Annotated in this window: 97 protein-coding genes, 4 tRNA genes, 3 rRNA genes and 1 pseudogene (2 of these 105 cut by a window edge); 44 read left to right on the forward strand and 61 right to left on the reverse strand. The window is 40.4% G+C overall.

Annotated elements, in window-relative coordinates:
- Positions 1–1,749: the 5' portion of a long-chain fatty acid--CoA ligase gene (locus AACH28_RS21120; RefSeq protein WP_341831420.1), read on the reverse strand. 18 nt of this gene lie to the left of the window's left edge; only the first 1,749 of its 1,767 coding nucleotides appear in the window; it begins with the start codon at positions 1,747–1,749; its stop codon lies off the left edge, out of view.
- Between the two features lie 262 nt (positions 1,750–2,011).
- On the opposite strand from AACH28_RS21120, the gene AACH28_RS21125 reads away from it, so the two are divergent.
- Entirely contained in the window at positions 2,012–2,512 is a 501-nt protein-coding gene (locus AACH28_RS21125) for a hypothetical protein (protein WP_120333413.1), read from the forward strand.
- Positions 2,513–2,565: 53 nt separating this feature from the next.
- Here the strand turns inward: AACH28_RS21125 and AACH28_RS21130 are convergent, their stop codons facing one another.
- On the reverse strand, positions 2,566–4,311 hold the full coding sequence (locus AACH28_RS21130; protein WP_341831421.1) for a peptidase M61: 1,746 nt from the start codon (positions 4,309–4,311) through the stop codon (positions 2,566–2,568).
- 336 nt (positions 4,312–4,647) lie between these two features.
- Here AACH28_RS21130 and AACH28_RS21135 point away from each other — a divergent pair, with 336 nt between their 5' ends.
- Together AACH28_RS21135 and AACH28_RS21140 are read left to right on the forward strand one after the other, a co-directional pair.
- Positions 4,648–5,514, forward strand: coding sequence for an N-acetylglucosamine kinase (locus tag AACH28_RS21135; RefSeq protein WP_201667347.1), 867 nt, complete (start codon positions 4,648–4,650; stop codon positions 5,512–5,514).
- 11 nt (positions 5,515–5,525) lie between these two features.
- Positions 5,526–6,050, forward strand: a complete 525-nt coding sequence (locus tag AACH28_RS21140; protein WP_341831422.1) for a glutathione peroxidase — start codon at positions 5,526–5,528, stop codon at positions 6,048–6,050.
- Positions 6,051–6,201: 151 nt separating this feature from the next.
- Here the strand turns inward: AACH28_RS21140 and AACH28_RS21145 are convergent, their stop codons facing one another.
- Positions 6,202–7,338 carry a serine hydrolase gene (locus AACH28_RS21145; protein WP_341831423.1) on the reverse strand — a complete coding sequence of 379 codons (1,137 nt, stop codon included), beginning with the start codon at positions 7,336–7,338 and terminating at the stop codon, positions 6,202–6,204.
- A 226-nt stretch (positions 7,339–7,564) separates the two neighbouring features.
- Here AACH28_RS21145 and AACH28_RS21150 point away from each other — a divergent pair, with 226 nt between their 5' ends.
- The gene (locus tag AACH28_RS21150) at positions 7,565–10,117 is read left to right on the forward strand and encodes a TonB-dependent receptor (protein ID WP_341831424.1); all 2,553 of its coding nucleotides are present in this window, start codon (positions 7,565–7,567) and stop codon (positions 10,115–10,117) included.
- Between the two features lie 81 nt (positions 10,118–10,198).
- Here the strand turns inward: AACH28_RS21150 and AACH28_RS21155 are convergent, their stop codons facing one another.
- Positions 10,199–11,110 (reverse strand): LysR family transcriptional regulator, encoded by a 912-nt coding sequence (locus AACH28_RS21155; protein ID WP_341831425.1) that lies wholly within the window; start codon positions 11,108–11,110, stop codon positions 10,199–10,201.
- Between the two features lie 141 nt (positions 11,111–11,251).
- On the opposite strand from AACH28_RS21155, the gene AACH28_RS21160 reads away from it, so the two are divergent.
- Entirely contained in the window at positions 11,252–11,965 is a 714-nt protein-coding gene (locus AACH28_RS21160; protein WP_341831426.1) for a class I SAM-dependent methyltransferase, read from the forward strand.
- A 296-nt stretch (positions 11,966–12,261) separates the two neighbouring features.
- Here the strand turns inward: AACH28_RS21160 and AACH28_RS21165 are convergent, their stop codons facing one another.
- From AACH28_RS21165 to AACH28_RS21175, 3 genes are read right to left on the reverse strand one after another with little or no spacing between them, the layout of a single operon-like run.
- Positions 12,262–12,717 carry an NUDIX domain-containing protein gene (locus AACH28_RS21165; protein WP_046671830.1) on the reverse strand — a complete coding sequence of 152 codons (456 nt, stop codon included), beginning with the start codon at positions 12,715–12,717 and terminating at the stop codon, positions 12,262–12,264.
- Positions 12,718–12,755: 38 nt separating this feature from the next.
- A complete protein-coding gene (locus AACH28_RS21170; protein ID WP_046671829.1) occupies positions 12,756–13,502 on the reverse strand; it encodes a hypothetical protein in 747 nt (248 codons plus the stop codon).
- A 52-nt stretch (positions 13,503–13,554) separates the two neighbouring features.
- On the reverse strand, positions 13,555–14,745 hold the full coding sequence (locus AACH28_RS21175) for a DEAD/DEAH box helicase (RefSeq protein WP_341831427.1): 1,191 nt from the start codon (positions 14,743–14,745) through the stop codon (positions 13,555–13,557).
- A gap of 227 nt (positions 14,746–14,972) precedes the next feature.
- On the opposite strand from AACH28_RS21175, the gene AACH28_RS21180 reads away from it, so the two are divergent.
- Complete coding sequence (locus AACH28_RS21180) at positions 14,973–17,387, forward strand: thiamine pyrophosphate-dependent enzyme (RefSeq protein ID WP_286774968.1); 2,415 nt, start codon at positions 14,973–14,975, stop codon at positions 17,385–17,387.
- Positions 17,388–17,444: 57 nt separating this feature from the next.
- Here the strand turns inward: AACH28_RS21180 and AACH28_RS21185 are convergent, their stop codons facing one another.
- From AACH28_RS21185 to AACH28_RS21205, 5 genes are all read right to left on the reverse strand, one after another.
- Positions 17,445–18,299 carry an ROK family protein gene (locus tag AACH28_RS21185; protein ID WP_341831428.1) on the reverse strand — a complete coding sequence of 285 codons (855 nt, stop codon included), beginning with the start codon at positions 18,297–18,299 and terminating at the stop codon, positions 17,445–17,447.
- Positions 18,286–19,392, reverse strand: a complete 1,107-nt coding sequence (gene aroC, locus AACH28_RS21190; RefSeq protein WP_046671826.1) for a chorismate synthase — start codon at positions 19,390–19,392, stop codon at positions 18,286–18,288. Before aroC ends, AACH28_RS21185 begins: the two co-directional genes overlap by 14 nt.
- 203 nt (positions 19,393–19,595) lie before the next feature.
- On the reverse strand, positions 19,596–20,846 hold the full coding sequence (aroA, locus tag AACH28_RS21195; protein WP_070566017.1) for a 3-phosphoshikimate 1-carboxyvinyltransferase: 1,251 nt from the start codon (positions 20,844–20,846) through the stop codon (positions 19,596–19,598).
- Positions 20,846–21,958 (reverse strand): chorismate mutase, encoded by a 1,113-nt coding sequence (locus tag AACH28_RS21200; protein ID WP_046671824.1) that lies wholly within the window; start codon positions 21,956–21,958, stop codon positions 20,846–20,848. The genes aroA and AACH28_RS21200 overlap by 1 nt, the downstream gene beginning before the upstream one ends.
- Positions 21,959–22,004: 46 nt before the next feature.
- Positions 22,005–22,829 carry a prephenate dehydratase gene (locus AACH28_RS21205; protein ID WP_046671823.1) on the reverse strand — a complete coding sequence of 275 codons (825 nt, stop codon included), beginning with the start codon at positions 22,827–22,829 and terminating at the stop codon, positions 22,005–22,007.
- Between the two features lie 558 nt (positions 22,830–23,387).
- Here AACH28_RS21205 and AACH28_RS21210 point away from each other — a divergent pair.
- The 4 genes from AACH28_RS21210 to AACH28_RS21225 are packed head-to-tail and all read left to right on the forward strand — an operon-like array spanning position 23,388 to position 26,210.
- On the forward strand, positions 23,388–23,864 hold the full coding sequence (locus AACH28_RS21210) for a thermonuclease family protein (protein WP_201638687.1): 477 nt from the start codon (positions 23,388–23,390) through the stop codon (positions 23,862–23,864).
- 14 nt (positions 23,865–23,878) lie between these two features.
- The gene (locus AACH28_RS21215) at positions 23,879–24,745 is read left to right on the forward strand and encodes an EamA family transporter (protein ID WP_112375620.1); all 867 of its coding nucleotides are present in this window, start codon (positions 23,879–23,881) and stop codon (positions 24,743–24,745) included.
- The gene (locus AACH28_RS21220) at positions 24,742–25,359 is read left to right on the forward strand and encodes a YigZ family protein (RefSeq protein ID WP_112375621.1); all 618 of its coding nucleotides are present in this window, start codon (positions 24,742–24,744) and stop codon (positions 25,357–25,359) included. The genes AACH28_RS21215 and AACH28_RS21220 overlap by 4 nt, the downstream gene beginning before the upstream one ends.
- A complete protein-coding gene (locus tag AACH28_RS21225; protein WP_341831429.1) occupies positions 25,356–26,210 on the forward strand; it encodes a nucleoside phosphorylase in 855 nt (284 codons plus the stop codon). Before AACH28_RS21220 ends, AACH28_RS21225 begins: the two co-directional genes overlap by 4 nt.
- Positions 26,211–26,315: 105 nt before the next feature.
- Here the strand turns inward: AACH28_RS21225 and rodA are convergent, their stop codons facing one another.
- The 11 genes from rodA to AACH28_RS21280 all read right to left on the reverse strand — a co-directional run bounded on the left by rodA (position 26,316) and on the right by AACH28_RS21280 (position 39,729).
- Positions 26,316–27,581: a rod shape-determining protein RodA gene (gene rodA / locus AACH28_RS21230; RefSeq protein ID WP_341831430.1), complete on the reverse strand. Its 1,266-nt coding sequence runs from the start codon at positions 27,579–27,581 to the stop codon at positions 26,316–26,318.
- Positions 27,574–29,556, reverse strand: coding sequence for a penicillin-binding protein 2 (mrdA, locus tag AACH28_RS21235; RefSeq protein WP_046671818.1), 1,983 nt, complete (start codon positions 29,554–29,556; stop codon positions 27,574–27,576). The genes rodA and mrdA overlap by 8 nt, the downstream gene beginning before the upstream one ends.
- 27 nt (positions 29,557–29,583) lie before the next feature.
- Positions 29,584–30,102 carry a rod shape-determining protein MreD gene (locus AACH28_RS21240; RefSeq protein WP_341831431.1) on the reverse strand — a complete coding sequence of 173 codons (519 nt, stop codon included), beginning with the start codon at positions 30,100–30,102 and terminating at the stop codon, positions 29,584–29,586.
- The gene (mreC, locus tag AACH28_RS21245; protein ID WP_341831432.1) at positions 30,095–30,937 is read right to left on the reverse strand and encodes a rod shape-determining protein MreC; all 843 of its coding nucleotides are present in this window, start codon (positions 30,935–30,937) and stop codon (positions 30,095–30,097) included. Before mreC ends, AACH28_RS21240 begins: the two co-directional genes overlap by 8 nt.
- A 91-nt stretch (positions 30,938–31,028) precedes the next feature.
- The gene (locus tag AACH28_RS21250) at positions 31,029–32,054 is read right to left on the reverse strand and encodes a rod shape-determining protein (protein WP_046671815.1); all 1,026 of its coding nucleotides are present in this window, start codon (positions 32,052–32,054) and stop codon (positions 31,029–31,031) included.
- A 473-nt stretch (positions 32,055–32,527) separates the two neighbouring features.
- Positions 32,528–33,838: an NAD(P)/FAD-dependent oxidoreductase gene (locus AACH28_RS21255; RefSeq protein ID WP_341831433.1), complete on the reverse strand. Its 1,311-nt coding sequence runs from the start codon at positions 33,836–33,838 to the stop codon at positions 32,528–32,530.
- Positions 33,839–34,091: 253 nt separating this feature from the next.
- On the reverse strand, positions 34,092–34,424 hold the full coding sequence (locus AACH28_RS21260; protein ID WP_341831434.1) for a 2Fe-2S iron-sulfur cluster-binding protein: 333 nt from the start codon (positions 34,422–34,424) through the stop codon (positions 34,092–34,094).
- A 2-nt stretch (positions 34,425–34,426) separates the two neighbouring features.
- Positions 34,427–35,431 carry an NAD(P)/FAD-dependent oxidoreductase gene (locus AACH28_RS21265; protein WP_075993978.1) on the reverse strand — a complete coding sequence of 335 codons (1,005 nt, stop codon included), beginning with the start codon at positions 35,429–35,431 and terminating at the stop codon, positions 34,427–34,429.
- A 2-nt stretch (positions 35,432–35,433) separates the two neighbouring features.
- Positions 35,434–35,871, reverse strand: coding sequence for a MarR family winged helix-turn-helix transcriptional regulator (locus AACH28_RS21270; protein ID WP_046671811.1), 438 nt, complete (start codon positions 35,869–35,871; stop codon positions 35,434–35,436).
- 116 nt (positions 35,872–35,987) lie between these two features.
- Positions 35,988–38,969 (reverse strand): protein translocase subunit SecDF, encoded by a 2,982-nt coding sequence (gene secDF / locus AACH28_RS21275; RefSeq protein WP_341831435.1) that lies wholly within the window; start codon positions 38,967–38,969, stop codon positions 35,988–35,990.
- 292 nt (positions 38,970–39,261) lie between these two features.
- Positions 39,262–39,729 (reverse strand): hypothetical protein, encoded by a 468-nt coding sequence (locus tag AACH28_RS21280; RefSeq protein WP_341831436.1) that lies wholly within the window; start codon positions 39,727–39,729, stop codon positions 39,262–39,264.
- A 225-nt stretch (positions 39,730–39,954) separates the two neighbouring features.
- On the opposite strand from AACH28_RS21280, the gene guaB reads away from it, so the two are divergent.
- The 5 genes from guaB to AACH28_RS21305 all read left to right on the forward strand — a co-directional run bounded on the left by guaB (position 39,955) and on the right by AACH28_RS21305 (position 47,334).
- Positions 39,955–41,430, forward strand: coding sequence for an IMP dehydrogenase (gene guaB / locus AACH28_RS21285; RefSeq protein ID WP_075993975.1), 1,476 nt, complete (start codon positions 39,955–39,957; stop codon positions 41,428–41,430).
- 143 nt (positions 41,431–41,573) lie between these two features.
- Positions 41,574–43,853, forward strand: coding sequence for an ATP-dependent helicase (locus AACH28_RS21290; protein WP_070565989.1), 2,280 nt, complete (start codon positions 41,574–41,576; stop codon positions 43,851–43,853).
- 53 nt (positions 43,854–43,906) lie between these two features.
- Complete coding sequence (locus tag AACH28_RS21295) at positions 43,907–44,737, forward strand: DUF4290 domain-containing protein (protein WP_070565986.1); 831 nt, start codon at positions 43,907–43,909, stop codon at positions 44,735–44,737.
- A gap of 210 nt (positions 44,738–44,947) precedes the next feature.
- Positions 44,948–46,273, forward strand: coding sequence for a UDP-N-acetylglucosamine 1-carboxyvinyltransferase (murA, locus tag AACH28_RS21300; RefSeq protein WP_070565984.1), 1,326 nt, complete (start codon positions 44,948–44,950; stop codon positions 46,271–46,273).
- A gap of 128 nt (positions 46,274–46,401) precedes the next feature.
- Positions 46,402–47,334: a hypothetical protein gene (locus tag AACH28_RS21305; protein ID WP_341831437.1), complete on the forward strand. Its 933-nt coding sequence runs from the start codon at positions 46,402–46,404 to the stop codon at positions 47,332–47,334.
- 100 nt (positions 47,335–47,434) lie between these two features.
- Here the strand turns inward: AACH28_RS21305 and AACH28_RS21310 are convergent, their stop codons facing one another.
- Positions 47,435–47,839: a DUF5606 domain-containing protein gene (locus AACH28_RS21310; RefSeq protein ID WP_075993972.1), complete on the reverse strand. Its 405-nt coding sequence runs from the start codon at positions 47,837–47,839 to the stop codon at positions 47,435–47,437.
- A gap of 26 nt (positions 47,840–47,865) precedes the next feature.
- Positions 47,866–48,324: a peptidylprolyl isomerase gene (locus AACH28_RS21315; protein WP_046671802.1), complete on the reverse strand. Its 459-nt coding sequence runs from the start codon at positions 48,322–48,324 to the stop codon at positions 47,866–47,868.
- Positions 48,325–48,488: 164 nt separating this feature from the next.
- Here AACH28_RS21315 and radC point away from each other — a divergent pair, with 164 nt between their 5' ends.
- A complete protein-coding gene (radC, locus tag AACH28_RS21320; RefSeq protein ID WP_341831438.1) occupies positions 48,489–49,187 on the forward strand; it encodes a DNA repair protein RadC in 699 nt (232 codons plus the stop codon).
- Between the two features lie 17 nt (positions 49,188–49,204).
- On the forward strand, positions 49,205–49,954 hold the full coding sequence (locus AACH28_RS21325; protein WP_341831439.1) for a class I SAM-dependent methyltransferase: 750 nt from the start codon (positions 49,205–49,207) through the stop codon (positions 49,952–49,954).
- Here the strand turns inward: AACH28_RS21325 and AACH28_RS21330 are convergent, their stop codons facing one another.
- Genes AACH28_RS21330 through AACH28_RS21340 form a run of 3 tightly spaced genes read right to left on the reverse strand, consistent with a single transcriptional unit; the run spans position 49,955 to position 53,057 of the window.
- Positions 49,955–51,499: an MFS transporter gene (locus AACH28_RS21330; protein WP_341831440.1), complete on the reverse strand. Its 1,545-nt coding sequence runs from the start codon at positions 51,497–51,499 to the stop codon at positions 49,955–49,957.
- Between the two features lie 2 nt (positions 51,500–51,501).
- On the reverse strand, positions 51,502–52,563 hold the full coding sequence (locus tag AACH28_RS21335; RefSeq protein WP_075993967.1) for an HlyD family secretion protein: 1,062 nt from the start codon (positions 52,561–52,563) through the stop codon (positions 51,502–51,504).
- A 47-nt stretch (positions 52,564–52,610) separates the two neighbouring features.
- Positions 52,611–53,057 carry a MarR family winged helix-turn-helix transcriptional regulator gene (locus AACH28_RS21340; protein WP_341831441.1) on the reverse strand — a complete coding sequence of 149 codons (447 nt, stop codon included), beginning with the start codon at positions 53,055–53,057 and terminating at the stop codon, positions 52,611–52,613.
- A 130-nt stretch (positions 53,058–53,187) separates the two neighbouring features.
- Here AACH28_RS21340 and AACH28_RS21345 point away from each other — a divergent pair, with 130 nt between their 5' ends.
- Together AACH28_RS21345 and AACH28_RS21350 are read left to right on the forward strand one after the other, a co-directional pair.
- Entirely contained in the window at positions 53,188–53,673 is a 486-nt protein-coding gene (locus AACH28_RS21345) for a hypothetical protein (RefSeq protein ID WP_341831442.1), read from the forward strand.
- A 110-nt stretch (positions 53,674–53,783) separates the two neighbouring features.
- On the forward strand, positions 53,784–54,260 hold the full coding sequence (locus AACH28_RS21350) for a hypothetical protein (RefSeq protein ID WP_341831443.1): 477 nt from the start codon (positions 53,784–53,786) through the stop codon (positions 54,258–54,260).
- A gap of 71 nt (positions 54,261–54,331) precedes the next feature.
- Here the strand turns inward: AACH28_RS21350 and AACH28_RS21355 are convergent, their stop codons facing one another.
- From AACH28_RS21355 to AACH28_RS21370, 4 genes are all read right to left on the reverse strand, one after another.
- Positions 54,332–57,646 carry a DEAD/DEAH box helicase gene (locus tag AACH28_RS21355; protein WP_341831444.1) on the reverse strand — a complete coding sequence of 1,105 codons (3,315 nt, stop codon included), beginning with the start codon at positions 57,644–57,646 and terminating at the stop codon, positions 54,332–54,334.
- A gap of 9 nt (positions 57,647–57,655) precedes the next feature.
- Positions 57,656–59,725 (reverse strand): TonB-dependent receptor domain-containing protein, encoded by a 2,070-nt coding sequence (locus AACH28_RS21360; RefSeq protein ID WP_341831445.1) that lies wholly within the window; start codon positions 59,723–59,725, stop codon positions 57,656–57,658.
- A gap of 18 nt (positions 59,726–59,743) precedes the next feature.
- Entirely contained in the window at positions 59,744–60,535 is a 792-nt protein-coding gene (locus AACH28_RS21365) for a hypothetical protein (protein WP_341831446.1), read from the reverse strand.
- 107 nt (positions 60,536–60,642) lie between these two features.
- On the reverse strand, positions 60,643–61,953 hold the full coding sequence (locus tag AACH28_RS21370) for a BamA/TamA family outer membrane protein (RefSeq protein ID WP_341831447.1): 1,311 nt from the start codon (positions 61,951–61,953) through the stop codon (positions 60,643–60,645).
- Positions 61,954–62,151: 198 nt separating this feature from the next.
- On the opposite strand from AACH28_RS21370, the gene AACH28_RS21375 reads away from it, so the two are divergent.
- Entirely contained in the window at positions 62,152–64,032 is a 1,881-nt protein-coding gene (locus tag AACH28_RS21375; protein WP_341831448.1) for a M1 family metallopeptidase, read from the forward strand.
- 121 nt (positions 64,033–64,153) lie between these two features.
- On the opposite strand, the gene AACH28_RS21380 is transcribed toward AACH28_RS21375, so the two are convergent.
- The 7 genes from AACH28_RS21380 to AACH28_RS21410 form a co-directional block, all read right to left on the reverse strand.
- A complete protein-coding gene (locus tag AACH28_RS21380) occupies positions 64,154–64,765 on the reverse strand; it encodes an alpha-ketoglutarate-dependent dioxygenase AlkB (protein WP_341831449.1) in 612 nt (203 codons plus the stop codon).
- Positions 64,766–64,787: 22 nt separating this feature from the next.
- Positions 64,788–65,624 (reverse strand): methylated-DNA--[protein]-cysteine S-methyltransferase, encoded by an 837-nt coding sequence (locus AACH28_RS21385; RefSeq protein WP_341831450.1) that lies wholly within the window; start codon positions 65,622–65,624, stop codon positions 64,788–64,790.
- Positions 65,625–65,691: 67 nt separating this feature from the next.
- The gene (locus tag AACH28_RS21390) at positions 65,692–65,991 is read right to left on the reverse strand and encodes a SelT/SelW/SelH family protein (RefSeq protein ID WP_341831451.1); all 300 of its coding nucleotides are present in this window, start codon (positions 65,989–65,991) and stop codon (positions 65,692–65,694) included.
- Between the two features lie 204 nt (positions 65,992–66,195).
- Complete coding sequence (gene ygiD, locus AACH28_RS21395; protein WP_286883755.1) at positions 66,196–67,053, reverse strand: 4,5-DOPA dioxygenase extradiol; 858 nt, start codon at positions 67,051–67,053, stop codon at positions 66,196–66,198.
- Between the two features lie 137 nt (positions 67,054–67,190).
- Positions 67,191–68,024, reverse strand: coding sequence for a helix-turn-helix transcriptional regulator (locus AACH28_RS21400; RefSeq protein WP_341831452.1), 834 nt, complete (start codon positions 68,022–68,024; stop codon positions 67,191–67,193).
- A 208-nt stretch (positions 68,025–68,232) separates the two neighbouring features.
- Entirely contained in the window at positions 68,233–68,475 is a 243-nt protein-coding gene (locus tag AACH28_RS21405; RefSeq protein WP_159333286.1) for a hypothetical protein, read from the reverse strand.
- Between the two features lie 459 nt (positions 68,476–68,934).
- Positions 68,935–69,195, reverse strand: a complete 261-nt coding sequence (locus tag AACH28_RS21410) for a hypothetical protein (RefSeq protein WP_341831453.1) — start codon at positions 69,193–69,195, stop codon at positions 68,935–68,937.
- A gap of 508 nt (positions 69,196–69,703) precedes the next feature.
- On the opposite strand from AACH28_RS21410, the gene AACH28_RS21415 reads away from it, so the two are divergent.
- From AACH28_RS21415 to AACH28_RS21440, 6 genes are all read left to right on the forward strand, one after another.
- Positions 69,704–71,233, forward strand: a 16S ribosomal RNA gene (locus AACH28_RS21415).
- Between the two features lie 121 nt (positions 71,234–71,354).
- Positions 71,355–71,428, forward strand: a tRNA-Ile gene (locus AACH28_RS21420).
- An 11-nt stretch (positions 71,429–71,439) separates the two neighbouring features.
- Positions 71,440–71,513 (forward strand) — tRNA-Ala (locus AACH28_RS21425).
- A 226-nt stretch (positions 71,514–71,739) separates the two neighbouring features.
- Positions 71,740–74,621: ribosomal RNA gene (locus AACH28_RS21430) — 23S ribosomal RNA — on the forward strand.
- A 138-nt stretch (positions 74,622–74,759) separates the two neighbouring features.
- Positions 74,760–74,871: ribosomal RNA gene (gene rrf, locus AACH28_RS21435) — 5S ribosomal RNA — on the forward strand.
- The 16S, 23S and 5S rRNA genes sit together here with 2 tRNA genes alongside, the layout of an rRNA operon.
- A 271-nt stretch (positions 74,872–75,142) precedes the next feature.
- Positions 75,143–79,009: a TIM-barrel domain-containing protein gene (locus AACH28_RS21440; RefSeq protein ID WP_341831454.1), complete on the forward strand. Its 3,867-nt coding sequence runs from the start codon at positions 75,143–75,145 to the stop codon at positions 79,007–79,009.
- A gap of 79 nt (positions 79,010–79,088) precedes the next feature.
- On the opposite strand, the gene AACH28_RS21445 is transcribed toward AACH28_RS21440, so the two are convergent.
- The 3 genes from AACH28_RS21445 to AACH28_RS21455 all read right to left on the reverse strand — a co-directional run bounded on the left by AACH28_RS21445 (position 79,089) and on the right by AACH28_RS21455 (position 80,845).
- Entirely contained in the window at positions 79,089–79,967 is an 879-nt protein-coding gene (locus tag AACH28_RS21445) for a pirin family protein (RefSeq protein ID WP_341831455.1), read from the reverse strand.
- A gap of 129 nt (positions 79,968–80,096) precedes the next feature.
- Positions 80,097–80,411, reverse strand: a complete 315-nt coding sequence (locus tag AACH28_RS21450; protein ID WP_341831456.1) for a hypothetical protein — start codon at positions 80,409–80,411, stop codon at positions 80,097–80,099.
- A gap of 11 nt (positions 80,412–80,422) precedes the next feature.
- Positions 80,423–80,845, reverse strand: coding sequence for an OsmC family protein (locus AACH28_RS21455; RefSeq protein ID WP_341831457.1), 423 nt, complete (start codon positions 80,843–80,845; stop codon positions 80,423–80,425).
- A gap of 261 nt (positions 80,846–81,106) precedes the next feature.
- Here AACH28_RS21455 and AACH28_RS21460 point away from each other — a divergent pair, with 261 nt between their 5' ends.
- From AACH28_RS21460 to AACH28_RS21470, 3 genes and pseudogenes are all read left to right on the forward strand, one after another.
- The gene (locus AACH28_RS21460) at positions 81,107–81,826 is read left to right on the forward strand and encodes an outer membrane beta-barrel protein (RefSeq protein WP_286883048.1); all 720 of its coding nucleotides are present in this window, start codon (positions 81,107–81,109) and stop codon (positions 81,824–81,826) included.
- Positions 81,819–82,031, forward strand: a pseudogene (locus AACH28_RS21465) (TMEM175 family protein); the annotation flags it as partial. The gene AACH28_RS21460 and the pseudogene AACH28_RS21465, both read left to right, overlap by 8 nt.
- A 138-nt stretch (positions 82,032–82,169) precedes the next feature.
- Positions 82,170–84,194: a glycoside hydrolase domain-containing protein gene (locus tag AACH28_RS21470; RefSeq protein WP_341833134.1), complete on the forward strand. Its 2,025-nt coding sequence runs from the start codon at positions 82,170–82,172 to the stop codon at positions 84,192–84,194.
- Positions 84,195–84,410: 216 nt separating this feature from the next.
- On the opposite strand, the gene AACH28_RS25560 is transcribed toward AACH28_RS21470, so the two are convergent.
- On the reverse strand, positions 84,411–84,656 hold the full coding sequence (locus tag AACH28_RS25560) for a helix-turn-helix domain-containing protein (RefSeq protein ID WP_407073649.1): 246 nt from the start codon (positions 84,654–84,656) through the stop codon (positions 84,411–84,413).
- Positions 84,653–85,306, reverse strand: coding sequence for an AraC family ligand binding domain-containing protein (locus AACH28_RS21475; RefSeq protein ID WP_341831458.1), 654 nt, complete (start codon positions 85,304–85,306; stop codon positions 84,653–84,655). The genes AACH28_RS25560 and AACH28_RS21475 overlap by 4 nt, the downstream gene beginning before the upstream one ends.
- Before the next feature lie 126 nt (positions 85,307–85,432).
- Between AACH28_RS21475 and AACH28_RS21480 the strand changes: the two genes are divergently transcribed.
- Both AACH28_RS21480 and AACH28_RS25565 read left to right on the forward strand, forming a co-directional pair.
- Positions 85,433–85,888: a hypothetical protein gene (locus tag AACH28_RS21480; protein ID WP_341831459.1), complete on the forward strand. Its 456-nt coding sequence runs from the start codon at positions 85,433–85,435 to the stop codon at positions 85,886–85,888.
- A 44-nt stretch (positions 85,889–85,932) separates the two neighbouring features.
- Positions 85,933–86,037 carry a hypothetical protein gene (locus AACH28_RS25565; protein ID WP_407073624.1) on the forward strand — a complete coding sequence of 35 codons (105 nt, stop codon included), beginning with the start codon at positions 85,933–85,935 and terminating at the stop codon, positions 86,035–86,037.
- A gap of 640 nt (positions 86,038–86,677) precedes the next feature.
- Here the strand turns inward: AACH28_RS25565 and AACH28_RS21485 are convergent.
- The 14 genes from AACH28_RS21485 to AACH28_RS21550 form a co-directional block, all read right to left on the reverse strand.
- Positions 86,678–86,777, reverse strand: a tRNA-Met gene (locus AACH28_RS21485).
- Between the two features lie 360 nt (positions 86,778–87,137).
- Positions 87,138–87,311: a hypothetical protein gene (locus AACH28_RS21490; RefSeq protein WP_341831460.1), complete on the reverse strand. Its 174-nt coding sequence runs from the start codon at positions 87,309–87,311 to the stop codon at positions 87,138–87,140.
- Between the two features lie 116 nt (positions 87,312–87,427).
- Complete coding sequence (locus AACH28_RS21495; RefSeq protein ID WP_341831461.1) at positions 87,428–88,075, reverse strand: phosphatase PAP2 family protein; 648 nt, start codon at positions 88,073–88,075, stop codon at positions 87,428–87,430.
- Positions 88,076–88,208: 133 nt separating this feature from the next.
- The gene (locus tag AACH28_RS21500) at positions 88,209–88,697 is read right to left on the reverse strand and encodes an MgtC/SapB family protein (protein WP_341831462.1); all 489 of its coding nucleotides are present in this window, start codon (positions 88,695–88,697) and stop codon (positions 88,209–88,211) included.
- Between the two features lie 4 nt (positions 88,698–88,701).
- Complete coding sequence (locus AACH28_RS21505) at positions 88,702–88,878, reverse strand: hypothetical protein (protein ID WP_341831463.1); 177 nt, start codon at positions 88,876–88,878, stop codon at positions 88,702–88,704.
- Between the two features lie 28 nt (positions 88,879–88,906).
- Positions 88,907–89,485, reverse strand: coding sequence for an HD domain-containing protein (locus AACH28_RS21510; protein ID WP_341831464.1), 579 nt, complete (start codon positions 89,483–89,485; stop codon positions 88,907–88,909).
- Between the two features lie 246 nt (positions 89,486–89,731).
- On the reverse strand, positions 89,732–90,343 hold the full coding sequence (locus AACH28_RS21515; protein WP_341831465.1) for a DUF1345 domain-containing protein: 612 nt from the start codon (positions 90,341–90,343) through the stop codon (positions 89,732–89,734).
- A 187-nt stretch (positions 90,344–90,530) separates the two neighbouring features.
- Positions 90,531–92,642: a heavy metal translocating P-type ATPase gene (locus AACH28_RS21520; RefSeq protein WP_341831466.1), complete on the reverse strand. Its 2,112-nt coding sequence runs from the start codon at positions 92,640–92,642 to the stop codon at positions 90,531–90,533.
- Positions 92,643–92,675: 33 nt separating this feature from the next.
- Positions 92,676–94,634 (reverse strand): sulfatase-like hydrolase/transferase, encoded by a 1,959-nt coding sequence (locus AACH28_RS21525; RefSeq protein ID WP_341831467.1) that lies wholly within the window; start codon positions 94,632–94,634, stop codon positions 92,676–92,678.
- 89 nt (positions 94,635–94,723) lie between these two features.
- Complete coding sequence (locus tag AACH28_RS21530; RefSeq protein WP_341831468.1) at positions 94,724–96,007, reverse strand: efflux RND transporter periplasmic adaptor subunit; 1,284 nt, start codon at positions 96,005–96,007, stop codon at positions 94,724–94,726.
- A gap of 11 nt (positions 96,008–96,018) precedes the next feature.
- Positions 96,019–100,392, reverse strand: coding sequence for a CusA/CzcA family heavy metal efflux RND transporter (locus AACH28_RS21535; protein WP_341831469.1), 4,374 nt, complete (start codon positions 100,390–100,392; stop codon positions 96,019–96,021).
- An 89-nt stretch (positions 100,393–100,481) separates the two neighbouring features.
- Positions 100,482–100,853, reverse strand: a complete 372-nt coding sequence (locus AACH28_RS21540; protein ID WP_341831470.1) for a DUF6660 family protein — start codon at positions 100,851–100,853, stop codon at positions 100,482–100,484.
- A gap of 125 nt (positions 100,854–100,978) precedes the next feature.
- Entirely contained in the window at positions 100,979–101,476 is a 498-nt protein-coding gene (locus AACH28_RS21545) for an iron dependent repressor, metal binding and dimerization domain protein (RefSeq protein WP_341831471.1), read from the reverse strand.
- Between the two features lie 66 nt (positions 101,477–101,542).
- On the reverse strand, positions 101,543–103,168 hold the full coding sequence (locus tag AACH28_RS21550; protein ID WP_341833120.1) for an ISL3 family transposase: 1,626 nt from the start codon (positions 103,166–103,168) through the stop codon (positions 101,543–101,545).
- A 29-nt stretch (positions 103,169–103,197) separates the two neighbouring features.
- Between AACH28_RS21550 and AACH28_RS21555 the strand changes: the two genes are divergently transcribed.
- From AACH28_RS21555 to AACH28_RS21570, 4 genes are all read left to right on the forward strand, one after another.
- Entirely contained in the window at positions 103,198–103,635 is a 438-nt protein-coding gene (locus tag AACH28_RS21555; RefSeq protein ID WP_341831472.1) for a protein-disulfide reductase DsbD domain-containing protein, read from the forward strand.
- Positions 103,636–104,376 carry a metallophosphoesterase family protein gene (locus AACH28_RS21560; protein WP_341831473.1) on the forward strand — a complete coding sequence of 247 codons (741 nt, stop codon included), beginning with the start codon at positions 103,636–103,638 and terminating at the stop codon, positions 104,374–104,376.
- Positions 104,377–104,387: 11 nt separating this feature from the next.
- Positions 104,388–104,768, forward strand: a complete 381-nt coding sequence (gene gcvH, locus AACH28_RS21565; RefSeq protein WP_341831474.1) for a glycine cleavage system protein GcvH — start codon at positions 104,388–104,390, stop codon at positions 104,766–104,768.
- 164 nt (positions 104,769–104,932) lie between these two features.
- Positions 104,933–105,331 (forward strand): ArsR family transcriptional regulator, encoded by a 399-nt coding sequence (locus AACH28_RS21570; RefSeq protein WP_341831475.1) that lies wholly within the window; start codon positions 104,933–104,935, stop codon positions 105,329–105,331.
- Between the two features lie 297 nt (positions 105,332–105,628).
- Here the strand turns inward: AACH28_RS21570 and AACH28_RS21575 are convergent, their stop codons facing one another.
- Positions 105,629–106,651 carry an IS5 family transposase gene (locus tag AACH28_RS21575; RefSeq protein WP_112374319.1) on the reverse strand — a complete coding sequence of 341 codons (1,023 nt, stop codon included), beginning with the start codon at positions 106,649–106,651 and terminating at the stop codon, positions 105,629–105,631.
- A gap of 163 nt (positions 106,652–106,814) precedes the next feature.
- Positions 106,815–108,116 carry a site-specific integrase gene (locus AACH28_RS21580; RefSeq protein WP_341831476.1) on the reverse strand — a complete coding sequence of 434 codons (1,302 nt, stop codon included), beginning with the start codon at positions 108,114–108,116 and terminating at the stop codon, positions 106,815–106,817.
- 153 nt (positions 108,117–108,269) lie between these two features.
- Here AACH28_RS21580 and AACH28_RS21585 point away from each other — a divergent pair, with 153 nt between their 5' ends.
- Positions 108,270–108,623, forward strand: coding sequence for a transposase (locus tag AACH28_RS21585; protein WP_286767917.1), 354 nt, complete (start codon positions 108,270–108,272; stop codon positions 108,621–108,623).
- Entirely contained in the window at positions 108,616–109,599 is a 984-nt protein-coding gene (locus AACH28_RS21590; RefSeq protein WP_286767918.1) for a transposase, read from the forward strand. Before AACH28_RS21585 ends, AACH28_RS21590 begins: the two co-directional genes overlap by 8 nt.
- A gap of 141 nt (positions 109,600–109,740) precedes the next feature.
- Here the strand turns inward: AACH28_RS21590 and AACH28_RS21595 are convergent.
- Positions 109,741–109,814 (reverse strand) — tRNA-Ile (locus AACH28_RS21595).
- Between the two features lie 273 nt (positions 109,815–110,087).
- Here AACH28_RS21595 and AACH28_RS21600 point away from each other — a divergent pair.
- The 7 genes from AACH28_RS21600 to AACH28_RS21630 form a co-directional block, all read left to right on the forward strand.
- Positions 110,088–110,720: an HAD family phosphatase gene (locus tag AACH28_RS21600; protein WP_172840733.1), complete on the forward strand. Its 633-nt coding sequence runs from the start codon at positions 110,088–110,090 to the stop codon at positions 110,718–110,720.
- A gap of 90 nt (positions 110,721–110,810) precedes the next feature.
- Positions 110,811–111,005: a 30S ribosomal protein S21 gene (gene rpsU, locus AACH28_RS21605; RefSeq protein WP_046672133.1), complete on the forward strand. Its 195-nt coding sequence runs from the start codon at positions 110,811–110,813 to the stop codon at positions 111,003–111,005.
- Between the two features lie 101 nt (positions 111,006–111,106).
- Positions 111,107–111,988: a tyrosine-type recombinase/integrase gene (locus AACH28_RS21610; protein ID WP_341831477.1), complete on the forward strand. Its 882-nt coding sequence runs from the start codon at positions 111,107–111,109 to the stop codon at positions 111,986–111,988.
- A gap of 14 nt (positions 111,989–112,002) precedes the next feature.
- Complete coding sequence (gene hpf, locus AACH28_RS21615; protein ID WP_088162635.1) at positions 112,003–112,365, forward strand: ribosome hibernation-promoting factor, HPF/YfiA family; 363 nt, start codon at positions 112,003–112,005, stop codon at positions 112,363–112,365.
- Positions 112,366–112,627: 262 nt separating this feature from the next.
- Entirely contained in the window at positions 112,628–113,002 is a 375-nt protein-coding gene (locus AACH28_RS21620; RefSeq protein ID WP_286775085.1) for a DUF6686 family protein, read from the forward strand.
- Positions 113,003–113,376: 374 nt separating this feature from the next.
- Positions 113,377–113,904, forward strand: coding sequence for a ferritin (locus AACH28_RS21625; protein ID WP_286775086.1), 528 nt, complete (start codon positions 113,377–113,379; stop codon positions 113,902–113,904).
- 223 nt (positions 113,905–114,127) lie between these two features.
- On the forward strand, positions 114,128–115,343 hold the 5' portion of the coding sequence (locus AACH28_RS21630) for a TonB-dependent receptor (protein WP_341831478.1). Its footprint extends 1,463 nt past the window's final position; 1,216 of the gene's 2,679 nt are visible here — the first part of the coding sequence; the start codon lies at positions 114,128–114,130; its stop codon lies off the right edge, out of view.

Here is a 115,343-nt window from a genome sequence, read left to right on the forward strand (position 1 = left end):
CTGATACAATTTGTCGATTGCTCCTTCGTTCTCTTTTAAAATAATTTTTCGTTTTAGACTCAATTTTGGCGTCAATTGACCGTCGTTGATTGTCCATTCCTTTGGAAGAAGAATAAATTTCTTGACAATTTCCCAATGTCCAAAGTTAGTGGATAATCGGTTAATTTCTTCTTGATATTTTTGGATTACTTCCGGATTTTTGATGATTTCTTCGTTTGAACCGCCGGTAATACCTTTTTGGTTTGCCCATTTGGACAGCACATCAAATGCAGGAACAATCAAGGCTCCGGGAAATTTTCTATTTTCTCCAAAAACCATGACCTGTCCGATTAATGTAGACTCCATGAGTTTGTTTTCAATGGATTGTGGCGCGATATATTTACCACCTGCAGTCTTAAACATTTCCTTTTTTCGATCGGTTATTTTTAGGAAACCATCGGATGTAATTTCTCCAATATCGCCCGTCTTGAAAAAACCATTATCGTCAAAAGCTTCTTTTGTGGCTTCTTCATTTTTATAATAGCCTGTCGTGATACTAGGGCCCTTGACAAGAATCTCACCATCTGAAGCAATTTTAACTTCTAAGTTTTTCAGGGGTTTGCCTACAGTTCCAAATTTCAACCCATTGGGTAAGTAGGAGTTTACAGCAATAACCGGAGATGTTTCAGTCAGGCCGTACCCCTCAAGTACTTTAAGTCCAGCGGCCCAGAATACACGCGCTAAACGCTCTTGAAGAGCTGCACCACCGGATACAATGATCTTAATATTTCCGCCAAGAGCTTCTTGCCATTTCGAAAATATCAGTTTTCTAGCGATCGCAAGTTTGAGCTTATAAAGCGGTCCATTATGCGCTGGTTCTTGAAATTTCAAGCCAAGATCAACAGCCCAGAAGAAAATTTTCTTTTTTAATCCAGTTAAGGCTTTCCCTTTTTCAATAATCTTATCGTATACTTTTTCCAGGACACGGGGTACGGTGGTGAATACATCCGGTTTGACATCGTTGATATCGGCAACAACATTGTCTAAGGTCTCGGAAAAATAGATCTGGATTCCTTTCGAATAGTACATATAGACCACCATGCGTTCAAAAATATGGCATAGCGGAAGAAAGCTAAGTGCCGTTTTGAAATCCGATCGGATGAGATGATTGCATGCCAAGACGTTGCTGTATACGTTTTTGTGGGACAGGTAGACGCCTTTAGGGCGCCCTGTTGTACCTGAAGTGTAGATCAGTGTCAATAGATCATCTTCTGTAACAGCCTCTCGAAGTGGAGCTAGGTCGGTTGTGTCATCTTTTGCTGTTTCGATGAATGTTTTTAGCTGCGTATAATTTTCAATAGCATCAAATGTATACAGTTGCGGATGTATACCGTGCTCCTTGATGGTTTGTTCAATACGGTCGGTCAATTCTCTGTTGCTGACAAATAGTACGTTGACATCCGAGTCATTTACAATAAACGAAAGATCCTGTGCGGATAAAGTGGGATAGAGGGGGACAGTTGCAAGACCGATTTGATTGCAGGCAAAATCAACTAAATTCCACTCGGGTCTGTTGCCGGACATGATCCCTACCCGATCACCTTTTTTGAGACCTAGTTTCAGTAACGCCCTGCTTAAGGTGTCAATTGCGTCGGTGTATTCTTTGGTAGAATACGTTTTCCACTGGCCATTTCCATCTCGCCCTGCCACCATGATGTCCTTTGCGTATTTTTCTTTATATAAGGTTATAAAGTCAAAAATTCTGCCCATATCACTTGAGTTTATTTGGTTACTACTACATGCTGTATTGACCTAAATATACAGAAATAAAGTTGGATAATTTGGGATTATTGTCATAACAAATTAAACATTGTTTCGTTATAGCTGTAATGGATATTTACCCTATTGAAAAAGTCCTTCGTAGGGGAAGTTCTGGTAAATAGTTTTTTATGTGCACTGCAATTATATTGCATATAAAAAGCAATTTATCTATGTTTGGAAAAATGTAAAGCAAAAAAAGCGTACGATTTTTATGAAAAAAATATTTTTGGCTGTCGGTGGAATGCTGATGTTTGGAGCATTATCCAATAGAGCTATGGCTCAGTTGGACAATAGGGGTGCTATTGGTGGACGATTCGGGTCTGCTCAGGGAATTACATATCGTCACACGCTTAACTCGGACCATGCATTGGAAGGTATTATGAGTATTCAGAGCAATTCTGATTTTCGTCGTTTCCGTGTTGTGGGCTTATATGAAATCTATAAACCATTGACTGCTGGGTTTAATTGGTATTATGGTTTTGGTGGTAGTATCGGTTCTTATAAGGAGAAAGACAAAATTATCGATGGTCAGCGTCATTCATTTGATTCACAGCTTAATCTGAGTATTGACGGTATCGTAGGTATTGAATATAATATTCCGCAGGCACCGTTTCAAATCTCATTGGATGTAAAACCTTATTTCGATTTTCTAAACGAATCCAGTATCAAATTATTTGATCCGATCGGTTTTTCGGTAAGATATAAATTTTAAAAAAAGAATAGCGGGATTTTCCGCTATTCTTTTTTAATGATAATACTTCCGTGTTAAGCCATCCAGATTTTACCTAGCAATTCCTGTAGAAAAGTTTGTTCTTTGAGCGGACGGATTTCGTATATCTTTTTATTGCTCTTTTTGATTTGAACAGGAATTTCCCGCACTAAACCATCTCGTGCCACCAGGAAGTTTAATATTTCCCCCTCTTTGGCATGTTGAACAATGAAATCAATTTCCTTGTCTTTAACATCGAGCCTGTTATTATTAATTGCAATCAGTTCGTCTTTTACACTTAATCCGGCATCATATGCACCTGAATCTTTTTCCACTGTCGCTACCGAAATTAACCCATCCACTTTGTTGGTTGTAATGCCTAGTGTCAACGTGTTGTTATCAACATTGGTATCAACAATTTCATAACCGACTAGATTAAAATAATCGTTGTATTCCAGTTCTCCGTCCTGATGAGCAGCATCGAAAATATCGTCCAGCGAAGTGCCTGCAATACGTTCAGCAAGGCTTCTCAATTCGTTTTCTTCAAATCCACGATCAAGTTTTAGGTAGAACTCTTCATAAGCCTCGCGGATAACATCATCCAATTTTAGCCTACCTTCTGTAGCGGCAATAATTTTAATATCCAACAATGCTGTCAGCATTGCACCTTTGTTGTAATAGGAAATTCCTGAATTCATCGAATTTTCATCAGGCCGATAATATTTAATCCAGGTATCGAAGCTTGAGGCTGCTGCAGACTGTATCGTATGCCCAGGGCGGTTTAATACAATGTTGAAATCGTTGGCTAACAAAGCGAGGTACTCTTTTTCATCATAGAATCCACAGCGTTTAATAATTAAATTATCATAGTACGAAGTGAATCCTTCCATGATCCAGAGGCCTGTGGTATAGTTTTCGGCATCGTAATTAAACGGTCCTAATGCTTTTGGACGTAAGCGTTTCACATTCCATAGGTGAAAATACTCATGTGCAACGAGACTCAAATAGTTTTTGTAACTTATCTCATTTAGATAGGCATTTCTCGAGGCTCCCAATACTGTTGAATTGAGATGTTCTAGACCTCCACCTCCAGATTGGTAGTTGTGGGTAATAATGACATATCGCTCATTGGGGTTTGAACCCCAGATGCGGGTTTCCTCTTCGACGATACGTGTGATATCTTTCGTTAAGCGTTCTTTATCATAACTTCCGCCTCCGACCATGGCGCATTCATGTTCGACACCGGCAGCCTGGAATTTCCAGACATCCTGATTACCAGCCTCGATGGGCGTATCATATAATATGTCAAAATTTGGCGCATAAAACTTACGTTCTCCAATTTGTTCGAGTCCAGTTGATATACTTGCCCAAGAATCTTTTAATGCTATGCTGATTGTCGAAGGATTGTCTATGCGGCCATCGATATGAAAGAAAGTTGCCGTAGGCACAATAAAAGCATGGTCACTATCGAAAAAGTTGGTACGCACAGAAACTTCAAAACCGTATACCGCGTAGATGACTTCGATCTGATCCAAAGATTCTGTGGGTATTCGCCAGGTGTTCTTTGAAATTTTCTGGTAGGCAATTGTATTTCCTGTTTTGTCAAATGATCGGAATCGTTCTACGTTTTTAGCATATTCACGAATTAAATAAGATCCAGGAGACCAGACCGGCATTTTTAGATCGACATAAGGCTGGTTGAGCTTTGCGATGCTCATTTTTACTTCGATATAATGAGCTTGTGCTTCTGAAAATGATACCTCAAAATGTATTTCGGGTATACTGAAATGGTCACTGTCCATGAAAGATGATTTTAGTATGAGCTTACAAAATTAAAAGTATCGTACGCTTAACCAAACAAAAAAATAGATTGTTGGTTCTACAATTATGAATCAGCGTGCTCCGTCATTGTTCCTTCAGTAGAAAAAGAACAATGAAGGGAAGCAGCTAATAGTACCCTCCAATATACATAAATTTATTTAAGAAATGAGGTGTTAATCGATAGGCATAATCGATGCTTTGGATGAAATACCGGTTTTTATTGGACTGGGGAGATGAAGCAAAAAATCTGTTTTTTATCAGAATTTTTGCTAAGTTTGACACAGTAGTTTATAGGGGGAAAATAATCAAGAATTTGTATGATCTTAGTTGTTGATAGCGGCTCTTCAAAGTCGGATTGGAAGTTGGAATTGCCAGATAGTGCACCTATCTCGTTCAGTACAAATGGACTCAATCCTTTTTTTGTAAATGAAAAGGAAATCACACGTGTTATTAAGGAGATACCCGAAATTATTCCCTACGCCGATGAAGTTACGGAGTTGTATTTTTTTGGTGCAGGATGCATTACACCTGATCGTCGGGAAATGGTTTCAAATGCATTGACGCCCTTATTCGAAAATGCTTACATTTCTGTTGAGAATGATCTTTTTGGTAGTGCCTTAGCAACCTGTGGTAATAAAAAAGGTTATGTAGCGACATTAGGGACAGGGTCTGATTTGAGTTTTTTTGACGGAGAGGAGCTGATGCCATCGCATAATGGAAATGGCTATGTATTAGGTGATGAGGGATCGGGGGCATATTTTGGTAAAAATCTTGTTAGACTTTTTCTATATGGCCGTATGCCGAAAGATCTGAACGAAAAATTTGCGAACAAATACAGAATAAATAAAGAGATCGTCATCAAAAATGTTTATCAAAAAGAACGTCCAAATGCTTTCTTAGCATCGTTTGCACCGTTCATGTCCGATAATATTACCCATCCCTTTATTATTGATCTGGTAAAGAGTGGATTCGAAGAATTTGTTCAAGCTTCGATTTTGACCTATCCGGACTATAATAAATATGCCTGTCACTTTGTAGGCTCTATTGCTTATAGTTTTGATTTAATTTTACGGGAAGTCTGTGAAGCACATCAGATAAAGGTAGGTACCATTTTAAAATCTCCTATCAACGAGCTTTTTGATGCGGTACTGGAAAGAGAGAGTAATTCATTGTTAAGTCTTTAAAATAATTAGATATGATTATTGCAACTATTATGGTGTATATGTCAATGTTATTTGGCAATCCCAATTTTTATGATTTTAAGTTTACGACACTTGATGGGCAAGAAGTGAAAATGTCCGATTTCAAGGGAAAGAAAATATTGATCGTGAATGCTGCCTCAAAATGTGGTTTCACAAAACAGTACAAAGATCTGGAGGAATTGCACAAAACCTTTGGCGATAAGCTCGTCATTATTGGCTTTCCGGCAAATAATTTTGGACAACAGGAACCGGGTTCAAATGCGCAGATTCAAGAGTTTTGTGAACAAAATTATGGTGTTGATTTTCTAATGGCCGAAAAGGTCGATGTGAAAGGAGATCAAATATCACCTCTGTTTAAGTATTTGACCGCTCAGGAAAACCCCGATTTTAAAGGTGAAATCAAATGGAACTTTGAAAAGTTTTTGATCGATGAGAACGGTAAACTTGTACATCGCTTCCGTTCAGCGACGAATCCGCTGGATCCGGCTATTGTAAACTGGGTAGAAAACAAGAAATAGTAAAAATAACAAAATAAAAGCTGCAGATTTTGCAGCTTTTTTATTTTGTTTATTGTCCAGTCGATCCGAGGGCCTCTGGTTTCCCCATAAAGCTTAGCGACAAGGTTATAGTTTATGGGTTGGCTTTTGTTTACTTGATGTAAGTTGTTGCCTATTTGATATATGCATCGTACAAGGCTCCTATACAGTCTTTAAGCAAAGGGTTGAAGTCATCGCTATCGGGGATATTGCAGCCATTGGTTATCACAATAAACCCATATTTTTTCTTTGGATTGAAAAACAGGGCACTATACAGTCCATATGCCGAACCGGTATGTCCTGTCAGAGTAACACCGGGGACAATTTTTGCATTGTTCATAATCGTTAACCCATAGCCTGATTCTTTATTTACAGCTGTCTGCATAATCTTCGCATATTTTTTACTGATGATGTTTTTTCCCTGACTATGGCCGTAGTTCATGTGCATCATCATGTATCTGGCTAAATCTAAGGCAGATATTTTCATTCCACCTGTCGGAGAAAGCACAGGAGTGCTATAGCCCAGGATGTATTGATTGAGTTCTTCCCGACGTGGATTATAGGCACTCGGCTCTTCATGGGGATTTCCCTTTTCATCAAAGGCATATAACGAAACCAATCTTTTCTGATCCAAGGAGTCTATACAGTAACCACCATATAAGTTGAGCGGTTTGAGGATATGGTTAACAATGTAGCTGTCGACACGTGTATTGGTCAGTTTCTCAAGAACGGCACCAGCCATATTAAAATTGAGATTACAATATTGGTATTGTGTGCCGGGTTCATAAAGATTGTAGGAATCTTTCCAATTTGGGTTTTTGGATGGATTGATGACATCAAGGTTGAAGTAACCGTTTTTATCATTGACGCTGGACGTATGGGAAAGGATCATCCGGAGTGTTATTTTTTTTCCTGGATAATTGGGGTTTCTGATTGGAAAACCTATCAAATCCCCAAAGTCGTCGTCTAACTTGCATCGGCCATCTGCTATTAATTGCATTAATGATGTTGTAGTGAATGACTTTGAAATAGAAGCAATTCTAAAGAGGTCATTCTCTCCGAGAGCCGTTTTGGTTTCCAAGTTTTTGTAACCATAATTTTTGTGATACTCAATTTTATTGTTTTTGACGACGACCACACTGAGCCCGACAGCATTATAACGACGCATAATTGCTGTGAGATCATGATCAACCTGTGTTTGCTGGCCCAGCAAAAATGTGGGAAAGAATAAAAAAATAAAAGCGGAGAGTAGGAGCTTATGCGTTCTCATTGAATTGATTAGTTAGGATGTTAGTTACGGCATAAATGTAAGGAAATCCTTACGATTAATAGAAATAGTTACAGTGAATCCTTGCAACATATAATAGATGCTACGAAGTTGAATCATTCATCTATTATAATTATAAGCTATTTTTATTTAAAACTATTCTAAACAATAAAATAATATCGTATGTTTGCGCCGACAAATAATTTTTACGAACTCACATTTTATTAACATGAAAAGAACTTTTCTGGGACTTGTTTTAAGTCTGGGATTGGTAGGAGCAATTCATTTGGATGCATCGGCACAAAGTAAAGGGATACATGGCCGCGTTAAAACCAAAGATGGTGCACCAATTGAATCGGCTACAGTAACCATAGTTTCTTTAGGTAGGTCTACTTCGACTTCCGGTGATGGAAGTTTCCATTTTTCTAATCTTCCAGATGGAACCTATACTATTCGGATCAAAAGTATCGGAAATGGAGCTGAGGAGCGTACTATCGAGGTTAAAAATGGAAAGGCAACAGCCATTAATGTTTCTTTGAATATTTCTGAATCTCAATTGGAACAAGTGGAAGTGGTAGGTTACAACTCGCATAACAGTAAAACAGTTAATGTCGGTAAAGCAGGTATTATTGATCGGGATTTGCCGCAGAGTGTACAAATTATAAACGAACAGGTTATTGCAGATCAACAGGTTAATCGCTTGAGTGATGCGCTAAAAAATGCAAACGGTGTCGCGATGGGAGCAAATCGCGGTGGGGTCAACGAAAATTTTTACGCAAGGGGCTATAGCTTAGGCGGGAATAATATATTTAAAAATGGTGCGCGAACCAACAATGGAGGTTCGATTGAGGCGAGCACCTTGGAATCTGTAGAGATTTTAAAAGGAAGTTCTGCTTTGTTATATGGCGGTGTATCTGGTGGGGCCGTTGTAAATCTGGTTACGAAAAAGCCTAAATTTTATTATGGAGGCGAGGCTTCAATGCGCGTAGGAAGTTATGACTTCTATAAACCAACAGTGGATGTGTATGGTCCAATTTCCAATAAGGTTGCATTCCGCGTTATCGGAACTTATGAAAAAGCGGGTAGCTTTAGGGATCAGGTCACATCAAAACGTACTTACGTAAATCCTTCTGTTTTATATAAAATATCCGATAAAACTGATCTCAACTTTACATTCGATTACTTAAAAAGTGATTTTACGCCAGACTTTGGAATGGGAACTGTGGATGGAAAGTTGAATAATGAAGTTGGCAGAAACACTTTTATGAATGTGCCTTTTGCTTTCAACAGAACAAATACCTCAAACGGGCAGATCAATTTGAACCATAAGTTTAATGATTCATGGAATTTAAACGCAATAGCAAGTTACCAAACTTACGACCGTGATTATTATGGATCAGATCGGATTCAAGCAAATAAAAATGGAATTGCACCGCGGAGTTTAACCCGGTCCAAATCAAATGAGTTTACGGCCAACCAGCAATTGAATCTAACCGGAACTGTAAAAACAGGATCCATCAAGCATAAGATCTTGGTGGGAGCAGATGCCGATCAATCGCATTCAAATGCGTATGCCTATAATATTGATGCATCAAACAATATTAAAGTCTATGATAAGAAGCTTGATAAGTATGTTCCTACAACAACCTACGATTCAATTTATGTCTTTAATCCCTCGCAAACTGCGCAGCATTTGGTTTCGGGAAATGGACTTCGGACAGATATGCCACAAGCGGATCTATTGACGAAAACAACGACAGATATCTTCCGTTATGGTGCGTTTTTTCAGGACTTAATAGAGGTTACTGAACAATTTAAAGTATTGGCAGGTATTCGCTACACGTATCAGCGTACACCGAATTCAGAAAAGTATACTTATGCGACGAATCAATCGGAAGAGATTATTAATCTAGATGGTCAAAAAAATCCGATCGGAGCAAAAGTCGACAAAGCATGGTCGCCTAAATTTGGATTGATCTATCAGCCGATCCGCTCATCAAGTGTCTATGTTACTTATGCAAATAACTTTACATCAAATTCGGGATACGATGTAAATTATCAACCTTTGGCTCCCTCCATCATCGATCAGTACGAAGCAGGTGTGAAAAATGACTTTTTCAATGGTAGGTTATCCGCAAATGTTGCTTGGTATAGAATTAACAACAATCGCTTTGCCCAACAATTATTGGTACTTCCGAATGGAACGAGCAATAGCGATGCAAATATGAAAGAATTTTCTGGAAAGACGGCTTCAAGCGGATTGGAAGTTGATGTTACTGGAACCTTACTTCCAGGATTGAATGTTATCGCCGGTTATTCCTACAATTATATGCGTTATACCGAAACCAATCCAATTTCAAGTTATACAACCATCGTTGATGGTAAGGAGAAAGTGACTGAAATCTCTGGAAACGAAGAAAATGTACGTTTGGTAGGAACTACAGCACATACGGCTAATGGAACCGTGTTTTATACCATTCAAAACGGGGCAGTTAAGGGACTGAAGTTAGGTTTTTCCGCATTTTATACAGGTCGACGTAATGCAGGTTGGAATAATACAAAGATCAACGTACGCGATGGTCTTAATCGTTTGATCTCCGTTAGTCCATTTACAACCATAGATTTCTCCGCTGGTTATGCTTATAAAAACTGGAGTATTTTGGGTAAATTATCCAATATCACCAACGTGTTTAACTATTATATCCATGAAAACTATAGTGTGAATCCGATTCCACCGCGTAGTTTTATGGCAACGCTAGCGTATAAATTCGAGAAGAGGTAATACCGCTCTTCCACCCATAAAAAACGGAGTCAGCATGTTGCTGACTCCGTTTTTTATGCTGGAATTTCAATCGATGCCACTTTAGGACGCATTAAAATCAAGATACTCTTTCTGGATACAGGCGATAAATTCGCCTAATGCACTGTTTTTACTTTTTATATTAGAGACCAGGATCACTTCTGTTTTGCTATCCATATCTTCAAGCTTCATGATTTTTAGGTTTAAATGCGGGTATTGTTTGATGGTGGACGAAGGGACGACTGCCAGGCCCAAGCCTTGTGACACCAACTCAAGGATGGAAGACATCGAATTGCTCTGATGTACAATTTTGGGTTCAAAGCCCATGCGATTACAGGTATTAATAACAAGTCGGTGGTATTCCGATGCGTATTTCTGATTGAAGGAAATGAAACTTTCATTAAAAAAGTTGATCGCATTAAATTCCACCTGTGAATGACCTACAATTACCATAGGGTCTTCGAAAAGGGGAGTGGTAAGCAATTCACTTGAATAAATTGGAGCACGCATAATACCCAGATCCAATTTTCCGTTTTCCAGTGCTAATTTTTGTTTCTGTGTCGATGTTTCGAAAAGACTAACTCTTAAGTATGGAAATTTCAATTGAATTTGCTTTAATACCGTAGCAAGCATTTTCTTAGGTGTGGAACTGATATAGCCCAGTTTGAATTCTCCTGAGATATTGTTGTGGATCTGTTTGGTGATCGTTTTGCTGTGCTCGATATTTTGTAGGATCTCCACAACCTCCTCCAAAAAGTATTTACCTGCTTCTGTTAGCTCGACGCGTTTGTTGGTTCGGAAGAAAAGAATAACACCTAATTCGTCTTCTAGATCTTTAATCTGCCGGCTTAATGGTGGCTGGGACATAAATAAGCGTTCTGCTGCTCGGCCAAAATGAAGCTCCTCGGCTACTGTTTTGAAATAAATGAGATGTCGGATTTCCATCGATACTTTTTTGGTATGAATTGATGACAAAATAAATATTTTTAATGAATTCCAGTTAGTCCTACCTTTAAATTATTAAAAATTAATGGATGAAATACCGCCAACCAGACAGTGTAAGATACTGCTGTGTGGGGGAATCTATCTGAACTTTAGAGAATAAACAATTTACAGATGAACAAAGCGACGCTACAAGAGATTGAAACACGGTTTGACAATGATGTCGAGCGGTTCTCAAATTTAGAAACAGGTCAAGCAACCACATTGGATGCGGTATGGAATATGGAGCTTATTACGGATGCCATTGTCAGTCTTTATCCAAACGCTCAAAATATATTGGACATTGGATGTGGGGCTGGCAATTACGACGTAAAACTATTGCAAAAATTGGAGTCTAATCCAAATGTTAGTCTGTTGGACCTGAGCCAGCCCATGTTAAATAGGGCAAAGAAACGCGTTGGAAAATTGACCAACGGAGAAATTCATTTGATTAAAGGCGACTTTCGTACTGCTGCTTTGGAAGAAGACAAATTTGATGTCATCATCGCAACATCCGTTTTACATCATCTTCGAGATGATAAAGATTGGGAAAATGCGTTTGGCAAGCTGTTCCGCTTATTGAGAACCGGGGGAAGTGTGTGGATTTTTGATTTGATTGAGCAAAATAATGAACAGCTTCAAAAATTAATTTATAGAGAAAAATATGGTGAATACTTAACTAGCCTGAAGGATGAACAGTACCGTGATCATGTTTTTGACTATATTGAACACGAGGATACACCAAGATCGCTGATTTATCAACTCAACTTATTGACACAAGTTGGCTTTAAAAATGTTGATGTTTTACATAAAAACCTTTGTTTTGCTTCTTATATGGGATTCAAATAGGGGCTGGAAAAAAGTGTAAAATAAATAAGGCGATACGGGGAGTATCGCCATAAAATCACACTAACTATTAAAAAACCTATAGGACTAGGAATTTACAAATTCAATAAACCAATGTATGTCTCATCCCACGCTCCTCTACTTTTATTCCTCGTCACATGCGGGATGTCAAATAAATAATAAAATGTAATTATTAAGGTGAATACTTTAAAAAAATCAAGTATTTCCATTGGTTTACGTAAAGATATGTCTTTATTTTTTAAATACAAATAAAAATGATGAAAATTGAAAAATTATTATTATTTGACCGTTTTTAAGAATTCTTCCCAGGCGATCTGATCTGTTTTGAAGGTCAAATCTTCCGTTAACACCGATTCAATCGGTACCCATCGAAAAGACTGAAGCTTATTATCTTCAGGTTTCTGATCAGGATCGAAATCAAAGGCTTTGGTAGTCGTTCTGATCTGAATAGCTGAGGTATTCTTGACCTGATAGTAAATCGATATGATTTGGCTATCGTTAAAACTTGATTTCTCATAAAAGTCTGTGGTGTAAATATGTTTAACCACAGCAATGTCAAAAGCACATTCTTCCTGATACTCCCGGATCAAAGCATCCAATAAGCCTTCCCCGTATTCTAAGCCTCCACCAGGGAATTTGGTAAATGAAACATTTTCCGTTCTTTCGTCGCTGATCAATACCTCTTGATTTTCATTGATCAATATTCCGTACACTCTTACGTTAAATGGAAACATGGATTAATTATGTTTGTATATATTTTAGTTTCTGTCTTTTACAGTGGCATAAAACCATTGTCTACTGCAAATTCATCCAATCCGATATAAGAATAATGTCTCGGAAGAAACCAGCCAATTGCTTCCATGATGTTGGTGAATTCTTTTTCAGTCCTGAATTGGTTCGCAGCGATATTGAATGCCAAATCTTGTGAAGCATTTTCTTCATCTTTATAATTACGCGCAATGAGCATCACCTTTGCATTCTTTACGCCATAATAATCTAAAAATTCACGTAATTGGTTGCGGACAGCCTGTGGAAGAATGGTCTCGGCAGGTTGCCCCACTAATATTTCTTCATCTTGACCGATAATCGTTTGTTCATTTTTCTTTGAGAAAACACTATCATCTGTATAAAACTCTCCGTTTAAAAAGTAGTTAACCAAGTCGCCGTAGGTGAATACCCAGTCGGGGTTTTCATTTTGTGTATTGATAGCAATACCAAAACCTTTTGGCAACACGTAATCCTTCAGCCGATTTTTAATGACAAAGGCCTGAAAGTTCTGATCTTTCGGAACACTTTCGAGTTGAAAATAGGGGAACCCATCAGGACCAACAACCACTTCTGTTTCTGCTAATTTTAAGGTGCATTCAGCAATATTAGCCAGAAAAATATCACGCCACTCTTCATCCCGCTCTTCAAAGGGAACTTCCATCAGGCTATTTATTATAATCGTTTTTTCCAGGTCTCCCAAACGATTATCATTCGCATTGTTGCTATCGTCAAATAAATGTATTGTACTCATCTCGGATTGTGATTTTTTGATTTGCTGGTAAAAGTAAAAGAATATTTATTAATTAACGACGTTTTCTTGATTTCGAACCGCCTTTTCGTTGATTGTTTTGGCTGCTAGAACGCATTTTCTCCCAGCTCAATAAATAAGGATGTTGATCGTCAATTTTAATTTGCCGTTTTAAGGATAACTGTAATTTTATCCACTTTTCATTGTCCTCCGCATCGCAAAAGGTAAATGCTTTTCCCTCTGCTTCCGAACGACCTGTTCGACCGATTCGATGCGTATAGAGCTCGGCGGAATCCGGAATTTCGTAGTTGATGATAGCTTCTAGGTCCGGAAAATCTACCCCTCGAGCCAAAAGGTCCGTCGCAATTAATACACGTACCTCTTTTTGTCTGAATTTAGTAATAATCTCTTCTCGTTTTTGCTGCGCTATATCGCCATATAATGCCGAGCAAGAAATGCCATTTCGATCTAAATCTGTTGCGATGCGTTCGACAGCATGAACTGTTCGCGTGAAAACGATTACTTGCTGTGCAATACGGTTTTCAAGGAGATAACGCAGAAGGGTCTTTTTATCATTTTTATCAACATAGAGGATAGATTCTTCTATTTGACCCTTTTTGGCCGTTGTTTCTAGGTTGATCTCAACAGGGGTACTTAATCTTTTTCGAACAATTTTTTCGATTTCAGGGGTTTTCGTAGCTGAACTGAAAATGGTTTGTCTCTCAGCAGGCAATGTGCTGATGATTTTATTGATTTCTTTCGTGAAACCGAGATCTAACAATTGATCGAATTCATCGATCACCAGGATATCTATCGTTTTTAGATCGATAATGCCTTGTTCAATAAAATCCAGCAAACGTCCTGGAGTCGCAAGTACCATCTGGGCTTTCGGATAAACGTCGAGTTGACTTTCATAAGTTCCGCCACCATAGAAGCTGGCGATAGTCAACTCCATTCCATCGATAAGCCCCGATATGCGCTGTTTGGTCTGTATACAAAGTTCCCGTGTAGGAAGGAGTATAAGGACCGATAAGTGATCTGGGGTAATCTTGGTTCGTAAGCGCTGAATAATAGGGACGGCGAAAGCCTCCGTTTTTCCCGTGCCGGTTGGGGCAATCGCCAAACAGTCTCTACCTTCTAAAATGGCGGGGATAGCTATTTCTTGAATAGGTGTAAGCGAAGAAAGCTTTTGTTTTTCAAGATTAGCGATAAGGATTTTATCGAGTTTAAGTGCTGAAAAATTCAAAATAATGAATGTAAAACCCAAAAATAAAAATTAAAAAGGACAATGATGTTTTTGCCTGCTGATTGGAATTAAAAATCTATAAAAATTAGGATTTTTTGTCAAAAAGTACTAATTTGAGAAATTAGAATATTCTATTTCAAATCTGAGTTATTGATTATCAATTTATTTGATAAACACCAATTATATAGAATAATATTTTTGTTAAATTTGTTGAAACAAAAAAGAATATGTTTGATACTGCATTTGACCAAAACAATGAATCTATTTCCACTTTGAGCTTTGACGAGTTCAAAAAGATTATTGTGAATGATTATCGAACTGCCTTAGAAAGTCGTTACGTGAGTTTATTGGGACGTAAAGAAGTGCTTACAGGTAAGGCTAAGTTTGGTATTTTTGGCGATGGAAAAGAATTGGCACAAATCGCGATGGCTAAAGTTTTCAGAAATGGGGACTGGCGGTCGGGATATTACCGTGACCAAACATTTATATTTGCTTCTGGCATCAGTGATGTCTACCATTTTTTCTCTCAATTATATGCCCATCCCGATGTCGAGGCAGATCCTTCTTCTGCAGGAAGGCAAATGAACTGCCATTTTTCGACTCGTGTTGTGGACGACCAAGGGAACTGGTTGGATCAAATGGTTCAGAAAAACTCGTTTTCAGATATTTCGACCACCGGTGGTCAGATGGCAAGATTGCTGGGCTTGGGCTTGGCTTCTAAGTTGTATAAGCAGAATAGAAATTTAGACTATCTATCTTATTTTTCAAATAAAGGAAATGAAGTTGCATTCTGCACTATCGGAAATGCTGCTACTTCTGAAGGCGTATTTTTTGAAGTCATCAACGCCGTAGGTGTTCACCAGATTCCAACAGTGATTTCTATTTGGGATGATGGGTATGGGATATCTGTGCCTAATGAAATTCAAACAACAAAAGGAGATATCTCCGAAGTCCTCAAAGGTTTTCAGAAGGAAGACCTAACAAACGGGATCGAGATATTCAAAGTGAGGGGATGGGATTATGCGGGTTTATGTGAAACCTACGAGCAGGCCGCCCAAATTGCTCGCGAAAAACATATTCCATGTCTGATTCATGTGACCGAATTGACGCAGCCTCAAGGACACTCTTCTTCAGGTTCACACGAACGGTATAAATCGCAAGAAAGATTGCAATGGGAAACTGATTTCGATTGTATCGCGAAAATGAAAGAATGGATCGTAAGTTCTGGTATTGCTACCACAGAAGAATTGGATCAATTGGATCAACATGCTAAAGACCATGTTCGTCAAGAACAAAAACGAGCTTGGGCCGATTATATTAAAACATTGAGCATCGAAGCTCGGGAAGCTATTGATTTACTTCAGGGTATTCCAAATGAGCGGGCTGATTTTGCGTCAAAGAAATTGCAATCGATGGTTGAGCCTTCTTTGAAAGAAGTTTATGGCCAGGTTCGCAAGGTGTTGCACGAGCTTAAAGGTCAGCATAGCGATGGGCGCCAGCAATTATTAAATTGGTACAAAGAGAAGCAGGAACTGAATGAGAAACGTTATAATTCAAAATTATTTACAGATGGTGTAGATTCACCTGCTCACGTGACGGTCGTACCTGCAGTCTACAGTGAAGAAGCTAAAGTGGTCGACGGACGTGAGGTCTTGAATCTATGTTTTGAAGAGAACTTCCGGCGTGACGAACGATTATTGGCGTTTGGAGAGGATGTCGGTAAGATTGGAGATGTGAATCAAGGTTTTGCAGGTTTACAAGAAAAGCTGGGTGTGCATCGTGTATTTGATACCGGTATTCGGGAGAATTCAATTATAGGAAAAGGACTAGGTTTGGCAATCCGTGGACTTCGCCCAATTGCTGAGATCCAATACCTGGATTACCTAATCTATGGTATTACAGTAGCAAGTGATGATTTGGCAAGTTTAAGTTATCGCACCTTTGCAGGTCAGAAAGCACCATTAATTATTCGTACACGTGGCCATCGATTGGAAGGTATATGGCATTCCGGATCGCCCATGTCAGTAATTTTAGGATCTTTGAGAGGTCTGCATGTATGTGTGCCGCGTAATATGACCCAGGCAGCAGGTATGTACAATACGTTGTTCCGCTCTGACGAACCTGCTATCGTTGTCGAATGTCTGAATGGGTATCGTCTAAAAGAGCGTCTACCAGAAAACGTTGGTGAATTTACTGTGCCAATCGGTTATGCCGAATGTGTTAAAGAGGGGCGGGATATCACGGTGGTATCCTATGGGTCAACTTTACGTGTTGTTGAAGAAGCGGCCGTGGAATTGGAACGTTTGGGGATATTCATCGAAATTATTGATGCACAAACATTGCAGCCTTTTGACAAAGGAAAACTTTGTGCTGAATCGCTGAAGAAAACAAATAAACTACTTATTGTGGATGAGGATGTGCCCGGTGGGGCCTCAGCTTTCATCTTGCAAGAGATATTAGAGAAGCAAAATGGCTACTATCTATTGGATAGTCAGCCGAGGACACTGACTGCAAAAGCACATCGTCCGCCATATGGCTCAGATGGGGATTATTTCTCGAAGCCATCTTCTGATGATGTTGTCGAGACAGTGTATGCAATTATGCATGAAGCTAATCCAGAAAAATATCCATCTATGTTTTAATAGATGGATATCTTTTTGCTTTACTAAGCTAAATATTCCAACGGCTGGGATGATATTTTAATTGAATATACTCGCAGCGCCAATCATAGCGGCTTTTTCACCAAGTATTGCTGTATAAATTTCAAATCTTTCAAATTCACTTCGGTCACCAATGAAAATAGGTAGCGCTTTGGCGATATTGCCACCGACTATAAATATTTCAGCAGCATGTTTCTCTGCGAAGAACTGCATAAAATCAAAGAGATGTTTAGCATATTCATCTTTGATGATTTGAAATTCCTTAGTTTCCCGATGATGATCTAAAATATCTTTAAGTCCCGTAACATCTTTTCCTGATACTTCTTTGAAACGTTTGATGAACCACCGTGTGACAAGAAATTCTTCGAAAATACAATCTTCGTAAGGGCTGTTCCATAGGGCGGCATCATAGGCTTTTTCACCTTGATTCCATACCGCAGATCCAAGTCCAGTACCCAACGTAATTCCTAATATCCGCTTGTTTGTTTGCAAGTTCTGTACGAATATTTCACCTTGTAGGAAGGCTGCTGCGTCATTGATAAAGTGGATAGACGTAGGCGGAAGTCCCAGCTCTTCAGCTAAAAGCGCTTTGACATCCATGTTGTACAGATTGTCATATTTGCTTTGTCCCTGTATCTTAGATATTCCATTTTCGTAGTCAAAGGGTCCCGGCATAGCAATGCCGATGAACTGAATAGGAGCCGGTGAGGTGGCTATGATATCGCGTATAGTTGATGCCCAGGTTTGTAAAATCGTTTTAGCATCTCCTTGAGAAAAAACGTGGTTTCTGGCCACGTTTTCTAAGTATATATTCCATTGTTTTGTGTCAATGATACAGGCAGAAATATGTGTGCCTCCAATATCAACACCTACGACATAATTATCTTGCAGCATGTTTGTAACTTTGATTTTTAAGTAGATGATCCGCGATTACAAGTGCTGCCATAGCTTCCACAATAATTACTGCTCTCGAAACAACACAAGGGTCATGTCTCCCCTTGCCACTTGCAATAGCAGGGTTGCCATGGATATCCACTGTTTCTTGATCTCTCATGATAGTGGCAACAGGCTTAAATGCTACTTTGAAAGTAATATCCATACCATTTGAAATCCCGCCCTGAATCCCTCCAGAAAAGTTGGTATGTGTATGCACTCGATTTAAATCATGGTCATCTGCTACAAATATATCATTATGTTCGGAACCTCGCAACTCCGAACCTGCAAAACCTGAACCATATTCAAAACCATGTACCGCATTGATGCTCATCATTGCTTTAGCAAGGTCTGCATGGAGCTTATCAAAGACCGGTTCGCCTAATCCCACAGGCACATGTCTGATGACAGCCGAAATACGTCCGCCAACGGTGTCACCTGCTTTTCTGACCGAGTCGATAAACTCAACCATTTCATTGGCTGTCGCTGGATCTGCACAACGTGCGATGTTGGCTTCCCGCAACTCAAGCAAAGCTTTGAGGTCTTTGGTATCTACATTTGGCGCCTCAATAGTACCTACTCCCGAAACGTGGGCAAAGATTTCGATTCCAAATTGATTCAGGAAGCTTTTTGCTACTGCACCTGCAGCAACACGGGCAGCGGTTTCCCTCGCCGAAGACCGTCCACCACCTCGATAGTCACGTATGCCATATTTCATCTGATAAGTGAAATCAGCATGGGAAGGTCTGAAAATATCTTTGATATGGGTGTAATCTTTCGAACGCTGGTCTTCATTTGGAATAACAATTGCTATTGGTGTTCCCGTTGATTTCCCCTCGAAAACGCCAGATAAGATTTGTGCAGTATCACTTTCTTTTCTTTGTGTCGTGATCTTAGATTGACCGGGTTTTCGTTTGTCGAGCTCAGACTGGATAAATTCCTCGTCTATTGTTATATTTGAAGGGCAACCATCAATAATTACACCTATAGCTTTGCCGTGTGATTCGCCGAAAGTGCTAATTCTGAATAAATCGCCAAATGAATTTCCTGCCATAAAAATTAAATTTCAATAAACTTAGATAAATTTGCTTTTAAATGCAATTCTAAAGCACCAGACTGAATACAAATTATGAGTCTGTAACTCGAAGATGGCCTAGTAGATTACATTACAATTTTTGTCCCAAGCTAAAAGGCTATCTGGGAGATTGTATCATAAAACAGAGATTAATATTGATGTTAATCCCTGTTTTTGATATGTTAGTCAATTATAAAAGCTTGCGCTTGTAAATGTTTCCAAAAATCAGGATATGACTTTTCTACAACTTGAGGTTCAGCAATCTTGATTTGGTCAAAAACTAAAGCCAAAGGTGCGAATGCCATCGCCATGCGGTGATCCTCGTAAGTCTCGAAGGTCACATCTTCTGGTTGATATACACCTGCAGTTTTCAGATGGTATGTGTCACCATCTTCGATCAATTCAGCACCGAACTTCGCGATTTCGGTCTGCAATGCAGCAATACGGTCGGTCTCTTTAATCTTTAAGGTTTCTAGACCTGTAAAGGAAACATCACGTTTTAAAGCAGCTGCGACAACGACTACTGTTTGCGCAAGATCAGGGCATTCTTTAAAGTCGAACAAGGTTTTGTCTGAATTGATTTCTTTTTTAGTTAAATGCAATCCATCCGATTCAAAGCTCGAATAAACCCCAAAATGTTCCATAATGCTTATGATGGCAATATCGCCCTGTAAACTATGTTGTCTTAGCCCGGGCAATACGATCGAGGCATCTGCATCAGCTAGTGCTACAATAGCATACCAATAGGATGCTGCGCTCCAATCTGGTTCGACATATATGGTTTGCTTTTCAAATGCTTGCGGTGCAATTTTAATCGCATTCTCCGTCCATTCATATTGGATCCCGACACTTTTAAGCATATCCAAAGTCATGGATACATAAGGTCTGGAAGTTAATTCGCCTTCAATCTCTAAGGTAAGTCCCTTTTTTAATGCCGGAGCAATTAATAGCAGGGCCGATATATATTGACTGCTGATATTTCCTTTAATCTTAACACGGTCTTTTCCTTGAAATAATCCGCCTTCAATCTTCAAAGGAGGGTAACCCACCTTTTTTTCATAATGGATTTCGGCACCAATTTCTTTCATGGCATCGACCAATATCCCAATTGGACGCTGTTGCATGCGCTCTGTCCCTGTCAGGATAAAATTGCCTTTAACAAGGTTGAGGTAAGCTGTAAGGAAGCGCATAGCTGTTCCTGCAGGGCCTATGTCAATTGTATTATAACCAGGTTGCGGTTCTGACGCGATTTTTAATACGCGGTTTAGAGTAACCGTATCTGCAGCCTCAGAGAGGTTGGCTATTTCAACTTGTCCTTTGCTCAGCGATTGGATAATAAGAGCACGGTTGCTCTCAGATTTTGAACCTGTGAGTTGGACCGTGCCCTGTATCTTTTTTGCAGGATGCGTCAGCGTGATGACTTGTTGATTCATTATGCTTCTGCTGTTGGTTGCTCTTGCGTATTCATGACCGCATTTTGTTTGCGGATAGATTCGTTGTGAATTAATTCCAGGAATTTCGTCGCAAATTCGCTACCCAAAGAAAGCGCTTCCGCTAATTTTGTGCGTTTTTGAACAATTTCATCCCAACGGTTAACTTGCAAAATTGTCACGTTGTTATCGCGTTTGTATTCGCCGATTTTCTCAGCAATTTTCATGCGTTCACCAATTTTTTGGATGATCAAATCATCTAATTTGTCGATGTTGCTACGCAATTCTGCTAATTTATCTTCAAATGAAGGGTTGTCCGAAGCAGCTTTACGTAACGTCAAGTGGTCGATCAACTCGGCCAATGCAGCTGGCGTTACTTGTTGTTTTGCGTCAGTCCAAGCGACAGATGGATCGATATGTGATTCGATAATCAATCCTTGCATATCCATATCCATTGCTTTTTGTGCGATGTATGGTAACAATTCGCGGTTTCCACAGATGTGACTTGGATCGTTGATGATCGGTAGGTTTGGACAAGCCGTTTTTAACTGAATCGCTAAATCCCACATTGGTTCATTACGGAATGCTGTTTTCTCGTACGATGAGAAGCCTCTATGAATAGCACCTAATTTTTTGATACCAGCACGGTTGATACGTTCCAATGCACCGATCCACAGCGATAAATCGGGGTTTACAGGGTTTTTAACAAATACTGGAATATCTACGCCTTGCAAAGCATCAGCAATTTCTTGTACAGTAAATGGATTTGCCGTTGAACGTGCACCTACCCATAGTACATCCACACCAGCAGCCAAAGCTTCTTCCACGTGTTTTGCTGTAGCAACTTCAGTAGCTGTTAATAAACCTGTTTCTTCTTTCGCTCTTTTCAACCACTCCAAACCAATTGAACCGATACCTTCAAATTCTCCCGGACGTGTACGTGGCTTCCAGATACCAGCGCGTAAAATATTTACTTTTCCGGTATTTGCCAACAAATGCGCTGTTGATACCAGCTGCTCTTCTGTTTCTGCGCTACAAGGACCTGCGATAATTAAAGGTTTGTCTCCTGTATCCAACCAAGATTTTAAAGGAGTGATGTCTAATGTATTTTTCATGTTAAGTTTGATTATCTATTTTAATATTGTCTGCGTAAATTGTTAATTATAGTTTTTCGTTTTTGACATACTCGCCCATAATATTGAAATTGACACTATGTTTGAGTACTTTACGTATAGCTGCTTCGTAGTCTGTTTGTTTTTTCCATTCTACGTCGACGAAAAAATCATATTCATTGCGTTTTCCGATTACCGGCATTGACTGAATCTTGCTCAAGTTGATATTCTGTTCAGCAAAACATTGTAAAATAGTCGCCAGAGATCCCACTGTATTTCCTGTTTGGAATGATAATGACGCTTTATTGGCATTTTTATGTTCGACAACCTCATTCGATAGTACGAGGAAACGCGTTGCGTTCTTTTTATTGGTTTCGATTCTCTTTTCTAATATTTCAAGACCATATATTTCAGCGGCCAATGTCCCTGCAATTGCCGCAGTATCCGTCAATTTTCGCTCGGCAATCATTTTTGCAGTTGCAGCCGTATCAGATCCCTCGGTTATGCGTACACCTTCAAGTTCAGAAAGAAATTCTTCACATTGGCGAATGGCAATTGGATGCGATTCGATGTGTTTGATATCCTTTAATTTAACGCCCGGCAATACCATGAGATTCTGTTGGATGTTTAGGTAAACTTCCCCAGTGATATGGAACTTGTAATCTCTCAATAAATTATAATTCGGCAATAAGCTTCCCGCAATTGAATTTTCGATCGCCATAACGATATAGTCGACTTTTCTTTGCTTCAGCAATTCACAAGTTTTTTTAAATGAATCACATTCTACAATTTCAACTTCTCTTCCGAAAAATTTAAATGCGGCCTCTTCATGAAATGAAGCCTTTGCTCCCTGTATTGCAATTTTTAAACTCATTGTTTTTTGTTCGCTATGTTGTCTCCAAAAAAAAGAGTCCCGATCATTTGAACCGGGACTCTTCTTGTTTGTATTTTTTATGATTTATACACAATCTAATCCCGGCTCTTATTTTTAAAATAAAAGAAGTTAAAATAGAAATATGTATATGTTCTGTTCATCCTGTTGTTGTTTGACATTTCAAATGTACGAATGTTTTTGAAATATCAAAGAAAAAAATAATTTTTTATTGAAAATATCTGATTTATTTAATGAATTTTTGATGTGTTTTTTATGTATTTTTTTAGCTGAATTTTACTTGTTTATTTTTAATTTTTTTTGAATTTTATTTTATTATAATATTGATTTTTAGTATTTTAATGGTTTTTATTGTCATAATTTTTCTATAATAAGCTCTATTTTTGTGTTATTTTATGTGTAATAAATGGTGTTATTTTTACGTGTTTTTTAGCTATATTTTTATATTAAATTTAGGTGTTTTTAATGTTAATATTATTGTTTTTTTGGGCTGTTTTGTTAAAAAAGTATTTTACTACCTTTGGGCAAACGCTGGATTTTATGCTAAAACGAATTAATTTTTATGTGTGTGTAAGTGTGATCTGTTTGGTGTTGACAGGTTTCACTTTTAAAGGAGAGGAAAAGGACGCCAAAGTAAAGCGTGTTATTGATGGCGATACCTTTGTCATTGAAAATGGAACCCCAAAAGGGGAGAAAGTTAGGTTGATAGGAGTAGATGCTCCGGAAACGAGACGTACTGCGCGGAAGGAATTCGGGTACTATGGTCAAGAAGCAAAGCAGTATTTAACGACGATGTTAAACGGCAAAAGTGTTAAGTTGGTCTTTGACGTTGGAAAACGGGATCGGTATGGAAGACTTCTTGCCTATGTGTATGTTGGAAAGAAATTTATCAATCGGGATTTGGTTGAACAAGGGTATGCAGTATCCTATACGCTGGCACCAAATGTACAATATGCAGAATTATTTGTAAAATTGGAGCGTCAGGCTCGTCAGGAGAAACGTGGCCTTTGGAGATAAATGAAATTTGAATCATGATTTTTGTTTTATTAAGTGTCATCTGCAGCGTCACCGTTGCTGTTTTATTAAAATTGGCAAAACAAAATGGAGTTGAAACCAAACAGGTTATCGTTTGGAATTACCCCATGGCAGTTGCACTGACCTATTTTGTCTTACAACCAGATCTAAAATCGCTGGTATGGGATGCTATGCCGATGACGTTGTATATGAGCCTGGCGATATTACTTCCTGGAATGTTTGTTTTTATTGCTTTGTCCATTCGCTATAGCGGTTTGGTCAAGACAGAGATTGCACAGCGCCTATCGTTGTTCATACCCTTGCTTGCATCATTTTTCTTTTTTCATGAAAAAATGGAAGGACACAAGATGCTGGGAATAGCTCTTGGTTTATTGGCCATCCTATGTTCTATTGGTTGGCAAAAGAATCAGCATGTTAGTTCGGCAGACAGTCGTTATAAAGCGCTTTACCCGTTATTGGTATTTATCGGTATGGGCATAATTGATATCCTCTTCAAACAAGTCGCCTTGCATGTCGATATACCTTATATCAGTTCCCTATTTATTATCTTTGTGATGGCGATGTCTATTGCAATGGTGCTATTGCTGTATTTCCTTTTTGTGGAAAAACAACGTTTTTCAAGGCAAGCTATGGGCTATGGATTGGTTTTGGGTGTATTTAACTTCTGTAACATCCTATTCTATATGAAAGCGCATCGTGCGCTACCAGAAAATCCATCAGTTGTATTTACGGGGATGAACATTGGCGTAATTTCATTGGGCGCGTTAATCGGCGTCTTATTTTTTAAGGAAAGGCTATCGTTGTTGAATTATCTAGGTATAGCGCTTTCTATTGTTTCAGTTTTAATCATAGCATATCTATGAGTTTATTTGAAGATACTTACCGGACTATCAATGCAAAATACGAGGGAATTTTTAGGGATAAGGGAAGTAAGTTTATTGCTTATGCTTTTCCTTTTAAATCCGAAGATCAATTAAAAGATTTGATCTTGGAAGTGAAAGCGATTCACCCGAAAGCGAGGCATCATTGTTGGGCTTATCGCCTCACACCTGATCGTGCGGTCTTTCGTGTAAACGATGATGGAGAGCCTTCGGGGACTGCAGGACGACCTATTTTAAACGTTCTGCTGTCTATGGATGTCACCAACGTTATCGTCATTGTCGTTCGTTATTTCGGTGGTACTTTGTTGGGGGTTCCAGGCTTGATTAATGCCTACAAATCAGCAACCCAAGATGCTTTGATCCATGCCGAAATTATCGAGCGTACAGTGAATGACCATTATAGTATTACCTTTGATTACCTGCATATGAATGATATTATGCGGATCATAAAGGAAGAGGGCGTGGACATTGAAAAGCAAGAGTTTGATAATCAGTGTTATTTGGAGTTTGAAGTCCGAAAAATGCAAGTCAATCGAATTGTGGATCGGTTTTCCAAAATAGAAGGTTGTCAGTTAAGCTATTTGTATACAATATGATCAACGCATCGGAATTGATTTTGAACGCAGATGGCAGTATATACCATCTGAATTTGTTGCCGGAAGATCTGGCAAGTACAGTAATTACAGTTGGCGATCCAGACCGTGTAGCGAAAGTATCGAAACACTTTGATCGTATTGAACTCAAAAAAGGGAAACGTGAGTTTATTACGCATACCGGCTATCTGGGAAATAAACGGTTGACAGTAATCTCAACAGGTATAGGTACTGATAATATAGACATTGTGTTGAATGAACTGGATGCGCTGGCAAATATTGATTTTGACAATAGAACGGTAAAGTCGACGCTTAGCTCATTGGATATTGTTCGCATTGGAACCTCTGGAGCGGTACAACAAGATGTTGAGATGGGAACTATTTTGGCCTCTGCGTATGGAATAGGTCTTGATGCATTGATGAACTATTATCAGGGATCTTACGACGGCGAGGAGCAGGCGCTTCAGGTTGAGCTCGCCGAATATTTTTCCGCATTAAACCTAAAACCCTATGTTGCGAAAGCTGGCGCAAGCCTTCTGGATCGAATAGCCTTTGATTTACCGAAGGGAGTCACCTTGACTGCACCCGGATTTTATGCTCCGCAGGGAAGGACTGTTCGCTCAACTAATACGATCCCCAATTTTATAGACTTGATCAAGTCCTTTCAATATAAAGATCAGCGTTTCACCAATCTGGAAATGGAAACAGCGGGTATTTATGCATTGGCTAACATGTTTGGACATCAGGCTTTATCCATTAATGCAATCTTGGCAAGTCGGGTAGATGGTCGGTTTTCTTCCGCACCTGAAGAAGTTGTTGATAAAGCTATACAGCTCGTCTTGGAGCGTATTTAACCGTTTATCTGCGCCATGCCGAGAAGTTTTTGGTTTTTTCTCAATTGATGTAGTAAAAAAGTTGAGAAGAACTAAATAAGGGTACAAATAGAAAAGGAGTTGTTTTTAGACAACTCCTTTTCTATTTGAATCAAATTTAAGCATGATGAATAGTAAAATGGTGAAACTCCATAAAGATGAACCGCCATAACTGATAAAAGGCAGCGGAATCCCGATAACCGGAACAATACCTATTGTCATACCGATATTGATAAATAAGTGAAAAAAGAGGATGGACGCTACACCGTATGCATATATCCTGGCGAAGGCTGAACGCTGTCGTTCGGCGATATGAATAATACGTAGCAGTAGGATGAGATAGATAAGTAATAAAGCAACCGATCCAACAAATCCCCACTCTTCTCCAACGGTGCAAAAAATAAAGTCCGTGCTCTGCTCAGGTACAAAGTTGTATTTTGTTTGCGTTCCCTGCAGGTAACCCTTGCCTAGGAGCTGTCCTGATCCAATTGCAATCTTCGACTGATTCAAATTATATCCTTTTCCTTTAGGGTCTTCCATTTTACCCAGGATAATGTCAATACGGTCACGTTGATGAGGTTGTAGCACATGCTCATACACCAGGTCCACACAGAGAATAAATACAGCGCAGGCTGCAAAAAGTATACTGAGATTGATAATGTATTTTCTTCTCTTGCGGTAGTTCCACATGACAAGGCCAATAAGCAATGCTAAAATCAAGATAAGTATCCAAGGATTGACCAATAAAGAAAGAACAAAAAGTAAAATGCAGAGCCCGCCAAATATAAGCAGTTCATTATTTACATAGCCTTCACGATAGAATACAAAAATCAACGAAAAGAACGCAAGGGCAGATCCCGTATCGGGCTGCAGCATAACTAAAAATACAGGAAATAAGACAATACCGGCTCCCATGGCCAGTGTCTGCATGGTCGGTGCTTTATTGCTCTGAGCGCTCAAAAAGTTAGCTAAGAGCAGACAGGTCGAAAGTTTGGCAAACTCAGAAGGTTGTAAGCGGAAAAAACCTAGGTCAATCCACGCTTGGTTTCCGCCGACATTTCGCCCTACCACGAGCACGATGACAAGCAATACAGCTGTTATACCATAAAATATCGGTGAGGCGGAACTGAAAAATTTCGCGTCTATGATGAGAATGGATACCCCTAGAATAATTGCGGAAACAAGATATAAAGACTGTTTTCCATAATTGGTTCCTAAGGTAAAGAAATTGGGCATTTCAGGATTAAACACCGCTGCACGGATATTGAATAAGCCGATTAAGCATAGCGCAAGCCAAAGCGTGATGGTTAGCCAGTCTATCTTTCCAAAAAAACTTGTTTTTTGATTATTCATATCTTCTCTTTATCTCGCTATGGTGAACAATTGTTTCCTTTGGTTTTGTTAAAGCTGCCAGCTGGCGTTTTGATTTTAACGTGTCAGTTTTCGATTTGACTGAGTCTGTCTTTTTTACATCTTTAGTCTTTGGATCCACAACTTTTTTGGGTGCAGGAAGAAAATTTGCTTTATAAATGCGGTCCTGAATATATTTTGGCGCAGTTATCGTGTCTTTGAGGTATTTCTCAACCATCATACTTGCGATAGGTCCTGCCCAGGTTCCACCGTAACCCGCGTTTTCAACAAAGACAGCAATAGCAATTTTAGGGTTTTCTCGTGGGGCAAAAGCAAAGAAAACGGCATGGTTTTCACCATGTGGGTTTTGCGCTGTACCTGTTTTTCCGCACATTTCGATGCCCGGGATACGATTGGCCCAAGCGGTACCTTCGGGTGTATTAACAGCATCACTCATCCCTTGGATAACAACCGGATAGTACCGCTCATCCACTCCGGCACTGACTTTTTCGGTAAATTCCTTCTTGGCAATTTTCTGTGCACCAATACCTTTAATCAAATGGGGTCTGTAATAAAAGCCTTTGTTGGCAACGATAGCCATAATGTTGGCCATTTGCAACGGTGTTATTCCCATTTCCCCTTGTCCGATCGATAAGGAGATATTGAAACTTGAACGCCATTTATCGTTACCGTATCTTTTGGTATAAAAATCTGATGTCGGCAGTAAACCCGGCTTTTCACCCGGTAGATCAATGCCTAGTTTATGGCCAATTCCAAACTGTGTCACGGCATTGCGCCATAGATCGTAGGCCTTAGGTCCCGAAAGCCCACGTCCGTCGATCATCTTAGCATAGGTAAAACCATAATAGGTATTACATGATACGGCTACAGAGCGCTGTAATGTGGTTGATCCATGATAGTGCGTACAGCCCATCCAGCCGCGTCCACCACCATAGCTGTATCCATGTGGGCAGAAAAATACGGTATTACGATCAATAACACCAGCCTGCTGCGCAGTCAATGCTGAAACAACTTTAAATACAGAGCCTGGAGGGTAGGAGGCTTGAATAGGGCGGTTAAAAAGTGGTTTGGTTTCGTCTTTCAATAATTTCATATAATTATTGCCAGACTGCCTGCCGACCATCATGTTGGGGTTGTAACTCGGGCTACTGACATAGGCCAAGATTTCACCCGTTGCAGGCTCAATGGCAACTATGGACCCCAATTTATTTTTCATGAGGTTCTCCCCAAGAATCTGAAGGTCTTTATCCAACGAGGAAACCAGTCCTTCCCCTGCAACAGCAAGTGTGTCGTATTTCCCTTCCATAAATACCCCTTTCGGACGGTTCAGCGCATCAACCATTAAGTTGTTGACACCGCGTTTTCCACGAATAAGGTCTTCATAAGAACGTTCTACTCCACTGCGACCAATGTAGTCACCACTACGATAAAACCCATTGGAGCGTTCAATATCTTTATCATTTACCTCACTTACATATCCTAAAAATTGAGCTGCTATGCTGTCGGGGTAACTTCGGATTGTTCTTTTTTGAACATAGAAACCACGAAATTGATATTGGTATTCCTGATATTGAGCCCATGTCCGTACAGACAGCTGTTTTTCAAAAATAGATGCACGGTAAGGCGAGTGCACTCTTGCCTTTTCCATCCGTTTGATAAAGCCCTCCTTGTCAATGTCTATCAATTTGCAAAACAAAGCGGTGTCGATTTCTTTCACCTCACGCGGAGTAACCATAAGATCATATACCGGTTCGTTCTGAACCAATACCTTTCCCTTTCGGTCCAAAATAACCCCTCTGGCGGGGTACACAATGACCTTGCGCATGACATTGCTGTTTGCGGAATGTATATAGGAATCGTCTATGATCTGTAAATAGAATAAGCGGGCCACCAAGGTCAATGTGATGGCAATAAAGATTCCTGAAACGACGTACTTACGCGCAAAAAAACTGTTCATAGAAATGAATTTCTATCCATCGATTTACTACAACCGATCTTTCTTTTTGTAGAATAATATGCTAAATAATAGCATGATAATTACTGTAAATATACAACTTAAAACGATACTCAATAAGGTGTATTGGATGTGCTGGAAGGAAAAAGATTCCAAGAGATACAAAAATGTATGATGAATCAATGTTCCGAAAAAGATGTAGGAAAAGAACCAGCGAATATTCATGAAGCCCAACATCGGGGTAAAGAAAGATTCGCGTTCTTCAACTTCAAGCGTAATTTTCATGAAGAAAATACGGAAGGCTGCCAGTGCAACACAGGCTGCGGTATTGACCCCAAGGGTATCATAAAACGACTCTACGGTAAGTCCCGTGAGAAATGCGATCAAATACACCAGGAAATTAGGTGTTCCTGTAGGAAGTAAAAAAATAAATAAGATATAAGGAAATGCAGCGACCAGATTGTAATAACCGATATTTTGAAATAGGAAAACTTGCATCCCTATCAAAACGATAAATCGAATAATATTAAATATTAAAATCCTAGCCATTGTCCTTTGTCGATTCTTCTAGTGTCTTTAATTCTTTATTTAACAGGTCTTTTACAACGTAGACATGTTGCAAGTTGGAGAAATTGGTACTCAACAATAGTCTAAGATCCAAAAAAGCGTCTCCTGAAGAGATCCCCGTCTGAATGACCGTTCCAACAAAAATTCCTTTTGGAAAATGTCCTGAATATCCTGAGGTGTACACTTTATCTCCTTTGTTGACTTTGATATGGTTTGGAATTTCCTTGACCATTGCCGCGCGGTAATCCATGCTATTGCCCCATACCAACGAGCCGAAAACCTCGGTGTGGCCTAATGTTACGGATATACGCGTATCGGGATGCAATAGGGATTGCACTGTCGAGAAGTTTTGGGAAACATTCAATACGATACCAACTACTCCGTTGGGAGCGATAACACCCATACCTCGCTCTATACCATCTTTACTGCCTTTATCGAGTGTGATCGTATTTGCCTTTTGGTGAATGCTATTGTTGATGACATTTGCAATAATAAATTCGTAACGCCCAAACTCACTGCTATCGATTGCCGGGACAGGACCGATCTTGATGCTGTCAGTTGATCGATAGGCTTGTAAGTCCTTTCTCAGTTGTGCATTTTCCTTTGCAAGTGCATCGTTGGTCTCCCCGAGGTGCAGGTAGCTTTTCCAGGAATTGACCTTTGCATACAGGCCTCCGATGACACTATTTGAAGAATTTAAAACAGAATTACGTTGGAAAGAATTGTTGGTGATCACCAAAAATAACGAGAATCCAAAAAATAGGATAAACCAGAAGAATGCATTATATCGTCTCAGGAATAACCAAAGGTTTCTCATTTTTTAATGTGGGTATTTAATAAGCAAGCGATATAATAGTTTTGCATATTATATCGCTCTTTAATAAAATATTGTTATTAATTATCGAACGTTATGATTGCATCAAGAATTTAAATCGTCCAATATTTTTAAGTGCAATACCAGTTCCTCTTACAACAGCACGTAATGGATCTTCAGCAATATGCACTGGAAGTTTAGTTTTCGCTTGTATACGACGGTCCAAACCACGCAACAATGCACCACCACCGGTAAGATAAATACCTGTTTGATAAATATCCGCTGATAATTCTGGTGGAGTGATTTCAAGTGCTTTTAAGATCGCTTCCTCAATTTTTGATATGGACTTATCCAGACAATGCGCTATTTCGGTATAAGAAACAGTAATTTGCTTAGGAACACCCGTCATCAAATCACGACCTTGAACGGCGAAATCTGCTGGTGGTTCCTGTAACTCAGGAAGAGCCGCACCAACTTCAATTTTTATTTTTTCAGCCGTACGTTCACCGATCATGATATTATGTTGTCTTCTGATGTATTGAACGATGTCTGAGTCGAAGTTATCACCTGCAACACGAATAGATTGGTCACACACAATACCCGATAAAGCGATGACAGCAATTTCAGTGGTACCACCACCGATATCTATAATCATATTACCCATTGGTTCTTCCACATCAATTCCGATTCCTACAGCAGCAGCCATGGGTTCGTGAATTAAATAGACTTCTTTCGCACCAGCAATTTCCGCTGAATCGCGTACAGCTCTTTTCTCTACTTCCGTAATACCGGAAGGAATACAAACAACCATACGTAGGGAAGGAAAAAACCAGCTCTTACCATTGTTTACCAATTTGACCATACCTCTGATCAGGTGTTCAGCTGCCGTAAAATCAGCGATTACTCCATCACGTAAAGGACGTACTGTCTTTATATTATCGTGTGTTTTACCCTCCATTTGCATGGCCTGGCGACCAATGGCGATCACTTTGTTTGTGGTGCGGTCAAATGCAACAATAGAAGGTTCATCCACTACTACTTTGTCATTATGAATTATTAGGGTATTTGCAGTACCCAAGTCAATCGCAACTTCTTGCGTAAACCAATTAAATAAGCCCATCTGCTAATCCTTAAGCTATTTTAAAATAATATGCAAACCTACACAAAAAAAATTAATCTTTTTGAGGTTATACATCAAAAAAAACTATATTCTGAAAGTAAATTCTATCTGGAAAAAACTGTCTTTAAATTTAACGAATATAATCTGTAATTCTTACGTCCCGGCTGAAGTTATTTTTAATCAGACGCCGTGTTAAATTAAGAAATAAGTGGGTGTTTTTTAAATCATGGAGCACAAGGAGCAAGAATCCAAAAGTGAAAAGGTGGTTTTGAAAACTAGCTAAAGACTCAAATGCTATGAAGAGCTGATAAGCGAAGCCGTCACAACGTTTTAGAAGCCTATTCAGTAGGTTAATATGGCGAAGAGAACAGCTTCAGAAGGTTAATAAAGATAAAAGAAACAGCGGCATTATCGTTTGGGATAATGCCGCTGTCGGGCTACTGAAATATGTTTATTTAGACTCCAATAGGAAGTTAGTGGGCAGTTTCTGCTTGTTTTTCCTCTGGAGTTGGCTCATCATATTTGTGGAAGATCAAACGCACACCACTGTCTTTGGTGAAAAATTTGATCGACCAGTTGACGAATGTGATCAATTTATTTCTGAATCCATAGATGGACATCAAGTGGACAAACATCCATGTCATCCAGCCAAAGAATCCATTGAAATGGATTTTTCCCATGTCGACGACAGCTTTGTTACGACCTACCGTAGCCATGGATCCTTTATCAAAATAGTTGAATTTCTCTGTTGGTTGATTGGACATGGTTTGGAGAATGTGTTTTGCAACATATGCTCCCTGCTGTTGCGCTACCGGTGCAACACCAGGTAAGCCACGAGGAAGATCATCTGTGATAAATGCCGAAACATCACCAATAGCATAGACCCCTGGCATATCAATAACACGGCATTGATCATCTGTCTGTATACGGTTACCACGTTGGATAATCTCCTTTTTGAAACCATTCGGATACTGCCCAGCTACACCTGCTCCCCAGATAACAGTTTTTGTTTCAATGCTTCTGCCATCGGCGAAAGTAATTGAATTGCCATCATATCCAGTTACCTGAACATTCAATAATACTTCTACTCCCAAATCTTTGAGGTACTTTTCTGAATCTTTAGAAGATTTTTCAGATAAGTTGGCCAATACTTTTGGAAGTCCTTCAACCAGGTAAACCGACATCTCAGATTTTTTCAATTCTGGATAATCTTTCTCAAGAACATTGTTTTTAATTTCTGCGATTGCTCCCGAAAGTTCTACACCTGTTGGACCACCCCCAACAATAACAAAGTTCAAATTAGCTTTACGATCAGCAGGGTTTTCTATTCGTACTGCTTCTTCGAGGTTCTGTAAAACATAGCTTCGAATATTTAATGCTTCTTGTATATTTTTCATCGGCAAAGCATATTTCGTGATTTGCTGATTTCCGAAGAAGTTCGTGGTAGCACCTGTCGCAACAATTAAATAATCGTAGTCAAAATCACCAACATCTGTTCTTACAATCTTAGCCTCATTGTCTACACTTTTTACGTCAGCAAGTCTAAAATGAAAGTTGTCTTGGCCTTTGAACATTTTGCGAACAGGGAAGGAGATGGAGTCCGCTGAAAGAGTACCCGTGGCAACTTGGTACATCAATGGTTGAAAAGTATGAAAGTTATTTCTGTCCAGCAACAGAACTTCAACTTCCTTATTTTTAAGCTTTTTAGCAACTTCAATTCCTCCAAATCCAGCACCAATAATGATTACTCTTGGGAATTTTCTATTTGAACTATTGCTTGGCATATTTTTAATAGTTTGTTGTAAAAATTCGGTACAATCGAATTAAGCTGCAAATATCTTAAATTTTGGCTCAAAAAGCTAAAAAATATTTATTTATTATGCTGATATGTTGTGAATTTTATTGTAAAGAGGCTAATTCTTTCAATAATATGTTTTGTAGTTGTTTGATTTTTAGCTCTTTATAGTGTACATTGTACCCTTTGAAAAAAAAAGATGTATAGTGTCATCATTGTGTATAAAATACACAATGATGATACTATTGTAGCGCACCTTTGATCTTGATTTTCATGCCGTTGTTGTTATTCTGTAGATACAGCTGACAGGCAAGTCGACTTTGATCATCGGCATCTGGAAGCGTGTCCAGCATGTCGAGTTCTTGATCACTCGCTTGGGGAAGTGTATGCAGTCCTTCGACAACTTCGACATGGCAGGTAGCGCACAGCGCCATACCTCCGCAAGTGGCCAATATCTCGTAGTCGGATGCCTTTAAAATCTCCATGAGTGAAAGATTGATATCGGTCGGAACTTCCAGGATATTTTCGGTCCCGTCCCGATCGATAACAGTGACTTTAATTAAATTATCGTCCATGGCTAGAAAGTATTTATACCGTTTACAGTGGTGTATTTGAATGTCAATTTTTGATCGGGATAGACAAATTTAAAGGCACTTTGACACATCAGGGCAGCCTCATGGTATCCACAGAGAATGAGTTTCAGTTTGCCTGGATAGGTGTTGATGTCTCCTATAGCATAGATCCGTTCGATATTGGTTGAGTAATCAAGCGTATTGACCTCTATCGCATTTTTATCGATATTTAATCCCCAATCTGCGATTGGACCAAGCTTCGGCGTAAGACCGTATAAAGGAATAAAATAGTCTGCATCTGTTGCTGTGACTTCTTTTTCTTTATTTGTTGTTTCAACATGAGACAAGTAGTCATTGCCATGAATATTGGTCAGATTGTGAGACAATAATAGGTTGATCTTACCCTGCTGGGCCAATTTGAACACTTTCTCAGCCGAGTCTGGGGCACCCCTGAAGGAGTCACTTCGGTGGATTAAAGTGACCTGTTGCGCAATATCTGCAAGATGGAAAGTCCAGTCGAGCGCGGAGTCACCGCCACCGGCAATGACGATTTTTTTATCCCGGTATTTGGCGGGATCTTTTACCATATAATCGACGCCTTTTCCTTCAAAGAGATGAAGGTTTGGGATTTCGGGCTTGCGTGGTTCAAAGCAACCTAAGCCCCCAGCGATGACAATGACCTGTGTATGAACCATCGTATGATCATTGGTTTCTACGATAAAGGAACCATCGTCCTGTTTTGTGATATGTTCCACTCGCTCGCCTAAGGTGAATGTGGGGTCAAAGGGTTTAATCTGTTCGAGCTGTTTATCGATCAATTCCTGCGCAGTGATACTTGGATAACCGGGAATGTCGTAGATAGGTTTATGGGGGTAGATCTCCGAAAGCTGACCGCCCACTTGAGGTAGTACATCGATCAAATGGCAGCGCATTTTTAAAAGTCCAGCTTCAAAGACTGCGAATAGGCCAACAGGTCCTGCTCCGATGATACAGATATCCGTATTTATCATAGCTATTCTATATTTAAGTTGTTATATATTGTATTCAAAATTCTTGTAAAAGCTTCGAAATCTTCGTCTGCTAGATTTTCCCAGGCCTTCATGCGAATCTCCGTAACAAGCGGCGTAAGCGATGCTACTTTTAATTTTCCTTCTTCTGTCAAATGAAGGTAGAGACTTCGACGATCCGTTTCATCGGTGATCCGCTCGGCCAAATTTTTTTTAAGGAGGATATCTACGATACGTGTCAGTGTGGGCTGGTCTTTTCCGCAGCGCTTTGCCAGTTCTTTTTGTGAAAGTTGATCTGTTTCGTATAAAGCCTTTAAGATGGTCCATTGGTCTACAGTAATATCAAATCCTTTCTCCGCAAAAGAAGATTGGGCGAACTGTTTTACTTTCTTGGCTGTTTGGTCCAAGATGAAAGAGTAGCGGTCAAATTTTTCGTTTAGCATACAAATATTTAGTGCAACAAATATATTTAAAATATTTAGTGTGACAAGTAATTTGAATGCAATAAAAAAAGGGCGTTCATTCGAACGCCCTTTTTTTATTTTATTAATATTAGCTATTATGGTCTTACGACTTCAGCTTTTTTAGCTGTATTACCTTCTGCTAAGTGCTTTCCTTTACGTAAGTCATATACCGAAGGTGCCGCTAAGATAATCGATGAATATGTACCTACGATAACACCGATTAAGATTGCGAATGAGAATCCACGGATAACTTCACCACCAAAGATAAACAATACAGCAAGAACAAACACGATTGTCAATGATGTGATGATTGTTCTACTTAAAGTAGAGTTGATCGCATGGTTTACGACATCGCCAAGATCTTCATTATGTGCATTTGGTTTCGATACGAATTCACGTAAACGGTCAAATACAACCACTGTATCATTCACCGAGTAGGCAATTACAGTTAATATCGCCGCCACAAAGTGTTGGTCAATATCCAATGAGAATGGTACGATACCATCCAAGATAGAGAATAATCCCAATAAAATAATCGCATCGTGAATTGTTGCAATAGCTGCTCCAACCGAATATTCCCATTTGTGGAAACGGATCAAGATGTAAGCTGCAACAATGATGATAGAGAAAATTGCGGAACTTGTTGCTCTAGATTTGATGTCGGTAGCGATACTTGGTCCAACTTTTTGAGACGAAAGGATCTCATGTTTATTGGAAGCATCTACTTTTGATAAACCTTGATTTAATTTGTCCAATACCTCTTTATCAGCAGTGTCCGAAGTTTCTTCGATATGGTAAGTTGTTGTTATACGCAGTTGGTTGGATGCACCGAAGACTTTTACTTCTGTTGTTTTCTGGAAGATATCATCCAAGTTTGTACGTACAGCTTCCAAGTCCACAGGTTTATCATAACGGACAGTATACGTACGGCCACCTTGGAAGTCTACACCTAAACTGAATCCTTTTGTGAAAATTGATGCCGCAGAAATTAACACGGCAACGATTGAAATCGCATAAAAGATTTTACGTTTCTGAACGAATTTAAAGTTTGCATTATGCAAGGTATTTGCAGACCAAGGGAAAGAGACTTTGATTTTGAAATCTTTCGCCAACATCCATTCGAAAATAACACGAGTAACAAGGATCGCAGTAAACAATGAAGTAATGATACCCACCATTAATGTTGTCGCGAAACCTAAGATTGGGCCACTACCAAATAAGAATAAGATAATACCGATCAAAAACGTTGTGATCTGCGAATCCAGGATGGAAGGTAAAGCGTGTTTGTAACCATCTGCAACAGCCTGACGGATCGATTTTCCTAAGCCCAGTTCTTCACGGATACGTTCATAAATCAAGACGTTCGCATCGACCGCAGTACCCATTGTTAATACGATACCCGCGATACCCGGTAAGGTGAGTACAGCATTTAAGGATGCCAATACCCCCATAATGATAAATACGTTTAACAATACCGCAATGTTTGCCACGATACCTGCAGTATTGTAGTAAGCGATCATAAAGATCATTACTACGATAATACCGATAACAGCAGAATTAACACCCGCATCAATGGCAGCCTGACCCAAAGTAGGTCCCACAATAGCTTCTTCAACAATTTTAGCAGTCGTTGGAAGACGACCTGCCTTCAATACGTTTGCTAAATCTTTGGTGTCTTCTACCGTAAAGGATCCAGAGATTGATGAACTACCATTTGGGATTTCACCGTTTACAGAAGGAGCAGAATAAACCACATTATCAAGAACGATCGCAATTGCATCTCTGTTTTGAGCCGCTTTTGCAGTAATTTTCTTCCATTCACGTGCACCTTCGCTGTTCATTTGCATACCAACCACAGGTTGATTTTTCTCATCAAAGTTTGCTGTTGCATCCGTAATGACATCTCCTGTCAATACAGCACCGTTGTCTTGTCCAGACCCTTTAATTGCATATAATGATAGTTGCTCAGGTGTCTTTTGCTCTGGTTTAACAGCCCATAAAAGCTTTAAGTTTCCAGGTAGGATTGATTTTACCTCTGGACGTTGTAAATAAGCATTTACTTTTGCTGTATCTTTTAATGAAGCAATACCAACCATTGAACCTGGCATAAGCGCCATTTGTTGATTTTCGCCCATATAAACTGCTGGACGTAATACTTCAAATAATGGATTTTTCTGACCTAGATTTACAGCAGCACTGTCTTTCTTAGCATCTTTCTTACCACCGGTTAGATTAGACAATAAATCATCTGATTTTTTGCTTGTATCTGCAGCAGCATTTGTCGTAGCGGCTGGAGCAGCTTTTAACGTTGAAGCTAAAGTTTTGTCGATATTTTCTAATATTGGATAAACTTCCTGATTCGTATAGGTCTCATAGAACTCCAATTTAGCTGAGCCTTGTAATAGGTTACGAACACGGCTTTCGTCTTTCACACCCGGTAATTCGATCAAAATACGGTTTGTACCTTGTTGAATTTGAATGTTTGGAGATGCAACGCCAAATTTGTCGATACGCGTACGCAGTACTTTGTAGGAATTTTGGATGGCATTGTCTGCTTCTTTTTGAAGGAATGATTCAACTTTTGAGTCTGAATCACCCGGTTTAATTAAAGAAGCATTGTCTTTTGTTGAGAAGAATGTTGAAAGTGGCGTTGTCGCACCGATGGATTTGTATTCTTCCATAAATAAAGCAACGACTGTCTTTGCACTCGTTTTACTTTTTGCCACTGCCTGTTCCAACGCTTTGTTGAATTTCTCATCTTTTGGATTGTTCGCCAAATTGCGGATCAATTCGTCCAATGAGATCTCCATGGTTACGTTCATACCGCCTTTCAAATCCAATCCCAAAGCGAGTTCATTTGCTTTAGCTTCCCGATAGGTGTATTTTGCAAAACCTAAATTGTACACTACTTCACCTGCCATTGAGTCGAGATAGCTTTTCTCTTTTGCCAAGTCTCCTTTGGCAAAATTCTCAGCATCTCGCTCCACATTGCGGGTCACCCAAGTAAATGATAGGGAGTATAGACACGCTAATGACACCACTATCACTAAAAGTTTAATCAGCCCTTTACCTTGCATCGTCTGTTATAATTGTATTAATTTTAATGTTAAATACTGTTTATGTAATTGATAATTAGTTCTCGTTTAATCACATTTTACCAAGAATGGCAAAGGTATAAAATTTTTGTAGAATGAAAAGTTTTATTTATGCCAATTAGGTCAACGGCATAAAAATAGGAGAATTGAAGAAAAAAAGAAATATTAATTGATTTTATTTATAAAAAAAGGCCCTACTCAAGATGAGAAGGACCTTTTTACACTGTTTAGTTGCTTATATTTTTTGATCAATAATTCTTTACAAAAGCTTTGCCTATTTTAAAGCAAATTTAAAACCGATGCTGAAGCGGCCTCCAGAAAAATGAGAATCATTACTCAAGTTCCACCACGGTTTCCAATCAAAATGTACCGCCAAAGGCGCTGCAGGAATTTTGAACTCTAAACCCGCCTGCGGACGTATAGCGAATGCACTGTCGCCATCACCAAAAGCGATTTGAGGACCGACACCCACATACCAATTTAAGCCGTTAGCTCCTGATAAGGGTTTGGTATATTGATAATCTGCACCAATAATTGTAGCGCCATCACCAAAAAGTACTTGTGCCTGACCGACATTTGCACCACTAAAATGGTGTTTAATTTGTGGGCCTACAAATGTTGAGCCATCACCTAGATCAATACCTAAACCAATAGCTGTTTTATAAGGTGTCTGAGCTTTCGCTTCTTGTCCGCCAAATGCTAATGCTGCAACAGCAGCTAATGAGAGTAGTGACTTTTTCATAATTATCTTATCTTTATATTTTCATTAATTAAAATAACTTTTCGTGTTACACAAAAGCAAATAGCTTGCCAAAAAATGATATTGCCTAAACGGCGACCGTAAGCGACGCTTAATTCATAACGTTTCTAATTTGTCTTCCGATTGTAATTTGTATCTTTTATTTTTTATTATTGCTTATTTTTCTTAAATTTGCCTGGCAAATAGAAAACCCAATACATATTTGCCATGCAATTAGATCCACAAAAATTCGTAGCAGAAGGTCTCACTTACGACGACGTCTTATTAATTCCAGCTTATTCTGAAATTTTACCCCGTGACGTTGATACGAGCACTTCGCTAACAAAAAAAATCAAATTAAATATTCCATTGGTTTCTGCAGCAATGGATACGGTAACCGGTGCTGATTTGGCGATTGCGATTGCACAAGCTGGCGGTATTGGTATGTTACACAAGAACATGACGATTGCAGAACAAGCTGCTGAAGTACGCAAAGTAAAACGTTCGGAGAGCGGTATGATTCAGGATCCAGTAACGTTATTGGCAACAGCAACTGTGGGCGATGCCTTCAATATTATGAAGGAGCACAAAATCGGAGGAATTCCTGTTGTGAACGAAAAAGGCCAATTGGTTGGTATTGTAACGAATCGTGATCTTCGTTTCCAAAAAGATATGAGTCGTCCCATCAATGAATTGATGACTAAGGAAAATCTTGTTGTTGCTCCCGAAGGAACGGATTTGGTGAAAGCGGAAGAGATTCTTCAAAACGAAAAAATCGAAAAACTTCCTGTAGTTAATGAAGAAGGTATTTTGAAAGGCTTGATTACCTTTAAAGATATCCAAAAATATAAACATTATCCCAATGCTGCCAAAGATAGCCATGGCCGTTTATTGGTTGGTGCGGCAGTAGGTGTCACACCAGATACCCTTGATCGCGTGGAGGCTTTGGTGAAAGCAGGTGTGGATGTGGTTACAATCGATACGGCACACGGGCATTCTAAAGGTGTAATCGATAAGTTGAAATTGGTGAAATCGCAGTTTCCTGAGCTACAGGTAATCGTTGGAAATATTGCGACCGGTGCAGCAGCAACAGCTTTGGCTGAAGCAGGTGCAGATGCCGTAAAAGTAGGTATCGGACCGGGCTCAATTTGTACAACCCGTATTATTGCTGGTGTCGGTGTTCCTCAGCTTTATGCTGTATATGAAGTTGCAAAAGCACTTAAAGGAACTGGTGTGCCATTGATTGCAGATGGTGGTATCAAACAAACCGGTGATATTGCAAAAGCAATTGCAGCCGGAGCAAGCACAATTATGGCCGGCTCTTTATTCGCTGGTGTGGAAGAAGCTCCAGGCGAAACAATTATCTATGAGGGACGTAAGTTTAAATCTTACCGCGGTATGGGTTCAATCGAAGCCATGGAAAAAGGATCTAAAGATCGTTATTTCCAAGACGTAGAAGATGATATCAAAAAATTGGTTCCAGAAGGTATCGTTGGGCGTGTTCCTTACAAAGGTACATTGGCTGAGGTCGTTTATCAATATATTGGCGGATTACGCGCTTCTATGGGATACTGTGGTGCTGCAACAATTGAAAAATTACAGGAAGCACAATTTGTCCGTATTACAGGAGCAGGGTTGAGAGAGTCCCATCCACATAATATTTCCATTACGAAGGAAGCACCAAATTATAACAGCAGAGGCTAGATGTTGCTTGGATGATATAAAAACCGATAATCTTGATTATCGGTTTTTTTTGTGTAAAAATATTAGCAAGATAGCCCCAGTGATCAATAGGAAATTTGTACTTTTATACCCTATTCTCAGGTTTTAAAATTTAAGGAGTTAATTTGGATTATTTAGCGGGTTTAAACCCTTCACAACGAGGAGCCGTAGAGCAAACAGAAGGTCCTGTGATGATTGTTGCGGGAGCTGGTTCAGGAAAAACACGGGTAATTACCTATCGTGTAGCACACTTGATTCGAAAAGGTGTTGATCCATTCAATATCTTGGTATTAACATTTACCAACAAGGCCGCCAAAGAGATGCGCGCACGTATCGTTTCTGTTGTTGGAAGCGAAGCGAAAAATATTTGGATGGGAACATTCCACTCGGTATTCGCAAAGATACTCCGTGTCGAAGCAGAATTGATCGGTTATCCCAGAAACTTTACCATCTACGATACGGACGATACCAAAAGTTTGTTGCGTGCCATTTTAAAGGAAATGAATCTCGATGATAAGCTGTATAATGTCAATCATGTGTATGGACGTATCTCACAGGCAAAAAACAACTTGATCTCACCGCAGGAATATAATAAGAATGAAGCCATACTGGCCGAAGATATTTCCAATGGTCGTGGTCAATTGGGGCAGATTTATATGACCTATGCACAGCGCTGTTACCGTGCTGGAGCAATGGATTTTGATGACCTCTTGTTTAAAACAAATGTCTTGTTAAACAAGCATCCAGAGGTATTGCATAAATATCAGCATCAATTTCGCTATCTGATGGTCGATGAGTACCAGGATACCAACTTCTCCCAATACCTTATTGTCAAACGCCTGGCAGCAGTCAATGAAAATATCTGCGTGGTTGGGGATGATGCACAATCGATCTATGCATTTCGTGGTGCAAATATTCAGAATATCCTGAATTTCCAAAAGGATTATCCAGATGTGAAGATCTTTAAACTGGAGCAGAATTATCGATCGACTAAGATGATCGTGAATGCGGCCAATTCGGTGATTGCGAATAATCAGAATCAATTGGAAAAAAATGTTTTCTCGGATAATGAAGAGGGCGAAAAGATCAAGGTTTCACGTGCTTTCTCTGACAATGAGGAAGGTAAGATCGTTGCTGACCAGATCATTGAAGAGAAATCGTTAAAAGGACTTAATTATAAAGATTTTGCTATTTTGTATCGTACCAACGCCCAATCCAGGGCAATGGAGGAGGCCTTACGCAAAATTAATATTCCCTATAAAATATACGGTGGTACTTCTTTCTATCAACGGAAAGAAATTAAAGATCTGATCGCGTATTTCAGACTTACCTTCAACCCAAATGATGAGGAAGCACTAAAGCGTGTTATCAATTATCCACGTAGAGGGATCGGGGATACGACGATAGAGAAGATCATGATCGCTGCAGATCAGAATCAATACCGTATATGGGATGTTGTTGCAAATGCAGCCCAGTTTCTAGACGGACGTAGTGCAACTTCTGTCGGTGGTTTTGCACAGATGATACAGAGTTTTCAGGCTCTTGCCAAAAACAATAACGCATTTGATACGGCAATGCATATTGCGCAGCACTGTGGTATTCTGAAAGAATTGTATGAAGACAAATCGGTAGAGGGGTTGGCGCGTTACGAAAATATCCAGGAACTCCTCAATGGTATCAAGGAATTTTCGGAACGGGAAGATATCGAAGAGCGTGGACTTGATGTCTATATGCAGGATATCGCCCTGTTGACAAACGACGATAATGATAAAGATCCAAATGCTGATACTGTATCATTGATGACCATCCACTCTTCCAAAGGATTGGAATTTCCGATTGTTTTCATTGTAGGATTAGAAGAAAACCTATTTCCTTCCCAGTTGTCGTTGAATTCCAGGTCGGAATTGGAAGAGGAACGAAGACTTTTTTATGTCGCTGTTACGAGAGCTGAAAAAAAATTACTACTTTCGTATGCTACTTCGCGATATCGTTGGGGAACGCTGAATAACTGCGAACCCAGTCGCTTCTTGGATGAATTGAATCCGGCATGTCTTGCATTGGATTTTAAACCACGACAAACTTCTGCCTCAGCCGGAAGTTTTCAAGGCGAACGAATTGCATGGCAACAAAAGGATAGTGATGACACTTTTTCTAAACCTAAGCCTAAGCCGATGGTTAAAACGACATCAATACTACCGAAAGCCCACAAACCTACTGCGGGTTTTGCTCCTTCAGATACATCAAATCTTCAAGTCGGCATGGAAGTTGAACATGAACGTTTTGGATTTGGGAAAGTTGTTAATCTCGAAGGAAACAAAGGAGATATAAAAGCAACTATTTTCTTTAAAGAGTTGGGACAGAAACAATTGTTGCTTAAATTTGCAAAACTTAGAATAATTCAATAATAAAATACCAAAACGGCATCTTGATCGTTTAATTAGGTACTTATATTAGCTATATGAACTTTGACTACAACAGCACTAGACCAAAATTGATCCTTGCAGAATATGGTCGCAATGTGCAAAATATGGTAGATTACATCTGTACTTTACCCACAAAGGAAGAAAGAAATAAACATGCGCAGATTGTAATCGATATGATGGGGGTATTGAACCCACATTTGAGAGACGTGTCTGATTTTAAACATAAACTGTGGGATCACCTACAGATTATCTCTGATTTTAAATTGGATATTGACTCTCCTTATCCAATTGCTACAGCGAAAAGTGTGAAACACGAAGTTGAGCATTTGGGCTATCCGCAGCATTCCATTAGATTCAAGCACTATGGTTTTACCGTAGAGAAAATGATTGAAAAGGCTTTATTGGCTAATGACGAGGCTAAAAGAGAGCAGATGGTTATCGGTATCGCCAATTTTATGAAAATGGCCTACCTGACCTGGAATAAGGATTCTGTTTCGGACGAGTTGATCATCCAGGATCTCAAAGAGTTGTCAGGTTATCAATTGACCTTACCAGAAGGTACCGTATTGACCAAACTTGACTTTAAAACTCCGCCTCCGGGAAATCGCGTTAAAGGTCCGGCTAACAGTAACTCAGGCGGAAATAATAACAATAACAATAATAATAATTCCGGTCACCAGTCGAAAGGTGGTGGCAAGCCTCGTATGACAAGTAACAACAACAATAATACGAAGCGCAATAACTACGGAAGCAATAACAACAGCTACAGTAGGGATAACAATAACAACAGCTACGGTAGGGACAACAATAACAACAATAACAGAAACAGAAAGCCGCAGGGTAATTATAATAATAAACGAGGCTAGTTCTTAAAGATTTTGTTTAAAGAAGCAGGCAATTGCGAAGTGATTAACAGATTTCTTTACAATTGCCTTCTTTTTTTAAGAATCGCGCTGTTTTATAAAAAAACAAGGTTCTTTGGTCTCCGATCCCTGTATGTTAAGCGGAAGGCTAAATATCGCAAGGCTAATACAAGAACCGGGATAAGATACTAAGAAGATATCACTTATATATAAATGAACGCATTTGAAATAATCGGTGGAAAACCGTTAAAGGGAGAGATTATTCCTCAAGGAGCAAAAAATGAGGCCTTACAGATCCTTTCTGCAGTTTTACTGACAGAAGAACCTATGACCATCAGTAATATCCCAGATATTAAGGATGTCAATAAGTTGATCGATCTATTGGCTGCTTTAGGTGTTAAAATTGATCGCATAGATAAGGACACATACGTTTTTGAAGCCAAAGATATAAATATAGACTATTTCCAGTCACCTGAATTTAAAGAAAAAGGTGGTGGATTGCGTGGCTCTATCATGATTGTCGGTCCTTTGTTGGCTCGATTCGGAAAAGCCGCTATTCCGAAACCGGGGGGTGATAAAATCGGACGTAGACGATTGGATACCCACTTTTTGGGCTTTGAAAAATTGGGTGCTAAGTTTGTGTACGATGCGACTACCCATTTTTTTAACGTTGATGCGACGGAGTTAAAAGGAAGTTATATCCTTTTGGACGAAGCTTCTGTAACGGGTACGGCGAATATCGTGATGGCTGCTGTATTGGCAAAAGGGACAACAACGATATACAACGCTGCTTGTGAGCCTTATTTACAACAACTATGTAAGATGTTGAATCGCATGGGGGCTAAAATATCCGGTATTGGATCTAATTTGTTGACCATCGAAGGAGTAGAGCGTCTGGGGGGAACTTCACACCGCATGTTGCCTGATATGATTGAAATAGGTTCTTTCATCGGCCTTGCAGCAATGACCGGTTCAGAAATCACCATTAAAGATGTCTGTTTCGAAGAACTTGGCGTTATTCCATCTGTATTTTCGCGCTTAGGCATCAAGTTTGAATTACGCGGTGATGATATTTTTATTCCGGCGCAAGAATCGTATGAAATCGATACATTTATCGATGGATCTATCCTGACGATTTCAGATGCACCTTGGCCAGGTTTTACGCCCGATTTATTAAGTATCGTACTTGTTGTGGCGACTCAGGCAAAAGGAAACGTATTGATCCACCAAAAAATGTTCGAGAGCCGTTTGTTCTTCGTCGACAAATTGATCGATATGGGGGCTCAGATTATCTTGTGCGATCCGCACCGCGCAACCGTTATTGGACTGAATAAATCACATCACCTGAGAGGTATTGAGATGACTTCGCCAGATATTCGTGCCGGGGTTTCTTTATTGATTGCAGCCCTATCTGCTAAAGGAAAATCTGTGATCCACAATATCGAACAGATTGAACGTGGCTATCAAGATATCGAAGAACGCTTGCGTAAATTAGGAGCAGATATTAAACGTATCGATGCCGAACCAAAAGGTCATTAATTAAAGCGAATAGCCTATTTGCTAGTGTAAGATAAAAGAAGCTCCGGATATAAATTCTGGGGCTTTTTTTGTGATATCTGCGTCAAATAAGGTAAATTTGTCTATACTACATTTAAACAGCTATAGATATGAAAAAATATCTAAAAAAGTACGCCTTAGTTTTCCCATTATTAGGCATAGTACTTCTTTTTCACAATTGTCAATCCTCTACACCTAAAGAGGTTAAGTTACATGAAGAATCAAATACAACAACGGATATCCGCTCTTCTAAACGGATCAATGCTGCGGTAATCGTACAAAAAGTTACTTTTCCTAATATGCCTTTTGCTGAACTGATCAAGTTGATGAATCTGACCAATGATAGTTCACCTGCTGCATTGTGGAAAGCGATATCCGCACTACCTCAGGCGGAACAGATGAAGAAAGATAGCTTTGATATTGAAAATCCCCTGCAGCGCGTGGAGCTGATGCTTGTTCCTTTACGCAAGATGGAAATTAAATTTGATCAACAGCAAGCAAAATCGAATGCTGAAGGCCTGACTTACCGCTTGGAAAATTATGTGAATTATAACAAAGGCTTAGGCGAGGTTTTTCTAGCAAATAGCGAAAATGAGGCTATCCATGTAGGGCTGAACTATCCGGAAGGGAGACTTAATGGATTGGCGAAAGTGCAGATACGCATAAATCCCAAAGAGTATATGATCGATAAGACCGGAAAAACAAAAAAAATTGCCGGAATTACCTGTCAGCAGGCTATTTACAATAAAATTGATGCAAGCGATAAGACGCTCCCTAAATTTGTCGTTTGGAAAAGTCCACGTATTCCGAAAGGAATCAATGTGTTGCATCCTTATGTGTTTGACGAAAACGAAGGAATACTTGAAATTGATGCCTATCTCAATGCGGATGAAAATTCTCTTTTGCGCTTTACGACCACTGCCGTTGTCGAAAAGAAATTTGAACCCAAAGAATTTGAGGTTACAAGAGCACATGTTAAGCTTGATGAGGCCAAGGATCAAAAGAACATCGAAAAAAATGTACTTGATGTAGTGTTTCATTAGGAAACAACACATCAAGGAAACATCATTGAAAAGAAAACACCATAAAAAAGGAGTTGATCATTTGATCAACTCCTTTTTTATTTGGGATATATGTAAAAGTTTACATTAAAGGAGCAGGTGCTTCTTCTTCAAATAAAGGGAATTCCTTGATAATGTTATACCATGTGATAACCTTTTTAATATCCGAAGAATAAACACGTGATTCATCATGGCCAGGAGCTACTTCACGGAAGAAATCTCTTAATGTTGCGCCATCAGATTTTGTATCTGGCAGAGCGATGCCTTTCTCTTTGATTGTTTCAAAAATATTCAATAGACGAATTTCTTCTTCTTCACCATAGATGGTGATATCTTCCAAAGTCGCCATTTTTGTAGAAGATAAACTTACTACAGTTTTAATTTTTGCCTGATCAAGGGTTTCTAAAATAAAACCACCTTTATTTTGTCCAACCAATTTGAACAATCCTGGTTTACCAGTTACGGATACTAATGCTCTTAAATTCATTTTAATACGATTTAAATCTCCAAGAATTAATCTTCGATAACTTCAATTGATAAAATACGGTCACCTTGTCTGATATCGTCAACAATGTCTACGTTTTCGATAACTTTTCCAAAACAAGTATGGTTACGATCTAAGTGAGCAGTGTTGTTACGGCTATGACAGATGAAAAATTGAGAACCACCAGTATTACGGCCTGCATGAGCCATAGACAATACACCTCTATCGTGGTATTGGTTTTCGCCTGTTAATTCACAGTCAATTTTATAACCAGGGCCACCCGTTCCAGGGATTCCTGCAGCTCCTTCACGTGAATTTGGACATCCACCTTGGATAACGAAATCAGGGATTACACGGTGAAATGCCAATCCATCATAATATCCTGATTTAGCAAGTTTGATAAAATTGGCTACTGTATTTGGAGCATCAGCTGTGTAGAACTCCACAGTCATGTCGCCTTTTTCTGTTTTAATAATCGCTTTACTCATATTCAAAAATTTTTATGAAATACAAAGATAACGTTTCAGAGTGAAATGTGAAGTAAATCCCGATTGCCAATTTTTTTTAATTGATAGATTGTGTATTTCTCAGGATATTAAGTAACAGTATTTTTGTATATTTATGTACGCTAGCCAATTATAATTAACTGTAGATGTCAAATCCGTACAAACTAGTCATTCGGGAGTGGGCAGAGGCCGATCGTCCGAGAGAGAAACTATTGAGCCAGGGCCGTAGGGCGCTTACCGACGCCGAATTACTGGCTATTTTAATCGGGTCTGGTTCCAAAAATGAAAGTGCTGTTGAATTATGCCGGCGCATATTGGCCGATGTCAATAACAACCTGCAGACGCTTTCGATGATGGAGGTTTCAGAACTGAGCCTATATAAAGGGATAGGCGAGGCAAAAGCCATCGCTATTCTTGCCGCATTGGAGCTTGCCCGTCGGAAAAACGACCTGCCCGCAGAAGAACGTAAGCTCGTAAATAGCAGCCGCTTCGTTTACAACTTAATGAAACCCATCCTTCAGGATCTGCCCCATGAAGAGTTTTGGACGCTGTATCTCAATACGGGGTATAAAATATTAGACAAACAACTGATCGGACGGGGCGGTAATGATTTTACGCCAGTCGATGTCCGGATTATATTACGATCTGCACTTAGCCTTAAAGCACATGCGATTATATTAGTTCATAACCATCCCTCGGGCACCTTGTATCCAAGCAATGCTGACAAAATTCTGACGCAAAAAATTGTTGAAGCCTCTAAAATTATGGATATTAGAGTTGCCGATCATTTAATCTTTACCGATAACGGATATTATAGTTTTAAAGATGAAGGTATAATCGACTAGTTACAGCAATTCTTAGTATGAACAAAAACAGTATTGATAGATTCACGGACAGGGTTGTCGATTACGAGAAATTTAGACCTTGTTACCCAAATGAGATTATTCAGGTGCTTAAAGAACAAATAGGGCTGGATAAAAAATGGTTGGTTGCCGATATCGGTAGTGGTACAGGACTATCTACGCAACTTTTTCTCGAAAATGGGAATGACGTTTTTGCTGTTGAACCCAATCGGGAAATGCGTGAATCTTTACTGCATCATTTTAAAACCTATCGGAATTTAATCGCGCTGAATGCGACTGCCGAAAATACATCGATTGAGTCTGGATGCGTAGATCTCATTTTTGCAGGGCAATCTTTTCATTGGTTTGACCGGGAAGCATGTAAAAGGGAGTTCGCTCGCATTCTCACAGAAAATGGACGTATTGTACTGGTCTGGAACCAGCGTGATCCCGACGACGCTTTTCAACAGGAGTACGAAGATTTTCTGCTCAGTCATATACCAAGTTATCAATCTGTCAGTCACAAAAATATCAGTGATGATGATCTCAAACAATTTTTTGGATCACGTTCAATGACCAAGGTAACCTTACCAAATCAACAGATATTGGACCTTCGGTCGTTTTTGGGAAGAGTACGTTCGTCATCCTATTTTCCAAAAGAGCAGGCTGAAAACAAAACGCTCTATGACGATCTCCGTACACTTTTCGATAAGTACGCAATCGCTGAGCGTATCGTATTCAAGTATATAACCGAAATTTATATCAGTTAACTAAGAAATAGGAATTTGCAAAGCTTCTTTCGTTGCATTTTTTCTCTTCCAGTCGAAAACTCTTCGTATAGGCGAAGAATGAAAAGGGAAGATTAAGATGAATAACGTTAGGATTACCCCGATAATAAATAGCCCGGAGTAGGCGTCGCGTATGGATAGTAGCGAGGCTTGGACTTGGACCGATTTCATTATATTTCCTCTTTGTATCACCAAGCTATTTGTTCGATCGATTATACCAGCAAGATTATTGGCATTAAGGATCTGTAGGTGGTAATACCAATTAGTAATGATGTTTGACCAGACTACAGGCACCAAAAATGAACGTGTAAGAATCAAAAATACTAAGCCAGAGAGGTAATATTTACTGGGAATATTACCGGCCATATATACGCCTATTCCAATGTAGGAAGTGATCACGCCCATTCCTCTTAATGTCAAAGGGAGATAGAACAAAGCCGAGTTTGTATGTTGGTCAATAATCCTTGCAAAGAAAAAGCAAGATAGGGCATAACACGCTGCGGAGAATGCCAAAATGAACTTGCATTTCTTTGTTATTTTGAAATATATATAAGCGATTACTGCTCCGATCATATAACCAGGAATTACATAGGTATTTATTTCGGCAACTTCCAAGGGGTTTGTACCAAGCGTAATTCCCAAAAGGGAGGAGTACAGCGAGGTCGAGCTATAAAAAATGCCGAAAATAAAAATTGTTCCAATGGAGATAGGCAGAATCCGTGTTGAAAAGGCTTCAAAATTTAAGAGTGATTTTCGGATTAGTACACTTCTATTTATAAAAAGTATAAAAAAACAGAGCGATGCGATTCCGGTGACCAAAATAAACCTGGAATGAAACCAATTTTGTGTCAGACCATATGTGCTGAAATAGGCAAAATTCAATAATGAAATACAAAGTAAAATACTTCCAAACCAGTCATATTGATACAGCGGTACCTTTTTAAAATCTGACGATTTCATAAAGATGATGCAGATTAACAACGCTACTGCAAGTAGTATATTTTGAAATAAAAAGACAGTTTCCCAATAGAAACGTGTTGCAAATAGAACAGATACATAACTTGCCAAGGCAGGAATGATCATTGTCATGGTGTAGTAGACCGCATATAATTGATACCGTTCTCCACGTGGCATGAGAAAAGGGATCATTTCCCCAATGATAGCCATAGTGACAATAATCTTGGCACTCCCGATAAAAAATGAGGCCATACAGATGTTGACACCATTATTGGCATGTTCCAAAACCGCATTGGAAGCGAGGATAATGAAGATAGACACGATTAATATCGTCTTTTTGGAAAATAATTTCAACAACCTAAATACCAGTGGTATGGCACATACCATTCCCGCATAATAACAATATGTAGCCATACTCAAATCTGCGGTGATACCGGCGTATCCATTCATGACATACGTGTTAATGGATGTTGGGATTCCATTATTGAACGAAAATAAAATATTGAGTACAAACAGAAAGAACAATTCCCAACCTGAACTCAACCAATCTCTGAATATACGATCTTTCATGATTATTTAATACGTATGATAGCATTCATACCTACGCGAAGCATGGCGAGATCTTTTGGGGTATTGGATGCTGTAAAATTAATTCTAACCGGAATGCGCTGTTGTACCTTAACAAAGTTCCCCGTAGAATTGTCAACCGGAACAGCAGAATACTTAGATCCTGTTGCTTCGGATATGGCGGCTACTTCACCTTCAAATGTCTTCCCGGCCAATGCATCAATTTCAATGTTGACTTTTGCCCCGAGGGCAATATTTTTTAGTTGACTTTCGGTATAATTTGCGGTAATCCATTTCTGCTCATCACGTACAATATTGACCAATGGCGTACCGTTTTGCACCAATTGGCCCTCTTCTATCGTCCGCCGTCCCAATACACCGTCGTACGGTGCAGTGATAACCGTATACGAAAGGTTTAACTTGGCTAGATCAATCGCAGATTCGGCCTTTAGTAATGAGGCATCATTGATTGACAGCTTCTGTTCAGACTCATGTGTGTTAAGTTTCGATACACGCTCTTGCGCCAAAAGTGCCTTATATTTGGCTAACATGGCCTCATAATCTGCTTTTACCTGATCGAATTGATATTGCGTTACTGCTTCATCTTTCACGAGACTCTCGTAACGCCTATAATTCAATTCCATATTATCTAGCCGGGCTCTCATCTCATCGATATTGGCATTTGCTATCGCAGTACTGTTGCCGGCAATGGCAATTCCAGATTGCGATATTGTTTTACTTGCTTTGGCATCGGCAAGAGTGGCTTGTGCATTTTGTAATAAAATTCTGTACTCAGCATCATCAATAATGACGAGTGTATCGCCTTTGTGAACTTTTTGATGCTCATCAAATCGAATTGTTTTGATATAACCGCTGATACGCGAATTTATAGGGGTAATATGGGCATCTACCTGGGCATCATCTGTATAAACAGATTCGTTGATGTGGAAAAAGACTAAGATACCCCAGATAATTGTTACCACAATGACGACCGCAGATAGGATGTTGATGATCCATATCTTCCGCCTTCGTTTTATTTCTTTCTCACTTAATGTTGAATTGCTCATGACTCAATTACTTATCTTCTTTTTTCTGAAAATCAAGGCTCCCGATACTATTGCTTATCAATAATTGCGGTCAATTTTTCGAGAGTTTCTGTAATTTCCAATACTTTTTTTTCTGATATCTCCTGCAGGATCACACGGTAGAGGTCTTGCTGGACAGGGTCTAACAATGTCCTATATTCGTCTCCCTTTACCGTTAATTCGATTAAATTATTTCGTCTGTCATTGGGATCGCTAACGCGTTTAACCAGATCCCGTTTACAAAGATTATCGATCAGCGGAGTGACACTTGCTTTGTTCTTCTGTATTGCTGTGGCTACATCTTGCTGATTCATTTGCTCCTTTTTCCACAGTGCTGCCAATACTTGCAACATTTCATAGGTGATATCCAATTGCTGTTCCTTTATTTTCTGGATATAGTATTGTTTTAAGCTCGTTCGCAAAGCAATGATACTATCCACTAAGGGTTTTACTGGATTCATGGATTCGTTTTTCATAGTACAAAGTTAAATATAAAACAGTTAAATATCAAACTAATTTACTTTAGTTAAAAATGTGTTAAAGATGAGTGCTTTAGAGAGAGATGGCATTTTATTTGGGAGCACTTAAACGAAAGGAAAAAAAGATATGTTAAGAGTTGAATTAATCTTCTTTAGACGTTGCCTACTGCCACTGCTGATTTTAGTAGGCGGGATAAGTGTTGTAAGGGCGCAGCAAATGCACGCTTTTAATAACTTAGAAACCGATTATCATTTTGCATATCGGTGGGTAGATCCATTCTTCCCTTTAAGCCCACAGGTCGATGTGTTGACCTTGGACGTTGCGCCGATTGATAAAGAGCCCGTGCAACAGGAGAAAATAAAAACGTCAACGGGAAAACAGCGTTTTACGGGCAGGGTGAGTGAGCGCGTATATGAAGGTTCGGAAGTAATCGTGAGCCCTGGAGAATCGGTTGGAAATATAACCTACAGCTCCACTAGTTCACCCACCCGGTATCGTGTTGCCATTGATCGACGGAGCAATGAGCACTACCATGGAAAGCCCGTATTTATAGATGCAAAGGGGGTAAAATATATAATTGATTCGAAATTTAGAAAACAAGTTGTCGAATAATTCCTTGGCTAAGTTAAAAATTTGTAAAAAATATTTTTTCAGGTAATTAAATCGAAATATGGCATTTGTATTGTGCTTTTATTTACAATTATTTAAATAACAATTGGGTTATGAAAGCAATAAATCGTTTCAAAAAAATCACAGCTGCATTAGCTTTGATCGCTGCAGTCGGATTGGGACAATCCTATGCACAAACGGCTCCTAAAAAAATGGAAAAAGAAGCCAAAAAGTCTGAACAAAAAGTAAAGACTAAAGCCAACGAGGCCGAAACGAAAACGAAGGCAGCGCCGGTGAAAGCTACAGCGAAGAAGGAAGTTGCGGTCAAGGAAAAGTCAGCGCAGACGAAAAAGGTGGCTGATACAAAAACAGCACCAGCAGCACCAGTGGAAGCGAAGGAAAAAGCCGTGAAAAAAGAAAGTGCTAAAGCTGAAAAACAAGCCACTGCTGTTAAAAAGGATGCCGTAGCAACAACTGATAAAGCAACAAGTGAAAAATACAACGGCCATACAATATATCTCGGTCCAAAAGGTGGTAAATATTATATCAACGGAAATGGTAACAAAACGTACATTTCTGACAAAAAATAAAGAGCAGCTGAAAACGAATTATATCAAAAAAGGGGACATCGATCGATGTACCCTTTTTTGATTTCAATAGTTTAGCGTAGCAAATTCATTAAATAGCTTTTGTCGAGATAAAAGACATCTAAACTTCCGCCCTCATCCAGAATACTGTTGCTAATCTCCTTTTTATGTTGCTGTAAGGTCTGAATTTTATCTTCGACCGTGTTAGGGCTGATTAATCGAACAGCGGTAACCGTCTTTTGTTGCCCCATGCGATAGATCCTGTCGATCGCCTGTTGTTCAACAGCAGGATTCCACCAGGGGTCTACCAGGTACACTACATCGGCCGCGGTAAGATTAAGTCCGGTACCACCGGCTTTTAGACTAACCAGAAAAACGGGGATATCTTTGTCTGATTGAAAGTCACTAACCAATTTACCTCGATTTTTGGACTGGCCCGTGAGCATCAACGCGCGAATACCCTGTTTATCCAAAGCCTCTTTAATCAGGTTGAGCATACTGACAAACTGTGAAAACACGATCATTTTGTGCTGGTCTTTTTTATGCTGAATCTGCTCGATAAGCATTTCGATTTTGGCAGAATCCGCAGCGCTAGTCAGATCTTCATTTTGGAGAAGTTTGCTTGAATTACATATCTGACGCAATTTTGTTAGACCTTTTAGGACATGCATGGGGCTTTTCTTGATTTCATCACCATCTTTGGCAGAGATAAAATCCCGAAACTCTTTTTCATAAAGATCATAAATTCGCCGCTGGGCAGTTTTCATTTCACAGTAAAGGACCAGTTCATTTTTTGTAGGAAGATCACGTAATACATCCTGTTTTGTTCTACGGAGAATGAAAGGCTTTATTTTCTCTTTCAGCATTTTTTTTCTCTTGCGGTCATGGAAAGCATCAATAGGAGTCGTATAGACATCTTTGAAATATTTTTTGCTTCCTAGTAGACCCGGCACAATAAAGGAAAGCTGAGCATAAAGATCCATCGTATTATTCTCGATAGGAGTTCCTGTTAAAATAATGCGATTTCTTGATTTTAATAAATTTACCGTTTTGTATCGCTGGGAATCCGGGTTTTTGATTTGCTGCGATTCGTCCAATATGACATAATTGAAGGTTATTTTTTTTAGCGTATTAATATCCGTCAGCAGGTTGTGATAAGAAATTAAAACAAGGTCATATTGTTCAAACTGCATCCCTTTTTCCATTCTATTTGGACCATCTAAAACCAACGTCTGGAAAGATGGAAGGAATTGCTGGATTTCATGCCGCCAATTAAAAATTAAGGTCGTGGGAAGTACAAGTAATGTTGGTGCAGATTGTCCCTTTGCTTTTTGAGTAGCCAGAAAGGCTAATATTTGGATCGTTTTGCCAAGTCCCATGTCATCGGCAAGACAGCCGCCAAAGTTAAGCCCATCCAAGAAATGCAGCCATTGTAGTCCTTGTTGCTGATAAGGGCGTAAGTTTCCGACAAAAGTTGGAGGTAGCTGGACCTCGGATAGCGAAGAAAAATTAGCGAGCTGCTTTCTCAACGTGCTGAGCTCAGCCAACACGATGGGGTCTAGCTCAGCCTGATCAAACAGGTGATCGATCTCATTGAATTTGTATTTTGGAATTTCAATGAAATCATCAGCGATCGATTCTGCAGCATTAAAATAGGCCTCAAATTTATCGAGCCACTGTTGCGGTAAAATGCCCTGGGTGCCGTCATCCAAGGTGATGAATTGCGAGCGGTTCCGTACTGCCTTTTCAAGTTTTTTTAGGGAGACACTTTTGGGACCAAATTTGACCTGTATATTGGCGTTGAACCAATTTTGTCCACTGAGGACCTCCACATGTATTTTTCCCTTAAAACGGCTTAATTTATTTCCACGTAACGTATTAAATCCAATGATCTGTATACCCTGATGCTGCCATTCCTCAAAAGCATCCAGAAACCAGTTACTGTCCAGAAAGTATTTGCGATGCAAATAAAAATGCTGAAAGCTTCCCGCATCCATTTGCTCCTGAAAATAGGGATGCTGTTTCAGTAACAGGGAAATAACTTTTGTTTCAGCTTCACGTTTCCGATCGACCAAAAATTGTGTACCCTTGCTGTCTGTACCGAATATATTCCGCTTACTTAAAATAGGAATTTCGACCTCACCATAACGCATGACAGGAATAAGGTTGACAAAATCTTCCGATTCCTCCAGAAACAAAAGGGACTGCATGTCCTGATAATACAGATTTTCCTTCAACTGTGGCTTGCTTGCTTTGGGAATATCTTTAAAATTTAACTCCACGGAATGTGCTATCTGTTCCAAAAACAACCTGTTGAATTCTTCGAACTTACGCTGATGGATCAATAATTGCTCCCCCTTGTTGCCAAACAAACGGATCAACTTGAGGTGAAACCTATTTTCAATCAGAAAAAGCTGATTTTTGATGAGAATGAAATGGTCCAAAAGAACAACTAAATCCTGTAAATTGTAGGCTATCGTATGAATATGAATTTCTCCATGAATGGCATAAAACGCATCTTTTTTTGTAATAAAGAGCTTAATATCACCTTTGTTTAGGTTAAATTGAACCGGCGATAAGGTGGAGGCTGTTATATTGTCGGATTTTTCATAGTCATGCAGATAAAAATCGAGGTGTAACGGATTTTTTGCAACCGCCTTCAGGCTGGAGCTGATTTCAATATCCTGTTGCACAGCGTGGGAAAATTGGTAAACAGCGGTGTAAAATTGCATTTCCTCAATCGAGCTGCTTTGCCAGATACGAGACTGGTTCTCACTAGCAGAAATCGGGTTTTTAGGAAGGCCGGATTTCGTCATTGGAGCTTGACACAGGAGTATTTGTAGATTTTTGTAGTACCGGTTGCGCGTTAACACCACAAAATGATGCTGCTGTTCGGCTGTCGTCTTGACCTTCGGGGCAAGAGATTCCTCCACTAAATCAAAGTCATCAATGGAGATTAGTTGTTTGTCTTTTAACAGAAACTCCAGCTTCCCTGTTTTGATCTGGGCAGCAAAATAGTTTTCTAAAGACGATTCCTTTTCCATCCCATATTGTGCCGCAACCTTCTTGAGGAGATGCTGATAGCGGTTGTGATCAAAAAATGCCAGCCAATTCTCCTGTGTAAATAGTTTACTTAAAGCCGCTTTTTGATGACGGCAGAACCCTGTTTGTGGACAACTGCAAAAGACGGCTGTTGTTGGCAACGTATGGATGATCATCACTTCAAAATCGGTATAATTCTCCAGTACCTGAAAAGTTGCCTGATTGACCTCCATTTCCATCGCATTGACCTGGAAATGGGCCAGTGTCAGGTCCATCCAAGGAAAATAAGAATAACGGCTCACCTTGGTGAAATCGATATCGGTCAATGTATACTGATGGAATTCCATGATGCTTGGTTAAAAATTAAAACTCATTCCGCCATAATAATTACGTAAAGGGGCAGGATTAAAATACCGTCCTCCAAAAGCATTGATATCGTTTCCAAGACTATATTTTTCATTGAGCAGATTGTCGGCCCCAACAAAAAATCTGATTTTATGCCGTGAACAGACAGATTTGCTCCAGGATAATTTGCCTTGTAAAAGATGATACCGTTTGGCATAAACAGTGTTTGCGTCATCCAGTGGTATTGCTGCTGTTAAATTGGAAAGAAGATCCAACTGGAATTCATTCGGGAAAAATATATTCAACGAATTTACCCATACCGTTTTAGGAACCGCAGGAAGTTTATTGTCCTTATAGTTTTTGTCGCCTACCTGATAGGTTTTGAAACTGTAGTCATTAAGGGAAAAATTGCTGGTCAGCTGTAGGCTACGGACCATACCGGTTGTTTGAGGCCTGATCAAATACATGAATAGCGAGGCTTCCAATCCCTTTTGGTTTATTTTACCCGCATTTTGAAAATATTCAGCACCATTATCTCGTACTTGTCGGATAATGGCATTGTTCATTTGATACGTGTAGGCCGCTGCATCTAAAATAATCCGGCGATTCCACAAATGCCAACGAAGCCCAAATTCATGGTTTGTACCTGTTTCTGGTTTCAGCATCGTATTAATTGTATTGTCTGACGAGCGGACCTCAGCAACAGTTGCTGCAGAGAAACCTTTAGAAATCGATGCTCTAAGTGCAAGCATTGGAGTGATCAAATAGGATAGTGCTGCTCGTGGCATCCATGTACTCCCGAAATCAATATTTTCTTTGTTTTCTTGTGCGACAGGATAACGTTGCTGGTAGCCAATTTTATTCTCATTTAATCCGAGCGACAGCTCTACCTGGAGACGCTCTAGCCACTCCAGTTGGGTGCGTGCAAAAAATGATTGCTGACTATTTTCCAATTTGTCCTTGGCCTGAGGATCGGTAGCGACACCTAGGGCGTTGTCATAATTGTCAATAGCATACCAGCCCTTTTGCGCTTCCAAGCCCAGTTGGACTTCATATTTTAAATCTTGGCTCAGCAGATCGACATAAGATAAATACAGGCGCGTTCCTAAATTCTTTTCATCTCTTTTCTCGTAATTGGTGATGAAGGGATTTTTGATCTGATTGGATGAACCAAATACACTGGCGAATAAGGTCATCTTAGAACTGAGATGCGTCTGGTTGCTCAGTCCACCAAAGAATGTTTTGTCGTAGATTGCTGCTTTTTGTTCAGCAGCACCAGGATTTGGTCCGCCCTTAGGCCGGGCCTGCCTGCGGTCGCTCTCCATTTGTGCTGCGGTGAGCCCCCCCGGAGTTTGGTAACCGAGATCCGAATAGAAACCGGTGAATTTCAATTCGGATGTTTTTGCATATTGCCAATTGTAATTGAGCTGGATATTCTTTTTGTTTAAGGCTGAATTCTGGCGATAACCGTCACTTCTCGTCCAACTTTGATTGATAGCAAGTTGCTGAGTCTGGTTGATGGGTAATATTGCATTGAGCTGTTCTTGGAAAAGACCGTAGGAGCCCCCCGTTAATTGGAGGTTGACTTCAGGTTTGTCACATCGATCAAATCCTTTACTATAAAAGGAGAGCACACCGCCTGAATTGGCCCCATAGATTGATCCATCTGGACCTTTCAATATATTTATTTGCCCTATTGCGGATGGATCTATCAAGTTAAGATAGGTGTTCCCGCCTGCGTCAGTAAATGGAAAGTCGTCCAGATATATTTTGACATTGCGAACACCAAAAGGTGAACGGATCATACTCCCACGGAGTGCTAGCCGGTAACTCCCAGGGGAACGTTCTTCCATGCGTAAACCCGGCACCCTGTTCATTGCTGAAACAAAAGAGGGCGACTGCTGGGATTGGATCATTTGGCTGCTTAACACAGCCGCAGAAGATGTCAATCGCAATAGCGGTTGTTTATTGAAGTAGGCTTTAACTTCGACCTGTTCTAGCCGATTAGTCGTAGTATCCACTTCCTGCGCATATAATTTGCTACATAAACCAAGGGTAGCAAGTAGGTAATATCTTTTCATCGTTAGGGTTTGGTCGGCTTAGTCTGCAAATTCCTGACTGAAATAAATTTCAAAAATCTGCTTTTTCTTATTGTATTTTAGGCATTGAAAATTCGCATATACGGAGCTGGTCGGTACACAAAGACTGTTGGCCATGGCTTCTTTTGAAAATTTTTTGTTCAGACAGCCCTGCTGCAAATCAAAGTTTTTGTTCGTCGAAATATCGGTCACATCAAAGGAATTGTCGTCAATCAGGTAATTTGAATTGTTTAAACGAATATAATCCTCTTGATAAATCAGTTCGGAAGCAACGAGATAATCGAGCGATCCAAAGCTGGATGAACAATCCAGATTTTGAAGGGTATTGACAACTTTTAACTCTTTATACAATGTGTTGTATGTATTGCGTTTATGATCGAATAAGGTGATCTCGATGTGATGATTATCTTTGTTGTACAGCATATACCCAAGGTCTCCGAAGCCATTTTCGAAGATATTCCCTTTCGCGATCGCTAAAACAGCCAAGTTAGGATGCCCAAGAAAATAATCCTGCTGGTCTGCACTTAGTGTTGTCGTTAACTTCTGATGAAGTTTATCGAAGAGGCCGGCATCGTTCATTTTCATTAACTGCTGCGTTTGTTCCTTTATTCGGTCTGCAAAACGGGGGCTATCGTAGCTCGAAGTATCCGATGGGATCGGTGGTGATGCAGGAGGGACTACCTGTTCTTTCTTTTGTAGGTCATTTTTCGTTGTTTTTGGCGTCTTTGTCTGATGACAGGAAACAAGAGCCAATGATAATACAATGTATAGAAAAAAGGTTTTTAAATTCATGATGAAGTATCGTCAATGCCAATTCAGTCACTCTTCGTGAATAGAAAGAGCAACAACATCGGCTAATTTAGTTATTTTATGGCAAACAAAGCTGTCGCAACCTGGATTTAGAAGGCTTCATTCAGCCCTAAAAAGAAACCACGGGAACCATATTTTCCAAAGGCATAGTCCAGACATAGATTTGTGCGTGTTGCTTTGTTAAAGAGTACCCGTAATCCGGCACCACCCCCAGGTTGCCATCTTTCAAAAAGTTTGGTGCCCAGTTCGTCGCTGGCAGTCTGTAGGTTAAAAAAAGCAGCTCCGCTCAAAAAGCGATTCTTTAAAATTGGGAAGCGGTATTCTGTTTCGGCATAACCGAAAGAAATTCCTTTGAAATAACCAATGGTATAACCCCGTCCACTTCTGACGGCTACGTCTCTTCCCGTTCCTGGGAGATCAAAATAGGGAAGTGTACCACCAAGTTTATAGGAGCCCCAATACCAGAAGGCAAGTACATGAGCGGGGTCGGACTGAGATAGACTAAAGTATTTTCGAAAGTCGGTGGTAAGCTGTACAGCACTTTTGCTACTGCCCAACAGCGTTGTGTTCCATCGTACACCGATATCCGAATAGATTCCTTTGTAAGGCCTATTGGGATTGTCTCTTGTCATATATTGCATATTGAGCAATAGTCCATTGGAATTATAACTGTCGGGCTCGAAGCCATGTTTTTCGGTGTAGATGGTATTGGGCGTAATGTTGCCATTGGGGCCGCTGCTGGTTATTTTTCGTCGTAAGTCAAACGCCAATCCGGCTCCAACAAATAGTCCGTCGGCGATACGTTTATAGACTTTTTCATTAAATGTAAACGCGTTATATTTTGCTCCGTATTTCTTATGGTCGGGGTTGGCAAGGATCTCTTCATCGGCATTGTTCCATTTTCCATGGGGAGTCATGCCCAAACCCGCATCTAAAGCGACCATTTTGACAAGTGCAAAAGCGCCCTGAAAATTTAGTTTATTGTTGGGGGTAAAGATATTATGACTGATATAGAAGACCATGATGTTTTTTGTGGTGATTGAGGCGGATGTCGCTGCGATCGACATGGTCGTTGTTTTGGGGTCACCCAATACTTTCCCCGCGACAGCCTTGATTCCGATCTGACCACCAATGGTTGGGTTGTAGGCAATGTTGGGCATTAAGGTGATGGGAGAGCGTTTACTCGCATGTTCCTTTTTTCGTTTGGGATGGATTATTCTTCCGATTAGATCCGATATATCGTATTGACTGGCCAAGGCCGAGTCACGCTGATGTTTGTACTGTGCAAGAGAGTCTGTTTTTGCATCGGTTTGGGCAGGGAGCAGCGTAGGGATTAAAATTAAAAGTATTCCTAAAAAAGCATGTCGGAAGAAATCGTTAAAACGTAAAAGTTGATGCATACATTCGGGTCTATCTTAAAACTAAACGTCAAAAAAAATAAAATGTTTTCTCAAGTACTCGGAGCCTGTCTTTTTTTGATCTCTGAACAAATGCAAATGTGGTATTGTGTTGAAGAAGTTTATTTTTCTTGTGGAGCTGGAGAATTAAACTTGCAAATCACAGCAAATTTATCTTAGTTTGATTATTTAAACTAGGATATGATAGGACGCACTATATTTAACTATGGATTGACTTTGCTTTTATTGACAGGGGTAGCTCATGCGCAAGAACTGTATACCCCAAGAAATATTCAGCAAGCGATCGAAAAGGGAACCCGTACCAAAACGGGTCTACCAGGGAAAAACTATTGGCAGAATTTTGGTAAGTATGATGTGCGGGTGCAATTGGATCCGGCTACAAAGATGGTGAGTGGAACAGAGACTATTCTGTACACAAACAATAGTCCCGATACATTGAAACGCTTGGCTATCCGATTTGTTAACAATGTGCACAAACCTAATGCGGTACGTGCGGCATACGCTTCGGACGACTACCTGACTTCGGGCCTAAAGATTAAATCATTTAAATTGAATGGTCAAGTTTACGACGTAAACAGCAAGGACTGGGGAACGGTGAAGTTAGGTGATTTTGGGCAGAAAATCCTTCCGGGAAGCACTGCAACATTGGACATTAGCTGGGAATATCCGTTATCTGTCGAAAGCGACCGTGAAGGGCTATTGAATGCTTCCACCTTTTATTGTGCTTACGCTTATCCGCGTGTGTCTGTATACGACGATTACAATGGCTGGGATCTTCTGGAACATAATGGCCGACAAGAATTCTACAATGGTTTCAACGATTATCAATTTGAGATATCCGTTCCGAAGAACTTTGTTGTGTGGGCGACAGGTGAATTGACAAATGCGGCTGAGGTACTGCAGAAACCTATTCTGGACCGTTTCGAAAAATCAAAAGTCAGCGATACGCCAATACATATCGCGACAGATGCCGAAATGAAAGCGGGGAAAGTGACAACACAAGAAGCCTGGAATAAGTGGAAATTCAAAGCAACCTATGTGCCTGATTTTTGTTTCAGTGTGAGTGACAATTATATCTGGGATGGCGGGAGTGTAGATTTGGGAAGTAAGCGCGTGAGTGTGCAGTCAAGCTATGTCGCCGGAACGCCAGATTTTGAACAATACATTGGTTGGCAGCAATATTGCATTGACTGGTTTTCTAAAAATTGGCCTGGTGTCACTTATCCATATCCAACAATGACAGCCGTTCAGGGATTTGCAGACATGGAATATCCGATGATGATTAATGATTCGAGTGTCCCAGATAATCTTGTGGACGCACGGCAAACAGCGGACCATGAAATTGCACATACCTATTTCCCTTTTTACATGGGTATCAATGAGACGCGATACGGTTATATGGATGAAGGCTGGGCTACTGCATTGGAATTCTGGATTGGAAATGCGGAGATTGGTGCCGAAAAAAATAAAGAACTTTTCAAAGATGCCCGTGTAAAGCGCTATATCTTTGACCCCTCTACCGAAGAAGACCAACCCTTGATTACCATGACCTCTCAGTTGAGTGGTTTAGGGTATGGCAACAATGCCTACATCAAGGCCGCATTGTCTTATATTGCGTTACGGGATTACCTGGGTGATGAACTGTTTAAAAAAGCACTACACCATTACATGGAGCTATGGCATGGAAAACATCCGACGCCTTGGGACTTCTTTTACAGCATCAATGCTGGAGCTGGGCAGAATTTAAACTGGTATTGGAAAAATTGGTATTTTACCAATAATTACATTGACCTTAAAGTGAATGGTTTTAAACAGCTTGCTGGTAAAAATACACTTACGATCACCAATGTCGGGGGATTTGCAATTCCCTTTGATGTGTTGATTACCTATACGGATGGATCGGTGGAGACAAAACATCAAACTCCGTCAATTTGGCAACACAATGAAAAACAGGTAATCCTGACTTGGACTTCGACTAAAAAGGTGAAAAATATTACCTTGGACGGTGGCATTTTTATGGATTACACCGCCAAGGACAACAGCTGGGACGTTATTAAATAACCCGATCGATCGTGTCAGCCTTTATGTTTGAAAAGGTTGACACGATTAGTGACTGAATGCTGTTGAAGGCTGCCTACAACTAGGTGTCCATTCCTGTAAGCCTTACTCTGGGGCTGTAAGATTACAGCTGATCGATGCTTCGAAATGTCAGATTAATTCGTGCACTGAACACCTTTTTTGTCGGTGGAAGCCGATGCAACCAATACGTTTGTGTAAGACCTTTCATCACCAATAAACTTCCATGGCCCAAGATGAGGTCTATTTTTTCTTTGCTCGTTTTATGTTTAAAGGCAAACTTTCGTTCAGCACCAAAGCTTAAAGAAGCAATTGCTCCATTTTTTTTAAGGTCTTTTTCACCGTCACTGTGCCAGGCCATTCCTTCGTCGCCATTGTGATAAAGATTCAACAGGCAGGAATTATACGTCTCCTGTGTTTGTTCTTCGGCAATCTTTTTCAGCTCAAGAAGCTCTTTTGTCCAGGGAAGCGCCCTTTTAGTGGTGTTGGAATAGCTATATTCGAAAGCCTGGTCGCCATACCAAGCCACTTTTCGTTTGGTGACGATTTCGTTTCCAAAAATAATAGCACGGTCATTTACCCATTCGATCGAGTCCATGAGTCTATCAAAATAGTGGTTTGCTTTCTGTGGAGGCAGTATTTTACCATAATAATTGACAGTCCCATCGTAAGGGAGTAGATTTCTATTGCCATCGAAGAGATTGTCGAAAAGTTCCATTTTATCGTATTGTGTGTGTTTATTAAATAGCCGTATGCAAAGTCTCCCATCCGATCATCGCTGTTTTCCGCATTGGATCCCATCGGTAACCACCAAATATACCGCTGTTTTGTATAACACGATGACAGGGGATAAGGTAAGCTATCGGATTGCTACCGACAGCTGTGCCGACAGCACGGGAAGCTTTGGGGTTTCCGATTTGAGAAGCGATAGCACCGTAGGTACTTAAGTTACCCATAGGGATTTTTAATAAAGCTTCCCAGACTTTCAATTGAAAATCAGTGCCTTTTAAATGTAATTTTACCTGGCGGATATCTTTGTCTTGGGGATTTAATGCGCTGCGTGCATTCTCGTGCATGCTATCTCCCTGTTGTCGATATGTTGCGTTCGGAAAGCGTTGTTGAAGGGTGTCAAAAGCTGTTAAGTTGTCATCGGCATAGGCAATATGACAAATACCTTTTGAAGTGGATGCAATTAGCATTGTGCCGAATAAGCTCTGATAATAGGCGTAGGAAATCAATAGATTGGAGCCTTCATTTTTATATTCAGCGGGAGTCATTCCCTCAATATTGATAAATAGCTCATGAAGTCTACTGCTGCTGGAAAGACCAAGTTGATAGGTGGTTTCGGCGATATTACTTTCCTTGAGCAATGATTTTGCATGATTTATACTTACGTACTGTAAGAATTTCTTGGGGCTTGTACCAGCCCATGCGGTAAACATGCGTTGAAAATGAGCTTCACTCATGTAAACATGAGAAGCGATCTGACCCAATGTAGGTTGCGTCTTAAAGTTTTCCTGTAAGAAATGTATGGCCTTGGCGATACGTTGAAAATCTACTTCTTGTTGAATAGTCATGATTGTTCATTTAATTTATACAAAATTGCTAATAAGAAGAAGTCTTTAAAATCCGATTTATGCTAAATTAAATGTTGGATGAAGGAGATTTGTCCGAATGACCCAAGGATTTATCTGGTGCAATTAGATCTCGGATGAGCTGTTTGAGTTCTTTTATTTCGGGGAATCGACCAGCTCTTTTTCGATCGAATATCTCCTGATCCGCTACCCGTACGGTATAACGGCCTGCAATTTTGCTGGGGACCAGCATCACTCCATGGATCTCATCGGTGAACGAACTCAGTACCTCCTGCGCCATATAGGCGGCGCGCAGCATCCAATTGCATTTTGGACAATATTCAATTTCAATAACAGGTTTTGTTGCCATGAGTTAAGTTCAAGTACGTTGTTTTGTTTTAAACAAATTTATCGATCCTTGCGCTGCAATCAAAGCGCTTTTTGTCATGGAAATTTCGAGATTATTTCCAACTCAGCGGAGTCCTGTATACAACAAGCCCATTCCATTGGCCTTTTTCTCAGTTAATGGAATGGGCTGGTATTGTTGGATATTCCTGACAGGTATGCTGGAGGCTTAACCGATTTTCAAAGAAGTCATGGTCAGCGATCCAGCCACTGAATTGTCGTTGAAGAGAAACAACTCATCATTTTTCTCCTGTAAACCCAAGGTATAGATTAAAGGGAGGTAATGTTCAGGAGTTGGAATTGCCAAGTCGAACTCTTTGCCCTGTTTTCTGAAATCTATGAGCGCTTGATGGTTGCCGTTCTGAATAAATTTCTTCATTTTTTCATTGGCTATCGTAGCCCACTCATAGGCATAGCCTGCCGTATCGAGCTTGTCCCAGGCGACCATTCGTAAGTTGTGCACCATATTGCCGCTACCGATAATGAGCACCCCTTTTTTTCTTAGCGCGTTTAATTGCTGTGCAATCTCGTAATGGTATGCTGCAGGCTGTGTGTAATCAATGCTCATTTGAATAATTGGAACGTCTGCATCAGGGTATAGATGTTTGACTACAGACCATGATCCATGGTCCAGCCCCCATTTGTCGTCGAGATGAACGTCTGTTTTGCTGACAATACGCTGTGTTTCTAAAGCGAGCGCCGGGCTGCCTGGAGCTGGGTATTGGACATCAAATAATGCCTGAGGAAAACCGCCAAAGTCATGAATGGTGGCGGGATGCTCCATCGCTGTGACAAATGTTCCACGTGTTTCCCAGTGTGCCGAGACAACAAGAATCGCCTTCGGTTTTTCGAAAGTTTGGCCAATTTTTTTGAATCCCCGGACAAATTCGTTGTCCTCTATGGCGTTCATGGGACTTCCATGTCCTAAAAATAAGACTGGAAATTTGTCCGTTGCCTCCAGTTCCTCGGAAAATTTATATAAAGAGTTTGCTTTATGAGCTACTCCAGCTAATGGTAATGTTGCCATAATTTTAATAAAATCCTTTCTACGCATTTGATATGATGTGACTGCGTCAATTTTTATTACAAAGGTAAGGGATGGGTTTGGCTAGGCGGTATCATTATCCTGTCAATCTGTTGTACTATTCGGAAATCTGTTGTACGCTATTCGGAAATAAGTTTTTGGATCTCATTTCTAAATTCCGAAGGCGTCATGCCTGCTTTCTTTTTGAAGACATTGGTAAAGTAGGCTTTATCTTGGTAACCGAGTTCAAAACCAATTTCCGAGATCGTTTTAGTCGTTGTCAACAAGAGGTTTTTTGCTTCAATAAGTTTCCGTGTTTCGATAATCTCAGAAACGCTTTGTTGTAATATGCTCTGACAAATCAAATTTAGGTTTCTTGCGGACATAAAAAGCTTCTCTGCGTAAAAATTAACGCCTTCAGGGCGGCGATAATTCTCTTCCATTATGGAAAGAAAGCTTGTGAAGGTTGTACTCTGATTTTTTAATTGCTGTTGGCTGTCTGGAAATTGCTTTTTTCGTTCAGATTCAATCATGGTAAAGATGGTGCTCAATAGCTGCTTGATAACCGCATAATCTACGGTAGTTTGTAAGCATTCCTCCTGCATTAGCTCACACAAGACTATCAATCTCCCGAAGCAGTTGGGGCTGGCGAAGGTCAATGTCGCATTTTCATGAAAGTGGGTATAAAGTTGGAAAGTTGTTTCGGGGATAAATTCACTTTTAAATCGAATGACCCAAAATTCAATGCTATTGTTGTGCAAAAGAGGTTTCACACGGTGCGTTTTGCCCTGAGTGACAAAACTTATAAATGGAGCGGTGTAGGTTTTTGTTTTAAAATCGATAAAATGTTCGAGTTTTCCTGCCACACCAATAATCAGTTCCTCGAAATCATGTTGGTGTATTTCGTTTTTGGATTGTTGTATGCGCAGTGCCTCATCGGCGTCAACTTTGTAAATTTTGAAAAGTCCGTTCAAAATAAGGGAAATTTTAATTTGCTATTTACGAATATACGGTTTCGTTTGCATATTGGCTATTCGCAGTGTCCTACCGGCAGTTTACAGTTATTGACTTTTGAATCTATGTTATTTTCCAATACTGTGCCCAAATGAGGCTTTGATGGTTGGCGGTACATTTTTTATGTTGGCTAGTTTATAATATAGATCCTTATATGTTTATCCGTTTCTATGCTAGTTTTTCATTTGAGTTGGTATTCCGAAGCAAGGGCTGCTCCGCTTCATCGTTAAATTGAGGTATTCCCCAGTCTGATGTGAACCCTTGAATCGTTATTTTGTCTGTCTTTATAGCGTGTTTTTCCGAGTTATTTTCGTGTTGCAGCGTCGCTGCGGAATTTTTCGGCTGCGGTTCGGATTGGCGTTGGCCTTTTTTAGGGGCATCCAGGGAATATGGTCGCGTTCGGAGCGTCATTTGCCCGTGTTGGCAGCGGGGTGAGTGCGGGCTTAGACTCGGACTCAACACGGACTCAACACGGACAGAACACGGTTGCAGGGCAAATCTGCCCCGACCATGGTACGAAGCAGGGCTGGGAGGGTAGTCGGAGGTTCCTGCAGACCTTTGTCAGCAGCCGGAGCGTTGTCCCCGAGCGGAACCACCTTTCCCTAAATAACGAAGAGTTAAGGATGCCTTATTACTTAGGTTAGCTTTTGTCTATATTTAGCTTAGTATTAAGTTAGGTTTTATTTAGCTATAACCTATACTATACCTAAACAAAACCTAAATAAAACCTAAACTAAACCTAAGTAAACAGGTAGGAAAGTATAGCTGCAAAAGAAGGTATCCGGAGTGCTGAGTTCTGCGATCTTCCCGTTCCCGTCCATCTGCTGCGCCGGTGCGCACCATCTTCAATTGGGCATTGAGCCGAGCGGGCTACAAAGTGATCCCGGGCTTAGGAAGATCGAACAATACAATGTCCATCCATGTTTCCGCTGCGGAGCTGCACCAAGTTCCGGTTCCGCGGATGTCCGCGGTACGATCCAATTTCCAGGCCCCCCATGTTTCCCCTGCAGAGCCTGTATCAAGTCCCGGTTCCCACGAAGTCCACGCCAAAACCACTTTTCGGCCCCATTCTGCCCCGGAATCAGCCATCCCAGCCTTCCGATCACCTGTTTTACAAAAAGAATCTCGCACCGTTACAGACAGTTATGGGCGAAATGAAATAAATAAGAACAAAAGGCTTGGAAGTTTGTTAGTAATCTCCCTATCTTTGCACCACTCCGCAAGGGAGGGACGGTTACCACGAAAGAGGGAATCCTGAAAAAAGAAGGGTTTAAGAGAAGCCTGGCAGGATTTAAAATCCCGCCCGGTTTATTTTAAACGCGGAAATCGAAAAAAAAGGAAAAGAAAAAAAAACTTCAAAAAGTTTTTGGAAGTTCAGAAAAGATTTCTACCTTTGCAGTCCCAACGGAAACGAAGGGAAAAACAAAAAAGATAAAGACGGCGCAATGCCATCGGAATATAGCGGATACGGAAGTTGAAGCGACAAAGTTCTTTAAGAAAACACAATCATGTAAGCGTGACGAGTAGACAAACGAAAGTCATGAACAAATTCAAGTAATTCGTTCAATTCGATCCAAGATCAGAGATATAAAAAAAGAATTCTGATTATGTAAATAGTTGGAATCAAAAACTTCATTTTACAATGGAGAGTTTGATCCTGGCTCAGGATGAACGCTAGCGGCAGGCCTAATACATGCAAGTCGGACGGGATCCATCGGAGAGCTTGCTCGAGGATGGTGAGAGTGGCGCACGGGTGCGTAACGCGTGAGCAACCTACCTCTATCAGGGGGATAGCCTCTCGAAAGAGAGATTAACACCGCATAATATCAACAGTTCGCATGTTCGGTTGATTAAATATTTATAGGATAGAGATGGGCTCGCGTGACATTAGCTAGTTGGTAGGGTAACGGCCTACCAAGGCGACGATGTCTAGGGGCTCTGAGAGGAGAATCCCCCACACTGGTACTGAGACACGGACCAGACTCCTACGGGAGGCAGCAGTAAGGAATATTGGTCAATGGGCGGAAGCCTGAACCAGCCATGCCGCGTGCAGGATGACTGCCCTATGGGTTGTAAACTGCTTTTGTCCAGGAATAAACCTAAATACGTGTATTTAGCTGAATGTACTGGAAGAATAAGGATCGGCTAACTCCGTGCCAGCAGCCGCGGTAATACGGAGGATCCGAGCGTTATCCGGATTTATTGGGTTTAAAGGGTGCGTAGGCGGCCTATTAAGTCAGGGGTGAAATACGGTGGCTCAACCATCGCAGTGCCTTTGATACTGATGGGCTTGAATCCATTTGAAGTGGGCGGAATAAGACAAGTAGCGGTGAAATGCATAGATATGTCTTAGAACTCCGATTGCGAAGGCAGCTCACTAAGCTGGTATTGACGCTGATGCACGAAAGCGTGGGGATCGAACAGGATTAGATACCCTGGTAGTCCACGCCCTAAACGATGATAACTCGATGTTGGCGATAGACAGCCAGCGTCCAAGCGAAAGCGTTAAGTTATCCACCTGGGGAGTACGCCCGCAAGGGTGAAACTCAAAGGAATTGACGGGGGCCCGCACAAGCGGAGGAGCATGTGGTTTAATTCGATGATACGCGAGGAACCTTACCCGGGCTTGAAAGTTAGTGAAGAGTGCAGAGACGCACTCGTCCTTCGGGACACGAAACTAGGTGCTGCATGGCTGTCGTCAGCTCGTGCCGTGAGGTGTTGGGTTAAGTCCCGCAACGAGCGCAACCCCTATGTTTAGTTGCCAGCATGTCATGGTGGGGACTCTAAACAGACTGCCTGTGCAAACAGAGAGGAAGGTGGGGACGACGTCAAGTCATCATGGCCCTTACGTCCGGGGCTACACACGTGCTACAATGGATGGTACAGCGGGCAGCTACATAGCAATATGATGCTAATCTCTAAAAGCCATTCACAGTTCGGATTGGGGTCTGCAACTCGACCCCATGAAGTTGGATTCGCTAGTAATCGCGTATCAGCAATGACGCGGTGAATACGTTCCCGGGCCTTGTACACACCGCCCGTCAAGCCATGAAAGTTGGGGGTACCTAAAGCATGTTACCGCAAGGAGCGTGTTAGGGTAAAACCGATAATTGGGGCTAAGTCGTAACAAGGTAGCCGTACCGGAAGGTGCGGCTGGAATACCTCCTTTCTAGAGTATCGAAGATCGGTGCTCGTCACGTTACATATGATTGCAAGAAGAAAAAACATCAGAAGAAAGTGCCCGCCCCTAAGGGAGCAGGACCGAGAGAAAGAGATGAACAAGATAAGCTAGTCCCGTAGCTCAGTTGGTTAGAGCACTACACTGATAATGTAGGGGTCAGCAGTTCAAATCTGCTCGGGACTACGAAAACGAATGGGGAATTAGCTCAGCTGGCTAGAGCACCTGCCTTGCACGCAGGGGGTCAACGGTTCGAATCCGTTATTCTCCACATCTCCGGTGAAGTATAAAAGATATACATCAATATACCGGAAAAAGAGTTCTTTGACATATTGAAAGAGAAAAAAAATTACAAGAGAAGACAACAGTATAGAGACAATACGTGTATGTGTCTGAAGTAAGGGAGAGACCCTCGGTCAAGGCCGAACGATCCCGAACCTAGCATATGGGTATATATATCAAAAGCAGCCGCATAGTAGCAAAAGGCTATGCCGGTGAAGAAAGTAAATAAGGGCACACGGGGGATGCCTAGGCTCTCAGAGGCGAAGAAGGACGTGATAAGCTGCGATAAGCTTTGGGGATTGGCAAATGCGACTTGATCCAGAGATTTCCGAATGGGGCAACCTGACTATTTGAAGAATAGTCGTATAAAACGCGAACGCGCTGAACTGAAACATCTAAGTAGGCGTAGGAGAAGAAAATAACAATGATTTCCCAAGTAGTGGCGAGCGAACGGGAAAGAGCCCAAACCGATCATGTTACGGCATGGTCGGGGTTGTAGGACCACGAGATTGTACAGCGCTATGAACTGGAAGCAGGTGGGAAACTGCGCGACAAGGGTGAGAGCCCCGTACAGGTAAAGAATGTTGACATAGTGGTATCCTGAGTACCGCGGGACCGGAGAAATCCTGTGGGAATCCACCAGCACCATCTGGTAAGGCTAAATACTCCTGAGAGACCGATAGTGAACCAGTACCGTGAGGGAAAGGTGAAAAGAACCCCGAACAGGGGAGTGAAAAGAACCTGAAACCGTGTGCTTACAAGCGGTTGGAGCAGACAAGTTCTGTGACAGCGTGCCTTTTGCATAATGAGCCTACGAGTTACTCTTGTCTGGCAAGGTTAAGTCCTTCAGGGACGCAGCCGAAGCGAAAGCGAGTCTTAATAGGGCGCATAGTCAGATGAGGTAGACGCGAAACCTTGTGATCTACCCTTGGGCAGGTTGAAGTTGCAGTAACATGTAATGGAGGACCGAACCGATAAACGTTGAAAAGTTTCCGGATGACCTGAGGGTAGGGGTGAAAGGCCAATCAAACTGGGAAATAGCTCGTACTCCCCGAAATGTTTTTAGGAACAGCGTCGGCGTAGAGTTTGATAGAGGTAGAGCTACCGATTGGGTGCGGGGGAGTCAAATCCTACCAAATCCAGACGAACTCCGAATGCTATCAAATATAGCCGGCAGTGAGGCTTTGGGTGCTAAGGTCCAAGGCCGAGAGGGAAAGAACCCAGACCATCAGCTAAGGTCCCCAAATTCGTTCTAAGTTGAACTAACGAGGTCCGGTTGCCCAGACAGCTAGGATGTTGGCTTGGAAGCAGCCATTCATTTAAAGAGTGCGTAACAGCTCACTAGTCGAGCGGCCGGGCGTGGATAATAAACGGGCATCAAGAACGGTACCGAAGCTATGGATTTGCATTGAAAGATATGCATCTGGTAGGGGAGCATTCCATCGCCGGAGAAGCAGTTTGGCAATGAACTGTGGAGGTTATGGAAAAGCAAATGTAGGCATAAGTAACGATAAGGCGGGTGAGAAACCCGCCCACCGAAAGACCAAGGTTTCCTGATCAACGTTAATCGGATCAGGGTCAGTCGGGACCTAAGGCGCACCCGAAGGGGGCAAGCCGATGGACAACTGGTTAATATTCCAGTACTCTTCATAACTGCGATGTGGTGACGGAGTAGTGACACTGCCGCGAACTGACGGAATAGTTCGTTGAAAGGCGTAGGTATAGGGACGGTAGGCAAATCCGCCGACCCTGCTGAAACCCAATAGTACAGCAAAGCTCCGGTGGCGCTGATAGAGCAGGTAAACAGACTTCCAAGAAAACCCGCTAAGCTTCAGGTTATGAAGACCCGTACCGCAAACCGACACAGGTGGTCGAGGAGAGAATCCTAAGGTGCTCGAGTGAGTCATGGCTAAGGAACTCGGCAAAATGGCCCTGTAACTTCGGGAGAAGGGGCGCTGTCTCGTAAGAGCAGCCGCAGTGAAAAGGCCCAGGCGACTGTTTAACAAAAACATATGGCTTTGCAAAATCGCAAGATGAAGTATAAGGCCTGACACCTGCCCGGTGCTGGAAGGTTAAGAGGGGATGTCATCGCAAGAGAAGCATTGAATCGAAGCCCCAGTAAACGGCGGCCGTAACTATAACGGTCCTAAGGTAGCGAAATTCCTTGTCGGGTAAGTTCCGACCTGCACGAATGGTGTAACGATCTGGGCGCTGTCTCAGCCATGAGCTCGGTGAAATTGTGGTATCGGTGAAGACGCCGATTACCCGCAACGGGACGGAAAGACCCCATGCACCTTCACTATAGCTTAACATTGAGATTGGGTACAGGATGTGTAGGATAGGCGGGAGATGTTGAAGTGGCTTCGCCAGGAGTCATGGAATCAACCTTGAAATACCGCCCTTTCTGTATTCGGTTTCTAACTCGGCAATGCCGAGGACATTGTTTGGTGGGTAGTTTGACTGGGGTGGTCGCCTCCAAAAAGGTAACGGAGGCTTTCAAAGGTAAGCTCAGTACGCTTGGTAACCGTACGTGGAGTGCAATGGCATAAGCTTGCTTGACTGTGAGACCGACAAGTCGAACAGGGTCGAAAGACGGACATAGTGATCCGGTGGTTCTGTATGGAAGGGCCATCGCTCAAAGGATAAAAGGTACGCTGGGGATAACAGGCTGATCTCCCCCAAGAGCTCATATCGACGGGGAGGTTTGGCACCTCGATGTCGGCTCGTCACATCCTGGGGCTGGAGAAGGTCCCAAGGGTTGGGCTGTTCGCCCATTAAAGTGGCACGCGAGCTGGGTTCAGAACGTCGCGAGACAGTTCGGTCCCTATCTGTTGTGGGCGTTGGAAGTTTGAGTGGATCTGACCTTAGTACGAGAGGACCGGGTTGGACAGACCTCTGGTGAACCTGTTATGCCGCCAGGTGTACGGCAGGGTAGCTACGTCTGGAATAGATAAGCGCTGAAAGCATCTAAGTGCGAAACTAGCCACGAGATGAGACTTCCTTATAGGGTCGTAGAAGATGACTACGTTGATAGGCCATAGGTGTAAAGGTTGAGAGACCAAAGCCAAGTGGTACTAATAGCCCGAAGCTTTCTCAAGCAGATAACACTGTTGTCTTCCTCTTTAATTTTTAGAAACGAAAAGAATAACAAAAAAGAAACGAACCTCTTTCAATACATATGTCAGTTGGCATGAACAACATGATATTAATATCATAGATCATCCAATAAAGATTTTTAGGTGCCTATATCGGCGGTGTCTACCTCTTCCCATTCCGAACAGAGCAGTCAAGCCCGCCAGAGCCGATGGTATTGCCGTAACAGGTGGGAGAGTAGGTCGGTGCCTTTTTTTACACGGAAGCCCTTGCTGGAAACAGTCAAGGGCTTCTTTCGTTTAAATACTTCCGTATTTCCCTGTACAGGCTATGGCATATCCTCCGCCTATCGGTTATCGCAGCACAGGACCGTCGGTGAGCCCGGTCCATCGGAAGCTGTTCCGCAACCGCCGCTAGCCTGCAACATTATTATTGGACAATCGTTTGCATTCCATAATCCCTTTTTTACTTCGATTTACTATTGTATTATTGTTATGTTAATTTAATGCATTATAAATCATACGCATGAAGATATCTTTTTGGAGCACAAAAGCAAAAGTCAGTTTACTGATGGGATTGGCTTCTCCTTTTATTTTTCAACCCACTCGAGTTGACGCTAAAGTAAGTACGATCAATTATTATAGTACAATAGGTCGCGATCAAGGCAACCGTATTATCACGATTCAGAAAATTAATCCGACAACAGTCGAGATTGTATACGATAATGGTCAACGTCTGACTTTAGATTTCTACGGTAATCATATTTTTAGGATGTTCCAGGATGTTCATGGTGGTATTATCCGTGATCCCGAAGCAAAACCCGAAGCAAAAATATTGGTAGAGCAACCTCGGAAAACAGTCAACGGACTTGAGGTAAAGGATGACGGTAATAAGGTCAGCATCTCCACTAACGATATTCTTTTTTCAATGGATAAACAGACTTCTCAGTTTAGTATCCTCAATCGGAAAAGCAATAAAATTGTCGTTGAAAGCTTAAAACCAATTGTTTTCGAAGAGAAACAAGTAAGCGTTGAATTGAAGGAAAATGCGGATGAATACTTTTTTGGTGGTGGCGTTCAAAATGGGCGTTTTTCACATAAGGGAAAAGTGATTGCAATCGAAAATCAGAACAGCTGGACCGATGGTGGTGTTGCCTCTCCAACCCCTTATTACTGGTCAACCAAAGGATATGGTTTTATGTGGCATACTTTTAAGAAGGGAAGTTATGCCTTTGGAGCCAAAACCCCTGGGACAGTAAAATTGGCGCATGACACAGATTATCTGGATGTCTTTTTTATGATTAATGACGGGATAGTACCCTTGCTCAACGATTTCTATCAATTGACGGGCAACCCAATTCTTCTACCGAAATTTGGTTTGTATGAGGGGCATCTTAATGCCTATAACCGCGATTTTTGGAAAGAAGATGAAAAGGGAATTCTATTTGAAGACGGCAAACGCTATAAAGAAAGTCAAAAGGACAATGGCGGAATCAAAGAATCGCTGAACGGTGAGAAAAACAATTATCAATTTTCGGCCCGCGCTGTAATAGACCGGTATAAAGCACATGATATGCCTTTGGGCTGGATTCTTCCAAATGATGGCTATGGTGCTGGCTATGGCCAAACGGAATCTTTAGATGGAAATATCCGAAATTTGAAAGAGTTTGGTGATTATGCACGTAAGAATGGTGTAGAAATCGGTTTATGGACACAGTCCGATCTCCATCCGAAAGATAGTATAAGTGCATTACTGCAACGTGATATTGTAAAAGAGGTTCGGGATGCGGGTGTAAGAGTCCTAAAAACGGATGTGGCCTGGGTTGGTCCAGGATACTCCTTTGGTCTCAATGGGGTCGCCGATGTGGGACATACTATGCCTTATTATGGTAACAACGCTCGTCCATTTATTATTTCATTGGATGGTTGGGCAGGCACACAGCGCTATGCCGGTATCTGGTCGGGCGACCAGACTGGAGGCGTATGGGAGTATATTCGATTCCATATACCAACATATATTGGCTCGGGACTTTCAGGTCAGCCCAATATTACCTCCGATATGGACGGGATCTTTGGTGGTAAAAATTTTAAGGTCAATATTCGTGATTTTCAATGGAAGACCTGGACACCAATGGAACTCAATATGGATGGCTGGGGATCGAACGAGAAGTACCCACATGCTTTGGGTGAGCCGGCTACTTCTATCAATCGTCTGTATCTGAAATTGAAATCTCAGTTGGTTCCCTATAGCTATAGTGTTGCGAAACAAGCAGTAGATGGACTGCCCATCATTCGTGCTATGTTTTTAGAGCAAGCAAATAGTTATACGCTTGGAAAGGCAACGCAATATCAGTACCTCTATGGTCCAAATTTCCTTGTAGCACCGATTTACCAGGAAACACATGTGGATGAGAAGGGAAATGATATGCGCAACGGTATCTACCTGCCGGATGGTGAATGGATTGATTATTTTACGGGTGAAAAATATAAGGGAGGGCGTATTATCAATAACTTTAATGTGCCTATTTGGAAGCTGCCTGTTTTCGTGAAAAATGGAGCCATTATTCCGGTGACCAACCCAAATAATAATGTGCTGGAAATCAAAAAAGATCAACGTATTTATGAAGTATACCCTTATGGGAACTCCAGTTTCCTGGAATATGATGATGATGGAAAGACAGAGGCTTATCGTTATGGTAAGGGGGCAAATACATCCATAACTTCACAGTCAAACAACAATAAAGTTGTTTTTGCGATAGCTCCAACGCAAGGCGAATTTGACGGCTTTGAGAAAATGAAGTCTACGGAAATTCGTTTCAACGTTAGCAAAGCACCGAAGAAATTGACGGTAAAGGTCAATGGGAAAAATAGCAAACTTAAAGAAGTGAATAGTATAGATGCGTTTAATACTTCTGAAAACGTATATTTCTACGACGCACAACCAAACCTGAATCAGTTTGCAACCAAGGGATCGGAGTTTGAAAAAATACCATTGGTGAAAAATCCGATGTTGTTGGTACGACTAGCCAAACAGGATGTCTCATCGACCGCAATAGAAGTACAATTGGAGGGTTTCGAATATGCTCCTGTTGACAACTATCTGGCTCAGACTGGTGCTTTGACTTCGCCCAAAGCTGTTATCACAGATCAACATACACAAGCATATACCTTAACGCCAACCTGGGAAAAGGTTGCAAATGCAGATTATTATGAAATTGAATTCAATAATCTGATCTATTCGACCATCAAAGACAGTCAATTGCTATTCGAAGGATTGGCCGCGGAAACTGATTACCAGTTTAAAATTAGAGCTGTCAATAAATCTGGTGTTTCAGATTGGAGTACATTTGCCGCAAAGACAAAGGCAAACCCGTTGGAATTTGCCATCGAAGGTATCAAAGCAGAGACTTCTGTGGATAACCAAGGCGGAAATGGTATCAATAAATTGTTCAATTATGATGAGGGGGATATGTGGCATACAAAATGGGGACAGACTGCGGTTCCGTTTGATATGACCTTAGATCTAAAATCTGTTAATCAATTGGATAAGTTTGAGTATCTTCCAAGAACCGATGGCGGAAATGGCATCATTTTAAAAGGAAAGGTATTCTATAGCAACGATAAGGACACCTGGACGGAAGCCGGTAGTTTTGATTGGAAACGTGATGGCGAAATGAAACGTTTTGATTTTGGAACCCATCCGGTGGCCCGATTTGTCAAAATTTCAGTTTCTGAAGCTGTTGGAGGTTTTGGTTCAGGAAGAGAATTATATGTGTTTAAAGTACCAGGATCGTCAAGCTACTTACCGGGCGATATTAATAATGACCGATTGATCGATCATAATGACTTGACTTCCTATATTAACTACACGGGATTGCGACTGGGAGATGGAGATTTTGAAGGTTATGTCAGCAATGGTGATGTCAATAAAAATAATCTGATTGACACTTATGATATTTCCAATGTCGCTGTTGTCATAGAAGGTGGTGCAAAACCAAATAAAGAAGAAAAGGTCAGTGGTAAATTAAAATTGATTCCTTCAAAAACGACCTTAAAATCGGGTGATATTGTGGAGATCAGTGTTAGTGGAGAGAATCTTAAAGCTGTCAATGCACTTAGTTTTGCTCTTCCTTACAATCAAGGCGATTTTGAATATGTCGGTATTGAGTCCGTACATTTAAAAGAGATGAACAATTATAGCAACGATCGTCTTCACACCAATGGAAGTAAGGCTCTGTATGCTACTTTTGTTAATCTAGGCAACAAGGAGACTTTGAATGGCTCTGAAGTTTTATTTAAGATCAAATTGAAAGCAAAACGTAATGTCAACTTCAATCTGAAAGCAATAGATGGCATTTTGGTTGATAAAAAGCTGAATTCCGTTACTTTCTAAAATATAAATAGCCTTAACAAAAAGGGGAGCCTCATAGGCTCCCTTTTTTTGTTAATTGATGTCTAAATAGTGCACCTAATTAGTCCAATATCATACTGAGATCCATCAGTAGTATTTCAGTATCTGCTGAGGTCACTTTCAGGTTAATTTCAGCGACATCCCATATTCCAAAGCCATCTCTGCTTTCTAATTCTTGTCCTTCGACAGTAACACTACCTTTTATTACAAAAACATATACACCATTTCTTGCCTTTTTGATCTGGTATTTTGTTTGGACGTCCTTGTCAAAATGCCCCATGGAAAACCAGGCATCCTGATGGATCCATACACCCTCGTCTTCTGGATTTGGAGAAAGAATTTGCTGGAATTTATTCTGTCTTTGTGTTATATCCAATGTAATTTGATCGTATCGGGGGCTCACATTCCGTTGATTAGGGTACACCCAAATTTGAAGAAACTTGACTACCTGATCGGTGTTTTTATTATATTCACTGTGTATGATGCCTGTTCCGGCGCTCATGACCTGAATATCTCCCTTCCGGATAATAGCTTTGTTACCCATGCTGTCTTCATGTTGCAAATCACCTTCCAAAGGGATACTGATGATTTCCATATTGTCGTGAGGGTGTTTGCCAAAACCTCTTCCTTCAGCCACCATATCATCATTTAGTACACGTAACACGCCAAAGTGCATACGTTCGGGGTTGTGATAATTGGCGAAGCTAAACGTATGATTGCTATCTAACCAGCCATGATTTGCATGACCGCGTGTAGCCGCTTTGTGGAGGACACTATGGTTTTCCAATTTGTCTGAATTATAGTTTACAGCTTCGGCATCCAGCGTTTCAAGCGGCTCTATCTCGTCAATATCATTCTTCAAGATATCAGCTGAAGACACTGTTGATGCAAATATCCCGGAACCCAAAAGTCCCTTTTTTATAAAGTTCTGTCTGTTCATGATTCTATTATTTAGTATCCAAAATTAGCCTATTAGCCGCCGATTTCTATTGATCTAGTTCAATAAAGAAAGAGTTTTAACGGTTTTCGGTTGTTTTTCTAGGACGCTATTGCTATGGCCCGTGCTTTATTAAATGGAGCGTAAGTCTGGAAAAAGACTATAGACTTCATTTTTTAGAAGCCCACTTCCACCGCCATAATGTTTGATCAGACCAATCGGATAAGTGAGCCGCGTAAGGTGATCTGTTATTATACGCTCTTCCTGAGGAGAGAGTCCTGAACTCAATAACAAAACATCTACAGGGACGTCAATAAGCTGTTTTTTACAGGCATCCAAATCGTATTGTATCGTTGCATTCCAGTTGGGCGTGTTTTCAATGATTCTCTTGAGCGTGAGGAGAATTTCTTCATTTTTACCAAATATGAGAAAGGTTAAGATTTTCATGATGTTCTTGTTTAAGGATTTGTCCTGATGAGCGTATTGACAATGGCATTTCCCTTTAAAATTTTTGAAATGGGACATTCTTCGGCAATTTGTTGCAGGCGTTCTCGGGTATCCTCTGCTAAGATTTGTCCAAAAGCTATCTCGCGATCAAAATATGTAACCACCTGTCCTTTTTCAATTTTGAGGTACATATTTGAACTGACTGAAATTTCTGGAATATCAAGCCCTTTTTTATCGATGTACATGCGTAAAGTAGCTAAGGTACAAGATACAAGCGATGAAATCAGAAGGGTGTAGGGGTCAGGCCCAAGATCTCTGCCGCCAAGTTTTTCAGGTTCATCCGTAATAAATTCTCCATTTCTCCATTGTATGGTGGTCTTATATTTCTGCTCAGTAATATGGCCAAGGATAGGGTTTTCCAATATATATTTCATACGGATTATTCTTTTGTTTGTAATACAACAAAAATAAGCCTGAATTGATTCATTTCCATTGATGTAGTTCAATAAATATAGTCATATTGTCTCCTGATATTTTTTTATTGGCTGATAAGATTGATGGATTTCCGCTGATGAATACAGCTTATCGTTACAGAAAAAATAAAGGTTGGAGTAAGTTGAATCACATAAATTTTCTTACTTTTAACAATCAAATTCGCTCAATTTTTTAAAGGATTTTAATTTAATATTTCGGTTATGATGAAGAGATTTTTACTTGTCGGACTTTTTGCTGGTATAACCCATTTTATGGCTTTCTCGCAATCGCACGAACTACGTGTGGGTGTCACCTCCGGTGTGTCCAATTTTACGGGATCGGGAACCGAAGCAAAGAGTACGTTGAATGGATCTACACAACAGGACTATTATACCAATAATCCTTATGGAAAAAAATATGGAATCAATATTGGTGGCGCTTTAAACTACCGTTATGTTTTTGCCAACAACCTAATATTAGGTTTAGAGGGTGCATATGAACGATTGCAGACAAAGATTGATTTGGAAGGCAATGAGTTTATGAATGGAAGCCGTGGTCAGACCCGTCTAAATCAACAATTTATCAATTTTAATCCTTTTGTTGGCTATCGTGTCTTTTTTGAACCGATGACAATGGATATTCAGTTGGGTATGGATATTGCCAAAACGCTGAGTATCAAAGAAAATGGTAGCATTGAAGATAAACAGGGGAATAAAACAAGTTTTGATCGTGATAGAGGCAAGGTTATCGATTTGGATCTACGCCCGCGTTTACAGTTTAATGTAAATTATGACCGTTATACCATGTTTGCCGGTTATTCATGGGGCCTAAAAGACTACCGTAGTGGAATGTTGGGCGGCGATCCTGGTGTGGCGCGATTAAATGTATTCCGTTTAGGCCTGCAGTATCAGCTATTAACCCCGATCTTCAAAAATGACTAAAGGCAGGTTAGAAGCATTCAGTGATGGCGTTTTGGCCATCATTATAACGATTATGGTACTTGAATTATAAGTACCTGAAGGATTTACTTTTGCTAGCCTTAAACCATTATATCCTAAAGTTATCTCCTATATCGTTAGTTTTGTTTACGTTGGACTGTACTGGTATAATCACCATCATCTCTTTCAAATTGTTCGAAAAGTTCTCGAAGAATTAATAAATAAAAAACATCAGGCGCTGAAAAAAATAGTTGTTTGCTATGGCCAAGAACTGTATAGGTTAGCTTTTCGTATCGTGAAAAATCAGTTTGCGCCCTTTATACATATGAAAAATAATAGACTATATATGAAAAAATTACTGCTGTCTTTGATGCTCTGTTATGCTACAATTGCTGGAGCGCAGACCGATCGTGTAAACGTCTTCTTGGGATCTTCCGGCGACCACGGCCAGCTTTCACCAGCGGCTTCTTCTCCTTTCCATCAATTGAGCATTGTGCCTTATACTAATCCGGGAACGCATACGGGCTATGAGCATCTTGCCAAGGAAATTAAAGGCTTTACACACAATCGCCTTGAGGGAGTAGGTTGTATGGGCAGTGGTGGACTGATCCTTATTAGACCATTTATAAAAAATGATACAAAGCCGCTGAATAAAATTGACGAGCACGCCCAACCTGGGTATTATGCTTTAAAAACCGCAGAGGGTATTCAAGTTGAAGTGGTTGTGAATAATGATTTTGGTCGTGAACAATATACTTTTCCCGTGGGTAGGAAAGGTTTTTTTATTGATTTGGGGCATGCTTTCAATGGCGCTTTTGTTGACAATGAATTTACACAGGAGGGTAATCTGCTATTTGGTAAAGTACGTGCAAAAACGACCTGCCATGTGGGAACATATACCATTTATTATGCGCTGGAAATTCCTACAGCGAGCGGATGGCGAAACGAGGGGAACAAAATCTGGGTAGACTTGAAGGAGGAAAGCTTTATAGCAGACGTCAATATTGCATTTTCGGCTGTGGATCAACAGGACGCAAAAAAGACACTTGCAGAATATGATAAGCTAGATTTTTCAACGGTAAAAAAACGTGCAGCTGATCGTTGGAAAACTGCTCTGTCGGTATTGCAGGTAAAGGGCGATTCGGATAAGGTAGATTTATTCTATTCCTTGCTCTACCGCAGTTTACAATCTCCTTATGTTATCAGCGATGAGCAGGGAAATTTTAGGGGAACAGACGGGAAAATACATCGTTCCAAAGAAATACGTTATCATGGATGGGCAATTTGGGACAATTATAAAACACAACTACCGCTTTTGGAGCTGATAGATACTGAAATGTATCAGGGCGTTGTCTCCTCAATTGCAGACCTGTACCGTTATGGAAAATTTGACTTTGCTGGAGCTCATGAACCAGCAAATTCGGTCCGGACAGAACATGCCGCTGTCGTTCTTTTGGATGCGGTCAAGAAAGGATATCGGGTCGATATTGATGGAATAAAAGATTCGTTAATACACGATACCCTTCGCTATGATTTTAAGAAACCGGACAAGTACCTTGAAGCATGTTATGATATGTGGGCAATGTCCAAGCTTTTTCCGCAGAACAGCAAAACCTATCTGGGGCGAGCAAAATCATATCAGGCAATTTGGAATAAAGATTTTAAAGATCTGACCAAACGGGATGTCGACCGTATGTCGGCACGGGATATGTATCAGGGAACAATTAGGCAATATCGTTGGAATGTACCTTTTGATGTTATGGGATTAAGAAAGCTAGCAGGTGGTGAGGAAAACTTTACACAGCAACTGGATGAGTTTTATGACGGTTATTATTTCAATAGGGCGAATGAACCGGATATGCAATCGCTGACCTTATATAATGCGAGTAAGACCCCTTGGCGCTATCAGGAGTGGATACATCGAATAGCATTGGACACCATCATACAATATTACTTTAATGACAATAGTCGTGGAATCGGAGCACATATCGACCGGATCTATAAAAATGAGCCTAAAGCCTTTGTAAGAACCATGGACGACGATGCTGGTGCTATGTCGAGCTGGTGGGTGCTTTCTGCGATCGGATTGCAACAACCTTTGGTCGGGGAACCTGTTTTTTATATCAGCGTGCCATTTTTTGATCAAATCAGATTGGAAAATAAAGAGAATCCACTGACCATTGAGGTGCCGAATCGAAGCGACAAAACGCGTTATATCAAATCGATTAAGTTGAATGGAAGGGATTTGAAGAGGTTATGGATCACACATGAAGAGCTTAGAAAGGGAGGGACGCTACAGATTGAATCGTCGGAAATACCAACTGATTATGGAAGGGATGATCCTTGGATAAGTCACATAGAAAACAATTAAACATGAGTTGATCAGAGATTGTAGACTAAATTGGCGTTTTTTACTACTTGGAGATTTAAATATACTGACCATACAGATTTGAAAATCGATGACCAGTTAATTTGCTCCAGAATAGAATAACCTCATGCTAAAATAATGCAGTTACAAAATTTGCGATAAAAACTACGAAACTCAATAGTTGTTAATATCAAAGTACGATTGATCAGAGAGTCAGCGTTATTTGGCTACTTTTATTTGAGGTATTGAATCTGCGATTGGAGAGATCAAGACTGTATTTTCAAGGTGTAAATTTCTATATACTTTTGGGGTCAGACCTTTATGGTTTTTAAAAAATTTGTTTAAATGGCTTTCATCGGTAAAACCAAATTCATATACGATCTGCGATAGTGAAACGGTCGGAACAGTTAATCGAGTTTGAATTAAGTTTATGCGGTATTCGTTGACATAATTTCGATAACTTATACCAAACTTTTTTTGAAATAATCACTGAAATAACTATTTGCAATAGAGAAGTGAGCGGCGATGTTTTTAATCTGAATAATTGACGGTTGGTAAATATGTTGATGTATGAAGGAAATGAGCTCTTCTTTACCGGGCTGACCATTGTCAATTCTTATATGAAGTTTAGCAGCAGCTTCGCTAATTAAGACTAAGATCGATCGTATCTGATAAAATATGAGCGCTGAACGAGAGATATCCTTCGAAAATTTGTACAATACTATATTCTCAATAATATTTCGAAGTATAGCATTGGGAGGTTCATCTATTTTTAATTTCACTTCCTTTAATAACTTATTCTTCATTATTCGGACAGGTTCATATAAATTGAAATTATCTACTGTATGCTGTGAGTGTTCTGACAGATATAAGTCTGTGAACTTTATAAATGTGAAGTGAGTACTTTTGTTTATCTTAAAATAATGTTCGTCTTCTGGACTTATTATAAACAGATCTCCTTCCCCATATTGAAACCTATTATTGTTCAGTAAATGAATGCCACTACCTTTGTGGATATAAACCAGTTCATAATAAGTATGGCTATGAAGCGGTAAATGAAAAGTCTTTTCTTCATAATCATGAATAACGAGTTGATCAAACTGTATTTTCTTCATTTTAAAAAGTGCTTACGATAAAAATACAAAAAATACCTTTAAATATACCTGGGCGTGGCGCCGGTAATATGCAATCTTTGTAATAGAAGATTTATCATTTTGTATCAATTACTTTATTTCACATTTATGCAAGATAACATTGATTTTTTGCCTTTTATTACGGGCTCTTTTGCCAAACCAGCTTCTGAGAATCCAACTGTAATGATGATTGAAGCAGCTTATAGATATCACAGTATCAACGCTCGTTATCTGAATTGCGAGGTTGAGCCTATGCATCTGGCAGATGCTATCAAAGGAGCAAAAGCCATGGGATGGATTGGTTTCAATTGTTCTATTCCACACAAAATAGCGGTCGTTCCATATCTTGATGAATTAGGAAGCTCTGCACGATTGATAGGTGCGGTTAATACTGTAGTTAGAAGGGGGGACCTTTGGATAGGTGAGAATACAGATGGAAAAGGATTTTTAAAAGCGCTAGAAATTATTGAAGATCCTAAGGGCAAGTGTATTACAATATTTGGTGCTGGAGGAGCTGCTCGCGCAATTGCAGTTGAATTGGCGTTAGCGATACTCATTTTATAAGAACCGCTCGAGAAAAGGGATGTAGCGTTTTAAATGGTCTTAGTATGCTCGTTAATCAAGGCAGAATAGCAATTAAATATTGGATGGATATGGACGTCGAGCCTTCTGTTATGCATTCAGCGTTGGCCAATGTTTTAAAAATACACTAATGATCAAATTTAAACGTGTAGATCATATACTCATAAGTGTTCCTTTAGGCCGGCTAGCTTCAGCGCAAAGGTTTTATGCTGAGATATTGCGTTTGAATCAAATCCTTGGTAATCATCCCAGGGGGGGCTATTTGGTTTGAAATCGGAGATATCCAGCTTCATATTCGTGAAGAAAAGTACCATCAAACAAATTCTGATATACATCCTGCGTTTGAAGTTTTCGACTTATCCCATGCTAAATTATTTTTGAAGAATCAGAATATAATCGTAAAATACTCGTCCAAGATAGATGGTCGAGAACGATGTTTTTTTCGAGATCCATTCGGAAATAGGTTTGAATTGATCGAATATCTAAGGTGCTAATATAGTGTAAACTTTACAGAAAAGGTATTATTTCCACGTCGTAGGTACCATCTGATTTCTTGTGGTGTTCATAAACTTTTGCGCTGACGGTTGCTATAGTTTTTTCTTTAGCAGGTGAAAAATCCCGTTAGATATCTTTTTACGTGAAGTTCAATAAAAAACTATGCAAAACGGGCCGAAATGGTGTGATTCTCCTAGACCTTTACATCGTAGGAAAATGATGCGTAGAAACGAAAAAAGTCGCTTTTCTATATAGAAAAGCGACTTTTTTGTTCTGTGCTCCCACCTGGGCTCGAACCAGGGACCAAAAGATTATGAGTCTTCTACTCTGACCATCCTACATGGGACGAAAATCTTCGTTTCTGACTTACAGAAGCAATATAACGACTAATTTTCAAATCACAAAATTTTGTTCCGTAACGTATCCGTAACGGTTTCTCACCAAAACATAACTTTCCCACTTTTCTTTTCTGACATATATTTTTCATCCTTGAACCCTATTCTTTTACGGTATTGGACATCAAAAATATTTCCCAAGTCTGCTGTCGTAAATTGTATCTTGAATATCTATATGTTTATGGCTAATTACACCATTTAAACGTATGGCAGTTGGCTTGATGCCTCCCATTGACAGTCTCTGCTCCAGTTCTTTCATGCTACATTTATTGTTCAATAAGATGCCAATTTAATTATTGTCAGGCACAGTGTAGCATAAAAGCTACGTTAACTCTATTTCTTTATGGAATAATCAGGCACGTATAAACGATATAAGTGATCAACAGAGCCAGCAGTGCTAGTATTTCCAGGTACATTTTTGCAACAAAACTGAAAACCGTGGGCCGTTCATTTTTTTCGATAATGGTATCATCCTTTTCCTGTTCCTGCACCCTGTCTTTTTTATTCTTCACCATAGGCTCCCAAAATTCTTATCACCCCTGTACCGGCAAGGGCATTATATTTCTTTTTACAACTGTTTGGCAGGATTAGTTCCAGAAAGCTAATCACATAAACCTAGATATTTTTATGATCAGAAAACTGCCCTTAAAGCCAGTCCATAACTGCCATGGTTGTAGGTGGGGAAAGCCATCGCATTGGACTTCTGTTTTTTTGTGAACAGTTTCCTGACCTTAGGATAAAGCAAATAAGCCGCTTCGGTCGACAATATGCCTACGCCCGCACCTGCAACTACATCACTCAGCCAATGTTTATTATTATACATTCTAAAATACCCTACCACTGCCGCCGAGGTATATCCCGTTATACCGTAAGCAATTGACCTGTCGCCATATTCCCTTCTCAGGAACTCGGCAGATGCAAATGCTTCGGCAGTATGGCCCGAAGGAAATGAGTTCGATGTACCATCCGGACGCGTCACCGAGGTGATGTTCTTTACCCCCTGACAAAAAACGTTCAGGAACAGGTTGGACAAAAGGTATACGCCACTCTGATCAACGATATTGTTCTTGCCCTTGACCCCTGCGGCACTCAGTGCAAAAACGGCAGCTCCAGGTGCAAACTGGAGGTAATCATCGAAGGTTGCCTTGCTATGGGGATGCTCCTGGGAGAACTCGTATTTTGCCTTTCTGTCTACATCACCTAGTGTATGGCTGCCCAGGCTCACAAATCCATAGCCAATAGCCGCTGAAGGAAGGACAATAATAAAAAGATTATGCATTCTCTTGCTTTGTTTTATAGTCCTGACCTCCGTGGTATCAATCTCCTGGGTCACTATGGTCTGTTGTTGGGCAAAGCCCCTACCGTAGCAGAGCATTGCTGCCAGGGTAAGCCAAAAAATCCTCATGCCCATCTTAAAACTGGTCATCATGATTGTCACTTTTATGCTTTTCCTGTACTTTCTTCTTCCATTTGAGGTACCATTGCTGATGGTGCAGTACCAATAGGAAATAGACCCCTGCGGCGGCAAGTACCGCGATGGCAACCATCTTAAGGCCAACGGCCACTCCGATGCCGGCCGTGCACCATATAGTAGCAGCGGTTGTCAGCCCTTGCGAACTGTTGGTCTTATCGTTCTTATAGATAATTCCCGCCCCGAGGAAACCTATGCCCACCAGGATATTGGCGATGATTCTTGATGCCGCCGCCGTATCCCCCATATGTTCGCCTATAGCTGTGAATAGTGTAGCACCAAGGCAAACTGCGGCATAGGTCCTTATTCCGGCACTGTTGCCATGCTTTTCACGGTCTAGGCCTATCCATGCACCGAGCAAAAAAGCAATCAGCAGCCTTAGTGCGACGCTTATTTCATTATCCAGATCCATTGAGTTGATCAGTCCCATAATTTTAACCCTCCATTTCCAGGGACCATTCCTTAGCCTGCCTGATGGCCTCTTCTACAATTGATAGTTCTTTTATATTGCCCTCGCTTTTAAGTCGATTGGCGATCTCTATAGCCTTCTCCCTAGTTTTGGGTTCTAGTTCCTCCATTTCAAGCGGATATTGTTCCAATGTCCATTTCATGTCTTTTAGTTTTGATTGTGAATTGATATCATTTACCTTCAATGCGTGATCTTAATATATCTATGTTGCGCTGTTTGCCAGCCTCCAGCCTTTCCCTGCAATAAGTGGTAAAGAAACGGTGCCATGTCAAAAAGTCCAATGTTGCCTCATCCCATCCCGGTTCCACGACTAAGCCACGGAGCTGAAGTTCCTCTTTGAGCATTGGATCCGTTGTGAGAAATTCTTTAGTCCCCAAGTTATATGTATCTGCGTCACAGATGATCTCATGTAGCAGATTTTCAGGCGAGTGAGGAATCCGAGTGGCCATAATGCATCCACTAATGTCCCTTATTTTTTCCTTGGCTAGTTCCTGGGGGGCCAAAAAATCCTCCATGATCGCTACACTCATTTGCTCATGTCCTACAGGACCGCAAAACAGCTGGCCAGTGTCATGGAACCATGCTGCGGCCAGAACAAAACGCTCAGTTGCACCCAAGCTGTAGAAAGATGCTATTTCCAACGCCCTAGTGGCAACCAGCCTAGTATGGGCAAGATTATGGTAGAGCAGTGTGCTGCTGGCATGTTTTGCGAAAAGGTTGGCAACATATCCTGCAACCAGCCGACCCAAAAGGTCCAATCTGTTTTCAAAAGTGCTCATTGCTGCCAGTGCTTTACAAAAAAATGCCTGATCCTAGCAATTATGGCGAAAATGAGGAGTAAACAGGCGATGACTATTAGGAATATTTTGAGTATTTTTTTCCATAGGGGCTTTGGCGGCAATATTTCCTTGTTCGACGTCGAAAACACCTTTGGACTATATTTTTTGTTCCGCTTGGCCCTTATATTTCGCTTTTTCATGAATTTTTCAATGTTGTTATTTGGATATTAGCCCCGAGGTCACGTTAATAGCAAAAGCCAGAATGAACGTATTAAATGCAAAGGACAACAAACCATGCATCCAAGCCAAGCGCCTGATCTTCCTTGAGGTGATCTGAACATCCGATACCTGAAAGGTCGTTCCTATCACAAAAACAAAATATGCAAAGTCAAGATAGTCGGGCTCGTCTTCATTTGGGAATTCTAGCCCTTCAGGTTTTACATGTTTCCTTCCTTCAGGATGCTCCATATCGCAATAATACAGGTGTGTGTAGCGTAAGGTAAAAACAGTATGCAAGAGCCACCATGAACCAGCAACACAGGCCAGCGGGATCAAAACCTTTCCTGCAAACTCTTCTTCAGATTTAGAGGAAGGATTTCTTAGCAACAATAGAATCGCAAAAAGGCTGGCGAATGCAACCGCTATAACAAAGAAAAAAATAACTGTCCTACTAGAATCCTGTGCATGCGCTTCCTGTTTTACTTCTCTAGGGTGAGAACTTAAAATGGTTGTCCAGCTCAGCACCAAGGTATTTAAAACGAACACCAGCCAGACCAGCATATAATGAATTGGATCAGTAAATTTTCCTTTTGTTGCAATAAAAAACACCACAGCAATTCCTATCGATACATTAATTTACGATGTGCATCGACTTGATTGATATAATCAGCTATTTTTCTCAGACGGCCTGCTTTTCCCATAATAAACCTTCTTTTCTTAATGATGATACAAACAATCCCCATTGGCCATCGTTACACGAACCGAAACGATGGCCAGTCATTAGGACTCGGGAATGTCATCGTCCATTAAACATTTTTCTTTTTTTTTGCCTAGCAGCTTGTTTTTGGTTATTTTTATAAGCAAGCAAACGCAGTGCATTGCCTACGACCACCAACGTAGAGCCTTCGTGAGCCATAACTGCCGGGCCAATAGACGTAATTCCTAAAATAGTCAACGGTATTAACGCAGCAACCACACCGAGGCTTATCCATAGATTTTGCTTGATAATTCCTTTTGCTTTACGGCTCAAACCTATAGCGAATGGCAGACTTTCCAATTTATCACCCATCAGTGCAATATCAGCGGTTTCTAGGGCAACATCTGACCCAGCAGCTCCCATAGCAATACCTACCGTACTTTTTGCCATAGCCGGGGCATCATTGACACCATCACCGACCATAGCGACCATTTTTTCTGATTTATCCAGCTTTTGCACAGCGTTGACCTTATCTTCTGGCATCAAATTTCCCATAGCTTTTGTTATACCAATCTGTTTAGCAACTGCCTCACCCACCTCTTGGTTATCACCAGTTAGCATAATCATTTTTTTAATACCCAGACTAGCCAGTTCCTCCAACACTTTTTTAGCCTCTGCACGTGGCACATCCATCAAAGACAAAACTCCGATGAAATCCTTATCCTGTTTCACAAGCATAGTGGTATGTCCTCCCTTTTCCAGATCTTCAACCTGTTTGATAATTTCAGCCGGCACCTCATCTTTCTCAAACAATGCCTTATTGCCGATCATAATTTTTTTACCTTCAACTTCTGCTTCTACGCCTCGGCCTGTAATGCCCTTAACCTTGGTTGCACTTGGGAGTGATTGCTTTTTGAGCATCTCCATGCCACCTTTTACAATAGCTTCCGCCAAAGGGTGATCGCTCAACTTTTCTACCGCAATGGCAATCCTTAACAAAGCTTCCTCAGTTGTTCCCTGCAAGGGAATCACATTAGTCAGTTTCGGTTTTCCCTCTGTTAAAGTGCCAGTCTTATCAAAAGCAATTGCATTTAATGATCCTAAATCCTCTAATGGCCTACCGCCCTTTATTAAAACCCCTCCACGTGCGGCACGTGCCACACCGCTCAATACCGCACTTGGCGTAGAAATGGCCAATGCACAAGGACTTGCAGCTACTAAAACTGCCATTGCCCTATAAAAACTTTTGCTGAAAGGTTCATCGATAATCAGAAAGGCAAAACAAAGTGCCGTTACCAATATCAGAACAACCGGGACAAAATATTTTTCGAATTTATCAGTGAACAATTGGGTAGGGGATTTCTGCTTCTCTGCCTCGTTTACCATCTTAACCAGCCGGGAGATCGTAGAATCTTTGGCCTCTTTGATTACTTTAACTTCCAGTACGGCCGCTCCGTTGATCGTCCCTGCAAAAACCCTATATTGTGGTTTAATGCTTTTCTCTTTACTGTAGTCCTTATCTAGATCAGGAACGGGCGATTTATCAACCGGAACGCTTTCTCCAGTTATCGGGGCCTGATTTACACTTCCCTCACCTTTTACGACCACCCCATCTGCTGGAATTTTGCTATTGGGTTTAATTATAATGATATCTCCCAATACTAGATCTTCTATCCGAATTTCCTGTTGATTACCATCCTTAAGTACTAACGCAGTCGGAGGTGCGAGGCTGGTCAATGCCTCAATGGATTTGCGTGCCTTACTCATTGCATAATGTTCCAGGGCATGTCCCAAACTGAAAAGAAATAATAACAAGGCCCCTTCCATCCACGATCCTAAGATAGCTGCACCAATAGCCGCGACCAACATTAGAAAATCAATTTCAAAACCGCCTTTGATTACAGTCTGGACTGCCTCTTTGGCAGTATAAAATCCACCAAAAAAATAAGCGGTGATATATAGAGACAAACTGACCCATTCTGGCACTGCAGCTATTTTAGAAAGCCCGAACCCACTTCCAAGAGCGGCTCCGCAAATCAAAGAAAATATGAGTTCCGTATTTTTGCCGAAAATCCCCACATGTTCGTGTGCGTCTTCTTCTTTATGGTCAGTATGCTGATCTTTAGTTACTGTTTTTTCAGGCACGTGTTTGTCACGTTGTGCCGCTGACCCTGTATTTCTAGATTTCTGATCTTTGTTATTTGTTTTCATGATTTCTACAGATTTGATGATACGTATATGGAATTATTCCTTTAATCCTCCCTTATTGTATAAATAGTAGGCGGTTTGGTAATATGATATGGCCTCATCAATAAGAGGTTTAGAAACCTTGAGCTCTTTTTGTTCGTTATTTGACCGATCATAAAAAACAGATTCAACCTTCTTTTTTGGACTCAAAATGACCAGGCTATCATTTTTCATATAGCCTAATTTTTGGTATGTGGCCACCCAAGCCCGCTGTACATAATTGCTATCCAATATATTCTTTCCATAAATATTGCTTTGGTAAGACCAGTTCAAAAGAGAAAACAAAGTTGGATATAAATCAATCTGGGAACACACCTGATTCAGTTTAGATGGAACAGTGCGGGGTAGATTGTACACCATCGCCGGAATGTGATATTTGGCTACATCGATTTCATTTTTACCCGCGCTACTAGCACAATGGTCTGCAACAAATATAAACACCGTGTTATTGAACCAGGGCTTCGTTTTTGCAAGCTTAAGAAATTCCCCAATGGCAAAATCTGTATACTTCACTGCACCTTCGCGGCTTGACCCAGAAGGGATGTCAATTTTTCCTTCCGGATAGGTAAAGGGGCGATGATTAGAAGTAGTCATAACAAAATCGTAAAATGGTTGATTTTTTGAAAACTTGCCATCAGCATCTTTGATCACTGTGTTGTATAAGTCCTGATCGCAAATCCCCCATGCATTTTCAAAATTCACATCCTTATCTTGGATAGTTCTCCGACTGGCGGCGTAGTTATCGCCGACTGTTAACTCTCTTCCCCGATCTACGATTTCAAATCCATTGCTTCCAAAGTATTGGTTCATATTGTCAAAATAACCATCTCCACCGTAGAAGAAAGTGGTTTTATATCCTTTGCTCCTGAAAATGCTTCCGATAGTGCTCAGCTGCTTATTATTCTTTCTTCGTACGATACTGTTACCAGGGGTTGGAGGTACAGCGAGTGAAAGTGCTTCCATTCCCCTTACTGTCCTGGTTCCCGTCGCATACATATTGGTAAAAAGAATACTTCGACTAGAAAGATAATCCAGCACAGGAGTCAATTGCTTATCATTGCCAAAATGGCCCATAAAATCAGCGCTAAAGCTTTCCAATACTACCATGATTACATTCGGTAAAAGCTGTTCACCGCCCGATGACTTGATATTTCTTCTAATGGATTTAGGTGAGGCCGTAAATTCAGCTCCCGGTTCCTGGATCAGTTTCCTTGCGATGTGAAAAGCATCAGTATCATTAAGCTGTGCATAAAACTGCGAATAATTGAGTTCGTTATTTTTAAATGCAGAAAAGAAGGAATAGATACCCGCTTTTGACAGTTCATTCTGGTATCTGTTTCTTCCACGTTCAGCCCAGCTGTTATCAATGAACAAAACATAAATAGTCACTAATAATCCCAGAACGACTGTATGGATTAATCGGTAATTGAACCTGGAATTGGAATTAAAGCTGTCCTGAAATTTTTTGTTGATGATGAATAGCCAGAGTACAAACAAACTTATGATAGCTACTGCGCTGATCAGATAGGGTAAGGGATAGGATTCATTAACATTGTTGACAACTTCGTAAGTATAGACCAGATAATCAACCGCAATAAAGTTAAACCGGCTCTCAAACTCTCTCCAAAACGTAAATTCTGCAAAAAAAGAGAAGCTAGCAAAAAGAATCATCATAAACACAATTACGAAACTGAACACTTTATTAAATCCAGATCTGTTAAACTTCTGTGGAAGTACTAATAGGTACATGGAGTAGAGAATGGAAAAATACAGCACAACTCCAAAGTCGAACACTAAGCCCTTAAACAATATGATTGTTGAATCTGCTAATGTCAGCTGTGTTTCTTCAAAAGAAATATAAATAAAAGTAATGCGTACTAAAGCTGATGCGACAATAAAGAACAACGCAAATGCATATAATACTGCATACCTCGTTTTAAAAGGATTAACATTCATAAGCCATTTATTGATTTCCTAGATATAGAGATTATGTTCGCAAATGTGGAACATAATCTCTAGCTTGTTATTTAACTGTGCGCGTACCACTAATGGCCCTCATGTTCCTCGCTGTTTTTCAATTTTGACAGCAGGTCGTAAGCTCCAGTCAGCACCACTTTACCTTTAAAATCCATTCCTTTAGGCAACTCAACCTGGATGTATCCACCATCGCTGTTTCCAACACTTACTTCTAATATCTCAAAATGGTAGGCTTCGCCCTCTGCTTCCTTTTCACGCTCAGATTCCTTTTCGTCATGTTTATGCCCGTCTTCCTTTTTTTCTTCTGCATGTCCTTTTTCTTTACCGGCAACTTTAGCTATAAAAATGTATTTTTTATTTTGGAAATCAACGACTGCGCTCGACGGCAGAGCTAAAGCCTGACTGGTTCCGGTTTCGATGAAGGCTTTCAGATAGGTGCCTGGAATAAAACTCTTACTTCCTTTAGCTACAGCGTGTACCGTAACCGTTTTGTCAGTCCCAATTTCTTTTCCGACCAGCTGAACTACCGCATTTTGCATGGTTGAATCTGCATCGTTGGCCAGTGTAAACCTTACACCTTGTCCTGGCTTTACCTTTTGCGCATCCTTTTCAAACACCTTAAGTTCTACGTGCAGGTTGGAATTATCGACGATTTCGAACATCACATCATTAGGGTTCACAAACTTTCCAGTATTTACATTTACTTTGGTCACATAACCGCTTATTGGTGCCAGAATATTGATTTCACTTCTGATGCTGGTTGCTGACAAGTTCCCAGGATTGATGTTAATCAGTCGTAAACGCTGCTTTAATGCATTTTCTCTAGCCAGAAGAACCTGATATTGAGATTTTGACTGCTGTAGTGTCTTTTGTGAATTGACATTCTGACTAGCCAATGTCTGTTGGCGCTTATATTCCATCTCAGCCAGTTCAAGTTGACTTCTGCTTTCCAGATAGTCTTGCTGAAGCTGAACGTATTCCTGATTTTGCAGTACCGCGATGATCTGACCTTTTTTAACGTTGCTACCTGGCAAAAGTGGCGTTGACCGGATTATACCTCCCATTTGAGTAGTCACACTCACCAGATTTTGTGGCGGAACATCAATAAAACCATTGACTTTTAGAAGCCCACTCAGGGATTTCATCTCGGGGGAACCTAAAGTCACTCCTATAGACTTATATTGGGAAGCAGTAATTTCTACGGAATTTTCGTTTTCTTCGTGTCCTTCTTCGGTAGCGGCTGCTTCTGTTTCAGCTGTTTTTTCTTTTTTATTTCCACCACAGGAAATTATAAAAATCGCGAATAGCAGTATTGAGGTAATACGAATGATATTTTGAACTGTTGTTTTCATTTTATTAGTGATTAAAGCCCCATAAGGTATTGAAGCGTGTAAACTGATTGATTATACTGATTGATTGCCTGTAAGTAATTGAAACGGATTTCTGAATAGGTACGTAAAGCCTGCAAATATTCAACATATCCAATTTCACCATTTTGAAAAGCGATTTGCGATTGCTTTAAGATGAGGTTTACGTTAGGCAATGCACTTTTTTTATAATAATCAATGCTTCTTGAATTTTTCTGCAAATCCTGGTAAGCTTGTTTATACTGGCCTTGCAGATTGGTCTCAAATAGATTAAATTGGGTTTCAGCAACCTCCTTTTCTATTCTAGCCGCTTTAACCCGAGAGGAAAACGGTTTAAAAAATATCGGCAAAGCTATCCCTGCCTGTATACCCTGAAATCTCTTGCTTCCACTAAAATACTGATCGGCACCGTTAACGTTCTGGGCACCAATGATAGATTGGTTAAAATAGCCGACGGTAAAATCAGGGCCTGAACGAGATTTTTCCAGTGCAAGCGCTTTGTCTGCAATAATAATCTGCTGCCTTTGCAATGCGAGCAAGGGGTTAGCCGATATCGCACTGTCAAGGGCAACATTACTATATTCATCCTGTTTGAACTGATCTTTAGTCACTTCGATGGGTTCCTTTGAATTTAGCAACCTTTGAAGTTCTGCGGTAAATGCTAAAATATCTGAACGATTCTTGCTCATTTGATTCAGTACCTCATTGTATTGGGTCTCAGCAGTGGTACTTTCCAATAAATTAGTTTCTCCAGCCTTGTATCGCAAAGTAGCCGCCTTAAGGAAATTGCTATATACCGAATCCTGGCTTTTATACAATTCCTGCAAAGCCACGTAGTAGGCAAGTTGACTATAAGCACTTTTAACCTGATAACTAAGTTCATTTCGGGTTACCGACAAATTCAGTTCTGCTCCTTTGATTCTTGCATCATACAGACCTCGCTGGTTCCTGAACACCCCGGGATTTGGGATACTCTGCGAAACACTGAAATTATTGTCTTTCTTTATGCTATTGAACTGTCCGTATTGTACATCAAAATTGGTTTTACCCAAATCAAAAGAGCTACCTCTTAGAGCTTGTTGCTGATTAATCTGTAAACCCGAGGCTTTCATCGACTCGTTATTATTAATAGCTGTTTGGATCGCCTGCCCCATTGTAAGCGGACGGCCCTGGGTTTGGGCTTTTGCACTGGGTGCAAACAATAATAGCCCGACAATGATAACTGCTACTGTTGCAGTAGAAATAGGTTTTGTTTTACCTTTCCATTTTTCAAAATAAGTATACAGCACAGGTAATACAATTAAGGTAAGAATAGTTGACGTGATCAAGCCACCGATGACCACCGTAGCAAGTGGCTTTTGCACCTCCGCACCGGCGGCAGTAGAAATCGCCATTGGCAAAAATCCAAGAGAAGCCACAGTTGCTGTCATCAATACTGGCCGCAACCGCAGTTCAGTACCTTTTAAAACAATGTCATTCAGAGTATATTTACCCAAATTTTTAAGGCGGTTAAATTCTGTGATCAGTACGATCCCATTTAGTACAGCAACCCCGAAAAGTGCGATAAAACCGACACCTGCGGAAATACTAAATGGCATTCCCCTTAAAAGTAAGGCAAATATTCCTCCAATGGCCGCCATTGGTATAGCTGAAAAAATCAGAAGTGATTGCTTGACCGAACCAAAAGAAAAGTATAGCAATAGCAGAATTAGCAGTAGTGCTACAGGCACGGCTACCGACAATCGCTTAGTAGCCTCTCTCAGGTTCTCAAACTGGCCTCCGTAAGTAATGTAATAGCCGGGAGGCAATTTGATCTGTTTTTCTATTTTTGTTTGGATTTCTTCCACCACGCTAGCGATATCACGTCCACGGACGTTCAAGCCAACGATAATTCTGCGTTTGGTATCCTCGCGTTGTATCTGATTGGGACCTATCTTGAAATCAATCTCAGCCAGCTGATCCAGGGGTACCTGATTGCCGTTTGGCGCAGTAACATACACATTTTTCACATCGTCGATTCCCTGGCGATTTTCCTGTGATAAACGAACTACCATATCATAGCGCTGTTCGCCTTCGTAAACCAAGCCAGCAGACTGACCTGCAAAAGCAGCATTTAGGGCTTGATTAACGGTTCCTACACTCAGGCCATATTGGGCAATCCTGTCCCTTTTGATTCTGACTACAATCTGGGGCAAACCTTCTGCCTGTTCCAAATAGATATCTTTTGCTCCCTCAACAGAAGATACAATACTTCCGATTTTTTTCGAGAAGTCGGTCAATGCTGTAAGATCATCCCCAAAGATCTTAATCCCAATGTCCTGTCTGACACCAGAGATCAGCTCATTGGAGCGCAATTGGATCGGCTGAGAAAAACCAAAGCTTACACCAGGCACTTCCTTCAGTGCATCACCCATCATTTCTGTTAGTTCCTCACGGGTCTTGGCACTTGTCCATTCTTTCTTATCTTTCAAAATGATGGTCAAATCGCAGGCCTCCATTGGCATAGGGTCTGTAGGAATTTCCGCTGCTCCAATTTTGCCGACCACCTCTTTTACCTCAGGAAACTTCTTGACGAGAATCGCCGACACCTGGTTTACCTTATCAATCGTCTGGGAAAGCGAACTACCTGTCAAGAGCCTGGTTTCCACCGCAAAATCTCCCTCTTCCAGGTTGGGAATAAACTCTCCGCCCATACGACTGAATACAAATAAACTGACTGCAAGCAAAACAATGGAAGTGATCGTTACTACTTTTCTCCGTTTCAGTGCCCCCTTAATCATCGGATGGTAATACTTGTGAAAGAAATCCATCATCCTGTCAGAAAAGTTTCTTTTATGCGTAGGATTTTTGCTCAAAAATAAAGCAGAAACCATCGGTACGTACGTCATTGACAACAAAAACGCTCCCAGAATCGCAAAAGAAACTGTTTGAGCCATCGGCCCGAACATTTTACCTTCAATCCCTACCAAAGCCAATATTGGTAAATAAACAATCAGAATAATGATCTCCCCAAAAGAAGCAGCCGATCTGATTTTGACTGCCGATTCATAAACCTCTTCGTCCATCTCTTCTTGGGTCATCCTTCCTGGCTTACGCATACCCAAATGGTGCATGGTGGCCTCTACAATGATAACTGCTCCATCCACAATCAAACCAAAATCAATCGCTCCGAGACTCATAAGGTTTCCGGAAACCCCGAAAAGGTTCATCATCGCAATAGCGAACAACATGGCCAGCGGGATTACTGAAGCCACGACCAATCCGGCCCGCAAGTTTCCAAGAAAAAGCACCAGTACGAAAATAACGATTAAAGCACCTTCAATAAGGTTTTTCGCTACTGTGCTGATGGCCCTGTCGACCAAAGCACTGCGGTCAAGAAAAGGCTCTATGGTCACACCTTCTGGTAAAGTCTTACTGATCCGGTCAATTTTGACTTTTACCTGCTGTACTACGTTGTTGGCATTTGCTCCTTTGAGCATCATGACAATTCCACCCACGGCTTCACCCTGTGCATCTGGGGTAGCCCTAGTTAAGGCACCATAACGGATAGAATTACCAATTTGTACAGTGGCAATGTCCCGGATCAGGACTGGTATACCACTGGGATTACTTTTAACAACGATCTCATTGATATCATCCAGACTACTCACAAAACCTTCACTCCGTATGAAATATGCATTTGGTTTTTTATCGATGTAAGCGCCTCCGGTGTTCTGGTTGTTTTGTTCCAGCGAAGTAAACACATCATTAATACTCAAGCTGAAACTCCGCAGCTTATCTGGGTCCAGAGCAATTTCGTACTGTTTCAAAAGACCGCCAAAACTATTCACCTCAGCAATGCCAGGAGTACCTAAAAGTTGTCTCCGCACAATCCAGTCCTGGATACTCCGCAGTTCCCTAGCAGTGTATTTTTTCTCAAAACCAGTTTTAGCATGGATGACATACTGGTAAATCTCACCAAGCCCAGTAGAAATAGGTGAAATTTCCGGGTTACCTAAACCCTGAGGGATATTGTTTTTGGCTTCAGATAACTTTTCATTGACCTGTTGCCGTGCCCAATAAATGTCCACATCATCATGAAACACGATCGTCACTACAGACAATCCGAACCTTGAAATAGAACGGACTTGTTCAATTTCTGGAATGGTAGACATAGTCTGTTCAACGGGATAAGATATCAAACGTTCGACTTCCTGGCTGGCCAGTGAAGGACTGAGGGTAATAACTTGTACCTGATTATTGGTAATGTCAGGTACAGCATCTATAGGAAGCTGTCTAAGGGAGTAAACACCCCATGCGATTAATGCAAGGGTAAAAAGCCCAATAACAAGCTTGTTTTGTATAGAAAACTGAATGATTTTTTTCAGCATCGTATTAAAATTAGGTGTAAAATAAATTTGAAAAATGCAACATGCATCATTCCCAAGGAATGATAACAAGGCATGACTCTAAAGTTAAATTAACCTAATTGTGGCGGTTGCCAGATTGCTAAAGGAGTAGAAACTACTTTAGCAGGATGGGAATTTGGATAGGCAACTTGTAAAAAAATGACAACAATGGCAGGAAACGTTGTACGGTAAAGAAAGGTAGGAACATTGCAACAAGTGCAGACACAAAACGGAGAACAGGCGTCTCCTTTAGTGTTTTTATGACTTTCAGAAGAAGAATGATTGGACGTTGTAAAATCAGAACGGGTTTTATTGTGCCTTATTGCAGCATCTGCACATGGAGCAAAGCTCAATGCGATTACTATAGTGCAAATAAATAAGCTCCAAAATCTCACTTTCTTATTTTTGATTTTGTCAAAAGTATAAAAAAAAATCAATTCCAACAAATTATTTATAAAATAGAGATTTTTCTTATTGACCGAAGCGCACAATTAAATCTTGTCATCAATTTACATCAGATGTTCCATGTCGTTTAGTGATCCAGACATGAAAAACATAGCCATTATCTTTATTTCGTTTTTTGAATCAATAGCTTTTCGCAAGCAATTTGGCTAAGTACTACATTTCTTCTTCCATCATAACTAACTTCCCTAGTTCCGTCAAAAGCTTCTATTAAATTAATTGTAAGGACAGTTCCCAGTTTTAAATCCTTACTGTTTAAAAACTTCAAGAAATCATCAGACGAGTGAATGACACCAGAAAGTTTAATTGTTTCTCCCACAATGCATTCACTCAACTTTATTTGATAAGGAACCTCAACCTTTCCATGTCTATCGGGTATTGGTGCTCCGTGAGGATCAAATTTTGGACAACCAAGGAGCTCATCCATTTTATCGAAAAAAAGGTTAGAACTTACATGCTCAACCTGTTCAGCAATATCATGAACTTCATCCCAGCCAAACCCCATTTTTTCTACTAAATACATCTCAATAAGGCGGTGTTTTCGAACAATTAAGGCCGCATCCTTTTTACCAGCTTCAGTTAGGGTAACAGGTTTATAGGTCATATGGAGGTTTCGCTTATATTGACCACCTGATTTCGGAATAAAGTGGTTCTTCCCCACTTTTGGTGGTCAAGACGGAGCGTATAATACACGTTTCCTCAATAAGTCAAACCCCGCTCTACCATACATCTGCCTCTTAATCATTTTCAGTCGGTTCACGTTTCCTTCCACGGGACCATTACTCCATGGTAAGGTGAGCGCATTTTCAACAGCGGGGCAATCGGCGAGCAGTCCTTTTGCGAATGATGCTATTTCTTTTAGTCCCGAGGTGCTTGATTTCTCGATCCACTCCCTCAATTTTGTATCGCCCGACTTCTCAGCCATTATTTTACGGAAGGATTGCACTAGGATAAAAGTCTTATTCAGCTCTTTGGAGGATTTGCATAATTCGCGGATGATATTCCGTTGGTCATCCCACAGATTTTGTTGATCTGACAGAAACCATATCGCCGCTGATGATGGTTTAAAAGTTGCTGCACCATGATTCGGTAATTCTTTAGTGAACCCAGCTTTTTTGCCCACTCGGATCCCATAGAATTTCAAGCCTTCTGAGAAAGTTGAATAGGCTCCCTTATATCCTTGGGTTCTGAGCTCCTGCCACAATGTGGTGATCAATATGCTCGGCTCTTCCTCCATACGCTTTTTTATATGCGTAAAGAATTTTTCAAGCGGATTAATCTTGCATTGAGATTTCCGGGGCAAGGTCTCCATGTCCAGATAGTTTTTGACGGTTTGTCTGTGCATGCACAGATGCCGTGCCATGGCACGTATGGAATATCCTTTTTTCTGTAATTCCTTCAGTTGCTCAAACCGCTTTAAGCGGATCCCGCCATGAGCTGAATCCGGAGAGCTTCTGTTTTCAGATAGTGAGCTTTGATTTTCAGCTATTTGTTGATCGTCAACCCGCAACTGCTTATTGGCCAACAAAGCTGTGGCTTTGCTGTAATGCCTAATCAAAACTTTCTGTACCGCCTCACTTAAATTTTTCAACAAGTGCCAACGATCGGTGACCTGGATAGATTGGGGAGCACCCAAAGTAATTGCTTTTTGATAGTTACTGTATCTATCCCGGCTCATTACTTCAATCTCTGGACGTTCCTGTAGCCATTTACGCAATGTCTCCTGTTCACGGTCTGGTAATAGATCTATCACTTTCCCTGTGTGGAGATTGACCAAAATACTACCGTAACTTTTCCTTTTTTTGTAAGCCCAATCGTCTACGCCAATGGCGGTTACACCTTTTGCTGGTGAAAAATCGCTTTTTTCAATCAACCGTAGTATAGTCGTATCGCTAGTGGGTATCGACAATATGGTACAAATCCGCTGAGCAGGCCTTCCTCCGGCAAGAAGCCCAAGTTGTCTGATCTTACTTTCCAGACGCTCAGTCCTCCGTTTATATGGCCTGAAATGACTCTCGAACCTCTCGGTGAATATTTTGAACGGACATTCGTCTTGATGACAATAAAATTTACGAGAGCGAAGAATAATTCTGGAAGTTTTACCAAAGACAGGAAGGTCTGCGATCTTGCGGGTGTAATAGCTGTGGATTCTTTTCGAAGTGATGCAGCAGTTTGGGCAGACAGCACTTCGGGTAGTACTCTGCACATAAACTACCAGTACATCTTGCTGGTTATCTACTGATATAATCCTAAAGTTATCACCATCGTCCGAAAAAACAAGTTTTGATGCATTCATTAAAATATGAACGCTAATTGAAGACAAATATGATGGTATTACCACCAAAAGTGCGGAAGAACCAGTTTATCCGAAATCTACAACCAGTAAAGTGGAGCTATGCGGCAAAAAAAATCAATGCAAGTGAGGCTGTACTTTATTTAAAGGCAACAATAGATGATGGCTGGCATCTCTATTCTCAGCATATTGCAGAGGGTGGGCCTATTAAAACATCAATCAAATTTGCCCCTTCCTCATCATTTACCCTAATTGGAAAAACTATTGAGCCAAAACCAACAACAACTTTTGAAAAAGTTTTCAATATGAAAGTGAGTTTTTTTTCCAAACAAGTCATATTCCAACAGAAAATAAAGTTTAAACCAGGAGCGACTAATGTCAAAGGCAGTATCGAGTATATGGTTTGTGATGATAAGCAATGTCTTCCACCGGAAGAGGTATCTTTTACCATACCTCTTAATAAAAATTAAATGAAAATAGCACTTTTATCAGACATACATGCAAATTTACCGGCGCTAGAGGCCGCATTTGCACATATTGAGAAGCAAAAGCCAGACGCAGTTTATTGTCTTGGTGATTTGATAGGATACAACACTTGGCCCAATGAAGTTATAAGAGAAATCAGGGCCCGTAAAATAGCCACATTAGCTGGCAACCATGATCTAAAAGTTTTAAATCTTAAAGCAGTCAATGTAAATGAACTTCAAGAATCTGGGAAAAATTATGCCTACCATATTGTAGGAAAACAGGAACGCAATTATTTACTTACACTTCCCGCACATATACGTCTGGAATTTAAGTTGAATGATGATACCCTTAACATTTTGCTGGTGCATGGTAGTCCCCGCAGTGTAGATGAATATGTTTTAGAAGATACTGAAGAAACCTATGTACTGCAATTAATGGAAGAAGCTCAGGCAGATATACTTTGCGTTGGACACTCCCACAAGCCATATCACAGGATTATTCAAGCTGCATCTGGCAGTCCAAAGCATATCATAAATACAGGTTCAATCGGTAAACCTAAAGACAACAATCCTTTTGGTGGTTATGTTATGCTCGAATTGTCGGAAGCCAAATCCGGTATTTCAAATGAAAACATAAAAGTTGATTTTTTGCGATTTGAATATGACGTAGAAAAAGCAGCACAAGCAATTGAACAAAGTCCTTTACCAAACGAGTTTGCAGACAGATTAAGAAAAGCATACTAAAATATAGCATTATGAAAAACCCAGAAAACAATCTTTATTCAAAAGAACACACGTGGCTTAAAATAGAAGGTGAAACTGCTTTAGTTGGGATCACTTTTTTTGCTCAGTCAGAACTAGGAGAAATTGTATATGTCGATCTTCCTAAACCGGGCACATCTTTTAAACAAGATGAAGAATTTGGCTCAGTGGAGGCTTTAAAAACTACAAGCGATCTATTTATGCCAATCTCGGGAGAAATCATTGAAATCAACGAAGAGCTCAATAAAAATCCCGAATGGATCAATACAGATCCGTTTGGACAAGGATGGATGGTTAAAATAAAAATTTCGCAACCTTCCGAGGCTGAAAATTTATTGTCAGCAGATTCCTACAGAGAAATGGTGGGAATGTAATTAAGAAATCAAAAAATCTGAATATCGATTAGCAGGTAATAAAGTACAATTCAATGTGACGATAAAAGAGAATAAAGATGGCCAATGACCTTGTAGATTTTTGCAAAAGAAAGTTGCCAGCTACTTGATGTCCGGTACAAAAAACGTAACCAAATCTAAATACTATGCCAGCGAAAAAAAGTGACTATGAGCCTTTGGAAAAGCAACTATCTGAATTTATGAGAGCAATGGCCCATCCAGCCAGGATGGCCATCATGATGCGGCTTGCTAAAGAAGAAAATTGTATCAGTGAGACATCGATTGACGATTTGCCAATCGTAGAATCGTCGGTTGTAAAACATCTGAAGGCCTTAGAAAACGCTGGCCTGATAAAAGGCAGTACTTCTATCGTGAGGTCGAGCTACTGCATAAATTGGGATGCTTTTTGGTCATTTTCTGATCTTTTTAAAATGATTTTTAATGACTTTGCAGAGAAGGTGGCAAAACAAGATTGTAGAAGCAAAGTGACAGGAAAAATTCTGCAAATAGGTTGGGCAAGTTCATTGATTTTGTTAGCACAATAAATTTTCGTGTATAAATATCGTTTAACCATTCTTGTACTTTCTCAATTCTTTTGTACTTCTCTTTGGTTTGCAGGAAATTCAGTTATTGAAAACACTCAAAATGCGAATGATTCGGTATTATTGGGTCACCTTTCAACCGCGGTACAGGCTGGATTTATTATTGAAGACCGTTGCAAAATAATGTTGATATTTTCTGATCGGTTATTTTTGCTTTTTTTTGCAGTTTTTTCCGATTTGGATTCGGAAATCTAGTTGCGTTTTCTTGAAAAATCCTCTTTTTGAGGCCTTTTCAACTGCTTAATTTGTGTTTTTTATTGCATTGGACACAAGTATCCCAGGTGATCTGTAAAGATTGTACGCCATGGCTTCCATTAGATTTTGTGTATGCATTTTGGCGATCCCCTTATACCTTGCACAGCTTGAGTTGAACCATCGCCGGATGCTCCCGAAGGTCCGTTCAACTTTGAACCTGATCTTGCCGATCAGTTTGTTTCTTAACTTCTCTCTTTCGGTTAACGCTGTTCCTTTCTTTGCCTTATGCAAGATCCTGCTTTTTAGCTTTCCTGATTTGATCAATTCCTCATTTTTAGAGGAACGATATCCCTTGTCAGCATAGATATGGATGCCCTTTGGAAGGTCAGCCGAAGATATTACCTGTTGAAGATTGGCAATTTCATTTACATTTGCTGGAGTGGTTACCACGCCCAGAACCAGGCCTTCTGTATCGGTGACATAATGCTTTTTATAGCCATAACGTGTTTTCCCAGCCTTCTTTATCCAACGAGCTTCATGGTCAACACCCGGGCTCTCTTGTTGGATCAATAACTGTTCACTATTCTCTTTATCCAGCTCAGAATCTTCGCGAGGATGTTCACTACGGTCACTTTCGATCTCGTAAATAACTTTGCCTTTTGGTTTTAGCGGAGAATCAACAATACTGGCATCAACGATAGCTCCACGTTTTACCAATATTTTATGTTTATTCAACTGCTTGTTCAGCTCCTTGAATAGATTCTCATAAACACCCTTTTCTGTCAGCGAGCTGCGAAAACGGCTAATAACACTGTGATCGGGAACCGAATCGTCCAAACTGATGCCAACAAAGCGACTAAAGGAGATACTGTCGTTTATACGGTCTTCTACTTCGTAGTCACTCAGACCATACCAGGTCTGTAGAAGTGTCATTTTGAAGAGGACAAGACCAGAATAACTAGGGCGTCCCATTTTGCTTTCCCCTTTGTGGTAATGCTTGTTGATAATATTTGAAATCGGACGCCAATTTACCAATGTATTGATCTGATCGAAGAATTCCTGCTTGATTTTCCGTCTTTGAACCATGTAATCAACAAAGCTAACTTTTTCTGTCTTTTCCATACCTTAAATATAACGAAAATCAACAAGAAACAAATTAAAAACTTGAATATCAATAAAATAAAAACCAAACACTTTTGCAACGGTCTTTAATGGCTTTGTAAGAACCATTTTATGCAACCTCTTTTAAGGATGTCAATCTTTCTTTCTGTTTTGTAACTTTTACATCTGATTTTCTCAAAAGAGTAACGACTTTAAGTTGTACCTCATCAACAATGCGCCAATCTTTCTCAATGTAGATGTCCGTTGTAGTATGTTCACTATCTACATGGTTTAGGGCCTGCGCTACATCATCTTTAATCATTCTACAGGAATTGCGGGCGATAGTAGCAAACGTGTGCCTCGCCCAGTAAAGTGTCAGTCCATCAATTTCTGTGATCTTTCGCAACTCTTTCATTCCCTTTTCTAGGGCTTTGTTCAGTCCATCAGAATTTGCATAACGGGCAGAAAGTGTTTCTATATATTTTTGAAGTAATGGTTTGGCCTCATCAACAATTTTGATGCTTATAAAAGCATTGTCTTTTCTTTGACCTTGGGTTTTCGACCGATTATAGTCTATCCTACCATTTCTGATATTCCCTTTTGTCAAATGATAAAAATCTACCGCATTCATACCACATAAGTAGAATGAAAGCATATAGAGCTCCTTTGCCATTTCTGCCCGGCTTCCGGGTCTTGGTGTACAATCGCGGATGATCCTTATTTGCTCTAAGTTATTGTTCCTCTTTTTAGTAAGTGGGGCGGAGCCAATTTTGTACTTTCTAAATGGATAATGTTTAATTCTGTAAATGCCCAGGTCTTCATTGTTGTACATATTGCGGGCGGCGTTGAACAGGGTACGCATGTCTCGCATGTGGTTATGAAGTCCACTATCAGATACTCCTTTACTTATCGTTTGTTTGGTGAGACCTTTCTGTCCACTGGAGCGTACCATCACGCGTTCACTTCTTAAAAAGCGTTCGTAGGAGAGCAACATATTCGAGTTGATTTCTGTTATTGACACAGCTTCACGTTTAAAATAGTCGATCAGGCTGTTACGGACTACACGATGGTTGTGAGCCGTACCCTTTTTACCATCTTTTTCACTCTGAGCGATATGCACCGCGCAGAACTTGATAAAATCCACATCGGCATCTTTTTCACGGAGATAGTTCGTAAGGGATTCGGCACTAAAGAAGTTAAGCTTCTCGCCGAGTTCGCTGATAACTTTGCGGTATCCTTTCAGCTGTTCATCGATCAGGTTATTGACAAAATTATCCTTGATCTTCATTTTGGCAGTCAATTGCTTCTTGACTACATAGTGTACAGTGTCAATGTACTTTCTTTGGTTGTTGTGATGGACACAGATTTTTACATTGTAGGTGCCATCTGCTTTCTTGTGGTGTTCAAACACCTTGGCGCTAACGGTTGCCATAATTCATTTGGATTAGCACGCAAAATTTCTGTAACGTATTTGTAACGGTTTTGCGTGGAGTTCAACAAAAAATTATGTAAAACCGGATCAAGCTGAATTCTTGGGGGGAATGTCAAAAATTTCTTAGTTTAGCATCCTTAATACAGATATCCCTTGCAAGAAGCCGAACGTAAATTACTGTCCCTATTGATGCCCGAAGGGCTATTGGAATACTTTCAGATTTTAGAAGTCGATCAGGTTGACAATCAGCTCCACATTTATTTAGATGAGCTTAATATTGCTCCGACAGGCTATCAGAACAGCAAGTTGGAGTCAAAGGGCTTCATGCCTTCCACTGAGATTTCAGACTTTCCCATTCGAGGCCAGAAAGTTACGCTACATATCCGCCGTCGTCGCTGGACGGTCCTGGATACCGGAGAGATCATCACAAGAGATTGGAATCTGGTGCGTGAGGGTGCTCGAATGACTACGGAATTCGGGCTTTTTTTAAAGAAGATATTTGGATAATCATCCTGTAAGCGCCCAATTGGTAGGTCTGTTCTTCCAAATGGACGGTAAGCAACTACAGGATCAATACAAGAACCATCTCAGTGACTTCCAGGACTGGGACCAAAAGCCACACGCAGAGCAATGGACCCTTTTTCCTGATAACATATCGGAACACCTGAGCATCGATGAGACCAGCTTTAGCAACGGTGAACTTTACACGATCGTAAGCAGTAAATCAGCAAAGGGCAGGAAGGGAACCATATTGGCTACCATAAGAGGGACAAAGGCGGAAGATATTATTGCTGTATTAGAGCGCATTCCACTTAAACTAAGGAACAAAGTTAGGGAAGTAACGATGGATATGGCCCCCAATATGGCAAAGGCTATCCGTAGGTGTTTCAGAAATGCCAGAAGGGTTATCGATCGGTTTCATGTACAAAAACTTGCTTATGATGCTGTTCAGGAACTCCGTATCAAATACCGATGGGAAGTCTTAGATGCAGAAAGCAAAAAAATAATGGAATCGCGAAAACGGGGTATCCCATATGACCCCGAGTTGTTGCCTAATGGTGATACGCTCAAACAGCTATTAGCTAGGTCGAGACACCTCCTGTTCAAGCATCCAAGTCGATGGTCGGAAAGCCAAAAACGCCGTGCAGAACTGCTGTTCATCAGGTTTCCCAAGCTAAAACAGGCTTATGATCTTGGAGTTGCCTTAGGTGACATCTTCAATAAATGCAGGGATAAAAAAGTTGCTTTCACAAAGTTAGGACTGTGGCACAACCAGGTTGAGAACGCGGGTATTGCTTCATTCGAGAGTGTCGCAAGATCCATTGCAGCACATCATCAATACATTCTCCACTACTTCGACAATAGAAGCACCAATGCATCCGCAGAGTCCTTCAATGCAAAACTCAAAGCTTTCAGGAGCGTCTTCCGTGGAGTAAGGGATACAACATTCTTCCTGTACAGAGTGATGAAATTGTATGCTTAAAAATGATTACCCCCCAAACTTTCGGTATGATCCGTAAAACCTGCTTTTAGGGGGCTTCCTAAAGGCATAGTTGCTGACGGTAATCAGCATCAGAAAAACAAAAAAACCGACTCCAAATTTCTTTGTAAGACGGTTTTTTTGTGGACCTAGATGGGCTCGAACCATCGACCAAAACATTATGAGTGTCCTACTCTAACCAACTGAGCTATAGGTCCATACGCATTTTTTTGCTGCATGCGTGATGCAAATTTAAACAAATTTTTCAAGCTAACATCATCTTTTTTCACTTTGAAAAACCCTCAAAGTTTTTACAAGATGCAAAGCTCAAACAGCTTGTTTTCAATTCTATAACTCTGTAGATTATAAGTCTTCTACTCTAACCGACTGAGCTATAGGAGCAGGTCTTTTGTTTTGTCAATTTAAACAGCTGTTGTGCCGTTTTGACGATGCAATTATCGATATTTGTATCGATATTTCAAAATAATTCGATGGAAAAAATTAAAAATATTGTTCTTGATTATGGGAATGTGATCTTTATGATCGACTTTGTAAAATTGAAAGATGCTTTTACTCAGTTAGGTATAGAAAATGTTGATGCCGTATTTGGACATCATGGTCAAAGTGCACTTTTTGATAATTTTGATAAAGGAAAAATTGATTCGACGCAATTTCGTGAGGGGATAAGAGAATTAACTCAAAACCCAGCACTGACGGATGCACAGATTGATACAGCCTGGAACAGTTTACTGATCGGTGTACCACAGGGTAATCATGAGATTTTAATCCAGTTGAAAGATCGATACCGTACCTTTTTGTTAAGTAACAACAATGCAATTCATTATGCCTACTGTATGAATGATATTCATGAGAAATATGGTGTTGCGGATAATGAAGGTTTTTTTGAAAAGACCTATTACTCCCATTTAGTAGGGATGCGTAAACCAGATGCAGAGATTTTTGAATTGGTCATGCAAGAGCAACAATTGGATCCGGCGGAGACTTTATTTATTGATGATAGTCCTCAACATCTGGCAACAGCAAAACAATTGGGTTGGCATACGGCATTGTGTACGAAGGAGAAACCGCTAAGAATTTTGTTGGAAGAATTCGAATTGCTATAAAAAATAATTTTGTTTTCCTTTTTAAAAATAAATAGCTTACCTTTGTCCCACTTTAAATTTAAAAGCGGCGAAAGGAGGTATATATAACGCATGATTATCGTAAATGTAAAAGAAGGAGAATCTTTAGATAGAGCATTGAAACGTTTCAAAAAGAAATTCGAAAAAACTGGAGTTTTAAGAGAGTTGCGTTCACGTCAAGCTTACGAAAAGAGATCTGTAACTCGTCGCATTCAAGTGAAAAAAGCGATTTACAAACAATCTTTGAATCAAGATGTAGCTAACTAATTGATTCGCTGAGAATTTTAAAATATAAAGGGAAAAGCATTGCTTTTCCCTTTTTTTTGTGCTTTTAAGTTTGTAATTTAAGCTATATAGCAAGGGAAAATATGTTGGAAAAGGAGTTTATTCGGTTTTTGCAGATTGAAAAAAGGTATTCAGAACATACGGTTATTGCCTATAGGCATGAGCTGGAGATGTTTCAGTCTTTTTTGGATCGTGAGGGACTGACCGTGCCGGATATCGTATACCGTGATTTACGCCATTATTTCGCGCAAATGGTTGAGTCCGGAAAAAATGCAAGTTCGGTCAACCGGAGTATGTCCTCCATGCGAACTTATTTTAAATTTTTGCAAAGAGAAGAGTATATCGCGAAAAATCCCATGACACTCATTAAAGCGTTAAAAACTGCTAAAAAACTACCTGTAGTCGTTGAAAAGGAAAAGCTGGTGCGTTTATTGGATCAGATGGAACAGGAGCAGGATGGATTCGAATCCTGCCGCGATTATATGGTTATGGAATTGTTGTTCGGTACCGGGATTCGTTTGGCCGAATTGTTGAAAATTAAGGAGCAGGATATCGATTTTTTTAATAAAAATATTCTTATATTAGGTAAAAGGAACAAAGAACGCTTGGTTCCGATCAATAATCTTTTATTGAAAGAATTGAAAAACTATTTGCAACAAAAGGCGACGCAATTTGTTGATACTAATAACAGCTTACTAATCGTTACGAAAGAAGGGAAGCCGGCATATGCCAAGCTGATCTATGATATTGTACATCGGCAATTGACGCTGATTTCTACTCAAGGTAAGAGAAGTCCTCATATTTTGAGACATACTTTCGCAACGGCCCTGTTGGACAATGGGGCGGATTTAAATGCAATTAAAGAGCTGCTGGGGCATGCAGGGCTTGCGGCAACACAAGTGTACACGCATAACTCAGCAGAACGATTGAAGTCAATTTATAAACAAGCTCATCCAAAAGCTTAAAAAAAGGAGGAAAAATGAACATTACTGTGCAATCCATTCGATTTACTGCTGATCAAAAGCTAATCGAGTTTATCAAAAAGAAAACAGGAAAATTGGAGCAGTTTTTGGATTCCATTATTGGGGGCGAATGCTACCTGCGATTGGAAAATGTCGATGATGAGGCAAATAAAATTTCAGAAATTAAATTGAATATCCCGGGAAGCCAGCTTTTTGCGAAAGGGCAAGCGAAGAGCTTTGAGGAGGCGACAGATATTGCTGTCGAATCCTTGCGTAGACAGATTAATAAACATAAAACAAAGACAAAAAATACAGTTATCAATGGGCGTAATGAAGTTCTTGCCGTAGAGGAAGAAGAAGAGGAAGAAGAATACGATTAATAACTATTAAAATATAGATGTAAATGTAGGAGGTCAGTTATAGAAACTGGCCTCTTTTTTTGTACCGCTCTATTGTAATTGGTCCGTAAGAACCTTACGTGGATTTTCGGGGCTGTTGATCCATGTGAAATTAGGAAGGATTTATTTCCATTACTCGCTGAAAGGCTTATTTATATTAAATCAAAATAATCTTCTGTTTTACTTGGATTGATTATAAATAATATTTATTTTTGGATCGATTTAAATGATAAGAGAAATAGAAATGTCAAAATTGGTTTGTCCGTTAGCAAATGTTGAGGAAGTTTTTTCAACCACAGCAGGTACAGTTTATCAATGTAGCCGCAAAAATTGTTTCTGGTTGGAGTATAATAATGAAACAACCTCTTTCTCGGTATCGGATTTTTTGAAGTTTAAGAAACGTATCGATGCGATTGATGTTGAGCACATGCTTCACGACACAACACGTTCATCGGATTTTGAAATCATTATGCCTTTCCGTACGGAAAGATGTTTCATCTTAGCTGTAGAGGATGTCCTTCAATTGCGCGAATTGTTAGATGGCGCTAAATTTATGATGGAATTGAATAGCGTCGTCAGAACTTGTTTGCAGGTTTCGCCATTTGCAGTTTTTGCATAAGGCTATACATATAAAAGAACTGAAAAAAGCGGTGTACGTCTGTGATGTACACCGCTTTTTGTTTGGAAAGACCTTATTTAATTTTAATTTAAATAAGTGTCAATGAGATCGTCCGCTGGTTTTATTGACATTCAATGATTTTTAGGCCTTTAAGCCACTTATTGTTTTAATTTATCGCTTATTGAAAGTATCAATATTACGTATTTGTAATTGTATTGATTCTAAACAAGTTGCGGTTTGCATGTCTAATTTAGACTGAATTTGTATTGCATATTCTTGATACAGATTTTGAAGATCTACTGTATCTTTGTAATGTAATCAGGTGATGATGTGTTTCACCTGTTGATGTTTTAGAAATTAAACTTAAGGTAAATATGAAAGATTTATTGAAATTAAAATCTTCTTTGAAAGAAGAGATCGAAAATATATTGAATGCACAGATTAAAGTTGAAGCTCATTCTTCAGCCTTATATTTGGCAATGTCTTCATGGTGTGATGATCAAGGTTTGGAAAATGCTTCAGAATTTTTTGCGAAACAATCCAACGAAGAGCGCGAGCACATGTTGAAGCTTTTCAATTATATCAACAACCGCGGTGGTCGTGCAATTTCTCCGGAAGTTACAGGTATCCCGCAAGATTTTGAATCGTTCCGTGGCGTTTTTGAACAAACATTGGAACAAGAGATGTTTGTTACTGAACAGTTCAACAACATCGCTGATAAATGTGCTAAAGCGAAGGATTATGTTACTTTTAATTTTGTACAATGGTTCTTGGAAGAGCAAGTAGAAGAGGAGTTTGTTGCAAGACGTATCCTTGAGTTGTTCGATGTAATTGGTGAAGATGGTACTGGCCGTTGGGAAATTGACAAACACCTCGTTAAGGTTAGCTTTGCGGGTGAATAGAAAATTGTAAAAAATAGTGTGAAAAACGAGCTGTTGGTGAGACAGCTCGTTTTTTTATATACAAAATCACAACTTTTTACGTTAATAGCTTAAGAATTCTTATATTGAATTGTATTATTGCAAAGTCTATTTGATGGAACTAAGGGGCGGGAATATTATCCGGTTAGTACTTTTTTTAGCTATAACGAACTTGTTTTTTTTACCCAAAAGCGCTTTAGGGCAGGTGTCAAAAAAAGAAGTTTATGGAATTGTTGTAGATACTGCAGGAAGGCCCTTAAATGGTGTCAGTGTTCATCTGACGAGTTCTCGCGATACCTTGTTCTCATCCACTTCCGCAACAGGTTATTTTCATTTTAGTCGTGTACTCGGTAATGATATTCGTATTAGCTGTAGCCAGCTGGGCTTAAGTATATTGGAGCGTAGTTATCCCTTGTACAATAGCACGACAGCTAAATTGGATGTTGGAAAATTGACCATGTTTCCCCATGTATCTCTTTTAAAAGAAGTTGTTGTTCTAAAATATAAACCCATAGTATATAAGCAGGATACTGTGCAATTTAACCTGGATGCCTTCCAATTTGATCGTCGGGCACTTTTAGAAGAGGCGCTTAAAGCATTGCCCAATATACAGGTGTCCCGCGATGGTTCTGTCTATGCTTTCGGTAAGCCCATATCCTCTGTTAAGGTAGATGGGAAAAAATTTTTTGGTGGCGATGTGCTCACCGCTACACGTAACCTTCCTGCAGATTTTGTGAAAAGTGTACAGGTTATTGATTTTTATGGTGATGAGGCGACGGCAAAAGGAATTAAAAGTACTGAATCCGAAAAAGTCCTGAATATCCTGCTCAAAGATGATAAGAAGAAAATTACTTTTGGTCAAGCCACGCTTGGCGGAGGTTCGGTAGATCGTTATTTGGGGAGTGCTGGACTGAATCGTTTCAATGACGGTAAAGAGTACTCTGTTATCGCATCGGTGAATAATACGAATACCAATCTCTTTTCTTTCGGCTCTCCCAATGGAGGGGAGCGGGAACGGGAAATGGGCGAGCTAGCCGACTTTGCGGATCCAACGGATGGGGTCAATAAAATTGGATCTGTCGGGGGGAGTTTCTCTAGTCCGCTTTCTAAAACGGTAACAGCAAGCGGTAAATATTCCTTTACGCAGCGCAATAATTATATCCAGGGAAATTCCTTATTACAATCGATATATGGATATGGCAAAGTCGCAAATAATTTGATTAGTAATTATGAAGACTACAAGATAAAATCAATCGATCGTATACATAAAATGGACTGGGATTTTGATATGAAGCTGTCGCCCAAAGATCAGCTTAAAATATCGCCCAAACTATCTTGGGCCAATTCGACCAGCAATACGTTAAAAGATAGAAGGATCCAAAATAATCGGTTGAGTAGTACGGGAAACTATGGCGCGGCCA

The sequence above is a fragment of the Sphingobacterium thalpophilum genome, from assembly GCF_038396785.1.
In the GTDB taxonomy this organism is placed as follows: domain Bacteria; phylum Bacteroidota; class Bacteroidia; order Sphingobacteriales; family Sphingobacteriaceae; genus Sphingobacterium; species Sphingobacterium thalpophilum_A.

Excerpts from the sequence above, each read along its gene's own strand:
- AACH28_RS21125 (WP_120333413.1), top strand. The coding sequence starts at position 2,012 with ATGAAAAAAATATTTTTGGCTGTCGGTGGAATGCTGATGTTTGGAGCA.
- AACH28_RS21130 (WP_341831421.1), bottom strand. The coding sequence starts at position 4,311 with ATGGACAGTGACCATTTCAGTATACCCGAAATACATTTTGAGGTATCA.
- AACH28_RS21135 (WP_201667347.1), top strand. The coding sequence starts at position 4,648 with ATGATCTTAGTTGTTGATAGCGGCTCTTCAAAGTCGGATTGGAAGTTG.
- AACH28_RS21140 (WP_341831422.1), top strand. The coding sequence starts at position 5,526 with ATGATTATTGCAACTATTATGGTGTATATGTCAATGTTATTTGGCAAT.
- AACH28_RS21145 (WP_341831423.1), bottom strand. The coding sequence starts at position 7,338 with ATGAGAACGCATAAGCTCCTACTCTCCGCTTTTATTTTTTTATTCTTT.
- AACH28_RS21150 (WP_341831424.1), top strand. The coding sequence starts at position 7,565 with ATGAAAAGAACTTTTCTGGGACTTGTTTTAAGTCTGGGATTGGTAGGA.
- AACH28_RS21160 (WP_341831426.1), top strand. The coding sequence starts at position 11,252 with ATGAACAAAGCGACGCTACAAGAGATTGAAACACGGTTTGACAATGAT.
- AACH28_RS21165 (WP_046671830.1), bottom strand. The coding sequence starts at position 12,717 with ATGTTTCCATTTAACGTAAGAGTGTACGGAATATTGATCAATGAAAAT.
- AACH28_RS21170 (WP_046671829.1), bottom strand. The coding sequence starts at position 13,502 with ATGAGTACAATACATTTATTTGACGATAGCAACAATGCGAATGATAAT.
- AACH28_RS21180 (WP_286774968.1), top strand. The coding sequence starts at position 14,973 with ATGTTTGATACTGCATTTGACCAAAACAATGAATCTATTTCCACTTTG.
- AACH28_RS21185 (WP_341831428.1), bottom strand. The coding sequence starts at position 18,299 with ATGCTGCAAGATAATTATGTCGTAGGTGTTGATATTGGAGGCACACAT.
- aroC (WP_046671826.1), bottom strand. The coding sequence starts at position 19,392 with ATGGCAGGAAATTCATTTGGCGATTTATTCAGAATTAGCACTTTCGGC.
- aroA (WP_070566017.1), bottom strand. The coding sequence starts at position 20,846 with ATGAATCAACAAGTCATCACGCTGACGCATCCTGCAAAAAAGATACAG.
- AACH28_RS21200 (WP_046671824.1), bottom strand. The coding sequence starts at position 21,958 with ATGAAAAATACATTAGACATCACTCCTTTAAAATCTTGGTTGGATACA.
- AACH28_RS21205 (WP_046671823.1), bottom strand. The coding sequence starts at position 22,829 with ATGAGTTTAAAAATTGCAATACAGGGAGCAAAGGCTTCATTTCATGAA.
- AACH28_RS21210 (WP_201638687.1), top strand. The coding sequence starts at position 23,388 with ATGCTAAAACGAATTAATTTTTATGTGTGTGTAAGTGTGATCTGTTTG.
- AACH28_RS21215 (WP_112375620.1), top strand. The coding sequence starts at position 23,879 with ATGATTTTTGTTTTATTAAGTGTCATCTGCAGCGTCACCGTTGCTGTT.
- AACH28_RS21220 (WP_112375621.1), top strand. The coding sequence starts at position 24,742 with ATGAGTTTATTTGAAGATACTTACCGGACTATCAATGCAAAATACGAG.
- AACH28_RS21225 (WP_341831429.1), top strand. The coding sequence starts at position 25,356 with ATGATCAACGCATCGGAATTGATTTTGAACGCAGATGGCAGTATATAC.
- rodA (WP_341831430.1), bottom strand. The coding sequence starts at position 27,581 with ATGAATAATCAAAAAACAAGTTTTTTTGGAAAGATAGACTGGCTAACC.
- mrdA (WP_046671818.1), bottom strand. The coding sequence starts at position 29,556 with ATGAACAGTTTTTTTGCGCGTAAGTACGTCGTTTCAGGAATCTTTATT.
- AACH28_RS21240 (WP_341831431.1), bottom strand. The coding sequence starts at position 30,102 with ATGGCTAGGATTTTAATATTTAATATTATTCGATTTATCGTTTTGATA.
- mreC (WP_341831432.1), bottom strand. The coding sequence starts at position 30,937 with ATGAGAAACCTTTGGTTATTCCTGAGACGATATAATGCATTCTTCTGG.
- AACH28_RS21250 (WP_046671815.1), bottom strand. The coding sequence starts at position 32,054 with ATGGGCTTATTTAATTGGTTTACGCAAGAAGTTGCGATTGACTTGGGT.
- AACH28_RS21255 (WP_341831433.1), bottom strand. The coding sequence starts at position 33,838 with ATGCCAAGCAATAGTTCAAATAGAAAATTCCCAAGAGTAATCATTATT.
- AACH28_RS21260 (WP_341831434.1), bottom strand. The coding sequence starts at position 34,424 with ATGGACGATAATTTAATTAAAGTCACTGTTATCGATCGGGACGGGACC.
- AACH28_RS21265 (WP_075993978.1), bottom strand. The coding sequence starts at position 35,431 with ATGATAAATACGGATATCTGTATCATCGGAGCAGGACCTGTTGGCCTA.
- AACH28_RS21270 (WP_046671811.1), bottom strand. The coding sequence starts at position 35,871 with ATGCTAAACGAAAAATTTGACCGCTACTCTTTCATCTTGGACCAAACA.
- secDF (WP_341831435.1), bottom strand. The coding sequence starts at position 38,969 with ATGCAAGGTAAAGGGCTGATTAAACTTTTAGTGATAGTGGTGTCATTA.
- AACH28_RS21280 (WP_341831436.1), bottom strand. The coding sequence starts at position 39,729 with ATGAAAAAGTCACTACTCTCATTAGCTGCTGTTGCAGCATTAGCATTT.
- guaB (WP_075993975.1), top strand. The coding sequence starts at position 39,955 with ATGCAATTAGATCCACAAAAATTCGTAGCAGAAGGTCTCACTTACGAC.
- AACH28_RS21295 (WP_070565986.1), top strand. The coding sequence starts at position 43,907 with ATGAACTTTGACTACAACAGCACTAGACCAAAATTGATCCTTGCAGAA.
- murA (WP_070565984.1), top strand. The coding sequence starts at position 44,948 with ATGAACGCATTTGAAATAATCGGTGGAAAACCGTTAAAGGGAGAGATT.
- AACH28_RS21305 (WP_341831437.1), top strand. The coding sequence starts at position 46,402 with ATGAAAAAATATCTAAAAAAGTACGCCTTAGTTTTCCCATTATTAGGC.
- AACH28_RS21310 (WP_075993972.1), bottom strand. The coding sequence starts at position 47,839 with ATGAATTTAAGAGCATTAGTATCCGTAACTGGTAAACCAGGATTGTTC.
- AACH28_RS21315 (WP_046671802.1), bottom strand. The coding sequence starts at position 48,324 with ATGAGTAAAGCGATTATTAAAACAGAAAAAGGCGACATGACTGTGGAG.
- radC (WP_341831438.1), top strand. The coding sequence starts at position 48,489 with ATGTCAAATCCGTACAAACTAGTCATTCGGGAGTGGGCAGAGGCCGAT.
- AACH28_RS21325 (WP_341831439.1), top strand. The coding sequence starts at position 49,205 with ATGAACAAAAACAGTATTGATAGATTCACGGACAGGGTTGTCGATTAC.
- AACH28_RS21330 (WP_341831440.1), bottom strand. The coding sequence starts at position 51,499 with ATGAAAGATCGTATATTCAGAGATTGGTTGAGTTCAGGTTGGGAATTG.
- AACH28_RS21335 (WP_075993967.1), bottom strand. The coding sequence starts at position 52,563 with ATGAGCAATTCAACATTAAGTGAGAAAGAAATAAAACGAAGGCGGAAG.
- AACH28_RS21340 (WP_341831441.1), bottom strand. The coding sequence starts at position 53,057 with ATGAAAAACGAATCCATGAATCCAGTAAAACCCTTAGTGGATAGTATC.
- AACH28_RS21345 (WP_341831442.1), top strand. The coding sequence starts at position 53,188 with ATGTTAAGAGTTGAATTAATCTTCTTTAGACGTTGCCTACTGCCACTG.
- AACH28_RS21350 (WP_341831443.1), top strand. The coding sequence starts at position 53,784 with ATGAAAGCAATAAATCGTTTCAAAAAAATCACAGCTGCATTAGCTTTG.
- AACH28_RS21355 (WP_341831444.1), bottom strand. The coding sequence starts at position 57,646 with ATGGAATTCCATCAGTATACATTGACCGATATCGATTTCACCAAGGTG.
- AACH28_RS21360 (WP_341831445.1), bottom strand. The coding sequence starts at position 59,725 with ATGAAAAGATATTACCTACTTGCTACCCTTGGTTTATGTAGCAAATTA.
- AACH28_RS21365 (WP_341831446.1), bottom strand. The coding sequence starts at position 60,535 with ATGAATTTAAAAACCTTTTTTCTATACATTGTATTATCATTGGCTCTT.
- AACH28_RS21370 (WP_341831447.1), bottom strand. The coding sequence starts at position 61,953 with ATGCATCAACTTTTACGTTTTAACGATTTCTTCCGACATGCTTTTTTA.
- AACH28_RS21375 (WP_341831448.1), top strand. The coding sequence starts at position 62,152 with ATGATAGGACGCACTATATTTAACTATGGATTGACTTTGCTTTTATTG.
- AACH28_RS21380 (WP_341831449.1), bottom strand. The coding sequence starts at position 64,765 with ATGGAACTTTTCGACAATCTCTTCGATGGCAATAGAAATCTACTCCCT.
- AACH28_RS21385 (WP_341831450.1), bottom strand. The coding sequence starts at position 65,624 with ATGACTATTCAACAAGAAGTAGATTTTCAACGTATCGCCAAGGCCATA.
- AACH28_RS21390 (WP_341831451.1), bottom strand. The coding sequence starts at position 65,991 with ATGGCAACAAAACCTGTTATTGAAATTGAATATTGTCCAAAATGCAAT.
- ygiD (WP_286883755.1), bottom strand. The coding sequence starts at position 67,053 with ATGGCAACATTACCATTAGCTGGAGTAGCTCATAAAGCAAACTCTTTA.
- AACH28_RS21405 (WP_159333286.1), bottom strand. The coding sequence starts at position 68,475 with ATGACGCTCCGAACGCGACCATATTCCCTGGATGCCCCTAAAAAAGGC.
- AACH28_RS21440 (WP_341831454.1), top strand. The coding sequence starts at position 75,143 with ATGAAGATATCTTTTTGGAGCACAAAAGCAAAAGTCAGTTTACTGATG.
- AACH28_RS21445 (WP_341831455.1), bottom strand. The coding sequence starts at position 79,967 with ATGAACAGACAGAACTTTATAAAAAAGGGACTTTTGGGTTCCGGGATA.
- AACH28_RS21450 (WP_341831456.1), bottom strand. The coding sequence starts at position 80,411 with ATGAAAATCTTAACCTTTCTCATATTTGGTAAAAATGAAGAAATTCTC.
- AACH28_RS21455 (WP_341831457.1), bottom strand. The coding sequence starts at position 80,845 with ATGAAATATATATTGGAAAACCCTATCCTTGGCCATATTACTGAGCAG.
- AACH28_RS21460 (WP_286883048.1), top strand. The coding sequence starts at position 81,107 with ATGATGAAGAGATTTTTACTTGTCGGACTTTTTGCTGGTATAACCCAT.
- AACH28_RS21470 (WP_341833134.1), top strand. The coding sequence starts at position 82,170 with ATGAAAAAATTACTGCTGTCTTTGATGCTCTGTTATGCTACAATTGCT.
- AACH28_RS21475 (WP_341831458.1), bottom strand. The coding sequence starts at position 85,306 with ATGAAGAAAATACAGTTTGATCAACTCGTTATTCATGATTATGAAGAA.
- AACH28_RS21480 (WP_341831459.1), top strand. The coding sequence starts at position 85,433 with ATGCAAGATAACATTGATTTTTTGCCTTTTATTACGGGCTCTTTTGCC.
- AACH28_RS25565 (WP_407073624.1), top strand. The coding sequence starts at position 85,933 with ATGCTCGTTAATCAAGGCAGAATAGCAATTAAATATTGGATGGATATG.
- AACH28_RS21490 (WP_341831460.1), bottom strand. The coding sequence starts at position 87,311 with ATGGTGAAGAATAAAAAAGACAGGGTGCAGGAACAGGAAAAGGATGAT.
- AACH28_RS21495 (WP_341831461.1), bottom strand. The coding sequence starts at position 88,075 with ATGCATAATCTTTTTATTATTGTCCTTCCTTCAGCGGCTATTGGCTAT.
- AACH28_RS21500 (WP_341831462.1), bottom strand. The coding sequence starts at position 88,697 with ATGGGACTGATCAACTCAATGGATCTGGATAATGAAATAAGCGTCGCA.
- AACH28_RS21505 (WP_341831463.1), bottom strand. The coding sequence starts at position 88,878 with ATGAAATGGACATTGGAACAATATCCGCTTGAAATGGAGGAACTAGAA.
- AACH28_RS21520 (WP_341831466.1), bottom strand. The coding sequence starts at position 92,642 with ATGAAAACAAATAACAAAGATCAGAAATCTAGAAATACAGGGTCAGCG.
- AACH28_RS21525 (WP_341831467.1), bottom strand. The coding sequence starts at position 94,634 with ATGAATGTTAATCCTTTTAAAACGAGGTATGCAGTATTATATGCATTT.
- AACH28_RS21530 (WP_341831468.1), bottom strand. The coding sequence starts at position 96,007 with ATGAAAACAACAGTTCAAAATATCATTCGTATTACCTCAATACTGCTA.
- AACH28_RS21535 (WP_341831469.1), bottom strand. The coding sequence starts at position 100,392 with ATGCTGAAAAAAATCATTCAGTTTTCTATACAAAACAAGCTTGTTATT.
- AACH28_RS21545 (WP_341831471.1), bottom strand. The coding sequence starts at position 101,476 with ATGACCTATAAACCTGTTACCCTAACTGAAGCTGGTAAAAAGGATGCG.
- AACH28_RS21550 (WP_341833120.1), bottom strand. The coding sequence starts at position 103,168 with ATGAATGCATCAAAACTTGTTTTTTCGGACGATGGTGATAACTTTAGG.
- AACH28_RS21555 (WP_341831472.1), top strand. The coding sequence starts at position 103,198 with ATGATGGTATTACCACCAAAAGTGCGGAAGAACCAGTTTATCCGAAAT.
- AACH28_RS21560 (WP_341831473.1), top strand. The coding sequence starts at position 103,636 with ATGAAAATAGCACTTTTATCAGACATACATGCAAATTTACCGGCGCTA.
- gcvH (WP_341831474.1), top strand. The coding sequence starts at position 104,388 with ATGAAAAACCCAGAAAACAATCTTTATTCAAAAGAACACACGTGGCTT.
- AACH28_RS21570 (WP_341831475.1), top strand. The coding sequence starts at position 104,933 with ATGCCAGCGAAAAAAAGTGACTATGAGCCTTTGGAAAAGCAACTATCT.
- AACH28_RS21580 (WP_341831476.1), bottom strand. The coding sequence starts at position 108,116 with ATGGCAACCGTTAGCGCCAAGGTGTTTGAACACCACAAGAAAGCAGAT.
- AACH28_RS21600 (WP_172840733.1), top strand. The coding sequence starts at position 110,088 with ATGGAAAAAATTAAAAATATTGTTCTTGATTATGGGAATGTGATCTTT.
- rpsU (WP_046672133.1), top strand. The coding sequence starts at position 110,811 with ATGATTATCGTAAATGTAAAAGAAGGAGAATCTTTAGATAGAGCATTG.
- AACH28_RS21610 (WP_341831477.1), top strand. The coding sequence starts at position 111,107 with ATGTTGGAAAAGGAGTTTATTCGGTTTTTGCAGATTGAAAAAAGGTAT.
- hpf (WP_088162635.1), top strand. The coding sequence starts at position 112,003 with ATGAACATTACTGTGCAATCCATTCGATTTACTGCTGATCAAAAGCTA.
- AACH28_RS21620 (WP_286775085.1), top strand. The coding sequence starts at position 112,628 with ATGTCAAAATTGGTTTGTCCGTTAGCAAATGTTGAGGAAGTTTTTTCA.
- AACH28_RS21625 (WP_286775086.1), top strand. The coding sequence starts at position 113,377 with ATGAAAGATTTATTGAAATTAAAATCTTCTTTGAAAGAAGAGATCGAA.